This is a genomic window from Streptomyces sp. NPDC003300, assembly GCF_040610915.1.
GTDB lineage: Bacteria > Actinomycetota > Actinomycetes > Streptomycetales > Streptomycetaceae > Actinacidiphila.
Window position 1 is genome coordinate 56,541 of record NZ_JBEXNE010000001.1, and the last position, 115,343, is coordinate 171,883.

Genomic DNA, 115,343 nt, shown 5'->3' on the forward strand with positions numbered 1-115,343 from the left:
CGGGCGCGTGGTGGGGTCCTTCCAGTCGCTCAAGCACCGGCTCGCCGACCTCTGGCTCGAGGTCGTCTCGGCCCGCGCCGCCGCCCGCTCCGCCGCCGACGCCCTGGCCACCGGCGCGCCCGACACCGCCGTCGCCGTGGCCGTCGCGCAGTCGTACGTCGCCGCCACGGCCGTCCACGCCGCGGAAGAGGCCCTTCAACTGCACGGCGGCATCGGCATGACGTGGGAGCATCCGCTCCACCTCTACCTCAAGCGCGCCAAGGCGGACGAGATCGCCCTCGGCACACCGGGGTACCACCGCGCGGCGCTGGCCTCTTTGGTGGGGCTCCCGCCCCGCCCGTGAGGACGCCCGCCCGTGGGCGCGCTGGGGGTGCCCCCGGCGCGCCTGAAGACCTGGCCCCGGCCGCCGCCCCGCGCGGCTACAGCCTCGTGGCGTAGAAGGCGACGGCCGACGCGGCGGCGACGTTGAGGGAGTCGACGCCGGGGGCCATCGGGATGCTGACCCACTCGTCGGCGGCGCGCAGGGCGTCCACGGAGAGGCCGTCGCCCTCGGTGCCGAGCATGAGGGCGAGTTTGGGGTAGCGGCGGGCGGCCAGTTCGTTGATGGTGATCGACTTGTCGGCGAGGCAGAGCGCCGCGGTGACGAAGCCCTGCTGGCGGAAGCGTTCGATGTCCTTGGGCCAGGAACTCAGACGGGTCCAGGGGACTTGGAGGACGGCGCCCATGGAGACCTTGACGGCGCGCCGGTAGAGGGGGTCGGCGCAGCGCGGGGAGAGGAAGACGGCGTCCACGCCGAGGGCGGCGGCGCTGCGGAAGGCGGCGCCGAGGTTGGCGTGGTCGACGATGTCCTCGAAGATCGCGACGCGGCGTCCGGCGCCCTGGGCGGGGGCGGCGGCGAGCAGGTCCTCGGCCGTCGGCAGCGGCTTGCGCTGCATGGAGGCGAGGGCGCCCCGGTGCACGTGGTAGCCGGTGACCTGCTCCGCGAGGTCGGGGCTGACGGCGTAGACGGGAGCGGGCACCTCGTCGATGACATCGCGCATGACGTCCACCCACTTGGCGGACAGCAGCATCGAGCGCATGCGGTAACCGGCGTGCCGGGCCCGCCTGATGACCTTCTCGCCCTCGGCGATGAAGAGACCTTCGGCGGGTTCGCGACGACGCCGCAGGTCCACGTCGGTCAGCGACGTGTAGTCGTGCAGGCGCGGGTCGTCGGGGTCGTCGATCGTGATGAGCTCAGCCACAGCCTGATACTGCCCTGTCCTCCGGCACCTGCCAACGGCGCATCCACAAGCCGTTCACCGGCCGGTACGGCCCTGTGCGACGCCGCCGCCCACGGTGACCACGTCGCCGATCACGATCACGGCGGGGGGACGTACGCCTTCCGCTTCCACGACGTCCGCGACGGTCGCCAGCGTGGCGTCCACCCGGCGCTGCGCGGCCGTCGTGCCCTCCTGCACCACGGCCACGGGTGTGTCGGCGGACCGGCCGCCCGCCACCAGCGTCGCCGCGATCGGGCCGATCCGCTCGACCGCCATCAGCAGCACGAGGGTGCCGCGCAGCCGGGCCAGCGCCGTCCAGTCGACCAGCGAGCGCGCGTCGTCGGGCGCGACATGGCCGCTGACCACCGTGAACTCGTGGGCCACACCCCGGTGCGTGACCGGGATACCGGCCGCGCCCGGCACGCTGATGGAGCTGGAGATGCCGGGTACGACGGTGACCGGGACACCGGCCGCGGCCAGCGCCTCTGCCTCCTCCATACCGCGCCCGAAGACGTACGGGTCGCCGCCCTTGAGCCGGACCACGGCCTTGCCCGCCCTGGCGTGCTCGATCAGCGCGCTGTTGATGGCCTCCTGGGCCATCGCCCGGCCGTACGGGATCTTCGCCGCGTCGATCACCTCGACGTGCGGCGGCAGTTCGTCCAGCAGGTCGCGCGGGCCGAGCCGGTCGGCGATCACCACGTCCGCCTCCGCCAGGAGGCGGCGTCCGCGCACCGTGATCAGGTCCGGGTCGCCGGGGCCGCCGCCGACCAGCGCCACGCCCGCCGTCCGCGTCCGGTGGTGCGGCGCCACCAGCGTGCCGTCCCGCAGCCCCTCGACGACCGCGTCCCGTACCGCCGCCGACCGCCGGGGGTCCCTGCCGGTCAGCACCGCCACCGTCACGCCCTCCGAACGGCCCGTCGCGGGCGTCCACGCCGTGGCCGCCTCCGCGTCGTCGCTGCGCACGCACCACACCCGGCGGGCCTCCGCCTCCGCGGACGCCGCCGCGTTCGCCGCCGCGTCGGTGCTCGCCACCAGGGCGTACCAGGCGCCCTCCAGGTCCCCGTCCTCGTACGGCCGCCGCTCCCAGCGCAGCTCGCCCGCGTCGGCCATCGCCTCCACCGACGGCGTCGCCGTCGGCGACACCACCACGATGTCCGCCCCCGCCGACACCAGCGCCGGAAGCCGCCGCTGCGCCACCTGGCCACCGCCGACCACCACGACGCGCCGTCCGGCGAGGCGCAGCCCTACGGGGTACGCCGGGGCGTCCTTGCGATCCATGCGGTCCGGCTCCTTCTCAACGGTTTCCACTGCGTGCGGCGATCCTACGTTTCGGCCCCGGCACCGGTCGGCCCCACCGTGCCCGGCCGCGCGCTTCCCCCCGCCCCTCCGGGACGCGTCCTCTTCCGCAGAAGGGTGAGCCGTCCTTCTTGGGGGCGCGGGGAATCGCGCGGCCGACCACGACGCACCGCCACTGTGCACGCCACAACGGGCGGCACCCCCTCGGGGCGCGGGGAACCGCGCGCTCGGCCAGGACGCACCGCGACTGTGCACGCCACAGCAGGCGGCACCCCCTGGGGCCACGACCGCACCGCCGCGGCGCATGCCGCCGTCAGCGGCGCCCCCTCCGGGGAGGAGGAACAGGGCCCGGGGAGGGCCTGAGCTTCAAGCGGGGGCACCCCGTGCGGGGGCTACCCCTTCTCGGTGACGCCCGCCGCGTCGAAGGTGGCGACTTCGTGCATGACGCGCGCCGCGCTCTGGACGAGGGGCAGGGCGAGCAAGGCCCCGGTGCCTTCGCCGAGGCGGAGGTCGAGGTCGACGAGGGGCCGCAGCCCCAGCGTGGTGAGCGCGGCGACATGCCCGGGCTCGGCGCTGCGGTGCCCGGCGATGCAGGCGGCGAGCACCTCGGGGGCGATGGCGCGAGCGACCAGGGCGGCGGCACCGGCGCTGACGCCGTCGAGGATGACGGGGGTACGGAGGGCCGCGGCGCCGAGCAGGAGCCCGACCATGGCGGCGTGTTCGAGACCGCCGATGGCGGTGAGGACGCCGATGGGGTCGCCGGGGTCGGGCCGGTGCAGGTCGAGGGCGCGCCGGACGACCTCGACCTTGCGGGCGTGCATCTCGTCGTTGATGCCGGTGCCGCGCCCGGTGACCTCGGCGGGGTCGACGCCGGTGTAGACGGCGATGAGGGCGGCGGACGTCGTGGTGTTCGCGATGCCCATCTCGCCGGTGAGCAGCGCCTTGTTGCCCGCGGCGACGAGGTCGCGGGCGGTCTCGATGCCGACCTCGATGGCGCGCAGCGCCTCTTCGCGGGTCATCGCGGGCCCCGCGGTGAAGTCGGCGGTGCCCGCGCGGACCTTGCGCGGCAACAGCCCCGGGGTGCTGGGCAGTTCGGAGGCGACGCCGACGTCCACGACGCAGACCTCGGCGCCGACCTGGTTGGCGAAGGCGTTGCAGACGGCGCCGCCGCCGAGGAAGTTGGCCACCATCTGCGCGGTGACCTCCTGCGGCCACGCGGTGACGCCCTGGGCGTGCACCCCGTGGTCACCGGCGAAGATCGCCACGGCCGCGGGCTCGGGAATCGGCGGCGGGCACTGCCGCGAAAGCCCGCTGAGCTGCGCGGAGATGATCTCCAGCATGCCCAGCGCGCCCGCCGGTTTCGTCATCCGCTTCTGCCGCTCCCACGCCTCGCCGAGCGCCTTGGCGTCCAGCGGGCGGATGCCGCGCAGCGTCTCTTCCAGCAGGTCGTGCGGCTCCTCGCCGGGCAGCGCGCGGTTGCCGTACTCCTCGTCGTGCACGACCCACGACAGCGGGCGGCGCTGCGACCACCCGGCCTGCATCAGCTCGGGCTCGTCGGGGAATTCGTCGACGTACCCGACGCACAGGTAGGCGACGACCTCCAGGTGCTCGGGCAGGCCGAGCTCGGTGACCATCTGGCGCTCGTCGAAGAAGGAGACCCAGCCGACGCCGAGTCCTTCCGCGCGGGCGGCGAGCCACAGGTTCTCCACGGCGAGCGCGGAGGAGTACGGCGCCATCTGCGGCTGCGTGTGGCGGCCGAGGGTGTGCCGGCCGCCGCGGGTGGGGTCGGCGGTCACCACGATGTTGACCGGGGTGTCGAGGATCGCCTCGATCTTCAGCTCGCGGAACTGCCGCGCCCGGCCCTTGGGGAGCGACTTGGCGTACGCCTCCCGCTGCCGCATGGCCAGTTCGTGCATCTTCTCGCGGGTCTTCGCCGACCTGATGACGACGAAGTCCCACGGCTGCGAGTGCCCGACGCTGGGCGCGGTGTGCGCCGCCTCCAGGACGCGCAGCAGCACGTCGTGCGGGATCGGGTCGGACCGGAAGCCGTTGCGGATGTCTCGCCGTTCGCGGATCACCCGGTGCACGGCGTCCCGGACGGCGGGCTCGTACGCCTCCGCCGCGGGCCCCTGCTGCGGGACGACCGCGACCGGCAGCGGCTGGGCCTCTTCGGCCTCGGCGGCGACCGGCTCGGGGGCAACGGGCTCCGCGACGACCGGCTCCGCGACGACGGCCTCGGGGGCGGCCTCGGGTACGGCCTCCACGGGCGCGGCCTCGGCTTCGGGAGTCGCCTCGGGCGCGGTCTCGGCCGACTGCGCCGGAGCAGCGGCCTGTTCCGGTACGTCCGCCGGTTCCGGCACGGCGACCGGCTCGGCCGCGGCGGGCGCGGGCGTCCCCTCGGCGGGCGTCTGCCGGACGGCCTCCACGGGTACGGCTTCCACGGGCGCGGCCTCGGCCGGTGCCGCTTCCACCGGTACGGCCTCGGGCAGCGGCGCCGGAGCCTGTACGGCCGCCGACGGCTGCTCCTCGGGCGCGACGTGCGGCGCCTCCTGCTCGACCGGGGCCGCGGGCGCGGCCTGCTCGGGAGCGGGCGCGTACTCGGCTGCGGCGGGCTGAGCGGGCGGCACGGGCCGGACCGGCTCGACGGCCATGGGCTGCGCCACGGCCTCGGGCTGCGCCACGGCCTCAGGTTGCGCGGCGGGTTCGGGCTGCGCGGCGGGTTCGGGGACGGCCACCGGCGCCGGGGCCTGGGCCGGGACGGCGGCGACCGGGGCGGCGGCGGCCGGAGCCGCGGTCTCCTCCGGCGCGTCGTCGGGCGCGAGGAACGCGCGCAACGGGTCGGCGGGCCGCGGCGGGACGACGCTGTCGGCGTGCGGGATCAGCGACGGCTGGGAGGCGGCGGGGGCGGCGGGCCAGCCGCCGACCTGCTCGGCGCCCGCCGTGCCGGAGGCGGGAGTCCGGTCCGCGGCCTCGCCGGTCTGCTGGGCGGGGATGCCGGAGGTGTCGTCCTGCGGCACGTCGAGGTATTCGGGGCCGGAGGTCGGCGGGCCCGAGGCCCGTACCGGGGTCTGCGCCGGTGCCTGGGCGTGCGCGGGACCGCGGTCAGCCAGGGAGCGTACGGAGACGCCCGCGCCGATGCTGTCGGGCATCGGCGGGCCCATGTGCAGCGGGCGGCGCGGCGCGGCGGTCTGGGCGGTCTGGGCGCCGGCCGGCTGCGGCACACCGGCAGACGGCATCGGGACCGCGCCCGTGTCGCCGGGGCCGGCGAACTCGGCGGCCGGGGCCGCGTGCTCGGTACCGGTGTCGAAGCCGTAGCCGGGCGCCGGATTCCCCGCGGCGGGTGTCGCGGCCTCGGACACGGGCGGCACGGCCGGGGGCAGCGCCTCGCCGCCCTGCTGGGCGGCCTGCTGGACGTCCTGGGGCAGGCCCTGCGGGAGCGGCTGCGGCGCGAGCACCGCCGCGTAGTCGATGGAGCCGGAGTCCCGGCCGCCCGCCTCGTGCGCGTCGGCGTGGGCCGGTACGGGCTGCGGCGGCACCGGCTGCGGGTCGCTCCAGGACCCCTGCGGGCCCGGCATGAGCAGCACGTCGTCCTCGTCGTCGATGCCCGCGCCGGGAGCGGCGGGCTGGTCGAGGTAGGTGTACGCGGGTGCGCCCTGTTCGTCGGGAAGCGGTTCCGCGCCCCAGCCGGGGACGGACGGCTGCGGTACGGCAGTGCCGGGAAGCTCGGAGTGCGGCTGGCGAACCGCTTCCCCGACTGCGTTCTCCGGCAGCCCCTCGCCGGGGATCCGACCGGTGTCCGTCATGCGTGCCCCTCGCCCATCGGTTTCGCTCCTTCCAGCGCTGCACCGCGCGCGGCCCGACCCCCTCACGCAAGAGAACGAGCGTGCGGAGCAGCGGGCACGTGAGCGCCGGACGCCGCGGTTCTCGACGACCCGTCAACGCACGACGACGGCACAACGATCCGCCAGCCTACCCCGCTCGGCGCGGCGGCCCGTCCGGTGGTCCGCACCTCGGGACGCCCCGCGTACGATGCCCCGACACACGTCCGCGACCGGCGCAAACGCCTTCTACGCAGGCGTTTTTGATCATGCACAGATCAGCGGCGCGTGCCGCAGAGGGCAAAGGTCACCGAGCGTTCCCGCTCGGCCCACTCGGAATCCAGTTCGACGGATTGCAGGAGAGCGCGTTCCACCTCGTAACCGCCTTCCTCCAGTGCCCTGCTGACCGCTTCGGCCTCGTCGCGGGTGGTCGCGCCGGTCACGATCCGCTCCGGGCGGCGGGCCGCGCAGGCGGCGGTCACCTCGGCGTCGACGCACCCGATCCGTACCGCGTCGGGCTCCGGAAGGTCGTCCAGCACCTGGGGCGCCGGGCCGTGTACGACCTGGAGTTGGACCCCGGCCCTGCGGCCGGTGGCGGTGATCCAGTCGCACGCGTCGGCGTCCCGGTCGACGGCGATGACGGCGGCGCCGAAGCGCGCGGCCTCGACGGCGACGGCGCCGTCCGCGGAGCCGATGTCCCACACGAGGTCGCCGGTGCGCGGGCCGAGCCGGGCGAGTTGGAAGGCGCGCAAGTGCGCCGAGGTGTCGCCGCCGTAGTCGGACGAGGGCAGCGCCCAGCCGCGGACCGGGCCGGGAAATCCGGGGTCGCGCCCGGCGATCCAGCCGCCGCGCTCCGCCGACGGTACGCCGAGACCGGCCGCTCCCGAACCGGCGGAGGTGGTGCCGCCGACGACCAGGACGACGTTCGGATCGCGCCAGATGTGGTCGGCGACGTTGTCGGAGGTGAGAACTGTCACCTGCTCCTGGTCGGTGCCGAGCGCTTCGCAGATGACGAAGGTGCGGTGGACTCCGGTGAGCAGCAGGGAGAGTTCGACCGGGCCCGCGCCGGGCGCGGTGAGCACGGCGACCTTCGGGTAGGCGCGGCAGACGTTGACCGCGCGGCGCAGGGAGCGGCCGTGCGCGACCACCACGCGGGCGTCGTCCCAGGGCATTCCGGCGCGGGCGAAGGCGGTGGCGACGGCGGAGACGCCGGGGATGACCTCGATCTCCAGGCCGTGTTCCGGCGCCCGCAGCGCGCGGACGACGCCGAAGAAGCCGGGGTCGCCGTCGGCGAGTACGACGGCGCTGCCGCGGTGCTTGGCGATCCTGCGGGCGGCGATCTCGATGCTGCCCAGCACGATCCGCTCGGCGTGCTCGGGGACGTGCGACAGCGCGAGATGGTGTTTGGTGCCCGCGACCAGGGTGGCGGCGTTCAGTGCGGCGCGGGCCGCGTCGGACGGAGGTGAGCCGTCCCATCCGATCACGGTGACCCGGTCGGCCATCGTCGTCTGCCTCCATGGCTGTGCGGATCGCTGCGGACCAGGTCACGGCACGGCGGCGTGGCGCGCCCCGGTCCCGGGGGGAGAACACTATCCGGGCCCGGGTGCCCGGGGACGAGGCGAGGGGGCAGGTATCCGCCACGGCGTCCTCGGAGCCGGTGGGCGGGAGGGCTCAGCGCCAGTCGGCGTACGCGCTGAAGTCGGCGTGGGCGTCGTATCCGCCGTCGCCGGAAGCCTGGCCCGGACCGTCGTCCAGGTCCTCGGGCAGCACGCTCCACACCAGCAGGTCGGTGCGGATCTCGGCCCAGCGGCCGTCCTCGGTCTGGCTGCGGACGATGCCCGCGTTGCGCAGTACGCCCTCGCTGACGCAGCCGATCTTCTGCGCGACCTGCTGGGAGGCGGTGTTGTCGGCCGCGGTGCGCAACTCCAGCCGTTCGAAGCGCTGGTCGGTGAAGAGCCAGTGGCAGACGGCCTGCACCGATTCGCTGGCGTATCCCTCGCCGCGCGCCCAGGCTGCGGTGAGGTAGCCCACCTCGCTGCCGCGGATCCGCCAGTCGGTGTTGTGCAGGTGGACGGTGCCGACCAGCCGCTGGGTGAGGAATTCGGTGACGGCCAGGACGATGCCGCGGCCGGACTCGCGCTCGGCGGGCGCGGTCCTGGTGACGAACGCGCGGGCGTCGTCCTGCGAATACGGCTGCGGTACGCCGGTCCACGCGATGATCAGCTCGTCGTTCATCATCTCCGCCAGGGCGGGGATGTCGGCCTCCTCGTACGCGCGCAGCACCAGCCGCTCCGTACTGATGGAGATGTCCGGAAAGGTGGGCGTCATTCGCTGCTCCGTAACCAGGGCATGTGTGGATTGCACAGCATGCAGCATCCCGCACGGCATGGGCCGGGCAGGGTCGCCGGGGCGGGAATGGGGTGCGCGGCGGCGAACGCCCTTCCAGAGTAGGGCGAATGCCGGTCAGGGCGGGTATCCGTGAACGTCATCCGATCCTGCTACCGTCAGCCCGCGTGACAGTGCACCACGCAGCAGGAGTCGGCTACCAACGGGCAGCGGAGGTCTACGAGAGCTCCCGGCCCTCCTATCCGCTCGCCGCGCTCGCCGCGCTGGCGGACGCGTTGCCCCTGGAAGCGGGCCGTACCGTGGTCGATCTCGGCGCGGGCACCGGCAAGTTCACCCGTCTGCTGGCACTGACCGGGGCCGAGGTGCTCGCGGTGGAGCCGGTGAAGGAGATGCGGGAGCGGCTCGCCGAGCTGCTGCCCGCGGTCGCGGTGAACGCGGGGACGGCGGAGACGACGGGGCTGCCCGACGGCTGCGCGGACGCCGTGGTGGCGGCGCAGTCCTGGCACTGGTTCGAGGAGCCCGCCGCGCTGACCGAGGTGGAGCGGCTGCTGCGGCCGGGCGGCGCGCTGGCGCTGGTGTGGAACACCTTCGACACCTCGGAGCCGTGGATGCGCGACTTCCAGGACATCTACTTCCGGCTGGCGCCGCGCGATCTGCCCCGCCCGCCGCTGTCCTCCGGCCTCGGCGACGCGGGCTGGCGCAAGCCGTTCGAGTCGCGGCCCGGCTGGGGGGCGATCGAGGAGCGGCACTGGCCCAATCCGCACTCCACGACGGTCGCGGACATCGTCGACCGGATGATGTCGTCCAGCCATATCGCCGTCCTCGACGCGACCGCGCAGGGGCGGGTGCGCGCGGAGTTGGAGGCGGTGCTGGGGGCGCACCACGCGACGCGCAGCAGCGGCGCGATCGAGATGCCGTACGTGACGGACGTGTACTGGGTGCGGCACGGCTGAGGCCCCGCGCCCTCGGGGGGAGCGGGGCCCGTGCGCGGCGGTCAGGCCGCCGGGGCGCCGAAGGCCGGTATCACCGAGCCCTTGAAGGTCGTCTCGATGTACTGCTTCACCTCGGGCGAGTTGAGCAGTTCCGCGAGCTTCTTCACGCGCGGGTCGTTCTCGTTGCCCTTCTTGACGGCCAGGAAGTTGGCGTACGGGTTCCCGTCCGCCTTCTCCAGCACCAGCGCGTCCTTGGCCGGGCTGAGGTCGGCCTGGATCGCGTAGTTGCCGTTGATCACGCCCGCGTCCACGTCGTCCAGGGAGCGCGGGAGCTGGGCGGCCTCCAGCTCCTTGAACTTCAGGTGCTTCGGGTTGGCCGTGACATCGGCGGGGGTCGCGGTCTGGTCGGTGCCCGCCTTGAGGGTGATCAGGCCGTTGTCGGCGAGCAGCTTGAGCGCGCGTGCCTCGTTGGTCGTGTCGTTCGGTACGGCGACGCTCGCGCCGTCCTTGAGCGCGCCGATCGACGTGATCTTGTGGGAGTACAGGCCCAGCGGCTCCAGCTCGACGTTGACGACGGGCACGATGTGGGTGCCGTTCTTCTTGTTGAAGTCGTCCAGGTAGGGCTTGTGCTGGAAGAAGTTCGCGCCGACCTCGCCCTGCTCGGTGGCGGTGTTGGGCAGCACGTAGTCGGAGAACTCCTTGACCTGGAGGTCGAGTCCGGCCTTCTTCGCCAGGTGGTCCTTGACGTAGTCGAGGATCTGCGCGTGCGGGGTGGGGCTGGCCGCGACCACGAGCGGGCCGCTGGTGTCCTTGGCGCTCGCCTTGGAGTCGGAGTCGGAGCCGCAGGCGGTGAGGCCGAGCGAGAGCGCGGCGGCGGCGAGGACGGCGGCGGTGATGGTGGTGTTGTTTCGCACGAAAAGTGCCTCTTTCTGGTTTATCCGGGTCGTGCTGGGTGGTGCGGCGCCGCGACGCTGCGGTGCCAGGGGGACAGAAGCGGGTCGGGACGGGAGAGTCGGGCGGTCAGGAGGCTGTCGCCGGGCGCAGCAGGCGCAGCCGGGGGGCCGCGCCGGACCGGCCGCGGCGGGCGACGGTGCGGGCGGCGAAGTCCCCGACGAGCTGGACGAGGGTGACCACGACGACGAGCACGGCGACGATCACCCACATGAAGCCGGTCTCGAAGCGCTGGTAGCCGTAGCGCAGCGCGAGGTCGCCGAGGCCGCCGCCGCCGACCACCCCGGCCATCGCGGAGTAGCCGATCAGCGCGATGACGGTGGTGGTGGCGCTGGCGATCAGTGAGGCGAGCGACTCCGGCAGCAGCACCTTGCGGACCACCGTCCACGTACTGCCGCCCATCGCCTGGACGGCCTCCACCAGGCCGTGGTCCACCTCGCGGACCGCCGTCTCGACCAGCCGGGCGAAGAACGGGATCGCGCCGACGGCCAGCGGGACGACGGCCGCCTCCCAGCCGATGGTGGTGCCGACGATCGCCCGGGTGAAGGACATCAGGGCGATCATCAGGATCACGAACGGCAGCGACCTGCCGATGTTCACGACGACGCCGAGGACGCGGTTCACGGGAAGACAGCGCAGCAGGCCGCCCCGGTCGGTGAGGACCAGCAGGACACCGATCGGCAGCCCCGCGGCCACCGATATGACCGTGGCCCAGGCGACCATGCGCAGCGTCTCACCACCCGCCTGCGTGAGCAGCGGGTGCATCTCGGACCAGGTCACTTCGCCGTCTCCCCGACCGTGTTCCCGGCCTTCTCCCCCGCCGTGTTCCCCACCGTGTCTCCTGCCGTGTCTCCTGCCGCGACCGGCTCGGCCTTGGCGGCGACGACGGCGACGTCCAGGCCCTGCTCGCGCAGGTAGCCGATCGGCACCACGTTGTCCTCGAAGCGGCCCGGCAGCTCGATCCGCATCCGGCCGATCTGCCGTCCGTCGTAGGTCTCCATGGCCGCGCCGAGGATGGAGATGTCCACGTTGTACGTGCGGGCCAGCCGGGAGATCACCGGCCGGGTCGCGCTGTCGCCGTGGAAGGTGAGGTCGACCACCGTACGGTCGGGGCCCGACGCGTCGCCGTCCACGGGGAACAGCTCGTCGGCCAGTTCGGAACCGGGGGTGGCCAGCAGTTCGGCCACGGTGCCTGACTCCACTACGCGTCCGCCTTTCATGAGTGCCGCCGAGTCGCAGACCTGCTTGACGACGTCCATCTCGTGGGTGATCAGCAGGACGGTCAGGCCGAGCTGCCGGTTGAGGTCGCGCAGCAGCCGCAGCACGGACCGGGTGGTCTCCGGGTCGAGCGCCGAGGTGGCCTCGTCGGAGAGCAGCACCTTGGGGTCGCCCGCCAGGGCGCGGGCGATGCCGACGCGCTGCTTCTGGCCGCCGGACAGCTGCGCGGGGTAGGCGCGGGCCTTGTCGGACAGGCCGACCAGGTCGAGGAGTTCACCGGCCTTGCGGGCCCGCTGGCGGCCGGAGATCCCCAGGATCTCCAGCGGGAGTTCGACGTTGTCCTGCACGGTGCGCGAGGAGAGCAGATTGAAGTGCTGGAAGACCATGCCGATCCCGGCGCGGGCGGCGCGCAGGGCGGCGGGGGCGCGGTCGGAGCGTCCGGCCAGCGCGGTCAGGTCGCGGCCCGCCACCTCGACGGTGCCGGAGGTGGGGCGCTCCAGCAGGTTCACGCAGCGGATCAGGGTGCTCTTGCCCGCGCCGCTGCGGCCGACGACGCCGTAGACCTCGCCTTCGCGTACCCGCAGGTCCACCCCGTCCAGGGCGGTGACCTCACGGTCGCGCGAGCGGTAGACCTTTCTCAGGTCGGTGGTGGTGATCACAGGAGCGTCCATCAGGGTCGAGCGCGCGGCGGACGTACCACCGCACACGGGGGCGTTCTTCTCGGGACGCGGCACGCGGCGGCACACCGGAAAGGGCGGCGGGCCTCAAAGGATTTCGGCGGCGCTCTGGGCGCTGCGCCGGTGCGTGACGCGGGGCACTCGCTTCGGGGCGCGAGGCGTGGAGGTGGGCCCTCGGTCAGTCACACATTCGACACGCACAACGAACACCGGGCGTGATCGCCTCGGTCGCGCGGCTGCGGCTGTTCGTCGTGGTCATGCGTTCCAGTAAACCAGACGGGCGGCCGCGTTCCGAAATCCGGTCCGATTGTTCATTATGCGGACACACTCACGGGGCCGCCCCGGCGGGCGGCCGGGCGGGCGGGGACGGGAGATCCGGGCGGGCAGGGGTGGGAGATCCGGGCGTCACGCCCCGTAATAGAGTCGCCGCATGCTCGACGCGGTCCTCATCACGGTCTCGGTCACGGCGCTGCTGCTCGCGGCGTGGTGCGGTTTCGCCGCGTACCGTGACCAGCCGACCAACGACTGGCACTTCATCGCGATGGCCGTGGTCACCGCGGCCGCGCTGGTGCAGCTCGTGATCGCGATCGTGCAGCTCGCCCGCGGCGACCGGCCGCAGCACGGCATGGCGGTCTTCTTCCCGTATCTGCTGGGCGCGGCCGTGACGATCCCGGCGGCGGCCTTCATGTCCCTTGCCGAGCGGACGCGTTGGGGCTCGGCGATCGTGGCGGCCGGCGGTGTGGTGCTGGCCGTGCTCGAACTGCGGCTCAACGAGATCTGGGGAGCCGGCCATGGCTGACGGCACACGCGCGACACGCACACGGGCACGGACGAAGACGCTGACGAAGGGCACGGACGGCATGAAGGACACGGGGGACGGCACCGCGGCCGAGGCGGCCCAGGACGCGCCGGGGACGCGGATCGGCCAGGGCCCCGGCCGGCTGCTGCTCTCGCTCTACGCGGTCTTCACCGTCGCGGCGCTGTCCCGGTCGATCGTGCAGATCGCGACCAAGTACCACGAGGCACCGCTGGCGTACGTCCTGTCGGGCGTCGCGGGCGTGGTCTACGCGGTGATCACCGTCGCGCTGTGGAAGGGCGGCGAGGCGGCCCGCAAGGTGGCGCTGGTGTGCTGCTCGGCCGAGCTGGCCGGTGTGATCGCGGTGGGCACCCTGACGGTCGTGGACTCCTCGGCCTTCCCCGACGCGACCGTCTGGTCGGACTTCGGGATCGGCTACCTCTTCCTGCCGCTGGCCCTCCCCGTGGCCGGTCTGCTGTGGCTGCGCCGTGCCGCCCGCGAGGCGGGGCGGCCACAGGAACAGCAGACCGGGTCCGGGGCCTGATCCGTACGCGAGGCGCCGTGGAACGCGGCTCAGGCGGTGGCCGCGTAGCCCGCCGTAGCGGCGGCCTTCTCCATGGTCACCAGGCTCAGCCGACGGCTGACCGGCTCCGCGGCGCCCACCTGCTCGTAACCGAGCTTGCGGTACATCCGCAGATTGACCTGGCTGCGGTGGCCGGTGAAGAGCCGGTAGCGCTTGGCCTCCTCCTCGGCCGCCAGTCGCTCCTCGACGGCGTTGAGCAGCCGCCCGCCGAGGCCGTGTCGTTGAAGTCGCGGGTGGACGATCAGTTTCCCGATCCGCGCGGTGCCGTCGTCGTCGACGACTCCGCGTACCGAGCCGACGACCTCGTCGCCCAGGCGCGCCACCAGGACGCACCCCCCGGCGAGTTCGGCACGCAGCTCGTCCAGGGTCTGGGTGAGAGGTTCGATGCTGTAGTCGCCGTACAGCTCCGCCTCGCTCTGGTAGCAGAGGTACTGGAGTTTGAGGATCTTCTCGGCGTCCGAGTGCTCCGCCGTAGAGATGGTCACGCTCATGCCCATGCGCGCAGGCCTCCCCTTCGAATCCGTCCGGGCAGTTTGAGGGTGAGGTATGCGCCCGGAACGAGTGCCTGAACGGAGTTGGTGCGGATATGCGCCGCCTCCGTGGCGCCGATGATCGCACAAACCCTTCGGTGGGGTACCGCCTGCGCCCCACCCAGTTCAGTCTCGTACGGGCGCGCCAAGGGTGCCCACTGCCGCCGACTGTTTACCGTGCATTACCCCGTCTCACCGGGGATCCAACCCTCGAATTCAGGATCGTCCGAAGACAGCCGAGGCAGCGCGACCTCAGCGGTCCGATGCTGCCCTGTGAGATTCCCAACTCGCGGGAGATTTCCCGGTAAGTGGGGTCGGAACGGGACATCAGGGCCGTGACGACCTGCGGGCAGCGGCCGGGCAGCCGCCGTACCGCGGCCTGGACCGTACGGTGTTGCTCCGCCGCCAGCACCAACTCCTCGACCCCGCGCAGCTGCCCGGGCGGGCCCGCGGCGTCCGGGTCCCCGTACGGGCGTTCGCTGCGGATCCGGCGGGCGTGGGCGCGGGCCTCGGCGCGGACCGCGCGGCGCACCCAGCGGTCCGGCTCGGGCGGCGGGCCGCCCAGTTCCAGCAGCCGCAGCCAGACGGCCTGTTCGAGGTCGGCGGCCTCGACACCGCCGCCGGGCAGCGCCTCGGCCGCGGCCTCGGCGGCCAGCAGCGGCCCGAGCGGCGCGTAGGGGTCCGCGGGAGCGTCCGCGGGACGGCGGACGCGGTCGTCGGTGTGCGGGGCCGCGGACAGGTCGGGGTGGTCCATGGGGATCTGCATATCCGCTGGCACGAGACGGCCGCGCCGGACGGTTGCCCGGCGCGGCCGTTTTCACCACATGGAGTGGCGGTGGCGGTTCAGGACGTCCGGGTTCAGGACGTCCAGAAGTCCTCGCGGGCCAGTACGGCGGTGTCGGCGTTGTCGGTGAACAGGCCGTCGATGCCGGTCGCGAACCACGTCTTGAAGGCGGCCAGCGGGTCGCCGTACGCGTTGGGGTCGGTGCCGACCTGGAAGTCGGCGGGCAGGAACTGGTTCTCGTTGCGCGCGGTGAAGGGGTGCAGCACCAGACCGGCCTTGTGCGCGTCCTTGACGACGGCGGTGGGCCGGAGCAGCCTGCCCGAGGCGTCGCGCGGGATGATCACGTCGGTGGTCGGGCCGATGCCCTGGGCGAATCCGGCGATCCAGCGCAGGCCGGCCGGGGTGACGAGGTCGGCCACGGTCCGCTTGTCGCCGGAGACGACGAAGTCCCAGGGCCGCGAGGTGAGGCCGTTGAGCAGGAAGATCTTGGGCGCGGCGCCGCCGAGCGCGCCGAGCCGCTGGAGGCTCTGCGCCTCGAAGGACTGGAGGAACTGCGGGGCGTCGGCGCGGTGCCTGCCGTACTGCTTGAGCAGCTTGATCAGCCGCTCCTCCAGCGGCAGGCCGATGCCGCGGAAGTACGTGGGGTGCTTGGTCTCGGTGTGCAGCCAGACCGGCTTGCCGCGCTTGCGGCCCTCGCGGTCGGCCCAGGCCAGCACCTCCTCGAAGGTGGGGATCGCCCAGCGGCCGTTGTAGACGGTGTTGCGCTGGCGGACGGCGGGCAGCCGTTCGACGGCGCGCAGCCGCTTGAGTTCGGCGAGGGTGAAGTCCTCGGTGAACCAGCCGGTGGTGGGGGTGCCGTCGATGGTCTTGGTGGTTTTGCGGCCGGCGAACTCCGGGTGGTCGGCGACGTCGGTGGTGCCGCCGATCTCCGGTTCGTGGCGGCAGACGAGGTGGCCGTCCCTGGTGGGTACGACGTCCTGCTCGACGACGTCCGCGCCGATCTCCAGCGCGTACTCGTAGGAGCCGAAGGTGTGCTCGGGCCGGTATCCGGCGCTGCCGCGGTGCCCGACGATGGTCGGGACCGGAAGCTTGGGCGCGCCGCCGTGGCCGGGGGCGCCGTGCCGGGGCCGGGCGGTGGACTGTTCCCGGGCCTGCGCCGTACCGGCCGTGCCGAGTACCGCGCCGCCCGCGCCGAGTGCCGCCGCGGACAGGACAGCGCGCCTGCCGAGGCCGGTCTTGTGCTGGTCATCCGTCATGCGCGCATCGTGCCGTGAAAGTCTGTCGCCCCGTCGACATCAGCCGTAACACACACCTAACGCGTGTCAACACTGCGTAGCGGACGTGTGAACCCGGCGTGCGGCGGGGCCCCGCGCGGAAGTATCGTCCTTGTGTACGGTGCGGCGTCCCGCGGTCCCGCCGGTCCTGCGGTCAGGCTGCCGTCGTACCGCGACATCGCAGCACCGCCGCCGTCCGTCCCGCCCAGGCGTGTCCGAACCGGAGGATCCGTTGTCCCGCATGTCCCGCAGCTTGCTCAAGGCGATTCTCGGAGTGCTCATGCGCGTCCTGTACCGCCCCGTGGTCGAGGGCGTGGACGGCATCCCCGGTGACGGTCCGGTGATCCTGGCCGGGAATCACGTCACCTTCGTGGACTCGATGTTCCTGTCGCTGGTGGTGGACCGGCAGGTGTACTTCATCGGCAAGGACGAGTACGTGACGGGCAAGGGCGTCAAGGGCCGGCTGATGGCCTGGTTCTTCACCACCTGCGGCATGATCCCGGTGGACCGGGACGGCGGCCACGGCGGTGTCGCGGCGCTGATGACCGGCCGCCGCGTGCTGGACGAGGGCAAGATCTTCGGCATCTACCCCGAGGGCACCCGTTCCCCCGATGGCCGTCTGTACCGCGGTCGGACCGGAATCGCCCGGTTGGCCCTGATGACCGGCGCCCCGGTGGTGCCCTTCGCGATGGTCGGCACCGACAAGGTGCAGCCCGGCGGCAAGGGGATGCCCCGGATCGCCCCGGTCACCATCCGCTTCGGCTCCCCGCTGACCTTCTCCCGCTACGAGGGCATGGACCGCGACCGCTATGTGCTGCGCGCCCTGACCGACGAGGTCATGAGCGAGGTCATGCGGCTCGGCGGCCAGGAGTACGTGGACATCTACGCGACGAAGGCCAAGGCCGCCTGATACGGCGGGGGCCGCGCCCGGCGCCCGCTGTGACATGGCGGGTTCGCGGGGGCCGGTTTCGCGGCTGGCGGTGGCCGTTCGGCGGCTCGCCGCGGACGGCTGATAGCGGGCGTCGACGACTGGACGGGCTGCCTGGTGCTGATGCAGCCCGGCCAGGTCGACGCGGCCTCGACCGACGACACCATCCTGATCGGACTGGCCGCGCGGGACCCGAACACCAAACTGATCGGCCCGCGTTTCACCGAGCCGCCCAGTACCGCGATTAGACGGCGTCGCCGTCCGCCCCGTCCCAGGCGTGCGCCCAGGTGTGCTGCACCGTCAGATCCGCCTTGATCTCGGCGAGTTGTACGGCGACGGCGGAAGGCGCCGTGCCGCCGCGTCCGTTGCGGGAGGCCAACGCGCCGGGGACGTCGAGGACATGGCGTACCTCGGGCGTCAGATGCGCGGAGATCTTCGCGAACTGCTCGTCGGTGAGCTGGTCGAGTTCGATGCCCTCGGCCTCGCAGACCTTGACGCACTCCCCCGCGACCTCGTGCGCGACCCGGAAGGGCACGCCCTGCTTGACCAGCCACTCGGCGATGTCGGTGGCGAGCGAGAAACCGGCCGGTGCCAGGGTCTCCATCCGCTCCCGGTGGACGGTGAGCGTGGCCATCATGCCGGTGAACGCCGGGAGCAGCACCTCCAGTTGGTCGCAGGAGTCGAACAGCGGCTCCTTGTCCTCCTGGAGGTCGCGGTTGTACGCGAGCGGCAGCGCCTTGAGCGTGGCCATCAGTCCGGTGAGGTTGCCGATGAGCCGTCCGGACTTGCCGCGCGCCAGCTCCGCGATGTCGGGGTTCTTCTTCTGCGGCATGATCGACGAGCCGGTGGAGAAGGCGTCGTGCAGGGTCACGAAGGAGAATTCCTTCGTGTTCCACAGGATGACCTCTTCGGCGATCCGGGAGAGGTTGACACCGATCATCGCGGTGACGAAGGCGAATTCGGCGGCGAAGTCGCGGGACGCCGTGCCGTCGATGGAGTTGCCCACCGAGCCGTGCTGGAAGCCGAGTTCCTTGGCGACGGCCTCCGGGTCCAGGCCGAGCGAGGACCCGGCGAGCGCGCCGGACCCGTACGGGGAGACGGCCGTGCGGTCGTCCCACTGCCGCAGCCGCTCCGCGTCCCGTGACAGCGCCTGTACGTGGGCGAGCACGTGGTGCGCGAAGAGCACGGGCTGGGCGTGCTGGAGGTGGGTGCGGCCGGGCATCGCGGTGTCCGGGTGCGCCTCGGCGAGGCCGACCAGCGCGCTCTGGAGGTCGGCGATGAGCCCGCCGATGGTCCGCGCGTGGTCGCGCAGGTACATCCGGAAGAGCGTGGCGACCTGGTCGTTGCGCGAGCGTCCGGCCCGCAGCTTGCCGCCGAGGTCGGCGCCGACCCGCTCCAGCAGGCCGCGTTCCAGCGCGGTGTGCACGTCCTCGTCGGCGATGGTGCCGGCGAAGTCGCCGGAGGCCACGTCCGCTTCGAGCGCGTCGAGTCCGGCGATCATCCGGTCCAGCTCGTCGGCGGTCAGCAGCCCCGCCTTGTGCAGCACCCGGGCGTGCGCGCGGGAGCCCGCGATGTCGTACGGCGCGAGCCGGAAGTCGAAGTGCACGGAGGCGGAGAGCTTGGCCAGCGCCTCGGCGGGGCCGTCGGCGAACCGGCCGCCCCACAGCCGCAGGTTGTCGTCGCCGCCGCCGGGGCCGCCGGTGTTCGTGTCCGTCACTTCGTCAGGTCCCGCTTCGCGGCGATCTTGCTGGACATGCCGAAGATCTCGATGAAGCCCTTGGACAGCGACTGGTCGAAGGTGTCGCCGGTGTCGTACGTCGCCAGGTTGAAGTCGTACAGCGACTCGCCGGACTTCCGGCCGGTGACGACGGCCCGGCCGCCGTGCATGGTCATCCGGATGTCGCCGGAGACGTGCTCGTTGGCCTCGGCGATGAAGCCGTCGAGCGCCCGCTTGAGCGGGGAGAACCACAGGCCGTCGTAGACCAGTTCGCCCCAGCGCTGCTCGACCTGCCGCTTGTACCGGGCCAGTTCGCGCTCGACGGTGACGTTCTCCAGCTCCTGGTGGGCGGTGATCAGCGCGATGGCGCCCGGCGCCTCGTAGATCTCACGGGACTTGATGCCGACCAGCCGGTCCTCGACGATGTCGATCCGGCCGATGCCCTGGGCCCCGGCCCGCACATTGAGCTGCTGGATGGCTTCGAGCACGCTGACCGGCTTGCCGTCGATGGCCACCGGGACGCCCTGCTTGAAGGTGATGACCACCTCGTCGGCCTCGCGCGGCTCGGCCGGATTCTGCGTGTACTCGTACACGTCCTCGATCGGCGCGTTCCAGATGTCCTCCAGGAAGCCGGTCTCGACGGCCCGCCCGAAGACGTTCTGGTCGATGGAGTACGGCGACTTCTTGGTGGTCGCGATCGGGAGGTTCTTCTCCTCGCAGAAGGCGATGGCCTTGTCGCGGGTCATCGCGTAGTCGCGGACCGGCGCGATGCACCTCAGGTCGGGCGCCAGCGAGGAGATGCCCGCCTCGAACCGCACCTGGTCGTTGCCCTTGCCGGTGCAGCCGTGCGCGACGGTGGTGGCGCCGTGCTTGTTGGCTGCGGCCACCAGGTGCTTCACGATGGCCGGCCGCGACAGCGCGGACACCAGCGGATACCGGTCCATGTAGAGGGCGTTGGCCTTGATCGCCGGGAGGCAGTACTCGTCGGCGAATTCGTCCTTGGCGTCCGCGACCTCGGCCTCGACCGCCCCGCAGGCGAGCGCCCGCTTGCGGATGACGTCCAGGTCCTCGCCGCCCTGGCCGACGTCCACCGCGACCGCGATGACTTCGGCGCCGGTCTCCTCGGCGATCCAGCCGATGGCGACGGACGTGTCCAGACCGCCGGAGTAGGCGAGTACGACGCGCTCGGTCACGGGGCTCTCCTTACGATGCATACGCTGACTGGTATAAGTATGCACTCGACCGTATGCTTCGTCAACGCGGCAGGTCAGAGGGGGTGTGAGACCGTATAACCGGCCGGACCGGAGCTATGCCTCGCCCTGGGCGAGGCGGAGCAGGTGGTCGGCGAGTTTCTGGCCGCCGGCCGGGTCGCGGCTGATCAGGACGACGGTGTCGTCGCCCGCGATGGTGCCGAGGATGTCGTAGACCTCGGCCTGGTCCATGGCGGAGGCGAGGAACTGGGCGGCGCCGGGCGGGGTGCGGACGACGACGAGGTTGGCGGACGCCTCGGCGGAGATGAGGAGTTCGGCGGCCAGGCGCCGCATGCGCTCTTCCTTGACGGACTCGCCGAGCGGGGCCTGCGGGGTGCGGAAGCCGCCCTCGGAGGGGACGGCGTAGATGAGTTCGCCGTCATTGGTGCGGATCTTGACCGCGCCGAGTTCGTCGAGGTCGCGGCTGAGCGTCGCCTGGGTGACGCTCAGCCCGTCGTCGGCGAGCAGCTTGGCGAGCTGGCTCTGCGACCTGACCGGCTGGCGGCCGAGGATGTCCACGATCCTGCGGTGCCGCGCGGTACGGGTCTGCGGTACGGCCTGGCTGCCGTTGTGCTGCTGCGCCTCGGTCATCGTCGTGTCAACTCCGTCATTCTCCGGCTCCGCTCGCCCCGGAGGCCCGGTGCACCTGGTCGAGGACGCCGGGCAGCGCCTGGAGGAACGCGTCCGTGTCGTCGTCGCCGACGATCAGCGGGGGCGCGAGCCGTACCGTGTCGGGCACGGCGGCGTTGACCAGGAACCCGGCATCCTGAGCCGCCTTCTGGATCTGCGCTGAGAGCGGCTCGGTGAGCACGATACCCAGCAGCAGGCCCGAACCGCGCACATGATCGACCAACGGGTGTCGCAGCGCCTCGACGCCCTGCCGCAGCTTCTCGCCCTGCCGCTTGACGTGGTCGAGCAGGCCGTCGGCCGCGATCGTGTCGAGGACGGCGAGCGCGGCGGCGCAGGCGACCGGATTGCCGCCGAAGGTGGTGCCGTGGGCGCCGGGCGTCATCAGCTCCGCGGCCGGGCCGAAGGCGAGGGCGGCGCCGATCGGCAGGCCCGCGCCGAGCCCCTTGGCCAGGGTCACCACGTCCGGCTCGACACCCTGTGCCTGGCACTCGAACCAGTGGCCGGTCCTGCCGATGCCGGTCTGCACCTCGTCGAGCACCAGCAGCGTGCCGGTGGCCGCGGTGATCTCGCGGGCGGCGGCGAGGTAGCCGGGCGGCGGCACGACCACACCGTTCTCGCCCTGGATCGGCTCGATGATCACCAGCGCGGTGTCGGTGGTGACGGCCGCCCGCAGCGCGTCCGCGTCGCCGTACGGCACGTGCGTGACGTCGCCGGGCAGCGGCTCGAACGCCTCGCGCTTCTTGGGCTGGCCGGTCAGCGCGAGCGAGCCCATCGTGCGGCCGTGGAAGGCGCCGTTCGTGGCGACCATGTGCCGACGCCCCGTCAACCGGCCGATCTTGAAGGCCGCTTCGTTGGCCTCGGCGCCGGAGTTGGCGAAGAAGACCCGGCCGGGGCGGCCGGAGAGCTGGAGCAGCCGCTCGGCGAGCGCGACGGGCGGTTCGGCGACGAAGAGGTTGGACACATGGCCGAGCGAGGAGATCTGCCGGGTCACCGCCTCGACGACCGCGGGGTGCGCGGTGCCGAGGGAGTTGACCGCGATGCCGCCGAGGAAGTCGACGTACTCCTTGCCGTCGGCGTCCCAGAATCTGGCGCCCGCGCCGCGGACCAGCGGGATGCGCGGGGTGCCGTAGTTGTCCATGAGCGAGCCCTGCCAGCGCTGGGTCAGTCCCTCGTTGCCGCTCACCGCGCTTCTCCTTCTCCCTGGTCGGATACGGTGCCCGCGGCCGGTGCGCCGGCCGCGTCGGTGACGTCGTCCGGCACGACCATCGTGCCGATGCCCTCGTCGGTGAAGATCTCCAGCAGGATCGAGTGCTGGACCCGGCCGTCGATGACGCGGGCGGTGTTCACGCCGTTGCGCACGGCGAACAGGCAGCCCCGCATCTTGGGGACCATGCCGCTGGACAGGTCGGGCAGCAGCTTCTCCAGCTCCGTCGCGGTCAGGCGGCTGATGACGTCGTCGCTGTTCGGCCAGTCCTCGTACAGGCCCTCGACGTCGGTGAGGACCATCAGCGTCTCGGCGCCCAGCGCGGCGGCCAGGGCGGCGGCGGCCGTGTCGGCGTTGACGTTGTAGACGTGGTGGTCGTCGGCGGAGCGCGCGACGGAGGAGACGACCGGGATACGGCCGTCAGCCAGCAGCGCCTCGATCGCGCCGGTGTCGATGGCGGTGATCTCGCCGACCCGGCCGATGTCGACCAACTCGCCGTCGATACGCGGGCGGTGGCGGGTGGCGGTGATGGTGTGGGCGTCCTCGCCGGTCATGCCGACGGCCAACGGGCCGTGCTGGTTGAGCAGTCCGACCAGCTCGCGCTGGACCTGGCCCGCCAGCACCATCCGGACCACGTCCATCGCCTCGGGCGTGGTCACCCGCAGCCCGGCCTTGAACTCGCTGACCAGGCCGTGCCGGTCGAGCTGCGCGTTGATCTGCGGGCCGCCGCCGTGCACGACGACCGGCTTGAGGCCCGCCTGCCGCAGAAAGACCACGTCCTGCGCGAAGGCGGCCTTCAACTCCTCGTCCACCATGGCGTTTCCGCCGAATTTGATGACGACGACCCTGCCGTTGTGGCGGGTCAGCCACGGCAGCGCCTCGATGAGGATCTGGGCCTTGGGCAGCGCCGTGTGCTTGCGCGCGGTGGGCCGGCCCTCCGGCTTCGCGGCTCCGGGGTTCCCATCGTCGGTCATGAGCTGTACGCGCTGTTCTCGTGGACGTAGTCGGCGGTGAGGTCGTTCGCCCAGATCACCGCGGACTCCGTACCGGCCGCGAGGTCCGCCGTGACGACCACCTCGCGGAACCGCATGTCGACCAGGTCGCGGTCCTCGCCGACCGAGCCGTTCCTGCACACCCACACGCCGTTGATGGCGACATTGAGCCGGTCGGGCTCGAAGGCGGCCGAGGTCGTGCCGATCGCGGACAGCACACGGCCCCAGTTGGGGTCCTCGCCGTGGATCGCGCACTTGAGGAGGTTGTTACGGGCGATGGAGCGGCCCACCTCGACGGCGTCGTCCTCGGAGGCCGCGTTGACGACCTCGATCCTGATGTCCTTCGAGGCGCCCTCGGCGTCGCCGATGAGCTGGCGGGCGAGGTCGCCGCAGACCGCGCGGACCGCCTCGGCGAACTCCTCGTGCTCCGGGGCGATTCCGGACGCCCCCGAGGCCAGCAGCAGCACGGTGTCGTTGGTCGACATGCAGCCGTCGGAGTCGATCCGGTCGAAGGTCAGCCGGGTGGCGGCGCGCAGCGCCGTGTCCAGGGCGGGGGCTTCCACGTCGGCGTCCGTGGTGAGGACGACCAGCATGGTGGCCAGGCCCGGCGCGAGCATGCCCGCGCCCTTGGCCATGCCGCCGACGGTCCAGCCCGCGCCGCCCGCGACGGCCGTCTTGTGCACGGTGTCGGTGGTCTTGATGGCGATGGCGGCCTTCTCGCCGCCGTACTCGGACAGTTCGGCCGCGGCCTTCTCGACTCCCGGCAGCAGCTTGTCCATCGGGAGCGGCAGACCGATCAGGCCGGTCGAGGCGACCGCGATCTCGCCCGCGCCGTGGTCCTCGGCGCCGAGGACCTCGGCGACCTTCTCCGCGGTCGCGTGCGTGTCCTGGAAGCCCTGCGGGCCCGTACAGGCGTTGGCGCCACCGGAGTTGAGGACCACGGCGGCGACCGCGCCGCCCTTGACGACCTGCTCCGACCAGAGCACCGGCGCGGCCTTCACGCGGTTGGAGGTGAAGACGCCCGCGGCGGCGCGGCGCGGTCCGGTGTTGACCACGAGGGCCAGGTCCGGGTTGCCGTTCTCCTTGATCCCGGCGGCGATCCCCGCCGCCGTGAATCCCTTGGCTGCCGTGACACTCACTGCTTCTCCTCGTTCCCTTCTCCGCCCGCTCGGCACGAACCCGCGCCGATCGTCGTTGCCTGCCGCCCGGCGGCCTCGCGTGCGTCGGTCACCGGTTCTCCTCGTTCCCTTCTCCGCCCGCCCGGCACAGAGCCGCGCCGATCGTCGCCGTCCACCACTCCGCGGCCCAGTGCGTCACGGTGCGACTCCGATGGTGGAGAGTCCTGTCGCCTCGGGGAGTCCCAGGGCGATGTTCATGCTCTGCACCGCGCCGCCCGCGGTGCCCTTGGTCAGGTTGTCGATGGCGCTGATCGCGATCAGGCGGTGGGTGCTCTCGTCGTACGCGATCTGGATCTGGACGGCGTTCGAGCCGTAGACGGCGGCGGTCGCGGGCCACTGCCCCTCGGGGAGCAGGTGCACGAACGGCTCGTCGGCGAGGGCCTTCTCGTACGCCGCCCGCAGGTCGTGGCCGGTGACGCCGGGGCGGGCCTTGGCGCTGCACGTGGCGAGGATGCCGCGCGGCATGGGGGCGAGGGTGGGCGTGAAGGACACACTGACCCGCTCGCCGGCCGCCGCGCTGAGGTTCTGGATCATCTCCGGCGTGTGCCGGTGGCCGCCGCCGACTCCGTACGGGCTCATCGAGCCCATCACCTCGGAGCCGAGCAGATGCGGCTTGGCCGCCTTGCCCGCGCCCGAGGTGCCGGAGGCCGCGGTGATGACGGCCTCCGGCTCGACCAGCGCGGCGGCGTAGGCGGGGAACAGCGCGAGCGAGACCGCCGTCGGGTAGCAGCCGGGCACCGCGACGCGCTTGGACCCCTCCAACGCGGCGCGGGCGCCCGGCAGTTCAGGCAGCCCGTACGGCCAGGTCCCGGCGTGCGGGCTGCCGTAGAACCTCTCCCAGTCGGCGGCGTCGGTCAGCCGGAAGTCGGCGCCCATGTCGACGATCAGCACCTCGTCGCCGAGCTGCGCCGCGACCGCGGCGGACTGGCCGTGCGGCAGCGCGAGGAAGACCACGTCGTGTCCCGCCAGCACCTCCGCCGTGGTCGGCTCCAGCACCCGTCCGGCCAGCGGCAGCAGGTGCGGCTGAAGCGCGCCGAGCCGCTGCCCGGCGTTGGAGTTCCCGGTCACCGCCCCGATCTCGACCTCGGGGTGCCCCGCGAGCAGGCGCAGCACCTCCCCGCCCGCGTACCCGCTGCCCCCGGCCACCGCTGCCCGCACCACCATCGAACCCTCCTCGTCGATGGCATGACTATACGTTTCAACGCAGTATTATGCAAAGATCCCGTCGCCCCGCCTACCGGCACTTCCCCCGTTGCTAGGCTGCGCGCATGCCGAACCTGGGGCCCGTCGTCTGGCCGCCCGAGCCGATCAGGACCGCGAGGCTCGTACTGCGCGGGTCCGAGGCGCGTGACCGGGCGGCGTTCATCGAGTTGCTGGCGTCGCCGGAGGTGCATACCTACCTCGGCGGCCCCCGGCGGCGTGCCGAGCTGGAGCGCGAGCTGCCCGAGGTGCCCGAGCAGTGGCCGGGAAGCTTCGTCGTGGAGCTGGACGGCGCGATGATCGGCCAGCTCCTGCTCAGGCGAGCGGCGGAGAGCCACCGCCCGGCCGCCCGGGGGAAGGCCGATCTCGGCTATCTGTTCCTGCCGCGGGCGTGGGGCCTCGGGTACGCCGCCGAGGCGTGCGCGGCGGCGCTCGACTGGTTCGACGGCGTCCTGCCCGGCGAGCCGGTGATCCTGGCCACCCAGAGCGCCAACCTCGCCTCGGTGCGCCTCGCGGCCAAGCTCGGGTTCACCGAGGTGGAGCGGTTCCACGCCTGGGACGCCGAGCAGTGGCTGGGCCTGCGCCCGCCGCTCCCGGCATCCGCGTAGGACCGAGGGCCCCGGTCGCAGCGGCCGAGCCGTACGTCGGCGCGGCCCTCGGCGGAGTCAGAGGGCGCGCAGGGCGGGCAGGAGCGTCTTCTGCGACCAGTCGAGGAAGGGCTCCTGGTGGTCGCCGCCGATCTGGATCAGGGCGATCTCGGTGAAGCCCGCCTCAATGTAGGACGCGACCGCTTCGGCGAACACGTCGGGGTCGCTGCCGCAGGGAATGGCCTCGGCGATGTCCTCGGGGCGCACGTGCCCGTTGGCTCCGGCGAAGGCCGTCGGATTCGGCAGTTCCGCATTCACCGGCCAGGGCCCCACGGACCAGCGGAACTGCTCGTGGGCCCGGGCGACGGCGGCGTCGGTGTCCGGGTCGTAGCAGACCGGGAGCTGGCCGACCCTCGGCTTTCCCGTACCGCCGTGCGCGTCGAAGGCGTCGAGCAGTTCGCTCTTCGGCTCCGTGGCGATTACCAGATCGGCCAGCCGGCCCGCGAGCGAGCAGGAGCGCTCGCCCGAGACCGCGATGCCGAGGGGCGGCGGGGTGTCCGGGAGGTCCCACAGCTTGGCGTTGTCCACCTCGAAGTGGGCGCCCCGGTGGTTCACGACATCGCCCGCGAGCAGGGCGCGGATGATCCCGACCGCCTCTTCCAGCATCTCGACCCTGGTCCGCGCGGAGGGCCACCCACCGCCGACCACGTGCTCGTTGAGCTGCTCACCCGAGCCCAGCCCGAGCCGGAAGCGCCCCTCGGACAGCAACTGCATCGTCGCGGCCTTCTGCGCGATCACCGCCGGGTGGTACCGCTTGGTCGGGCAGGTCACGTAGGTCATGAGCGGGATGCGGTACGTAGCCTGGGCCGCGGCTCCCAGCACGCTCCAGGCGTACGGGGAGTGCCCCTGGGAATCGAGCCAGGGGAAGTAGTGGTCCGAGGTCACGGAGAAGTCGAATCCGGCCCGCTCGGCGCCGACCACATGGTCCACGAGCGCGCGAGGGCCCGCCTGCTCCGTCATCATCGTGTATCCGAATTGCACCATGCGAGGCGTTTAGCCGATCTTCGCGGCCGGGAAACCTCCCGCTCGGCTGAGGGGGCGGTGCGGGGGTAGGCGTAACGGACGGGCAGGAGGGGGACCGGTCCCCCGGTCAGGACACGTCGCGATCACACACGGGCAGGTGGCTTCAGGATGACAAGCGGGACCGGCGGCAGTGCCGCACCCGGCAGGGACGAGACACCGGAGCAGCGCGCCGACCGGCAGTGGGGCGAGCTGCTCCAGGAACTGCGGGTCGTCCAGACCGGTGTGCAGATCCTCTTCGGCTTCCTGCTGACGGTCCCGTTCCAGCAGCGCTTTGCGCATCTGTCCGACGGCGAGCGCACGCTGTACATCGTGACCGTGATGCTGGGCGCGGCGACGACGGGCGCCCTGGTGGGGCCCGTCTCGCTGCACCGGATGCTGACGGGACAGCGGTTGAAGCCCGAGACGGTCGCGTGGGCGTCGCGTCTGACCGTGGTGGGTCTCGTCCTGCTCGTGTGCACGATGGCCACGGCCCTGCTCCTCGTCCTGCGTGTCGCCGGTGGCGCGACGGTCGCGATCCCGATAGTGGCGGGAATGGTCGTATGGTTCGGCCTCGCCTGGCTCGTCCTCCCCGCGGTGGCGCGACACCGCGCCCTGTCGGCGGACGGGTCCGACTGACCTCGACGTTCCCGCAAAGGGAGCAGGACACGGAAAGAAGCGAGACATGACAGAGTCAGAGCCCACCGGCAGTGAGACGGGGCGCGCCGACGGAGCGGTGCTGTTCGACGTCGACGGCACCCTGATGGACACCGTCTATCTGCACACCGTCGCCTGGTGGGAGGCCCTGAGCCAGCACGGCCACCGGGTCGGCACGGCCCGTATCCACCGGCTGATCGGGATGGGCAGTGACCATCTGCTGGACGCGCTGCTCGGCGAGGACCGCGACCACGGCGAGGACGACACGATCAGCGCCGCTCACGACACCCTCTACGCCCAGTACTGGTCCCGGCTGGTGCCGCTGCCCGGGGCTTCCGACCTGCTCAGGGCCTGCGCGGCGCGCGGCTGGCAGGTCGTGCTCGCCTCGTCCGCGAAGGGCGAGGAGGCCGACGTGATGCTCCGCGCCCTCGACGCCGATGAGGCGATCACCGCCGTGACCACCTCCGACGATGTGTCCTCCAGCAAACCCGCCCCCGACCTCGTACGGCAGGCGCTGGAGAAGGCGGGGGTCCCGGCCGGGCGCGCGGTTTTCGTCGGCGACGCCGCCTGGGACGCGCAGGCGGCCTCCAAGGCGGGCGTGCGCTGCCTCGGCGTGCTCACCGGCGGCTGGACGCGCCAGGAGTTGAGCGAAGCGGGAGCCGAAACCGTCTACGAATCCGTCGCGGACCTGCTCACCCACCTGGACGACAGCGTCCTCGCCACGCCACCCCGATGACCGGCCGCCGGGCCGGCGTACGCGTGGCGTCACGACGCCGTCGCGGAAAGTTTCCCGCTCTCGGGCCCCCGTCACACGTGTCAATCATGTGACGCGGGTACGCGGACAGTAGGGAATTGTCACTTCTATGGGTGATTGTTCCGTTTCGACCGCTCCCGAAAGGAACGACGACATGAAAGCGCTGGTCTACAACGGCCCTTACGACGTCTCCGTCGAGGATGCGCCGGACGCGCGGATCGAGCAGCCCAACGACGCGCTGGTCCGGATCACCACCACCAACATCTGCGGCTCCGACCTGCACATGTACGAGGGCCGCACGACCGTCGAGCGGGGCAAGATCCTCGGCCACGAGAACATGGGCATCGTCGAGGACACCGGGCCCGCGGTGACCCGGATCAAGCCCGGCGACCGGGTGTCGGTGCCGTTCAACATCGCCTGCGGAAGCTGTCGCAACTGCGTGAACGGCTGGACCGCCTTCTGTCAGCGCGTCAACCCCACCGAGGGCATGGACGGCGCCGCGTACGGCTACGCCAACATGGGCCCGTACGACGGCGGCCAGGCCGAACTGCTCCGCGTGCCGTACGCCGACTTCAACCTGCTCGAACTGCCCGCGGGTGACGAGCACGAGGCCAAGTTCACGATGCTCTCCGACATCTTCCCCACCGGCTGGCACGGCACCGAACTCGCCGGCCAGCGCGCCGGGGACAGCGTCGCCGTCTTCGGCGCGGGACCCGTCGGACTGCTCGCCGCGCACAGCGCCCTGATCCGCGGCGCGTCCCAGGTCTTCGTCGTCGACCGGCAGGCCGACCGCCTCGCCCTGGCCGAGTCCATCGGCGCCACCCCCGTCGACTTCTCCGAGGCCGACCCCGTGGAGCAGATCCTGGACGCCACCGACGGGCGCGGCACGGACTGCGGCGTCGAAGCCGTCGGCTACCAGGCGCACGACCCGTCCGGCCAGGAGCACCCGGAACTCGTCCTGGACAACCTGGTCAAGGCCGTCCGTACCACCGGCGGCATCGGTGTGGTCGGCGTCTACATGCCCGAGGACCCGGAAGCCGCCGAGGAGGGCGCCAAGCACGGCCGGATCGCCTTCGACTACGGCACCTTCTTCACCAAGGGTCAGCACATGGGCACCGGCCAGTGCCCCGTCCTGCGCTACAACCGCGCCCTGCGCGATCTGATCGTCACCGGCCGGGCCGACCCGTCCTTCCTGGTCTCCCACGAACTCCCGCTGGACGAAGCCCCCGACGCCTACCGGCACTTCGACAAGCGCGACGACGGCTGGACGAAGGTCCTGCTCCACCCCTGACGCAAGGCGGCGAAGGCGGCCCGACGCGACCATGGGCCGGGGATGACCGGAGCTTGACCCGGCGGGCAGCATGGAGGGATCGGGGCGGGCAAGGAGCCCGACGTGATGAGAACCGGTGCGGTGGCCCTGACCCTGCTCGTGGCCGTCGCGGCGGCGGTCGCCGCCGTGGCGGTCGGCCCCTGGTGGTGGACGGCTGCCGCCGTCCTGGCCCTGCTGGGGCTGCTCGGCCTGTACGACCTGACGCAGCGCCGCCACTCGGTGCTGCGCAACTACCCGGTGATCGGCCATGCCCGCTACCTGCTGGAGAAGATCCGCCCGGAGCTCCAGCAGTACTTCGTCGAGCGGAATTTCGACGGCCGCCCGTTCGACCGCGACACCCGCAGCATCGTCTACGAACGCGCCAAGGGCACCGCGGCCGAGGAGCCGTACGGCACCGAACTCGACGTCTACCGCTCGGGCCACGAGTTCCTGGTGCCGTCGATGGCGCCGCGGCCCGTGCCGGACGATCCGCCGCGGGTGCGGATCGGCGGTCCCGACTGCGCCAAGCCGTACGACATGGCGCTGCTGAACGTGTCGGCGATGAGTTTCGGCTCGCTGTCGGCCCAGGCGGTCCTGGCGCTCAACAAGGGCGCGGCGGACGGTGGTTTCGCGCACGACACCGGTGAAGGGGGCCTGTCGGAGTACCACCTGCGGCACGGCGGCGACCTGGTCTGGGAGATCGGCACCGGCTACTTCGGCTGCCGCACCGACGACGGCGACTTCGACGCCGGGGAGTTCGCCGACAAGGCCGCCCACGACAGCGTCAAGTGCGTGTCGCTGAAGCTGTCCCAGGGCGCCAAGCCCGGTATCGGCGGCGTCCTGCCGGGGGCCAAGGTCAACGCCGAGATCGCCCGGGTGCGGGACGTCCCGCAGGGCGAGACCGTCGTGTCCCCGCCGTACCACCGGGTCTTCGGCACGCCCCGTGAGCTGATCCGGTTCATCGCCCGGATGCGGGAGCTGTCGGGGGGCAAGCCCGCGGGCTTCAAGCTGTGCGTCGGTTCGCGCCGCCAGTTCCTGGCCGTCTGCAAGGCGATGGTCGAGGAGGGCACCGCGCCGGACTTCATCATCGTGGACGGCGCCGAGGGCGGTACCGGCGCGGCGCCGCTGGAATTCGCCGACCACGTCGGCACCCCGCTCACCGAGGGCCTGACCACCGTGCACAACGCGCTGGTCGGCGCCGGTCTGCGGGACCGGGTCAGGATCGGCGCGAGCGGCAAGATCGCCACCGGCAGCGACCTCGTCAAGCGCATGGTCCAGGGCGCGGACTACGGCAACGCCGCCCGCGCCATGATGTTCGCCGTCGGGTGCATCCAGGCGCAGCGCTGCCACACCAACACCTGCCCCGTCGGCGTCACGACCCAGGACCCGCGGCGGGCCCGCGCCCTGGACGTCGGCGACAAGTCCGTCCGGGTGCGCAGGCTCCAGGAGTCCACCGTCGCCAGCGCTCTTCAGATCATGGCGTCGATGGGCGTCACCGATCCGGCGCAGCTGCGCCCGCACATGCTGCGCCAGCGTGTCGACCCCTACACCGTCCGCTCCTATGACGAACTGTACGAGTGGCTGGCTCCCGGTCAGCTGCTCGCCGAACCGCCCGCCTCGTGGGCCGCCGACTGGGCCGCCGCCGACCCCGACCGCTTCACCGTCTGAGCCGTACCGCTGTGCGCACCGGCTGCCCCGCGCACCGCGCCGCACCCCCGAAGCGCGCACCGCCACACCGCCCCACCGCCACACCGCCCCACCGCCTGAGCTGGAGGAATCATGGCCCGTACCGTTGCCCGCGTCATCGTGGACGCCCTGGCCGAACTGAACGTACGCCAGGTCTTCGGCGTCGTCGGCGACGCCCTCAACCCCCTGACCGACGCGATCCGCACCACCGAGGGCGTGGAGTGGGTGGGCTGTCGGCACGAGGAGGCGGCGGCCTTCGCCGCGAGCGCGCAGTCCCAGCTCACCGGCGGCCTCGGCGTCTGCATGGGCACGGTCGGCCCCGGCTCGGTGCACCTGCTCAACGGCCTGTACGACGCGGCCAAGAGCCACACCCCGGTGCTGGCCATCGCCGGTCAAGTGCCGCTGTCCGAGCTGGGCAGCGACTACTTCCAGGAAGTCGACAACGACGCGCTCTTCAGCGATGTGGCGGTCTTCCGGGCCACCGTCACCTCGCCGGAGCAGATGCCGCTGCTGCTGGAGACCGCGGTCCGCACCGCCCTGGGACGCAAGGGCGTCGCCGTGCTGTCGGTCCCCGGCGACATCGGGGAGAAGGAACTGTCCACGGACCGGCCGGCCCGTTTCTCGCTCACCACGCCGAGCACCCGGCCGGACGAGGACGCCGTCCGCGCCGCCGCCGATCTGCTGGACCGGGCCGAGCGCGTCACCCTGCTGGTCGGCCGCGGCGCCCGGGGCGCCCGCGACCAGGTCATGGCCCTCGCCGACCGGCTGGCGGCGCCGATGGTGCTCACGTTGAAGGCCAAGGAGGGCTTCGAGGGCGACAACCCGTTCCAGGTCGGACAGACCGGTCTGATCGGCAACCCCGCGGCGGCCTCCGCACTCCAGGACGCCGACACCCTCCTGCTGCTGGGCACCGACTTCCCTTACCGCGACTGGTATCCCGAGGGCCGCACCGTGGTCCAGGTCGACACCGAGCCCACCCACATCGGCCGCCGCGTCCCGGTCGAGATCGGCCTCGTCGGCGAGGTCGGCGCGACCGTACGGGACCTGCTAGTCCAGTTGGACGCCGCACCGTCCGCGTCGGCGAAGGCCCGTGACCGCAAGCACCTGGACCAGGCCGTGGAGCGCTTCGCGTCCTGGCGGGAGGGGCAGGCCCGGCTGGCGGCCCCCGACCACGACAAGGGACTGATCGGCCGCGTCCGCTCCGCCCTGGACAACCGCGAGCACGGCATCCGTCCCGAGGCGCTCGCGGCGGCGGTCGACCGCCACGCCGCCGACGACGCGGTGTTCACCTCCGATACGGGCATGGCCACCGTGTGGCTGTCGCGTTTCGTGGAGATGCGCGGCGACCGCCGCCTCCTGGGCTCGTACAACCTCGGCTCGATGGCCAACGCCATGCCGCACGCGCTGGGCGCGCAGATGCTGGACCGGGGCAGGCAGGTCGTGGCGTTCTGCGGCGACGGCGGACTGAGCATGCTGCTCGGCGACCTCATGACGCTCAAGACGTACGACCTGCCGGTCACCCTCGTCGTCTTCGACAACCGCCGGCTGGGCATGGTCAAACTGGAGCAGGAGCAGTCGGGGCTGCCGGAGTTCGGCACCGTCCTGGACAACCCCGACTTCGCGGCGGTCGCGACCGCCTTGGGCCTGACGGGTATCCGGGTCACCGACCCCGACGAGTTGGACGACGCCGTCCGCACCGCGCTGGCCGCGCCGGGCCCGGTGCTCCTGGACGTCCTCACCAACCCGGACGAGATCGCCGTTCCCGCCAAGCCCACCGTCGAGCAGGGCTGGGGCTTCGCCGTCGCCAAGATGAAGGAGATCGTCCGGAGCTCCGGCGACAACTCGCACTGAGGGCACCGGCGTTGCGCGGTCGGGGGCATCGGGGCATCGGGGCATCGGGGCATCGAGCCGTCAGACCGTCGAACCGTGTGCCGTAAGCGCCGTCGTGCCGTCGAGCCGTCGAGCCGTCGTCCCAAGTAGCCTCCCGCGTGAGATCTTTGAGGTGTCGCCCGGCCGACTCCGGCCCGGCCGACGTGGAGATGGGGGAACATGATCGCTCTGGTACTGATCGGCGTGCTGGTGGTCGTCGTCGGCGGGTGCGCGTGCGTGGTGTGGGCGAGTCGCGGCGGGCCCCGCTGGGTGCGCGCGGTGGCGTCGGTGACCCTCGCCGCCGGTGAACTGCTGCGCGGCTCCGAGCGCAACCGGCGACAGCGGGAGCGCCGACGCCTGAACCGGTCCGGCAGCGGCAGCGACTGACGGCGGTCGCCGCTGGGTTGGCGGCGTCACCTCACCGCCGCACCGGCCTTGGAGCAGCGCATGTCGTCGTTGGACGAGCTTGAAGCTGTTCTGAGCGCGGCGCGGTCAGGACTTGGTGGCGCGGAGGATCACGAATTTGGGGTCGGAGGCGACGATGTCGCAGGTGCCGAAGAGGCGGCGCAGGCGGAGGTGGTAGCCGAGGTGGCGGTTGCCGATCACCCAGAGTTCGCCGCCGGGGCGCAGGACGGTACGGGCGGCGGTGAACATCCGGCGGGCCGTGATGTCGGTGGTGGCCTGGTGGGAGTGGAAGGGCGGGTTGAGGAGGACGAGGTCGGCGCTCTCGGCCGGGACCCCGGTCAGGCCGTCGGCGACCAGGAACTCCGCCTTGGTCGCGGGGTCGGCGTTGGCGCGGAAGGTGGCCTCGGCCGAGGCGACCGCCTGGTGCGACTCGTCGGCGAACAGCACGGCGGACTCGGGGTTGGCGAGCGCGGCGGCCGTCCCGACGACGCCGTTGCCGCAGCCGAGGTCGACCACGCGGTCCGGGCCGTGCCGGACGGGGAGGTGCTGGAGCAGGAAGCGGGTGCCGATGTCGAGCCGTTCCGCGCAGAAGATGCCCGCGTGGTTGGTCACCGTACGGCCGGAGACCGCGCCGATGCCGTCCGGCAGCGCGTAGGTGATCGGCCAGGGGCTGGCGGTACGGGTCCGGCCCGCGGCCGGGGCGCAGAAGATCAGCCGCGCCTTCTTCTCGGCCAGTGACGTACGCGTCGGTCCGAGGATCCGCTCGAAGAGGTTGAGCGTCGAGGTGTGGATCTCGGTGGTCATGCCGGTGCCGACCACGACGGTGCCCTCGTGCACGGCGGGCGCGAGGCGGTGGAGCTGGTCCTCCAGCAGCGCGAGGCTCTTGGGGACCCTGATCAGCAGGACGTCCACGCGGTCCGGCGGGGTGTCGCGGGTGGACAGCAGCCGGACGCCGTCGGCCTCCTCCGGCGCGTTGCGCAGCAGATTCGCGCGGGTCGCCTCCTGGGCCAGGAAGGAGTCCGAGATCTGGGTGGGGCGGTGCGCGGCCAGCGCGGTGGTCAGCGCGCCCCAGCGGTCACCGACCACGACGACGGTCCCCGACAGGTCCACGGACCCGGCCGCCGTACGCCCGCCGGCCGCGCCGTCCGCCTGCGCGGCGGGACGGGAACCGGCGCGGGCGTCGCCCGGCGGATCGGCCCGCTGACCGGTGCGGGTGTCGCCTCGCGCGTCGGCCCGCGGGTCCGCCCGAGCGTCGGCTCTCGTGTCGGCTCGGGTGTCCGCGAGATGCCGGAGCGCGTACGCGTCGGCGGCGTCCCAGGCCCGCAGTTGGTCGCGCGGGTCCTGCGGGAAGCGAGTGAGGTCGAGGTCACCCCAGGGCGTCGTGAATCGGATCATGGTGCTCACAGGCTAACCGCTACGCCACCACTGAGCGGTCGGCCGGTGGCCGTGAGGCGTCGGACGGGGGTCGGGCCACCCCCCTCGGGGCCCCCTTCAGCCCCCCTCGGGACCCCCTTCAGGCCCCCCTCGGAGCCGCTTACGCGGGGGTTTCACCGAGCTGGCGGGGCACGGCTCCTTCACCGCCGCGGGCCGGGCGCTGGGCTCCACGCGGGCAAGGAGCGGGACCCGGAGGCATGTCCAGCCCCCGGGCCCCTCGAAGTGCCGCCCCGTGCACACACCGGCGCACTTGAGGCCGCGGGTCAATCTGATGTCGACTCGTTCTACCGTTGAACTACCGGCCCGTGAAAGAGGACCAGACAGGATTCGAACCTGCACCTGACGACCTTGCCCGCGGCCGATCGATCCGGTGATCGGCGGCGACTGCTGAGTCTGGAGCGAGAGTCTGAGATTGATCGCGGTCTGCCTCTGCCATTTGGGCTACCCCCGCGAGTGGTGCGGGGCGAGGGACTCGAACCCCCACTGGAACCGCGTCGTTCACGACAAACTTCAGCTTCAGCTTTGCGCTCCTGGCGCACCCTCCGCGCTCCGGCGGAGGGGATCTAGGGGGGTCACTGCGCGAACAGGAACCCGAACACGGCCTCGCCGACGCGCCGGTCGGTGACCTCCGTGCCGTTGGCCTCCTCGCGGGCGAACTTCACCGCCTGCTGCAACTTCTCGACCCGGTCCAGCAGTTCGTTCACCCGGCGGGCGGGGAGCGCGCCGGAGAACTTCACCGTGGTCCAGTAACCGACCGCCACGTCCTCGTAGTACACCTCGACCTGGGCCGGGTGCTTCTCGGTGGCCTCGGCCTTCACGTGGTTGCGCGGGACCTTCTTGGTGCGGATCGTCCGTACCGGCTCGGTCTTCCAGGCGTCCGTGGAGGCGTCCAGATTCCAGCCCTCGGCCGCGTCCAGCACCGGCAGCTTGCGCACGAAGGTGTTGAGGTCGGTGAGCTGCTTCTCCAGGAAGAGCAGATACGACACGGGCACGTCGCTGACGACGGTGCGGCCGTCGACCGTGACATCGGCGCGCGCCTCGCAGTTGGCCCAGTCCTTGGTGGCGGTCACGTCGAAGAGCCGGGTGAGCGCCGCGGCGGTGTCCCGCAGCACATTCTCGGCCTTGACCTGCACCCGGGTGGACTCGGGCGGCAATTGCTCGCCCTCCTCGTCCTTCGGCTGATAGCTCCGCGAGATCCCGGAAAGCAACGCGGGCTTCTGCAAGTCGTGATGAGCGGTCGTCAGTTCCTGCTGCGCCTTGGACTTGACGCCCTTCTCGACCGCGATGATCTGATTGAGTTTCGCCACACACAGACCGTAACAGCGCGCCGACCACGCGTTCGACCGGTTTTCGCGGCGCCGGGCTTCGAATGTCCCGCCCGGCCGCCGACTCCGGAACCCCACGCCTCACTTCCGCCGCGACCCGACGCCGACTCCCCCGCAGGTAACCGCACATTATGGACGAAGTCCCGTTGAGAGCTTGGTCGTTACCGGCGCGCACGCCTCGGGCGTCTGGTACTGTCACGACCGCCAGTCAGCCATAGGTCGGTCTTCAACGACGGATCTGACTGATGACACGGGGTAGGAATCAGAGCTCGGCGCAGTGCTTCCCGGGGATCCACGGGCCGAGCGATGTGAATTCGCAATAGATTTTTGAGTGTCGTTGCCGCGATCGACCGCGCCCGAATACGGGGGTGCGCCGTCCGATCGCGACAACGTCTATTGGTCGCTGCCGGCTGGAGGTTCAGCCGTGGGCGAGATTGAGATCGGGGGCGATCTTGCGAAGGCCGAATCATTTCACCGAGCTTGTGCTGCGTCATGCCGCTGAACTGCCGGACAAGGACGCGTACTTCTTCCTGCCCGGCAGCGCGCCGGGCGCCGAGGCACAGCGGCTGACCTACGCGGCGCTGGACGCCGAGGCCAAGCGGATCGCCTCCTGGTTACAGGAACACGGCGCCGTCGCAGGACAGGTGCTCCTGCTCTACCCCTCGGGCCTGGACTTCGTCGCGGCCTTCGTCGGCTGCCTCTACGCGGGTTCGGTCGCGGTGCCGGCGCCGCTTCCCGGGGACCAGGGCAACCAGGCCGCCCGGCTCACCGGCATCGTGCGCGACGCCGAGGTCCGCGCGGTGCTCACCGACTCCGCCAACGAAGCCGCCGTCAGCGCCTGGCTGCGCGAGTCGGGCGTGACCGACGTCGCCGTCCTGGCCAGTGACGACCCCGCCCAGGGCGACGCGCGGGCGTGGACCAGTCCTCAACTCACCGCCGATTCGCTGGCGTTCCTCCAGTACACCTCCGGCTCCACCAGCGAGCCCAAGGGTGTGATGGTCTCCCACGGGAACCTGATGGCCAATCAACTCGCCATCCGGCACGTCCTCGGCACCCACCAGGACAGCCGCATGGGGTGCTGGCTGCCCGCGTACCACGACATGGGCCTGATCGGGCACATACTCCACTCGCTGTACGTCGGCGGCTCGACCGCGCTGATGTCCCCGGTCTCCTTCCTCATGCGGCCGGTGCGCTGGTTGCAGATGATCAGCGAGTACGGCGTCGCCGTGAGCGGCAGCCCCAACTTCGGCTACGACCTGTGCCTGCGCCGGGTCACCGACGAGCAGTTGGCCACCTTGGACCTGAGCAAGTGGCAGCACGCCTCCAACGGGGCCGAGCCGATCAGGGCGGAGACGGTGCGCGCGTTCACCGAGCGCTTCGCGCCCGCGGGCTTCCGGCCCGAGTCCGTCAGCCCCTGCTACGGCATGGCCGAGACCACACTGCTGATCTCCGGCGTGCGGGCGGACCAGAACCCCGTCTTCCGTACCGTGGACGCGGCGGCCCTGGAGCAGGGGCGGCTGCGCGACGCACCGCGGGGCGGCGGCACCCGCGACCTGGTCGGCAGCGGCGTGGTCGACCCGGCCGACTTCAGTGTGAAGATCGTCGATCCGGACGAGCGCTGCGAGCAGCCCGAGGGCGGCGTCGGCGAGATCTGGGTCAAGGGCGCCAGCGTGTCCTCCGGGTACTGGAAGCGTCCCGACACCAACGCCGAGATCTTCGACGCCGCGATCGTGTCGGCGGCGGGCTCGGACCCGGGCTGGCTGCGCACCGGCGACCTCGGCGTCCTGGACGCGGGGCAGCTCTACGTGACCGGCCGCCTGAAGGAAATGATCCTGATCAACGGGCGGAACATCTACCCGCACGACGTCGAGCGCGAGGTGCAGTCCCTGCACCCGGCCTTCCGCGGCGGCGCCGGAGCGGCGTTCTCGGTGGACGACGGCGAGGAACACCTCGTGCTGGTGCAGGAGTTCCGCCGCGGCGCCGCGCAGGACCCGGCGGAGCTGTGCGCCGAGGTACGCGCCCACGTCCGCCGTGAATTCCAGGCCAGTTGCAGTGTGCTGCTGGTCCGCCCGGCCACGGTGCGCAAGACCACCAGCGGCAAGATCCAGCGCACTTTGATGCGGTCGCTGCTGCTGGAGGACCGGCTGGGCGCGGTCCACCAGGATCTCGACAAACAGGTGGCCAACCTCGTGGCCGGGCCACTGGTCACCTCGGCGGGCTGAGCCGTGGACCACACACCTCACCGCCTCGCCGAGCGGCTGGAATGGGATCTCGGCGATCCGAGGGAGCCGGGCACGCTCTTCAGCCATGCCCGCAGTCTGGAGCTGGACGAGCGCGAGGAGTTCCCCGCCGCGCTCTGCGACCTGCTGGACGAACTCGGCCTGCACGAGTTCTACGTCCCCGCCGCCTACGGCGGCCGCCTGACGGACTACGAGCAGCTGGTGCAGCTCATGCGCACGGTGGCGCGCCGCGACCTGACGGTGGCGATCGCGCACGGCAAGACGTATCTGGGCGCGGTGTGCGTCTGGGTGAACGGCTCGGCGGAGCAGTCCCGTCGGCTCGGTGCGGCCATCGCCTCCCGGCTGCCGGTCGCTCTCGCGCTGACCGAGCGCGCCCACGGCAGTGACCTGCTGGCGGGCGAGGTCGTCGCGGAGCCGTCCACCGGGACGTCGGCCGCCGGTACCGCATCCACCGGGACACCGGCCGCCGGTACCGCGCCCACCGGTTCGCCCACCGGGGCGCCTGCCGCGGACTATCTGCTCAGCGGCGAGAAGTGGCTGATCAACAACGCCACGCGCGGCGCCCTGCTGTCCGTGCTCTGCCGTACCGATCCGGCGGGCGGCCCCCGTGGCTACTCCGTCCTGCTGGTGGACAAGCGCGACATGCCCGCCGACGCCTACCGGCACCTGGACAAGGTGCGTACGCACGGCATCCGCGGCGCGGACATCTCCGGGATCGCCTTCGACCGGGCCCGGGTCCCCGCCGACGCCGTGGTCGGCGAGGTCGGGGGCGGCCTGGAGACGGTGCTCAAGGCGCTTCAGTTGACGCGCACCATGTGCGCGGCGCTCTCCCTGGGCGCCGCCGACCACGCGCTCGCGCTCGGTCTCGACTTCGCCGCCGAACGCGGCCTGTACGGCCGGGCGTTGATCGAACTGCCGCAGGCGCGCAGGACCCTGGCGGAGAGCGCCGCCGACGTGCTGGCCGACGAGGCGCTGACGCTGGTCGTGGCCCGCGCGGTGCAGACCCTCCCGGCGGAGCTCTCGGTCGTCTCGGCGGTCACCAAGTACCTGGTGCCGACCCGTACCGAGGCGGTCGTCACCGCGCTGACCCGACTGCTCGGCGCCCGCGCCTTCCTCAAGGATGTCTACGCGGGCGGCCGGTTCCAGAAGGTGGACAGGGACCACCGGATCGTCGGCCTCTTCGACGGCAACACCCTGGTCAACCTCAACTCGCTGATCAGCCAGTTCCGTTTGCTGGTGCGGGCCCACGAGCGCGGTACCGGGGACGCGCCGGGAGCGGTCAGCGCCTTCCGCCTGTCCGCGCCGCTGCCCGCCGTCGCCGTCGACCGGCTCTCGCTGATCGCCCGCCACGGCAGCGGTGTCCTGGCCGCGCTGCCCGACTGCGTCGAGGAGTTGCGCGGCCTCGCCGCGCGCGATCGCGCGGTCGAGCCCGCCCTGCGCGCCGCGCGGCGGCTGCTGACCGTCGTGGACGAGGTGCACGCGGAGATGGCCGGGTTCCAGGACGCGCAGACCGAGACGCCGCCGGCGGCCTTCGAGGCCGCCCGGCGCTTCGCGCTGTGCTTCGCCGCGGCGGCCTGCGTCGGCCTGTGGACGCACAGCCACATCGAGGCGGAGACGGGCGCGACGGCGCCCCTGTGGCGGGACGCCCTGTGGCTGCGGGCCGCCCTCGCCCGGCTGCTCACCGCGCTCGGCGTGCCCGACGCGGCGGACCCCGAGGCGCTGGACGACGTGCTCGACGCGGCGGGCGCCCTGCACGCGCAGGGACGGCTGGTCTCGCTGCTGCCGTTGTCGCTGCGCCCGGACGGCCCCGCGCGGGAGGCCGACCGGACCGCCGCGACCGGCCACGCGCCGACACCGGCACCCCCTTCGGCGGCGGCAGTGGGGAGCGCGACATGACGGACGGTCAGGAAGCGCGCGTGGCGGCCCGGGTCGCCGAACTCAACGCCGCCTTCGGCGATCCCGCCGACCCGGCAAACCCGGTCGGCAACGCAAGGCTGTTGGAGGCCGACGAGGCCGGTGAGCTGTCCGCGGACGGCGAGAAGCTGCTGGACGCGTTCGGCCTCAACGCCGAGTTCGTGCCCACGGCGCTCGGCGGCCGGCTGGAGCGGATCGACTCGCTGGCACGCGTCCTGCGCGAGGTGTTCCGGCGGGACGTGGCACTCGGACTCGGCTACGGCGTCACGTCGTTCATGGCCGCGGTCAACGTGTGGACCGAGGGCGACGCACGGCAGCGGGCCCGGCTGGCGGAGATCCTGCTGGGCGGCGGCCGGGTCTCCGTGGCGTACCACGAACTCGCGCACGGCAACGACTTCCTGCGCAACGAGTTCGAGGCGCGGGTGCGGCCCGACGGCTCGTTCGTCCTGCACGGCGCCAAGCAGGTCATCAACAACGCCGAACGGGCCCAGGCATGGCTGCTGTTCAGCCGCACCGACCCGGCGCCGGGGCCGCGCAGCCACTCGGTGCTGATGGTCGAGCGCGCCGAGGTGGCGCCCGAGCGGCTGACCGTACTGCCCCGCTACGGCACCGTCGGCGTACGCGGCTGCCTGCTGTCCGGCCTGGACTTCGACCGGGCACCGGTCCCGGAACACGCGCTCGTCGGGCAGTTGGGGCACGGCGCCGACGTGGCCCTGCGCTCTTTCCAGCTCACCCGCGGCGCGCTGCCGGGAATGGCGCTGGGCGCGGCGGACACGGCGCTGCGCACGGTGGTGTCCTTCGCGCGGGGACGGCACCTCTACAAGCGGACGGTGGCCGAGATACCGCAGGCGCGGGCCACGCTCGGCGGCGCGTTCCTGGACCTGCTCATCAGCGACTGCCTCTGCCTGGTCGGGACCCGCGCCGTGCACCTCCTGCCGGACGAGGCGAGCGTCTACGCCTCGGCGGTGAAGTATCTGGTGCCGACACTGCTGGGCGAGGCCGTCCACGGTCTCTCGGTCGTGCTGGGCGCCCGGTTCTACCTGCGCGACGGGGAGTTCGGCGTCTTCCAGAAGCACCTGAGGGACCTGCCGGTGCTCAGCCTGGGCCACGCGGGCGCGGCGGCGTGCCAGGCGACGATCATCCCGCAGTTGCCGCGCCTGGCCCGGCGTTCCTGGTTCAGGACGGAACCTGCCCCCGACGCCCTGTTCGACCCGCGCGCCGATCTGCCGGGGATTCCGTTCGACCGGCTCGCCCTGACCGGCGACCGGGACGGCCTGAGCGCGTCGCTGGTCGCGGCCGCGGACACGGCGCCGGACGGCACCCCGCACGAGGCGGCCGTGCGCGCGCTGGCGCTGCACCTCACCGACGAACTGCGCCTGATCCAGGCGGAGAGCCTCGCGCTCGCGCCGCTGGACCGTACGGCGCTGGCCTCGCCCGCGAGTTTCGCGCTGTCGGACCGCTACGCGGTGGTGCTGGCGGGTGCCGCGGTGCTCGGCGTGTGGCACGGGGCACGGGCGCGGGGCGGGGATTCCTTCCTCGCCGACCCGGCGTGGGCCGCCGCGGCCCTGGACCGCCTCGTCCGGCGACTGGGCCGCCGTCCCGCCGAGCCGCCGCCCGACTGCGCCGGGCGGGTGTGGGAGGAGTTGCTGCGCCGCCACACCGAGCGCCGCGGTTTCGATCTCTACGACACCGCCCTGGCCGGTTGACGGCGCCCGCCGCCCCGTACCAAGAACCCCTACTCGGATCTGGAGGAACCCGTGACCGACACGACTACCGGCAGTTCGGCGCCCCGCCCCGACAGCACACCGCGGCCGCACACGGCCGAGTCGCTGGCCGGGTGGCTGGTCGGCCACGTCGCCGCCTACACCCGGCTGTCCGCCGACGAGATCGATCCGACGGCGCCGCTGACCGACTACGGCCTCGACTCCGTGGCGGCGCTCAGCCTCTGCGGTGACATCGAGGACGAGTTCGACCTGGTCGTCGAGCCCACGGTGGCGTGGGACCACAGGACCGTGGACGCGCTCGTGGCGTACCTGCTCGACGCACTCGGGCCGCGGTCGGAACCGGCCTGACGGAACGCACCGGCCGCCGCCCACGCGAACCCGGCGGTCGACCTTCCGCCCGGCCCCGGCGGCCGTCCGCCCGCACCAGCCGTCGTCCGCCCGCACACCAGCCGTCATCCGCTCGAACCCCCGCCTTCCGACCGCCGGACGCTCCGGCCCGGAGGGTCCCCCCTCCCCCGCAGATGCCGACCGAACCAAAGGAAAAACGAGAATGCACCTCAGCCCCAGCCCGTCGTGGCCGCAGATCGTGCTCGCGGTACTGCTGGCCTCCGATGTCCTGATGTCGCTGCGCCCGCCGAAGTTCATCCAGGTCTGCCTCGACGGAGTCAACCTGCCGCGGGACTGGTGGTGGGTGCTGATCGTCGTCAAGACCCTCGCCATCGTGGGCCTGTTGGTGGGTATCAAGCACGACGGCATCGGCTTCGCCGCGAACGTCGGCGTGATCGTCTACTTCCTGTGCGCGTCCTTCGCGCACATCCGGGCGCGCTTCCTGAAGCAGGAGTTCTGGGTCAACTGCCTCGGGTTCCTGGCCATCGCCGTCGCCGCCTTCATCGTCTCGTTCGCGGTCTGAGGAGGCGTCGGATGAAGAAGCCGCCGAAGAACCTGGGGCTGCTGTTCGACTGGCACGTCGAGCAGTCCCGCACCACCGAGCTGATCCTGGACCGGCCGTTCGACATCGCCCCCGACGGCGGCGCGGACTACGACGCCGCCGCGCTGGCCGAACTGGTGCGGGAGGCGTCGGCGTGGCTGTACGAGGCCGGCGCGCGCAAGGGCGACCGGATCGCCGTCGTCAAGCGCAATCACTTCGACATGATCCTGCTGGCCGCCGCGGCCGCGCGGATCGGCGCCACCGCGGCGACGATCTCGGGGGCCAACTACCCCGAGCACCTGGCGGTGATGCTCAAGCGGCTCGACCCCTCGGTCACCGTGATCTCCTCGTACGTACTGGAGGCGGCCGACCGCGTCGGGGTGGACCTGCGGTCGTTCGGCACCACCGTCCTGATCGACGGAGCCGACGCGGGAGCCGGTCTGCTCACGATCGACGGGCTGCGGGGCAGCGCCGTCCCGGCCCTCGATCTACGGGCCGACAGCGAGCCGATGATGATCACGCACACCTCGGGCACCACGAACACGCCGAAGCTCGTCGCGCACACCGCGGACTCCTGCCGGGCCGGCACCCGTCTGGAGCTGCTGCCGATGCCGCTCGCCGTCAACGGCCAGAAGGACATCGCGCTCAGCTCCATATCGTTCGCGCACTCGCGGGCCTACGCCTGGGCCATGGCGCAGCTCCGGTGGGCGCCGAAGGCGCTGGTCATCGCCAGCAGCCACGAGGCCGACGACGTCGAGCGGGTGCTCGACCGGGCCCGGCCGACGACGATCGAGGCCACCCCGAACGTCTTCCAGCGCTGGGTGCCGCTGGTACGGCGCAGGCAGGAGCTGTTCGCGCGGGTCCGCTACTACATGAACACCTTCGACCTGATGCACCCCTCCATCGCCCGGCCGTTCGTGAACGCCTCCGAGCGCCGGTTCGTGCTGTGGGGGCACAGTTGGGGCCAGAGCGAGGTCGGCCCGATGGCCGGCTTCGGCTACACCCGCGGTCAGATCAACCGCCGTGCGGCCTCCGGCGGGAACATGAACATGATGGGCAACCCCTGGCCGGGGCTGGTGAGCGTCAAGGCCGCGGACCCCGAGACCGGCGAGCCGGTCAAGCGCGGCGAGGTCGGCGTGCTGTTCGCGAAGGCCAAGTCGATCTGCGTCGACTACGTCGGCGAGTCCGACCGTTACGCGGAGAAGTGGAAGGGCGCCTGGTGGAACACCGGTGACGTCGGCCACCGGGACGCCCTCGGCCGGATCCACTTCGTGGACCGCGCGGTGGACGCCATTCCGGGCGGGAGCGCCACGGAGCTGGAGAGCGAGCTGCTGGACCGGATCGACAACGCCGTCGAGGTGATCGTCCTGACCCGCGGCGACCAGAGTCCCGTCCCCGTCGTCAGCCTCGACGGACCGGACCTCACCGCCGAGGAGTGGGCCGAGGTGACGCGCGGTCTGGCACCGCTCGCGGCCCCGGTGTTCATCCCCTGGGACCGCCTTCCGCGGACGTCCACGTGGAAGGTGCGCCGTAAGGAACTGCGCTCGATGGTGTTCGAGGAAAGCGCCGACGACACCGTATTGGAGGAGCGATTCACGTGACAGCGACGCGCGATCCGTACGGCACCGCCCTGGAGTCGGTGCTGCGGACCGTCCCGTACAACAGCGGGACGGAATACCTGCACTGGTACCACAAGAGCGCGCCCGATCCGCGGCACGGGCTGGCGTGCATCTACCAGACGCTCTACGTGGCGGAGCGCGCGACGGCGCTCGGCGCGCCCGAGGCGAAGATCCTCCAGGATCTCCGGCACATAGCGGCGGTCTTCGAGACCGGCGGCGACGTCGTGGTGCTCGACCCGTACCTCCTGCACCTGACGCCGATCCGGTTCCCCGCGCGGGAGGTCGCGGCCGGGCACTCGTCGGTCGAGGTCGACGCCGCGCCGGTCAGGCTGGACGCCCGGGGCGGGCGGCACCCCGGCCGGCTCGCGGCGGTGTACCGGTCCTCCGACCACGGCTACCGGATCCGGCTGAGCTACTCCAAGTACAGCGTGGAGAAGGACACGTACATCCTGAGCAGGCACTTCACGCTGCGCTCGGAGAACGAGTTCGTGTACGCCGACTTCTCGTCCGACATGCTGGGGCTGCTCACCCACCCCGAGCAGAACAGCGTGTCGATCCGGGCGCTGGTGGCCGGGGCGGAGGTGACCGCCGAGGCGATCATCCCGCTCAAGGGCTTCGCCGACCGCGAGTTCTCGGCCGCCGACATCTGGCTGCGGTCCGGCCAGGGCGTGGCGTCCCGCAACGGCGACGGCGCGCACGCCTCGGCGGTCTGGGCGGACCTGGAGCGCAGTACGGGCCTGGGGCGCGCGGACATCGAGGAGCATCTGGTGTCGGCCGCGCAGGTGTATCAGAAGATCGCCGATCACCGGACGGACCTGCCGGGCTACTCCTTGCAGGACGCATGACGAATCGGGAGCGCATGGAGCTTCGGCGCGTTTTCATCGCCGGCACGATCCAGGGGGCCAACGCCGATCTGCGGATCGACGACCAGGGCTATCGCGAGCAGATCGCGGCTCTGGTGCGGGCGCGTTTCCCCGAGGCGGAGTGCTTCGACCCGAGCACCGGGGTCACCCGTCAGCTCGCCGACCCGACGACGATGTCGGTGATCGGCAAGCTGATCGGCGACGTTCCCCCGGTGCTCGACCTCGGGTCGCTGCCCGCGGAACTGGCCGCGCTGCGGGCCACGTTCAACGAGATGACCCGGGAGGCGGCCGACTGCGACCTGTGCATCGCCTTCCTGCCGGGCCGCACGCTCAGCATGGGCACCGCCATGGAGATGCAGGCCGCGTTCTCGGCCGGTGTGCCGGTCGTGGCGGTGACCTCGCTGGTCGACAACCTCGCGGTGATGTCGGTGTCGTCGTGGGTCGCGCGTGACCTGGACGCGCTCGCGGGACTCCTGGACGGACTGCGGGAGATGAGCGTGCCGCTACCGGAGCGGGGTCACGGTGCGGACCGCGCCCTCGCCGGGGACACCGCTCGCTGAGACACGCGGTGCGCTCCCGCACGCGGGACGCGGCTCACGCCCGGCGCGCCACGCGGTAGCGCAGGTAGAGCACGCTGGAGCTGAACGCGCGGGTCTCGACGAGGTCGAGGTCCACCCGGTGCTCGTCCCGGGGGAAGAACGGGACGCCGCCGCCGACGAGTACCGGGTAGACGCGTGCCCGGTACTCGTCGATCAGGCCCGCGGCGGCGGCCTGGGCGGCGAGCGTCGCGCCGCCGATCGCGATGTCGCCGTCCCCCGGCTCGGCCCGCAGCCGCTCGATCTCCCCCGCCAGGTCGCCGGAGGCCAGCCGGGCGTGACCCTCCACCTCCGACAGCGTGGTGGAGAACACCACCTTGGGCAGCGGCTTCCAGAGCGCGGCCCATTCGAGTTGGGCGGCGTCCATCGGCGGATCGTGGTCGGCGGTCTCCCAGTACAGCATCGTCTCGTACAACCGCCGCCCCAGCAGATGGACGTCGATCTGCCGGATCTCGTCGATCCAGGAGCGAAAGACGTCGGGGTCCGGCTCCGTCCAGTTGAAGTCGCCGTCCGGCCCGACGATGTAACCGTCGAGTGAGACGTTCATCGAATAGGTCACCTTGCGCATGAGAAGTCCTCCTCCGTGACGAATGCGAAAGTCACGACCCGATATTTCGACATACCCCACGCAATTGCCGAAGAATCTCGCATCGTTGATCGGCTCGTATCCAGGCTGGTATACCTACACGCATGTCACGCACAGCGCATTCCATGACGCCGCGCGCGCTTTTCCTCGCGCTGGTCAGCTTAGCGTCGACCCTGGCCCTCTCCGCCCCCGCGGCGGTCGCGGACGACGTGAAGGCACCGCCCGGATTCGTCGCCCTCGGTTCGGTCGACCGCTCGATCATCCAGGAAATGCGTTACGCCACTGCGCACGACTTCGTCGGAGGGCCGGTGGACGGTTACGTCCAGCCGATGTGCGTCCTCACCCGCCCGGCGGCACTGGCACTCCACAAGGTGCAGCGCGCACTGCTGAAGACCGGGTATTCGCTGAAGGTCTACGACTGCTACCGCCCCCAGCGCGCCGTCGACCACTTCGTCCGCTGGGCGGAGGATCTGAACGACCAGAAGATGAAAGGCGAGTTCTACCCGGACGAGAACAAGGCCGATCTGTTCACCGACGGCTACATCGCGGCGAAGTCCGGCCACAGCCGGGGCAGCACGATGGACCTCACCATCGTCAGACTTCCGGCCGCCAAGACCCGCGCCTACGTCCCCGGCGAGCCGCTGACCCCGTGCTACGGCGCCCGCGCCGACCGCTTCCCCGACAACTCGATCGACATGGGGACCGGCTTCGACTGCTTCGACACCCTCGCGAACACGCTGGACCTGCGGATCACCGGCGTCCAACTGGCCAACCGGCTGACCCTCAAGAACGCGATGGACGCCGCCGGTTTCACCAACCTGCCGGTCGAGTGGTGGCACTACACCCTCGACCACGAGCCCTACCCGGACACCTACTTCGACTTCCCCGTCGCGCGGTCGTCGCTGAACTGACCCCGGAGCCGGGGCCCGGCCGCCGCCCCTTGAGGGCTCGGCGGCGGGCCGTTCCGGCGGGCGACGGACGTCGGGCGTCAGGCGTCAGGCGTCAGGCGTCAGGCGTCAGGCGAGGGAGCCGGAGGCGCGGCCGGGCGGCGGGCCGCCCGGGTCTCCGCCCTCGGAGGCGGCGGACGCCGCCGTGTCGTCGCTGTCCTGCGGCAGGGCGGCGCGCTTGGGCAGGAACACCAGGGCCAGGACGGCCGCGACGACGACGATGACGCCGCAGGCCAGCAGCACGGTGTGCATCGCGACGACGAACGCGTCGCGGACGGCGTCGAGAACGGCCTGGCTCTTGAGCTTGGCCGCCACGGCGACGCCCGCCGCGGGGCTGCGACCGGCGGCGTCCTGGATCTGCTGGGGCGACTTCCCGAGGTCCAGGTGGCCGCGGTACGTGGAGTTGGCCGCGGAGCCGAGCACGGCCACGCCGATCGCACCGCCGACCTGCCGTACCGCCTGGGTGAACGCCGACCCGACGCCGCTGCGTTCCTTGGACAGCGAGTTGAGGGCCGCCGCCATCGTCCGGGTCAGGGACATGCCGAGTCCGGCGCCGATGATCGTGAGCCAGATGGCGATGAACCCGTAGCCCGAGGTGGTCGAGGTGGCCATGCCGATGAACAGGCCGACGCCCATCAGCACGAACCCGAGCGCCGGTACGGCGCGCGGACCGAGCTGCGCGGGGAGCTTGTTGACGACGCTGGCGCCGACCAGCAGGCCGCCGATCAGCGGCAGCAGCCGCAGGCCGGTGCCGAGCGCGTCGGTCCCGAGCACCGCCTGGTAGTACTGCGGGAGGGCGAAGATCAGGCCGAACATCGCGAAGCTGACGACGGTGGCGAGGACCGAGCCCCACACGAAGCCGCGGCTGCGGAACAGTTCGAGGTCCACCAGCGGGCTGCCGCCCGCGGCGGTGACCCGGCGCTCCCAGAAGGTGAACAGCACCAGGGCCAGCGCGCCGCCGACGATCGCCAGCACCACCACGGTGTCGCCCCAGCCGCGTACACCGGCCTCGATCGTGCCGTACGTGATGGCGGTCAGGCCGAGGCTGGAGATGAGGACGCCGACGTAGTCGATGCCGATGCCCGCGCTGCCGCGGGACTCGGGGACCAGCTTCGCGACCGCGAAGCTGCCGAGCGCCACGAGCGGCACGTTGACCAGGAAGACCGAGCCCCACCAGAAGTGGTTGAGCAGCGCGCCGCCGACGATCGGGCCGAGCGGCAGGCCGAGCATGGTGGAGATCGCCACGACCGTGATGGCCTTGGTGCGCTCCTCCTCGCTCTCGAAGATGTTGAGCAGCACCGATGTGCTCAGCGGCACTAGGAAGGCGCCCGCCAGGCCCAACAGCGCGCGGGAGGCGATCAGTTCGGTCGCCGTGTTGGAGTAGGCGCAGGCGAGCGAGGCCACGCCGAACAGGATCAGCGAGGCGAGCAGGAATTTCTTGCGGCCGTATTTGTCGCCCATCAGGCCCGCGGGCAGCAGGACCGCGGCCAGGACCAGCGTGAAACTGTCGACGATCCACTGGAGTTGGCTGGTCGAGGCGCCGAGGTCACTGCTGATCGTGGGGACGGCGACGTTGAGGATGGTCGAGTCGACGCCGACGGCCAGCAGGCTTAACCCGATCGCCCCGAGTGCCCACCATTTCCTGGTCTCCGTGCTGCTCATTCCGCCGCTCCTAGGTCTCGGGGAGATCGGCCGGGCCGTCGGTGTTCACCGCGTCCCAGCGCTTCCACATGGGGTCGGCCTCGGAGTCGAGCCAGGCGAACAGCCGGTGGGCCGCCCGCACGCGCCCGGCCCGTTCCGAGTCCTCCGGGAACAGCGCCAGCCCCTCGCCGGTGATGTCCACGAAGGACGTCAGACTCTCCAGCCGTCGTTTGAGCACGCCCGACCACGCGTCCTCGGTGATCTGGTAGTAGGTCGAGCGCTGACCTGCCCGGGTGACGGCCTGCACCATCCGCGCCTCGGTCAGCAGTTTCAGCGTGGTGGTCAGGGACGCCCGGCTGGCCTGGACCGCCTGCGCGATCTGCGCGGGGGTCTGGGCCGGCGGCTCGCTGACCATGAGCCAGGCCACCGTCCGCCCCATGATCGGCGGCCACCCGGCCTGGCTCATGAACCAGGACGTGACGCGCTCCATCCACGCCTCGACGTCCGGGCCCGGCCTCGACTCCCCGCCCTGGCCGAGGGGTTGGGGTGTGGGGTCAGGACCCGGACCGGTCATGTCTGCCATCGTACGGAACCTTCTCGTTGTTGCTGTACCCGCTACTCGTTTCAGTCATCAATGTAACGTCAAGATACGGCTTCCGCACGGTCGTCGGCGGTCACGGCGCGCCACTCGGCGGCGGTCAGGGTGGGTTCCGCGGGCGCGACCGTGCCGACGACGGCGGCGAGCGCGGCCTGGACGTCCGGTGCGCCGAGCGCGTCGGCCTCGCCCGACAGCGTGTTGACCAGCAGCGCGGCGGAGCAGACGACGGGGTCGAGCAGCGCCGCCTCGCCGATCGTGTCGGCCTGGCGGCGGCGTTCGGCGGCGTAGCGGGTCAGCCGCGGGTCCTCGGACCTGGTCTGCACGTCGGGGTAGCAGACGTCCTGCGACGTGGCGAGGATCCAGGGCGTGTCGACGACCGCGCCGACCGCGCGCTGCACGGCCTGCGCCGCGCCGGGGACCAGGCCGCCGCACTCGGACAGCGTCCGGTCGAGGGCGGCGGCGGCCAGCGCGGCGCTGCTCATGCCGTGTCCGTAGACCGGGTTGAAGGCGGCGACGGCGTCTCCGACGACCGCGAGCCCGTCGGGCCAGCGCACCAGGCGCTCGTAGAAGAGCCGGCGGTTGGCCGTCGAGCGGGATGCCTGCACGGGGGTCAACGGCTCGGCGTGGCGCAGCAGTTGCGAGATCAGCGGGTGGCGCAGGGAGTCCAGGTAGTCGCGGAACCCGTCCTCGTCGCCGGGGGGTTCTGCGCCGCGGGTCCCGGAGAGGGTGACCATCCAGCGTCCCCGCTCGATCGGCAGCAGGATGCCGTTGCGGCCCGGCACCCCGGCGCGGTGGTCGGCGTAGACGCTGACGAGCGGGAAAGGACCGCGGGCGCCCTCGGGTGCGGCGAAGATCCGGGTGGCGTAGGCCATGCCCGAGTCGATGACGTCCTCCTGGACGGGCGGCAGGCCCAGCACGCCGAGCCAGCGCTTCATCGGGGAGCCGCGGCCGGTGGCGTCCACGACGATGTCCGCCTCGACGACCGACATCCCGCCGCCCGTACGCGGCTTGTAGGTGACGCCGGTGATCCGGTCGGCGTCGCCGCGCAGGCCGATGATGTCGGTGTCGGCGAGCACGGTGATCCGCTTGTCGCGCAGCGCCTGGTCCCGCACGGTCCAGTCGAGCAGCGGCCGGCTGGCCGCGATCATGAACTGCGTCTCGGGCATGCGCTGTTGCCAGCCGTAGGCGGTGAGCGAGACCAGATCCTCGGGCAGCCGGATCCGGTGGGCGCCGTCGGCGAGCAGCCGGTCGACGGTGCCGGGCAGCAGCGATTCCATGAGCCGCGCGCCGCCGGACCACAGGACGTGCGTGTGCTTGGCCTGCGGGACTCCGCGGCGCGGGTCGGGCCCCTCGGGCAGCCGGTCCCGGTCAAGGACCGTGACGGTGTCGACGTGGCGCAGCAGCGCGACGGCCGCCAGCATTCCGGCCATGCCCGCGCCGAGCACGACGGCGCGGCCTCCGGCGACGGGTCCGGTGGGTCCCGTGGGCCCCGTGGATGTTCCGACCATGGTGTCCTCTCACGTTCCTTTCCTGATGGATGCCCTGGGGTGCGCCCCGGGGCGGGGGCCTCGGCCGGGACTCATGCCGGGGCTTCGGCCTCGGCCGGTCGTCGCGCGTACGGGCGGCGACCGGGGTCCGTAACCGGGCCCGGCGGCGGGTCCTGGGCGGCCCGGCGTCTCCCGGCAGACGGCCGGCTCATGACGCGGGGACCCGGCCGAGGCAGGCGGCGACGGCCGTGGCCACGGCGGGCCACTGCTCGGCCAGGTAGAAGTGGCCGCCGGGGAAGCGCCGGAAGGACGTCCCGCCCGTGGTCTCCCGGCGCCACCCCTCGGCGTCCGCACCGCGCGCCCAGGGGTCGTCCTCGCCGAGGAACACGCTGATCGGGCAGCGCAGCGGCACGCCGGGACGGTAGGCGAAGGCGTCCAGCGCGCGGTAGTCACCGCGCAGCACCGGCAGGACCATGGCGAGGATGCCCGGGTCCGCGAGCAGCGCGCCCGCGGTGCCGCTCAACGCGGTGAGGTCGGCGACGAGTTCGGCGTCGCTGCGGCGGCCCAGGTGTGCGTTGCGGTGCACGGCGGGCGCTCCCCGCCCGGAGGCGATCAGCGCCACGGGGCGGGTCCTGCCGCCCGCCTCCAGGCGGCGGGCCACCTCCCAGCCGACCAGGGCGCCCATGCTGTGTCCGAAGAGCGCCAGCGGAGCGGTGTCGGGCAGGTGCCCGAGCGCGTCGGCGACGGCGTCGGCGAGGCGTCCGATGTCCTCGGTGCAGGGCTCGTTGCGCCGCTCCTGCCGACCGGGGTACTGGGCGGCCAGCACCTCCACGCCGGGCGGCATGTGCGCGCTCAGCGGCTTGAAGAAGGTCGCCGATCCCCCGGCGTGCGGCAGGCAGACGAGCTGCACCGCGCCGGGACCGGGCGCCGCGGGCGTGTAACGGGTGATCCACGGACCGGTCTTCAGGTCCCAGGCGGTCATGGTTTCCTCCTCAGCGCCGCCGGGCCGGTTCGGCGACGACGGATGGAGCGGTGGGCGTACGGGGGTGGATGCCGGTGGCGGCCAGGTCTCCTGTGGCGCCCGCGCGGGGCGGCCACGGGATGCCGGGGCTGCCGTCGCGCCCGCGCGGGGCCGCCGCGCCGGATCGGGGTCCGGGCGCGGCGTCGGCCGGAGGTCCTTCCGGCCGGCGCCGCGGGCGCGTCAGTCGGGGTCGAGGGCGGACAGCCAGCCGTCCACGGCCGCCGCGGTGGCCGCGGCGTGCTCGGCCTCGATCATCGAGAAGTGGTCGCCCGGCACGTCGACGGTGTCGTGCGGCAGCGCCCAGTCGACCCGCCAGCCCTCGGCCGCACCGCCCTGGTGGCCGCCGATCGGTTCGCTCGCCCGTACCAGCAGCGTGGGCGCGGTGAGGGCGTCGAGGCCGTAGTCGAACCCGGCGTAGCGGGCGCGGGCGGTGAGCCATGCCTCGCCCGCGTCGTCGGCGGAGGTCTCCACGACCTCCCGGCGCTCGCGCAGCGAATTCTGCAGGGTGTCCGTCCAGTCGGCGCCGAGCCCGTGCCCGCCGCCCCAGGTCGGCGTGTCGATGAGTACGAGTCCGGCCGGGGCGTGTCCGTCCGCCGCCAGTCGGGCCGCGGTGACGGCGGCGATGTTGCCGCCGCCCGAGTAGCCGAGGACCGCGAACCGCCGTCCCCCGGCGGCCTGTTGGGCCGCCTGTGCCAGCGCCCCGGTCAACGAGTCGACGGAGCAGGGCAGTTCCTCGCCGGACACGAAGCCGGGCAGGCCCACGACGGTGGTGGCGCGCCGTCCGCCGAGGCCGGCGGCGAACCGCGCGTACTGGTGGAAGTTCTGCCGCCAGATGAAGGTCGGGAAGCAGATCAGCAGCGGCTCGTCCGGGCCGTCGGCGAGTTTCACCGTCCGCAGGGGGCGGGTCAGTTCGGCGGTGGTGGTGAACTGGGCCCGGTAGTCGGCGAACCGGGCGAGCAGGTCGTGCGCCTCCTCGCCCCGGCCGAGTTCCACGGCGCGTTCGAACAGGCCGCTCAGGCCCTCGGCCGAGCGCACGGCGGGTGCCGCCGGGGCGGCGGATCCCGCGGCGGTGTCGCCGAGTTCGCGGTCGAGGTGGGCGGCGAGCGCGTCGACGCTGGCGTGGTCGAAGACCAGGGTGCTGGGCAGCGCGATGCCGGTGACGGCGCTGAGCGTGGTGGACAGTTCGACGGCGGACAGCGAGTCGAAGCCGAGGGTGGACAGTTCGCGGTCCGGGTCGACGTGCTCGCCCGACGGGTGACCGAGCACCCGGGCGACCTGGAGGCGTACCACGCCCAGCAGTTCGGCCGGCCGCTCGTCGGGGCCGAGCCCGGCGAGCCGTTCCCGGAAGGTGCCGGACTCCTGCGGCGCCGCCGGTTCCGCAGCGGGCGCGGGGCTGACGGAAGGGGCCGGGAAGGTGGCGGTCCGGCGCGTAGCGCCCGTAGCGCCCGTAGCGCCGAGCCAGTAACCGGCGCCTTGGAACGCGTAGGTGGGCAGGTCGACGACGCGGGCGCCGGTGCCCGCGAACACCGCCTCCCAGTCGGGCCGGACGCCGCGGGTCTGCACCGCGGCGACCGCGGCGAGCAGCGTGCGGGCCTCCGGCCGGTCGCGGCGCAGCGCCGGGACGACGACGGCGCCCGCGGCGGCCTCCCCCAGGCTGTCGCGCGCCATGGAGCTGAGCGCGGAGTCGGGGCCCAGCTCGACGTAGGTGGTCACACCCGCGGCGGCCATCGTCCGCATGCCGTCGAGGAACCGGACCGCCGAACGGATGTGGCGGGCCCAGTAGTCCGGTGAGGTCAGCTCGCCGGGCCCGGCGATCGTGCCGGTGACGTTGGAGAGCACCGGGATTTCCGGTTCGGCGAAGGTCATCGTCGCGGCCAGGTCCCTGAAGGCGTCCAGGATCGGGTCCATCCGCGTGGAGTGGGAGGCGATGCTGATCGCCAGCCGCCGGGTCTTGCGGCCCCGCTCGGCCCAGTGCGCGACGAGTTCGTCCACCGCGGCCTCGTCCCCGGAGACGACCACGGCCCGGGGGCCGTTGACCGCGCCGAGCGACACCTCGTGGTCGCGTCCGGCGAGCATCGGCGCCAGTTCGGCCTCGGACGCCTGGATCGCGGCCATCGCGCCGCCGGGCGGCAGGTCGCCCATCAACCGCCCGCGCGCGGCGACCAGTTCGGCCGCCTCGGGCAGCGACAGCACCCCGGCCAGGTGCGCGGCGGACAGCTCGCCGACCGAGTGGCCGATGAGGTGGCCGGGCCGCACGCCCCACGATTCCAGCAGCCGGTACAGCGCGACCTGGACGGCGAAGGTCACCGGCTGGGTGTACCGGGTCTCGTCCAGCAGGGCCGCGTCCGTCGATCCGGGCGCCGCGAACGCCAGCTCGCGCAAGGGGCGTTCGAGGTGCGGGTCCAGCGCCGCGCAGGCGGCGTCGAAGGCCGCCGCGTACGCCGGGAAGGTGGCGTACAGCTCCTGTCCCGCGCCCGCGCGCTGTGCGCCCTGGCCGGTGAAGAGGAAGGCCGGGCGACCGCTCGCGGACGGCGGCCCGACGGCCGCGTCCGGGTCGGGCACGCCGTCGGCGAGCGCCCGCAGTCCGCGCAGCGCCTCCTCGCGGTCGGCGGCCAGGACCGTGCCGCGGGCGGTGAGTTCCGCGCGGGTGGTGGCGAGGGAGTAGCCGACGTCGGCCACCGCGAGCTCGGGCCGGTCGGCGAGGTGGTCCGCGAGCCGGGCGGCCTGGGCGCGCAGCGCGCGGCTGCCGTCGCCCGAGACGGGCAGCAGGACGGGCACGGCGGGGGCGGCTACGGCGTCGGCATCGGCGGCCCCTGCTCCGACGGTCCTTTCACCGGCCGCCGCAGGAGCGCGTACGCCGGTCGGCGGGGCCGGATGCGCGAGTTCCGCGGGGGCCTGTTCGAAGATCGCGTGCACATTGGTGCCGCTGATGCCGAAGCCGGACACGGCGCCGCGGCGCGGTCGCGGCTGGTGCCCCGACTCGTCGGCGGGCTTGGCCTCGGGCCACGCGATGGTCTCGGTGAGCAGCCGCACCGCACCGGAGTCCCAGTCGACGGCGGGCGTCGGGGCGTCGATGTGCAGGGACTTCGGCATCGCGCCGTTGCTGATCGCCAGCACCATCTTGAGCACCCCGGCGATGCCCGCGGCGGCCCCGGTGTGCCCGAAGTTGGACTTGATGGAACCGAGCCGCAGCGGCTGGTCGGCGGGCCGCTCCTGACCGTACGTGGCCAGCAGCGCGCTGGCCTCGATGGGGTCGCCGAGCGTCGTGCCGGAGCCGTGCGCCTCCACGATGTCGACCTCGTGCGCGGACAGCCCGGCGTTGCGCAGCGCGGCGCGGATCACCTTGGCCTGCGCGCGGCTACTGGGCGCGGCCAGGCCGTTGCTGGCACCGTCCTGGTTGATCGCGGAGCCGCGGATCACCGCGTGCACCCGGTGGCCGTTGCGGCGCGCGTCCGACAGGCGTTCCACGACGATCGCGCCGGCGCCCTCGGCCCAGGCGAATCCGTCGGCGGCGGCGGCGAACGCCTTGATGCGGCCGTCGGCGGCGAGTCCGCGCTGGTGGGTGAACTCGATGAAGAGGGTGGGGGTGGGCATCACGCTCGCGCCGCCGACCAGGGCCATGGCGCAGTCGCCCGAGCGCAGCGCCTGCGACGCCTGGTGCAGCGCGACCAGCGACGAGGAGCAGGCGGTGTCGATGGAGACCGCGGGCCCCTCCAGGCCCATGACGTACGCGATCCGGCCGGACGCCACGCTGCTGGCGTTACCGGTGAGCTGGTAGCCCATGATCTGCGGCGGCAGCTCCTCGGCGTCGGTGCCGTAGCCCGCGTAGGAGACGCCGAGGAAGACGCCGGTCGCACTGCCCTTCAGGGAGTGCGGGTCGATCCTGGCGTTCTCGACCGCCGCCCAGGACACCTCCAGGGCGAGCCGCTGCTGCGGGTCCATGGCCAGCGCCTCGCGCGGCGAGATGCCGAAGAACTCGGCGTCGAAGCGCGGCAGGTCGGTGAGGAAGCCGCCCTGGCGGGCGATCGAGGCGCCGGGGGTGTCGCCGTCGCCGAGCAGCATGCCCAGGTCCCACCCGCGGTCGTCCGGGATGTCGGTCATCATGTCCCGGCCGGACTCCAGCGCCTCCCACAGCTTCTCCGGGGTGTCCGCGCCGCCGGGGAAGCGACAGGCCATCCCGACGACGGCCAGGGGCTCGGTGGCCGCCGACAGCAGCCGCTGGTTCTCCTCGCGCAGCCGTTCCGTCTCGGTGAGGGCCGCGCGCAGCGCCTCGACGATGCGTCCGGTCTCCATGGCCATCAGTGACTCCGTTTCTGCTGGGACTTCCGTGGGGCCCGGCGCCGCTCGCGCCGCGTGTCGTGATCTCCGGTGGGCCGGGGCCCCGGGCTCGGCTCTCGCGTCGGCCGGCTCCGGGCGGCTGCTCGGGCGTTCAGAACCGGTACCGCTCCTGCCACAGCCCCCGGTGGCTCGCGGTCCGGCTCCGTACCGCGGGTCGAGGGGCGAGCCCGGTCCGTACGGTCCGGTGCCGTACCGACCGCTGCTGTACGAACCGCTGCCGTACGTACCGGGCGCACGCCGTCACCGCTCGCCCAGCGCGGCGCGCACCAGGTCGTCGACGTCCATGTCGGCGATGGCCTCGCGCCGCTCCTCCCGCGCCTCGGGTTTCTCGGGCGCGTCGGGTGTGTCGGCCAGCCGCAGCAGCGTGTCCAGGACGCCGGCGGCGCGGAGCCGGGCGAACGGGACGGTGGCCAGCAGTCCGCGGATCCTGGCCTCCTCGGAGTCGGCCGAAGGGGGTCCCGCGACATCGGCGGAGCCCTCCACCAGCTCTTCGTGGAGCCGGGCGGCGAGCGCGGACGGGGACGGGCAGTCGAAGACCAGGGTGCTGGGGAGTGTCAGGCCGGTCGCGGCGTTGAGCCGGTTGCGCAGCTCCACCGCGGTGAGCGAGTCGACGCCCAGGTCCTTGAAGGCCCGCGACGGCCCGACCGGGTCGGTGCCGCTGAGCCCGAGCACCGCGGAGGCGTGCGAGCGGACCAGATCGAGCAGGTGCTCGCGCTGCTCGGCCGCGGGCCGTCCGGCCAGTTTCGCGGCGAGCGAGCGCGCCTCCACCGGGGCGGTGGAGCGGGCGGCGGCCCGGCGTACCGCGGGCCTGCCGCCCGCGACCAGTGCGCGCAGCATGCCGGGCACCGGCGCCTGCCCGGCCTGGTCGCGCAGCGTCGGCAGGTGCAGCCGGGTCGGGACGGCCAGGGCCGTGCCCGTACCGCGCGCCGCGTCGAGCAGGGCCATGCCGCGCCGGGCGTCGATCGGCAGCACACCGGAGCCGGTCATCCGGGCGACCTGCTGCTCGTCCAGCCGTCCGGTCAGCTCGCTGACCTCCGACCAGTAACCCCAGGCCAGGGAGAGCGCGGGCTGCCCGTGGGCGCGGCGATGGTGCGCGTACGCGTCCAGGAACGCGTTCGCGGCGGCGTAGTTGGCCTGTCCGGGGTTGCCGAGCACACCGGCGCCCGCCGAGTACAGGACGACCTCGGCCAGGTCCGACTCCCTCGTCAGGTCGGCGAGGTTGACCACCGCGTCCACCTTGGGCCGCAGCACCCGGTCGACCTGTTCGGAGGTGAGCGAGCCGACCATCCCGTCGTCCAGGACACCGGCGGTGTGCACGACGGCGGTCAGCGGGCGGTCGGCCGGGACGGCGTTCAGTACGGCGGCGAGCGCGTCGCGGTCCGCCGCGTCGCACGCGGTGACGGTGACGCTCTCGGCGCCCGACTCCAGGAGTTCCGCGCGCAGTTGTACGGCGCCGGGGGCGTCGGGACCGCGTCGGCTGGTCAGCAGCAGGTGCCGTACGCCCCATGCGGTGACCAGGTGCCGGGCGGCGATCGAGCCGAGGGTGCCGGTGCCTCCGGTGACCAGCACCGTGCCGTCCGGGTCGAGCGGCTTGGGCACGGTCAGCACCAGCTTGCCGGTGTGCTTGGCCTGGCTCATCAGCCGGAACGCCTCGGGCGCGCGGCGCACGTCCCAGGTGCGGACGGGCAGCGGGCGCAGGATACGGCGTTCGAAGAGCGCGACGAGCTTGCCGAGGATCTCCGCGATCCGGTCGGCGCCCGCGTCGATCAGGTCGTAGCGGCGGTACGCCACCCCGGGGTGGTCGGCGGCGACCGTGTCCGCGTCGCGCGGATCGGTCTTGCCCAGTTCCAGGAATGTGCCGCCCTCGGGCAGCAGCCGCAGTGAGGCGTCGATGAACTCCTGCGCCAGCGAGTTGAGTACGACGTCCATGCCGTGCCCGTGGGTGGCCGCGAGGAACTTCTCCTCGAACTCCAGGGTGCGGCTGGAGGCGATCCGGGACTCCTCGAAGCCCATCCGGTGGAGCGTGTCCCACTTGCCCTCGCTGGCCGTGGCGAAGACCTCCGCGCCCCAGTAGCGGGCGAGTTGGGCCGCGGCCATGCCGACGCCGCCGGTCGCGGCGTGCACCAGCAGCCGCTGTCCCTCGGCGAGGCCCGCGAGGTCCGCGAGCCCGAACCAGGCGGTCAGGAACACCGCGGGCACGCCCGCCGCCTGCTCGAAGGACAGGCCGCGCGGTATCCGCACCACCAGCCGCTGGTCGGTGACCGAGTACGGTCCGAACGGGTCGTGCAGCAGGCCCATCACCCGGTCTCCGACGGCCAGCTCGGTGACGCCGGGCCCGACCTCGGTGATCAGGCCCGCGCCCTCGCTGCCGAGCCGGGCCTGGCCCGGCACCATGCCGAGGCTCACCAGCACGTCACGGAAGTTCACACCGGCCGCGCGGACCGATACGCGTACCTGCCCCTCCTCCAGCGGCGCCAGCGCCTCGGGGTGCGGAATCAGCGCGAGTGCGTCCAGGGTGCCGGGCGCGGTGGTGTCGAGCCGCCAGGCCGCGGCGCCGGCCGGCGGGCGCAGCAGGCGGGTGGTGTCGGTCGGGGCGAGGCGCGGCACGGTGGCCACCCCGACGCGCAGCGCGATCTGCTGCTCGTCGGCGGCGATCGCGCTGTTGAGGGCGGCGCCGACGCGCAGCCGGGACTCGTCGCGGCCGTCGAGGTCGAGCAGCAGGAACCGGCCCGGGTTCTCGGCCTGCGCCGACCGCAGCAGCCCCCAGAGCGCGGCGTGCGCCAGGTCCTCGACGTCCTCGTCCTCGGCCGCGGCGACCGCCCGCCGGGTCACCAGCGCCAGGCGGGTGCCCCGCAGCCGGTCGTCGGCCAGCCATTCCTGGAGCAGGGCGAGCGCGTCGGTGACGACGTCACGGGTGGTGGCCGCGAGGTCGCCGCCGGGCTTCGGCGTACCGAACGACAGCAGGGCCAGGCCCGGCGCGGGCGCGCCCTCGGCGATCGCGGCGGCCAATTCGACTGGACCGGTGCGGACTTCGGCCACGGCGTCCACCGCGCGCAGCGCGGGCAGCAGACCGTGGACGTCGTCGCCGAGTACGGCCCAGCCCGCGCCGGTCGGCGCGCCCGCGTCCAACGGGAGCCGCTGCCAGTCGAGTTGGAACAGCGCGTCCTTGATGTCCGCGTCGGCGTCCGGACCCGCCGCGTCCAACTGAGCCGCGCTGACCGGCCGCATCACCAGCGAGCCGACGGACAGCACCGGGGCGCCGTCCGCGTCGGCGAGCGTCAGCCGCAGGCTGTCCTGCCCCTCGGCCGCCGTGACCCGCACCCGCACGGCCCCGGCACCGACCGCGTGCAGCGTCACGTCACGCCAGGCGAACGGCAGATAGGTGGCCGAGGAATCGAGGAAGTCGCCGAAGCCGGTGGCGTGCAGCGCCGCGTCCAACAGCGCCGGGTGGACGCCGAACCTGCCCGCGTCCTGGTGGAGTTCGACCGGCAGCGCGGCCTCGGCGTAGACGGCGTCGCCGAGCCGCCAAGCGGACCGCAGCCCCTGGAAGGCCGGGCCGAAGGCGTAGACGGTCTCCTGCGCCCGCTCGTACATCCCCTCGGTGTCGGCGGCCACGGCGCCCGGCGGCGGCCACGCGGTCCCGCCCAGCGCGGCGTCGGCACCGCCGTCCGCCGCGTCGGCGGCGGGCGCGAGCGTGGCGGTGGCGTGCCGCGTCCACTCCGCGGGGGTCTCACCGCCCTCGGGCCGGGCGTGCACCTCCAGTTCGCGGCGGCCCCGCGCGTCGGGCGCGGCGACGGACAACTGCACCTGGACGTTGCCCCGTTCGGGCAGCACCAGCGGGCTGCCGAGGGTCAGCTCCGCCACCGTGCCGCAGCCCGCGAAGTCGGCGGCGTGCAGCGCCAGCTCCACGAAAGCGGTACCGGGCAGCAGCAGCCGGCCGCCCACCCGGTGGTCGGCCAGCCAGGGGTGGGTGGCGGTCGACAGCCGCCCGGTCAGCAGCAGCCGGTCCGCGCCCGCGACCGGCAACGCGGCGCCCAGCAAGGGGTGTCCGGCGGCTTCGAGCCCGAGGTCGGAGGCGTCGCCGGAGTTCTTGTAGCCCTCGGCGAGCCAGTAGTGCTGGTGCTGGAAGGCGTAGGTGGGCAGGTCCACCCGCTGGGCGGTGGTTGCGGCGAAGACGGACCGCCAGTCGACGGGGAGACCCCGTACCCAGCCTTCGGCGAGCGAGGTCAGGAAGCGCTCCTGGCCGCCCTCTTCGCGGCGGAGGGTGCCCAGGGCGACGGCGTCCGATGCCGCGTCCTCGAAGGTCTCGGCGAGACCGACTGCGAGAACCGGGTGCGGGCTGGACTCGACGAAGTAGCCGAAGCCGTCGGAGAGCAGGGCCCGGACGGTCTCGTCGAAACGGACCTCTTGGCGGAGGTTGGTCACCCAGTAGTCGGCGTCCAGCGCGGTGGTGTCGAGCTTGCCGCCGGTGACCGTGGAGTAGAACGGGATCTGCGACGACCGGGGCTCGATGCCGGACAGGGCCTCAACTACCTCGTTGCGTATGGCATCGACCTGTGCCGAGTGCGAGGCGTAGTCGACATCGATACGACGCGCCCGTACGCCCTCGGCCTCGCATCCGGCGAGGAGGTCGTCCAACGCCTCCGGCTCACCGGAGACGACCGTGGACGACGGGCCGTTCACTGAGGCGACGGATATCCGCCCCTCGAAGCGCGCGATCTGCTCCCGCACCGCCTCCGCCGGGAGGGCGACGGAGACCATTCCGCCGTTGCCGGACAAGGTCCCGCGAATGGCCTTCGCCCGCAACGCCACCACCCGCGCCGCGTCCTCCACCGACAACGCGCCCGCGACGCACGCGGCAGCGATCTCGCCCTGGCTGTGACCGATGACCGCACCCGGCTCGACACCGGCAGCACGCCACACCTCGGCCAGCGACACCATCACCGCCCACAACGCCCCCTGAACAACCACCACATCGTCCAGAGCCCCGCTACGGATCGCCTCCACCACCGACGACCCGACATACGGACGCAGCGCCGCGTCACACTCCGCCAACCGCGCCCCGAACACCGGAGACGAGGCAAGCAACTCCGTAGCCATCCCCGCCCACTGCGACCCCTGACCAGGAAAGACGAACGCCACCCGACCCGCGCCCGGACGCACCACACCGGACACCACGCCCGAGGCCGCGACACCCTCCGCGACAGACCCCAGCAGGCCCCGCGCCTGGTGCGCCTCCGTGGCGAGCGCCACGCCGCGGTGTTCCAGGGCGGCCCGTGACGTGGCGAGCGACAGCCCGACGTCGGCCGGGCGGGAGCTGTCGCCGACGTGGTGCGCGAGCCGTTCGGCCTGGTCGCGCAGCGCGTCCGCCGACCGCCCGGACACGAGCCACGGGACGACCGTCAGCGGCCCCAACGGGCTCCTGTCCGGGCCGACTTCGGGTTCCGAGAGGGCCTGCGCACCGTCGTGCTCCGGCTCCTCCAGGATCACGTGCGCGTTCGTCCCGCTGATCCCGAAGGAGGACACGGCGGCCCGGCGCGGCCGGTCGGCGCGCTTCCATTCGAGCGGCTCGGTGAGAAGTTCGACTCCGCCGCCGGACCAGTCGATGAAGGGGGACGGCTCGTCGACGTGGAGGGTGCGCGGCAGCAGTCCATTGCGCATCGCCTGAACCATCTTGATGACGCCCGCCACGCCTGCCGCGTGGGCGGTGTGGCCGATGTTGGACTTGATGGAGCCGAGCTTGAGGGCGTCGCTGTCGGCGCGGTTCCGCCCGTAGGTCGCGAGCAGGGCCTGGGCCTCGATGGGGTCGCCGAGCCGGGTGCCCGTGCCGTGGGCCTCGACCGCGTCCACCTGGTCGGCGGACAGGCGTGCGTCGGCGAGGGCGTCGCGGATGACGCGCTCCTGGGACGGGCCGTTGGGGGCGGTGAGCCCGTTGCTGGCGCCGTCCTGGTTGAGGGCGGAGCCGCGGAGCACGGCGAGCACGTGGTGGCCCTGGCGCCGCGCGTCCGACAGCCGCTCCAGCAGCAGCACCCCCGCGCCCTCGGACGGGCCGAAGCCGTCGGCCGCCCCGGCGAAGGACTTGCAGCGGCCGTCGGGCGCGAGGGCGCGCTGCCTGCTGAACGCGATGAAGCCCTGCGGTGTCGGCATCACCGCGACACCGCCGGCGAGGGCGAAGGAGCACTCTCCCGACCGCAGCGCCTGCACCGCCAGGTGCATCGCGACCAGCGACGACGAGCACGCGGTGTCGACGGTGAGCGCGGGGCCCTCCAGGCCGAGGCTGTAGGAGACGCGGCCGGAGACGACGCTGGCGAAGGAGCCGACCCCGATGTAGCCCTCGAGGCCCTCGGGCACCTTGTGGTTGCCGGTGACGTAGTCCACGGTGGCGGCGCCGACGAACACCCCGCCGCGGCTGCCCTTGACGGACAGCGGGTCGATGCCCGCGCGCTCCAGCACCTCCCAGGAGATCTCCAGCATGAGCCGCTGCTGCGGGTCCATGATCAGGGCCTCGCGGGCGTTGACGCTGAAGAAGTCGGCGTCGAACTGGTCCGCGTCGTGCAGGAATCCGCCCTCGCGCACGTAGTTCTTGCCCTCGGCGTCGGGGTCGGCGTCGTAGAGGCTGTCCAGGTCCCAGCCGCGGTTGACGGGGAACGGGGTGATGGCGTCGCCGTCCTCGGCGACCAACTGCCACAGGTCGTCGGGGGTTTCGACGCCGCCCGGGTAGCGGCAGGCCATCGCCACGATCGCGATGGGCTGCGGGTCCTCCAGCTCGCGGACCCGGCGCCGCGCCTTGCGCAGGTCGGCGGTGGCGCGCTTGAGGTACTCGCGGAGCTTGTCCTCGCCGACCTGGCCGGCGCCGGCGCTGCTGACCGTGGTGTCCATCAGGAGTCACACCTATTCGTGTTCGGGTTCGGTGAGGTCACAGCCGTACGGTGGGCGCCGTCACGGGGTGTCGAGTTCGTCGTCGAGCATGGCGAGCAGCTCGGAATCGGTGGCCGCTTCGAGATCGAGGTCGTCGGCGGCCTTGCCGGCGGACCGGGCGGCGCCCGGGTCCTGCGCGTCCTGCAATTTGGAGACCAGGGCGTGCAGCCGCGCGGTGACCTTCCGCCGCAGCTCGTCGTCGGCGGCCGGCAGGTCCAGCAGCACCGATTCCAGGCGGTCCAGTTCGGCAAGGGCCGGGACGGTCTCGGCGGCTTCGCCCGGGGCGAGTTGGCCGCGGATGAAGCGGGCCGCGGCGGTCATGGTCGGGTGGTCGAAGGCGATGCTGGCGGGCAACTGGACACCGATGGACGCCTGGAGACGGTTGCGCAGCTCCAGCGCGGTCAGGGAGTCGAAGCCCAGCTCCTTGAAGGCCCGGTCGGTCTCGATGGCCTCGGGCGAGCCGTGGCCGAGCACCGAGGCGACGTGGCCGCGGATCAACTCCTCCAGCCTGTGCAGTTGTTCGGCCTGCGACAGCCCGGCGAGCCGGGCCGACCAGTCGGCCGCCGCGGTCTCCGCGCGCGGTGCCTCCACCTTGCGCCTGGCCGGTGCGGCGGCCTGGACGAGGCCGCGCAGGAGGTCGGGGAGCGTGCCGGACGCGGCCCGTACGCGCAGCGCGTCGGTGTCGAGCCGGATGGGGACGAGCAGGCTCTCGCCATCGGTGACGGCCGCGTCGAACAGGTCGGTGCCCTGGCGCGCGGACAGCGGCAGGACCCCGGCCCGCGCGACCTTGGCCGCGTCGGCGTCGGCGCCCATCGCGCTGCTCTGCGCCCACAGGCCCCAGGCGAGTGACTGACCCGGCAGCCCGAGGTCGCGGCGCTGCCGGGCGAGGGCGTCGACGAAGGCGTTCGCGGCGGCGTAGTTGGCCTGGGCGATGCTGCCGAGGACGCCGGAGGCGGAGGAGAACAGCACGAACGCGGACAGGTCGGCGTCGCGCGTCAGATCGTGCAGATGGAGGGCGGCGGCGGCCTTGGGCGCGAAGACCCGGTCGATGTCCTGCGCGGTGAGCCGTTCCAGCGAGGCGTCGGACAGTACGCCCGCGCAGTGCAGGACGGCGGTCAGCGGGTGTTCCTCGGGGACGGTCGCGAGAAGGGCGGCGAGCGCGTCGCGGTCCGCGGCGTCGCACGCGGCGACGGTGACGGTCGCTGCACCCGACCCGGTCAACTCATCCCGCAACTCGGCCGCGCCGGGGGCCTCTTCGCCGCGGCGGCCGACCAGCAGCAGGTGACGTACGCCGTGCCGCTGGACCAGGTGACGGGCGATCAGGCTGCCGAGGGCGCCGGTGCCGCCGGTGATCAGGACGGTGCCGTCGGGCCGCCACGGGGTGCCGCCTGCCGCCGACGACGTGGCACGGGCGAGCCGGGGCACCATGACCGTGCCCGCGCGCAGAGCGAGTTGGGGTTCACCGGAGCCGACAGCGGCGGGTACGGAGGTGGGGAAGAGCGCCAGCGAGCCCGGGTCGTCGTCCACGTCGACCAGGACGAACCGGCCGGGGTGGGCGGCCTGCGCCGAACGGATCAGACCCCACAGCGCGGCGCCGACGAGGTCGTCGATCCGGTCCTCGGCGCGGGCGGCGACCGCGTGCCGGGTGAAGACGACCAGCCGGGACGGTGCCAGCCGGTCCTCGGCGAGCCAGCTCTGGACCGTGGCGAGGAGGTCGACGGTGGCGGCACGGGCGGCCGAGGCGTCGTCCCGCCCTCGGGGACCGAACCCGTGGCTGACGGCGACGAGTTCGGGCGCGGGAAGCCCCGCGTCGAGAGCTTCGGTGAGCGCGCCGAGATCGTCGTACGCCTGCGGGTACGCCCCGGATTCCTCCAGGGCTTCGGTGAGCCGGTCGTCGACCGGGCCGAGCAGCAGCCAGTCGGCGCTCTGGCCGGAGACGGGAACCGGCGCCCACTCCACGCGGTGGAGGCTGTCCGGCCGGCCGGCGGCCGAGTGGTTCACCTCGTCGGCGGTCACCGGCTGCGGCAGCCCGGCGTCCAGGACGGCGACCGGGCCGCCGTCGGGATCGGTGAACGTCGCGGTGAACTCGTCGGGCTGGCCGGTCGGACGCAGGTGGGCGCGGAGCGCGGTCGCCCCGGCGGCGCGCAGCGAGAAGCCGGACCACCGCGTCCACTGGGCGTTCTGGTTCCGGTTGACCAGGGCGGGTTGCAGTGCCGCGTCCAGCAGAGCCGGGTGAAGGCAGAACCGCGCCGCGTCGCGGGCGTGTTCCTCGGGCAGCCGGATCTCGGCGTAGTACTCGCGGCCGACCCGCCACAGCTTGCGCAGGCCCTCGAACGCCGGACCGTACACCTGGCCCAGGTCGGCCATCCGGCGGTGGAAATAGGCGAGGCTGACGGGCTGCGCGCCGCTGGGCGGCCAGACGGAGCCTTCCAGTTCGTCGGCCGGGCCGGACGCGTCCGGTTCCTCGGGTACGAGGACGCCGGTGGCGTGCCTGACCCATGGCGCGTCCGGCTCGGCGTCCTCGGCGCGGGCGTGCACGGCCAGCGGGCGGCCACCGTCCTCGTCGGGCGCGCCGACGGACACCTGGACGTGCACCGCGGCCTTTCCCCGCAGCGCGAGCGGCACGGCCAGCTCCAGCGTCTCGATCCGGCCGCAGCCCGCCATCTCGCCCGCGTAGAGGGCGAGTTCGGCGAAGGCGGTGCCGGGCAGCACGGGACGGTCGTGCAGACTGTGGTCGGCCAGCCACGGGTGGGTGCGCAGCGAGAGGCGGCCCGTCAGCACGATCCGGTCCTCGTCGGCGACGCGGACCGCGGCCGACAGCAGCGGGTGATCGACGGACTCCTGCCCGAGCCCGCTCGGGTCCCCGGCGCGCGCGGCGTCACCCTCCAGCCAGTAGCGCTGGTGCTGGAAGGCGTAGGTCGGCAGGTCCACGGGGTGGGCCGGGGTTCCGGCGAAGACGGACCGCCAGTCGACGGGCAGGCCGCGTACCCAGCCCTCCGCGAGAGACGTCAGGAAGCGTTCCTGGCCGCCCTCTTCGCGGCGGAGGGTGCCCAGTGCAACGGCGTCGGAGCCCGCGTCCTCGAAGGTCTCGGCGAGACCGACTGCGAGAACCGGGTGGGGGCTGGACTCGATGAAGTACCCGAAGCCGTCGGAGAGCAGAGCCCGGACGGTCTCGTCGAAACGGACCTCCTGACGGAGGTTGGTCACCCAATACGCCGCATCGAGCGCGGTGGTGTCGAGCTTGCCGCCGGTGACCGGGGAGTAGAACGGCACCTGCGACGACCGGGGCTCGATGCCTGACAGGGCCTGGACGACCTCGTCACGTATGGCGTCGACCTGTGCCGAGTGCGAGGCGTAGTCGACATCGATACGACGCGCCCGTACGCCCCCGGCCTCACATGCGGCGAGAACGTCGTCCAGCGTCTCCGGCTCGCCCGAAACCACCGTGGACGAAGGTCCGTTGACCGAAGCGACACCGATCCGGCCGTCCCAGCGCGCGATCAGCTCCCGTACGTCCTGCGCGGGCAACGCGACCGACACCATCCCACCGTTGCCCGACAAGGTCCCGCGAATGGCCTTCGCCCGCAGCGCCACGACCTTCGCCGCGTCCTCCACCGACAACGCGCCCGCGACGCACGCGGCGGCAATCTCCCCCTGGCTGTGACCGATCACCGCACCCGGCTCGACACCGGCGGCACGCCACACCGCAGCCAGCGACACCATCACCGCCCACAACGCCCCCTGAACAACCACCACGTCATCCAGGACGCCCTCGCGGATCGCCTCCACCACCGACGACCCCACGTAAGGACGCAGCGCCGCGTCACACTCCGCCAACCGCGCCGCGAACACCGGAGACGAGGCAAGCAACTCCATCGCCATCCCTGCCCACTGCGACCCCTGACCAGGAAAGACGAAAACCACCCGGCCGGAGCCCGGACGCACCACACCGGACACCAGACCCGGCGCCGGGACGCCCTCCGACAGCGAACCGAGCGCGCCGAGCGCCGACTTGGTGTCGGTGGCGACGGTGACGGCGCGGTGCTCGTGCTCGGCGCGGGTGAGGGCGAGCGCCCGGCCGATGGAGGCGAAGTCCGGGGCGTCGGAGTCGCCCGCGTATCCGCTCAGTCGGCGGGCCTGTGCGCGCAGGGCGGCGGCGGACCGGCCCGACACGGGCCACGGGACGGCGTTCAGCGGGCCCAACGGGCCTTCGTCCAGCGCGGATTCCGCCTCGTCCGGCTCGGCGAAGTCGGTGGCGGCTTCCAGGACGACATGCGCGTTGGTGCCGCTGATGCCGAAGGCGGAGACGCCCGCGCGGCGCGGCCGGTCATCGGCGGTCGGCCACTGCCTGGCCTCGGTCAGCAGCTCGACGGTACCGCTGGACCAGTCGACCTGGGGGGTCGGCGCGTCCACGTGCAGGGTGCGCGGCAGCAGTCCGTACCGCATGGCCTGCACCATCTTGATCACGCCCGCGACGCCCGCGGCGGCCTGCGCGTGCCCGATGTTCGACTTGACCGAACCGAGCCACAGCGGCCGGTCGGCGGGGCGGTCCTTGCCGTAGGTGGCGAGCAGTGCCTGCGCCTCGATCGGGTCGCCGAGCGTCGTACCGGTGCCGTGCGCCTCGACCGCGTCCACCTCGTCGCCGGTCAGCCGGGCGTCGGCGAGCGCGGCCTCGATCACCCGGCGCTGCGAGGGGCCGTTGGGGGCGGTCAGGCCGTTGCTCGCGCCGTCCTGGTTGACCGCGGTGCCGCGGACCACGGCCAGCACGCGGTGGCCGTTGCGCCGGGCGTCCGACAGCCGCTCCAGCAGCACCAGGCCCGCGCCCTCGGAGAAGCTGGTGCCGTCCGCGGCGGCGGCGAACGCCTTGCACCGGGCGTTGGGCGCGAGCATCTGCTGGCGGCTGAACTCGATGAACTCCATCGGGCTCGGCATCACCATCGCGCCCCCGGCCAGGGCGAGTTCGGACTCGCCGTCGCGCAGCGACCGCACGGCCAGGTGCAGGGCGACCAGCGACGACGAGCACGCGGTGTCCACCGTCAGCGCCGGGCCCTCCAGGCCGAAGGCGTAGGACACACGGCCGGAGACCACGCTGTTGGCCGACCCGGTCATCGTGTAGCCCTCAAGGCCCTCGGGTATCCGCGCGACATCGGCGCCGTACCCGGTGTAGGACGCGCCGACGAACACGCCGGTACGGCTGCCGCGCAGGTCGGCGGGCGCGATACCGGCCCGCTCGAACGCCTCGTACGCGGACTCCAGGACCAGCCGCTGCTGCGGGTCCATGGCCAGCGCCTCGCGCGGCGAGATGCCGAACAGCTCGGCGTCGAAGTCGGCCGCGCCGTCCACGAAGCCGCCCTCGCAGGCGAGTTCGACGCCCTCGGGGTCGAACAGCCTCAGGTCGTCGGTCTCCCAGCCGCGGTCACCGGGGAAGCCGGTCATCGCGTCCCCCTCCCCCGCGACGAGGTCCCACAGGTCCTCGGGGGAGGTGACACCGCCGGGATAGCGGCAGGCCATCCCGATGACCGCGACGGGTTCGTGGCTCTGCGCCTCGACCGTCCGGAGCCGCCGCTGCGTGCGCCTCAGGTCGGTCATGACCTTGTTGAGGTAGTCGCGGAGCTTCTTCTCGTCGGTGGACGGGGCCTGGTTCGTCATCGCGTGCACTCCGGGGATCGTGGGGACCTGCGGGCGGGGTTTCCAGAGAACGAGCGGGTCATCACGTGCCCAGCTCACGGTCGATCAGGGCGAAGATCTCCTCGTTGCTCGCGGCGCCCAGCGCGTCCTCGTCCGTCGCGCTCCCGCCGGGGCCTTCGGGTGCCTCGTCGTCCGCGGCCTCGTCGTCGCCGACCTTCCACAGCAGGCGCTCGAGGCGCTTGACGAATTTCGCGCGGGCCGGTCCCTCGGGCAGTCCGGCCGCCAACGCGCTTTCCAGTCGGTTGAGTTCGGCCAGGCCCGGAGTCCCGGCGGTGTCTTCGCCGCCGAGGCCCAGTTCCTCGCGCAGGTGGCGGGCGAGGACCGCGACCGTCGGATAGTCGAAGACGAGCGTCGACGGCAGGGCCAGGCCGGTCGCCGTACCGATCCGGTTGCGCAGTTCGACCGCCATGAGGGAGTCGAAGCCCAGCTCGCGGAACGGCCGGTCCTGGTCGACGGATTCCCCCGTGGCGCCGTCGAGGGTCACGTGGCTGGTGACCGCGGCGGCGTGCCCGCGCACCAACTCGACCAGCTCGCGCTCCTGTTCCGCCGCCGGGCGGCCCGCCAGCCGGGACCGCAGTTCCCCCGCCGTGGCCGCACCGGTCCCCGCGGCTTCCGTGTCGCCCGCGGCACCGGACCGCAGTGCGGCGACCGCCTCGGGGATCTCCGCGAACAGCGCGGTCGGGCGCTTGGCGTGGAAGACGGGCGCGAACCGCTCCCAGCGCAGGTCGATGACCACCGGGGCGGTCTCGTCGCGGTCGAGCGCCTGTTGGAGGGCGGTCACGGCCAGCGCGGGCGCCATCTCGTGGATGCCCTCCAGGCGGCCCCGGGCACCGACGTCCCCCGCGGCCATACCGGTACCGGCCCACGTACCCCATGCCACGGAGGTGGCGGGAAGTCCCTCGGCGCGGCGGCGCTCGGCCAGCGCGTCCAGGAACGCGTTGCCTGGCGCGTAGTTGCCGAGTCCCGGCATGCCGAAGGTCGCTCCGAACGACGAACAGAGCACGAATGCCGACACGTTCATGTCCCGCGTCAGCTCGTGCAGATGCACCGCCGCACCGGCCTTGACGCGCAGCACCCGTTCCATCTGATCACGGGTCAGATGTGCCACCACGCTGTCGTCCAGAACGGCCGCGGCGTGGAACACGGCCGACAGCGGTTCCTCCGCCGGGATCGCGGCGAGTACGGCGGCGAGCGCGTCGCGGTCCGCGACATCGCAGGCGGCGAAGGTGACCCGTGCGCCGGCCTGCACCAGCTCCTTCTCCAGGGCGGCGGCGCCCGGCGCGTCCGCCCCGCGACGGCTGACCAGCACCAGGTGCGGCGCCCCCCCGGCGGCCAGCCAGCGGGCGATGTGCGCGCCGATCCCGCCGGTACCGCCCGTGACCAGCACTGTGCCCTCGGGCAGCCATGTGCGGACGGCGGCCGAGTCGGCGGCCGGGGCCCGCAGCAGGCGACGGCCCAGCAGCCCGCCGAGGTCCGGGCGCAGCGCCACATGGTCCTCGTCGGCGATCCCGGCGAGGGCGGCGGCGAGGGCACGGCCGACCCGGACCGTCGCCTCATCGGACAGCTCCGCGAGCGGCGTGGCCGGAAGATCCAGCAGCCCGCCCCACAGCAAGGGGTGCTCCAGCGCCACCACCCGGCCGAGGCCCCAGATCTGCGCCTGCGCCGCCGAGACCGTCCTGTCCCCCGCCGCCACCGACACCGCCCCACGGGTGGCGCACCACAGCGTCGGCTGCGTCCCGGACTCCTCGGCCACCGCCACCAGGGCCTGGACCAGGGAAACGGTGGCGGCCAGGCCCTCCGTGACCGCTGGCCGCTCGGGATCGGGCGTCTCGTCCAGCGCGAGCAGGGACAGGACGCCGGTGAGGGGGGTGGTCCGCCCGGTCGTGTCGCCGTCGGTGCGGGACCGCAGCTCTGCGGCGAGGGCGTCGGCGCTTCCCGCTGTAGCGGTCGCGTCGAGGTGCAGCCGTTCGACCTGGGCGCCGTGGCCGGTCAGGGCCGCGTCCGCGAGGTCGGCCCATTCGGCGGGACACCGGTCGGCCGGGGGCAGCACCAGCAGCCAGCGGCCGGTGAGCCGTACCTGCGCCGGGGACACGACCGGCCGCCAGCCGATCCGGTACCGCCAGCCGTCGACCGCCGACGCCTCACGACGGCGCCTGCGCCACGTGGACAGCGCGGGCAGCGCCTCGCGCAGCGGCAGATCGGTGACGACGCCCAGCTCACCGGCCACCGTATCGGCGTCTCCGCCGTCCACGGCCGCCCAGAACGCCTCTTCCACGGCATCGGGCACCCCGGCGTTCGCCGCGCCGCCCGCCGCTGCCCGCTCAGGATCGTCGTCCTCCAGCCAGTAGCGCTGCCGCTGGAAGGCGTAGGTGGGCAGGTCGACGTGGTGGGCGGGGGTTCCGGCGAAGACGGACCGCCAGTCGACGGGGAGACCGCGTACCCAACCCTCCGCCAGCGAGGCCAGGAAGCGCTCCTGACCGCCCTCGTCACGGCGGAGGGTACCCAGGGCCACGGCGTCGGAGCCTGCGTCCTCGAACGTCTCCGCCAAGCCGACAGCCAGGACCGGGTGCGGGCTGGCCTCGATGAAGTAGCCGAACCCGTCCGCCAGTAGGGCCCGGACCGTCTCGTCGAAACGGACTTCCTGACGGAGGTTGGTCACCCAATACGCCGCATCCAGCGCGGTGGTGTCGAGCTTGCCGCCGGTCACCGTGGAGTAGAACGGCACCTGCGACGATCGCGGCTCGATACCCGACAGGGCCTCAATGACCTTGTCGCGTATGGCGTCCACCTGTGCCGAGTGCGAGGCGTAGTCCACATCGATACGACGGGCCCGTACGCCCCCGGCCTCACATGCGGCGAGAAGGTCGTCCAACGCCTGCGGCTCGCCCGAAACGACCGTGGACGAGGGCCCGTTCACCGACGCGACGGAAATACGACCGTCCCAGCGCGCGATCCGCTCACGTACGTCCTGCGCGGGCAGCGCGACCGACACCATCCCACCGTTGCCCGACAAGGTCCCCCGAATGGCCTTCGCCCGCAACGCCACGACCTTCGCCGCGTCCTCCACGGAAAGCGCGCCCGCCACGCACGCGGCGGCAATCTCACCCTGACTGTGACCGATCACCGCACCCGGCTCGACACCCACCGACCGCCACACCGCCGCCAGCGACACCATCACCGCCCACAACGCCCCCTGAACAACGACCACATCGTCCAGAGCCCCGCTACGAATCGCCTCCACCACCGACGACCCCACGTAAGGCATCAGGGCAGCATCACACTCCGCCAACCGCGCCCCGAACACCGGAGACGACCCCAGAAGCTCAGTCGCCATCCCTGCCCACTGCGACCCCTGACCAGGGAACACGAACACCACCCGACCCGCGTCGGAGCGAACCGCTCCGCTCACCAGGCCGGGGGCGGGCGTGTCCGCCGCGAGCGCGCCGAGTACGTCCAGGGCCTGTGTGCTGTTCGCGGCCAGGACCACCGCGCGGTGCTCCATCGCGGAGCGGGTGGTGGCCAGCGAGAGGCCGATGTCCGCGGCTGCGGCGGTAGCGGCCAGGTCGGCGGCCAACCGGTCCGCCTGCCCGCGCAGCCCTGCGGCCGACCGTGCGGACACCGGCCACGGAACGACGTTGAGCGATCCCAACGGGCCCTCGGCGGGGCCGGATTCGGCGATGTCCTCGCTTGCGGCCTGCGGCTCCTCCAGGATCACGTGCGCGTTCGTCCCGCTGATCCCGAAGGCCGACACGCCCGCCCGCCGCGTACGCCCCTCGCCCCGGACCCACTCGCGCGCCTCCGCCAGCAGCTCCACCCCGCCGCCGGACCACTCCACATGCGGCGTCGGCTCATCGACATGCAGGGTCCTCGGCAGGACTCCGTGCCGCATGGCCTGCACCATCTTGATCACACCCGCCACGCCCGCCGCGGGTCCTGAGTGCCCGATGTTGGACTTCACCGAGCCCAGCCACAAAGGCCGTTCGCCGGTCCGCTCCCGCCCGTACGTCGCGAGCAGCGCCTGCGCCTCGATGGGGTCGCCGAGCGTCGTGCCGGTGCCGTGCGCCTCGACCACGTCCACGTCCGCGGCGCTGAGGCGGGCGTCGGCGAGCGCGTCGCGTATCACCCGTTCCTGAGCGAGGTTGTTGGGGGCGGACAGTCCGTTGCTGGCGCCGTCCTGGTTGAGCGCGGTGCCACGGACGACGGCCAGTACACGGTGGCCTTTGCGGCGCGCGTCCGACAGCCGCTCGACGAGCAACGCGCCCGCGCCTTCGGCCCAGTTGGTGCCGTCAGCGGCGGCGGCGAACGCCTTGATCCGGCCGTCGGGCGCCAGGCCGCGCTGGCGGCTGAACTCCACGAAGGCGTCCGGAGTCGGCATGACCGCGATGCCGCCCGCGAGCGCCATCGTGCAGTCGCCGGAACGCAGCGCCTGCACGGCCAGGTGCAGGGCCACCAGCGACGACGAGCACGCCGTCTCGACGCTGAGCGCGGGCCCTTGGAGACCGAACGTGTACGCGATCCGCCCGGCGGCGACGCTCGACATGGTGCCGGTGATGACGTAGCCCTCGACCGGCTCGGGCGTGCGCCGCAGCCGCGACACGTATCCGTTGGCGACGATTCCGGTGTAGACGCCGACCCGTTCCTCGCGCACGGCGCGCGGGTCGATGCCCGCACGCTCGAACGCCTCCCAGGAGATCTCCAGCATGAGCCGCTGCTGCGGGTCCATGCCGAGCGCCTCGCGCGGGGTAATGCCGAAGAACGCGGGGTCGAAGTCGGCCGCTCCGTCGAGGAATCCGCCCTCGGTGACGTAACTGGTGCCACGGCTCTCCGGGTCGGGGTCGAAGAGTCCGGCCAGGTCCCAGCCGCGGTCGTCGGGGAACGGGCCGATGGCGTCACGCTCGCCATCCACCAACCGCCACAGATCCTCGGGCGATCGCACACCGCCCGGGTAGCGGCAGGCCATGCCGACGATCGCGACCGGCTCCTGGGCGGCGGCCTCGGCCTCCCGCAGCCGCTGCTTCGTGACGCCCAAGTCGGCCATCACCCGCTTCAGGTACTCCCGAAGCCTCTCCTCCGTGTTACCGGTGGCCATTCCCCTCGCTCCTTCGACGATCTGCGACGTTTGTCCGACAGCGGTGACCGGAGCGGCTCAGCCTGTGCCCAACTGTTTGTCGATCAGCGCGAACATCTCGTCGTCCGACGCGGTGTCCAGCGCGATTGCGCCGGTGTCGGCGCCCGCCTCCGCACCGGTCGCCGCGTCTCCGCGCCACGCCCAGAGCAGCGACTCCAGACGCCGGGTGATCCGCTCACGCGTCTCGCCGTCCGGCGATATACCGCCGAGCCGCGTGGCGATCCCGTCCAACTCGTTCAAGACCTCGGCGTGTTCACCGTCGACCGGCGCGCTTTCCATCTCCTCCAGCAGGAAGCGGACCAGGCTGATCGGCGTCGGGTAGGAGAAGACGACAGTCGCCGGGAGCTTCAATCCGGTCGCCGCGCTCAGCCGCTTGCGTAGTTCGACGGCGGTCAGCGAGTCGAAGCCCAGTTCCTTGAAGGCCCGTTCGGCCGCGACGTCGTCCGGAGTGGCGTGCCGCAGCACCGTCGCCACCTCCACGCGCAGCAGGTCGAGCAGTACGCGCTCCCGCTTCTCGCGGTCGAGTCCCGCCAGCCGCACGGTCAGCGCGTCAGGGTCGACGTCGGGACCGTCGTCCAGCACCTCGGTCCGCGCCGTCGTGCGGACGGCGGGGCCGGAGCGGTCGATGTCCAGCCAGTAGCGGCGCGGTTGGAAGGCGTACGTGGGCAGGTCGACGTGGTGGGCGGGGGTTCCGGCGAAGACGGACCGCCAGTCGACGGGCAGGCCGCGTACCCAGCCTTCGGCGAGGGAGGTGAGGAAGCGTTCCTGGCCGCCCTCTTCGCGGCGGAGGGTGCCCAGGGCTACGGCGTCGGAGCCCGCGTCCTCGAAGGTCTCGGCGAGACCGACTGCGAGAACGGGGTGCGGGCTGGACTCCACGAAGTACGTGAAGTCGTCGGCGAGGAGGGCCCGGACGGTCTCGTCGAAGCGGACTTCCTGGCGGAGGTTGGTCACCCAGTAGTCGGCGTCCAGCGTGCTTGTGTCGATACGGCCGCCGGTCACCGTCGAGTAGAACGGGACATCGGAGGTTGCCGGTTCGATGCCGGACAGGGCCTGGACGACCTCATCACGTATGGCGTCCACCTGTGCCGAGTGCGAGGCGTAGTCCACATCGATACGGCGCGCCCGCACACCCTCGTCCTCACACACCGTCAGCAGCTCAGCGAGCGCTTGAGGTTCACCCGAAACGACGGTGGACGAGGGCCCGTTCACCGAAGCGACGGAGATACGACCGTCCCAGCGCGCGATCCGCTCCCGTACCGCATCCGCCGGGAGCGCGACCGACACCATCCCGCCCCGGCCCGACAACGACCCGCGAATCGCCTTCGCCCGCAACGCCACGACCTTCGCCGCGTCCTCCACGGAAAGCGCGCCCGTCACGCACGCGGCGGCAATCTCACCCTGACTGTGACCGATCACCGCACCCGGCTCAACGCCCACCGACCGCCACACCTCGGCCAGGGACACCATCACCGCCCACAATGCGCCCTGAACGACCACCACGTCATCCAGAGCGCCGTCGCGGATCGCCTCCACCACCGACGAGCCGACGTAAGGCAACAGGGCCGCGTCACACTCCGCCAACCGCGCCCCGAACACCGGAGACGAAGCAAGCAACTCCAACGCCATCCCCGCCCACTGCGACCCCTGACCAGGAAACACGAAGACCACGTGGTCGGCCGGTCGGCCGTCGGTGTCGTCCACCGTGGCCAGGCCCGTGACGGTGGAACCTGTGGGGGTGCCTGAGGCGAGGGCGCCGAGGGCCGAGGGGTGGTCCGGGTCCAGCACGACCGCGCGGTGCTCCCACGCGGCCCGGGTCGTCGCCAAGGCGAGGCCGATTTCCGGCGCGGCCGGGCCGTGGCCGGCCAACGTGTACTCCAGCAGCCGCTCGGCCTGGTCGCGCAGTGCGGCGGCGGACCGCGCGGACACCGGCCACGGAACAGTGGACCCCAGCGGCCCGAGCGGCCCGTTCGCGGGTTCCGACCGGGCTTCCGGCGTACCGGCCCGGTCGCCCGAGTCTCGCGGATCGCGCGCGTCCGCCGAGCCGGCCGCACCGCCGACGCCGCCCTCGTCGTCCGTAGGCTCACCGGCCTCCTCCAGGATCAGGTGCGCGTTCGTCCCGCTGATGCCGAAGGCCGACACGCCCGCCCGCCGCGCACGTCCGTCACTCCTGACCCACTCCCGCTCCTCGGTCAGCAGTTGCACCCCGCCGCCGGACCAGTCCACATGCGGTGTCGGCTCGTCGACATGCAGGGTCCTCGGCAGGACTCCGTGCCGCATGGCCTGCACCATCTTGATCACGCCCGCCACGCCCGCCGCGGCCGAGGTGTGGCCGATGTTGGACTTCACCGAGCCGAGCCACAGCGGCCGTTGGCCGTCGCGTCCCGCGCCGTAGGTGTTGAGCAGGGCGGTCGCCTCGATCGGGTCGCCCAGGGAGGTGCCGGTGCCGTGCGCCTCGACCACGTCCACGTCGGCGGCGGCGATCCTGGCGCTGCGCAGCGCGGCGCGGATGACGCGTTCCTGGGAGGGGCCGTTGGGGGCGGTGAGGCCGTTGCTCGCACCGTCCTGGTTGACCGCGGAGCCGCGGATCAGGGCCAGGACGCGGTGGCCGTTGCGCCGGGCGTCCGACAGCCGTTCCAGCAGGAGCAGGCCCAGGCCCTCGGCGGGGCCGAAGCCGTCGGCGGAGGCCGCGAAGGCGCGGCAGCGGCCGTCAGGGGACAGGGCGCGCTGGCGGCTGAACTCGGGGTAGCCGATGGCGGTGGACATGACGGTCACTCCGCCGGCGACGGCCAGGGAGCATTCGCGGCTGCGCAGTGCCCCGGCGGCCAGGTGCATGGCGACCAGCGACGACGAGCAGGCCGTGTCGACGCTGATCGCCGGGCCTTCGAGCCCAAAGGTGTAGGCGACGCGGCCGGACATCACGCTGGCGAAGTTGCCCGTCGCGTAGTAGCCCTCGACCTCCTCGGGGATGGCGGGGAGTTCCCAGCCGTAGTCGGCGGAGCTGAAGCCGATGAACGTGCCGGTGGGGCTGCCCTTGACGGACAGCGGGTCGATTCCGGCCCGTTCGAAGAGTTCCCATGTGCAGGGCAGGAGGAGCCGTTGCTGCGGGTCCATGCCGAGGGCTTCGCGGGGGGAGATGCCGAAGAACGACGCGTCGAACTCGGTTGCTCCGGTGAGGAATCCGCCGCCCCGCACGTAGTTGCTGCCGGGCCGCGCGGCGTCCTCGTCGTAGCGGTCGTCGATGTCCCAGCCCCGGTCCTTGGGGAACGGGGTGATGGCGTCGCCGCCCTCGACGACCAACTGCCAGAGGTCGTCGGGGGTTTCGACGCCGCCGGGGTAGCGGCAGGCCATGCCGACGACCGCGATCGGCTCGTTCCTGGCGGCGGTGGCGTCGCGGAGCCGCTGCTGGGTCTCGCGCAGGTCGCCGGTCACCCGCTTCAGGTACGCGAGCAGTTTCGCCTCGTTCTCCGCCATTGCCATCCTTTTCGACTCCAGGCTCTCCGGTTCAGGAATGTCCCGTCCGCGTGCGGCGGATCAGGGGTTGCCGAGTTCGCGGTCCAGCAGGTCGAACATCTCCTCCGCGGTGGCCGACTCGATCTCGCCCCGGCCGTCGCGTCGTTGCCGTACCTGCCACAGCAGTTCCTCCAGGCGGCCGACGACTTCGGCGGTCTCCTCACCGTCCGCGGGCAGGGCGGCGACCGCGCCCGCGAGGGCGTCCAGCTCGTCCAGGACGGATCCGGTGCCGGTCCCGCCGGTGCTCACGGGACCGGTCGCCGCGGACGCGGCGCCGGTGGTGAAGCGGGTCCGCAGGTGCTGGGCGAGCGCGGTGGGCGTGGGGTGGTCGAACACCAGGCTCGCGGGCAGCTTGAGGCCGGTCGCGGTGGACAGGCGGTTGCGCAGTTCGACGGCGGTCAGCGAGTCGAAGCCGAGATCCTTGAACGTGCGGCCCGCCCGTACCGAGGAGTTGTCGGCGTGCTGAAGGACGCTGGCTGCTTGGTCACGTACCAGGTCGAGGACGTTCTTGAGCTGGTCGGGCTCGGAGAGCGTCGCCAACCGGGCGGCGAATTCGGCGCCCGCGGTGGTCGGGGCGGCGGAGTCGGCCTGATCGGCCTCGGTGCGCAACGCCGCTTGTACCTCGGGGAGTTCGGCGAGCAGCGGGCTGGGGCGCAGCGCGGTGAAGCCGAGGACGAACCTCTCCCAGTCGACATCGGCGACGGCCACGAACGTCTCGTCGTGCGCGACGGCCTGGAGCAGTGCGGTGGCGGCTCGTTCGGGATCCATGGCCAGTACGCCGCGGCTCTCCATGTAGGCGGCGGCGCCCTCGGCCTCCATCATGCCGCCGCCGTCCCAGGCGCCCCAGGCCAGTGAGGTCGCGGTACGGCCGAGCGCGCGGCGCCGCTCGGCGAGCGCGTCGAGGTGGGCGTTGGCGGCGGCGTAGACGGCCTGCCCTCCGCTGCCCCAGACCCCGGCGTTGGAGGAGAAGAGCACGAAGGCGTCGAGCGGTGTGCCGCCGAGGAGGTCGTCCAGGTGGCGGGCTCCGGCGATCTTGGCCGAGGCGATGCGGGTGATGTCCTCGTCGGTGGTGTCGGTGGCGGCCAGGTAGGTCTGCGGGGCGCCGGCCGCGTGGAAGACCGCGCTCAGCGGCCGGTCGGCGGGGACGCCCGCGAGGAGCGCGGCCACCTCGGACCGGTCGGCGACGTCGCACGCGGCGAACGTGACGCCGGCGCCCGCCGCCTCCAACTCCGCGCGCAGTTCGGCCGCGCCGGGCGCGTCGGGGCCGCGGCGGCCCGCGAGCAGCAGGTGCGGGGCGCCTTCGGCGGCGAGTCTGCGGGCGACGCGCGCGCCGATCCCGCCCGTTCCCCCGGTGATCAGAACGGTGCCGTCGGGCCGCCACGCGGCGGCTCGTGCGGAGTGCGCGGCCCCGAGAGGCGTACGGATGAGCCGCCGCCCGTGGATTCCGGAGGCCCGTACGGCGACCTGGTCCTCGACGGCGGACGCGGAGCCGCCGGACGCGGGGTCCACGGACAGGGCGTCGGCGGCTGCCGGGTCGGCGGTCCCGTCAGGGCCGGGCAGTCCGCCGAGGACGGCGGCGAGCCGGACGGCGGCGGACGCGTCGGGCACGGGCGGCAGGTCGACCAGGCCGCCCCACTGGCGGGGCTGCTCCAGCGCGATGGCCCGGCCCAGGCCCCAGACCTCGGCCTGGCCGGAGCGGGGCCCCGCGTCGCCCGGTGCCGTCCTGACGCCCTCCGCGGTGGCCGCCCACAGCCGCCCGGTCAGTTCGGCGTCGGCGGCGGCCTGGGCAAGGGCGAGGGTGACGCGGGCGGCCGGGGAGAGACCGGCGGCAGCCGGTGCCGGGGCGTGGCCCCGGAGCGCGGTGGAGCTGACGGGGGCATGACTGGGCGTCCCGGAGCCGACGGGGGCGTGGCCGGGCGCGCTGGCGTCGGAGACCGCAAGGCCGGTGCCGTCGACGGCGGACGCTCCGGGCACCTCGTGCGCGGCAGCCTCCTCGGCACCGCCATTGGTGGCGCCAACCGACTCGGAACCGCCCGCCTTCGGCACACCCGTCTCGGACCCGTCCGCCCCCTGACCGCCGGTCTCGGAGTCCCCGAGGGCGAGCAGGGACAGCACGCCGTCGGCCTCGACCGTCCGGAGGAGTTCGGCGAGGGCCGCCCGGTCGGTCCGGTCGGCGGGGATCTCGATGTGGGTGACCGTGGTGCCCGCGGCGGCGAGCGCGTCGCCCGCCGCGGCGGCCCACGGCTCGTCCGGGAAGCTGAGGATCGTCCACCGCCCACGCGGCGCACGGGCGTTCGCGGTGTCCAGGGCGCGCCAGGCGATGCCGTAACGCCAGCGGTCCAGGGCCGTACGGTCCAGGCTGCGGCGGCGCCAGGACGACAGCGCGGGCAGGACCGTCGCCAACTCGTCCTCTCCGGAGTCGAGTTCGAGTTCCCCGGCCAGGTGCTCCAGGTCGCCGCGTTCGACGGCGGCCCAGAATCCGGCGTCGGCGAGGTCGCCGGTGCCGCTGGTGGTGGGCGCGGTTCGGTCCCGCAGGTCGTCCAGCCAGAAGCGGCGGCGCTGGAAGGCGTACGTCGGCAGGGCCAGCGGCGTACCGCCCGAACCGGGGGCCAGGGGCCGCCAGTCGACGCCGGGCAGGCCGCGGACGAAGCCCTCGGCCACGGAGGTGGTGAAGCGCGCCATGCCGCCTTCGTCACGGCGCAGCGTGCCGACCGCGACGCCGTCGCGTTCGGCGTCCTCGAAGGTCGCGGCCATGGCGGTGGTGAGCACCGGGTGCGCGCTGGCCTCGACGAAGAACCGGAAGCCGTCGCTCTCCATGGCCAGCACCGCGGCCTGGAAGTCCACCGGGCGGCGGGCGTTGAGGTACCAGTACGCGTTGTCTAGGGTCGTCGTGTCGACGAGGCCGCCGGTGACGGTCGAGTAGAACGGGACGGTGGCGCGGCGCGGTGTGATGTGCGCGAACAGTTCCATGATCCGCTCGCGCAGCGGCTCGACCTGGGCGCAGTGGGAGGCCACGGTCGACCCGACGACGCGGGCTCGGACGCCGTCGGCCTCGCAGGCCGCGACGAATTCCGTCAGCGCCTCGGTGTCACCAGCCACGGTGACGGCGGTCGGGCCGTTGCGTCCGGCGATGTCAAGTCGTCCGCCCCACGCGGCTGTTCGCGCCTCGACCTCGGCGACGGGCAGCGCCACCGACGCGACCGCGCCGTTGCCGACGAGTTCGGCGGCGAACAGGGCGCTGCGCAGCGCGATGATCTCGGCGGCGTCCTCCATCGTGAGCGCGCCCGCCACCAGCGCGGCGGCTATCTCGCCTTGGCTGCTGCCGACGACGGCGGCGGGTTCGACACCGACCGACCGCCACAGTTCGACCAGGGAGACGTTGACGGCGAACAGCACGGGTTGCAGAACCTCGATCAGGTCCGGCGAGGGCGCGCCGTCCACCCCGCGCACGACATCGGTGACCGACCAGTCCAGGTGGACGCGGAGCGCCGCGTCGCACTGGGCGAACCGCTCGGCGAACACCGCTGAGGTGTCGAGGAGTTCGGCCCCCATGCCCTTCCACTGCGAGCCCTGTCCGGGGAAGACGAAGGCCACCCTGCCGCGTACGTCGGCGGCGCCGGTGACCGCCCCTGCGGTCGGCGTACCGTCGGCGAGCCCGCCGAGCGCGGCGGCGGCCTGCGCGCGGTCACCCGCCAGGACGACGGCCCGCTGTTCCAGGACGGTCCTGGTGGTCGCCAGCGCGTGTCCGATCTCGGCGTCCGTGGTGTCGGGCCGGTCGGCCACGAAGGCCGCGAGGCGTCCGGCCTGCGCGCGCAGCGCCGCCGCGGACTTGGCGGAGAGCACCCAGGGGACGACGGTGCCGGGCGGGTCGCCCACGACGGCGGCCGGGGCCGGGGCGGCGGGTACGGCGGGCGCGTCGGACGTACCGGGTTCGGCCCTCTCGCCGAACTCGGAGCCAGGATGGGCCAGTTCGACCGCCTCGACCGGCGCCGCGGGCGGCTCTTCCAGGATCACGTGCGCGTTCGTTCCGCTGATGCCGAACGAGGAGACCGCGGCGCGGCGCGGGCGGCCCCGGTCGGGCCACGGCGTCGCCGCGTTGAGCAGCCGGAGCCGGCCGGAGGACCAGTCCACCTCGGGCGAGGGCTCCTCGGCGTGCAGAGTGCTGGGCAGCGTGCCGTGGCCCATCGCCATGACCATCTTGATCAGGCCCGCGACACCGGCCGCGGCCTGCGTGTGGCCGATGTTGGACTTGATGGAGCCCAGCCACAGCGGCTGGTCCCGCGCGTGGTCCCTGCCGTAGGTGGCGAGCAGCGCCTGCGCCTCGATCGGGTCCCCGAGGTTGGTGCCGGTGCCGTGCGCCTCGACCGCGTCGACCTCGTCGCCGGTCAGACCGGCATTGGCGAGAGCAGCGCGGATGACGCGCTGCTGGGAGGGGCCGTTCGGCGCGGTGAGGCCGTTGCTCGCGCCGTCCTGGTTGACGGCGGAGCCGCGCATGACGGCGAGGACGCGGTGGCCGTTGCGGCGGGCCTCCGACAGCCGCTCGACCACCAGCATGCCGACGCCCTCCGAGAAGCCGGTGCCGTCGGCGTCCGCGGCGAACGCCCTGCACCGGCCATCGGGCGACAGCACGCGCTGGCGGCTGAACTCCACGAAGCCGAACGGGCTCGGCATCACCGTCACCCCGCCGACCAGGGCCAGCGAGCACTCCCCCGCCCGCAGCGCCTGAGCCGCCAGGTGCAGGGCGACCAGCGACGACGAACAGGCCGTGTCCACCGTCATCGCCGGTCCTTCGAGGCCGAGGACGTACGAGACGCGGCCGGAGATGACGCTCAGCACGTTCCCGGTGACCGAGTACCCCTCGACGCGCTGCTGAAGGTCGGGGTCCTGGCCGTAGCCGGTGCCGACCGCGCCGATGAACACACCGGTACGGCTGCCGCGCAGCGTGGCCACGTCGATCCCGGCGCGTTCCACGGCCTCCCAGGCCGCCTCGAGTACGAGCCGCTGCTGCGGGTCCATGGCCAGCGCCTCGCGCGGCGAGATGCCGAACAGCTCGGCGTCGAAGTCCGTCGCACCTCGCACGAAACCGCCCTGCTGGGCGTAGCTCTTGCCCGACCTGGCCGGATCCGGGTCGTACAGGTCCGCGAGGTCCCAACCCCGGTCGGTGGGGAACCCGGAGATCGCGTCGGTGCCCGACGCCACCAGGTCCCACAACTGCTCGGGCGAATCGGCACCGCCCGGGAAGCGGCAGGTCATGGCGACGACGGCGACGGGATCGTCGTCGAGCCCGGCCGCCGCCGGAAGGGCTCCGGCCGGGGCACGGTCGTCGGCGGTCGCGGCGCCGAGGCCCAGTTCGTCCGCCAGATGCGCGGCGAGGGCGTCGGGGGTCGGGTGGTCGAAGACCACCGTGGCCGCGAGCCGCTGCCCGATCGCGGCACCGAGGCGGTTGCGCAGCTCGACACCGGTCAGCGAGTCGAAGCCCAGCTCCTTGAACGCCCGCTCGGGGTCGACGGCGGCCGGCGACCCGTGGCCGAGCACCGCCGCGACGTGCGTGCGTACGACGTCGCGCAGGGCCTCGGTCCGTTCGGCGGCCGACAGCGCGGAGAGCCGCCGGACCAGGGCCGAGGAGTCGGCACGGGCCGAACTGGTCGCCACGGCACGGGACTTGCGGACGGACGCGGTGGTAAGTTCACGGGTGAGGGCGTGGAAGGCTTCCCCGGTGCTCTGGGCGTCGCCGGGCGTCAGACGCGCGGTGACGGCGAGCGGTACGTCCCAGCCGACGGCCACGTCGAACAGCCCGATCCCCTGCTCGACGCTCATCGGCACCACGCCGCTACGGGCCAGGCGCGCCCGGTCCACTTCGCCGAGGGAGCCCGTCAGCTCGGAGTCGGTGGCCCAGTGTCCCCATGCCATCGACACACCCGCCGCACCACTCGTACGGCGCACACCCGCCAGAGCGTCCAGGAACGTGTTCGCCGCCGCGTAATTGCCCTGCCCCGCCGTGCCCACCACGCCCGCGAGCGACGAGAACAGCACGAACAACGACAGGTCCAGGTCCCGGGTCAGCTCATGCAGATGCCACGCGGCATCCACCTTCGCGCCCAGCACACTCCGGATACGTTCCGCGTCCAGGTCCGGCACCAGACCGTCGTCCAGCGCGCCCGCGCAGTGCACCACACCGCCCAACGGCCGGTCCCCGCCGAAGCGCGCGAGCAGCCCGGCCACCTCGTCCCGGACCGCGACATCACACGCCACGACCTCGACCCGCGCACCGGCCGCCTCCAACTCCGCCACCAGCGCTTCCGCACCAGGCGCGTTCGCACCACGCCGACCCGCCAGTACGACATCGCGCACCCCGTACGAGGCCACCAGATGCCGGGCCACCAGCCCGCCCAGCAGACCCGTACCACCCGTGATCACCACCGCACTCGCGGCATCCACCCGGCGGGGAAGGCTCAGCACGACCTTGCCGACATGCCGCGCCTGCGACATGAACCGCAACGCCTCGCCGGCGCGACGCACATCCCACACCCGCACCGGCAACGGCTCCAGCACACCCTCCGCGAACAACCCCGCCAACTCCCGGAGGATTTCGCCGAGTCGGTCCGGAGAGATGTCGGTGAGGGCGTACGGGTGGTACGTGACGCCGGGGTGCTCGGCGACGACGGCCTCCGGGTCGCGGATGTCGGTCTTGCCCATCTCCAGGAACCGGCCACCACGCGGCAGCAACCGCAACGACGCGTCCACGAACTCCCGCGCCAACGAGTTGAGAACGACGTCCATGCCGTGGCCATCGGTGGCCTGCCGGAACGCGTCCTCGAAGTCGAGGGTGCGGGACGAGGCGATGTGGTCCTCGGCGAGACCCGCCAGCCGGAGCGTGTCCCATTTGCCCTCGCTGGCCGTCCCGAAGACCTCGGCACCCCAGTGCCGGGCCAACTGCGTGGCCGCCATCCCCACACCACCGGCAGCGGCGTGAATCAACACCCTGTGTCCGGACTGGAGTTCGCCGAGATCGGCCAGGCCGAACCAGGCGGTCATGAAGACGACGGGGACGGCGGCGGCCTGCTCGAAGCTCCAGCCCTCCGGCACCCGCACGACCAAGCGCTCGTCCACCACCGCCAACGGCCCGAACGACTCCGGCAGCAGACCCATCACCCGGTCACCCACCACAACACCCGCGACACCGGGCCCGACCTCGACCACGACACCCGCACCCTCGGTTCCGAGGTACGCGTCCGGGTCGGGGTACATCCCCAGATTGATCAGCACATCGCGGAAGTTGACTCCCGCGGCACGGACGTCGACCCTCACCTGACCGGCGACGAGCGGCGCCTCGGCGGCCGGGTCCGGCTCGACGGACAGTCCGTCGAGCGTGCCGTCGCCGGAGGCGACCAGCCGCCACGCGCCCTCGGCGGGCGGCACCAACCCCCCGCCACCGGCAGGCGCCCGCACCAGCCTCGGCACCAGGACCTCACCACCGCGCACCGCCACCTGCGGCTCACCCGCCGCCACCGCGACACCGACCGCGTAGGCGAGCGTGTCTCGCACCGCCGTCTGTCCCGACGCGAGGTGGACGTCGACATCGACGTCGGCGTCTGAGTCGATCAGCAGGAAACGTCCGGGATTCTCGGCGAGCGCGCTGCGCACCAGGCCCCACACCGGGGCGTGGACCAGATCGGCGACAGGCTCACCGCTGTGAGTGGACACCGCACCACGGGTGACGAGAACCAACCGCGAATCAGCGAACCGCTCCTCTACCAGCCACTCCTGGACCAGACCCAGCACGCCGGTCACCGCCTCCGCCACCGCACCCGGCACATCGCCGGAGACTGACGCCGGGGGCAGCACCAGGCCGACCAGCGGCGGAACCGGGTGCGCCGCGTCGATGTCGGAAAGCCGTTCCAGGAACACGCATCCGTCGGGCGCGCCGCTGTCGGCGGACAGCGCGGCCGGAACCCAGTCCACGCGGTACAGGCCGTCGGCCGTGCCTGCCGCACTCGCGGCGGCGACGCGGATCTGGTCGGCGGTCGCCGTGCGCAGCGCGAGCGATGCCACCGATACGACGGGAGCCCCCTCGGCATCGGCCAGGAGCACCGAGGCGGCGTCCTCGCCCGCAGGCCGCAGCCGTACGCGTACGGAGGTCGCGCCGACCGCGCCGAGCGCCACGTCGGTCCAGGCGAACGGCAGCCGCAGGGAGGTGAGTTCGGCGGGCGAGCCGCCGCGCAACAGGACGATCCCGTGCAGGGCCGCGTCGAGCAGGGCCGGGTGGATGCCGAACTTGGCCGCGTCCTGGTGGAGTTCGTCCGGCAGCGCGGCCTCGGCGTAGACGTCGTCGCCGTGCCGCCACGCGGCGCGCAGCCCCTGGAACGCCGGACCGTAGCCGTAACCGGACTCGCCCACCTCGGCGTAGAAGTCCTCGACCGGTACCGGCACGGCGCCGGGCGGCGGCCACGCGGTCAAGTCCTCGGTCGCCTCTGCGGTGTCGGACGCGACCGCGAGGGTGCCGACCGCGTGCAGTGCCCAGGGCGCCGACTCCCCCGTCCCTTCGGGCCGTGAGTGGATGCCGAGTTCGCGCCGTCCGTCCGCGTCGGGCGCGCCGACGGAGACCTGTACCTGCACGCCGCCGCTCTCCGGAACGACGAGCGGTGCCTGAAGCGTCAGCTCCTCTACGCACCCGGCCCCGACCTCGTCAGCGGCCCGCAGCGCCCACTCCGCCAGCGCGGCACCGGGGACCAGGACGGTCCCCTCCACCCGGTGATCGCCCAGCCACGCGTGCGACGCCAGCGACAACCGGCCCGTGAGCACCACCTGATCCGAACCGGCCAGCCTCACCACCGCGCCGAGCAGGGGGTGGTCCGCAGCGGCCTGCCCGAGCCCGCTCGGGTCCCCGGCGCGCGCGGCGTCGGCAGTCAGCCAGTAGTGCTCGTGCTGGAAGGCGTACGTCGGCAGGGCGAGTTGCCCAGCACCCGTCGAATCCGGCGTACCGGCGAAGACGGACCGCCAGTCGACGGGCAGGCCGCGTACCCAGCCTTCGGCGAGGGAGGTCAGGAAGCGTTCCTGGCCGCCTTCGTCACGGCGGAGGGTGCCGAGCGCGACGGCGTCGGACCCGGCGTCCTCGAAGGTCTCCGCGAGACCGACTGCGAGAACCGGGTGCGGGCTGGACTCCACGAAGTAGCCGAAGCCGTCGGAGAGCAGAGCCCGGACGGTCTCGTCGAAACGGACTTCCTGGCGGAGGTTGGTCACCCAGTAGTCGGCGTCCAGCGTGCTCGTGTCGATACGGGCGCCGGTCACCGTCGAGTAGAACGGCACCTCGGACGAGGTCGGTGTGATCCCGGACAGGGCCTGGACGACCTCGTCCCGGATCGCGTCCACCTGTGCCGAGTGCGAGGCGTAGTCCACATCGATACGGCGCGCCCGTACGCCCTCGGCCTCACACGCCATCAGCAGCTCAGCGAGCGCTTGAGGTTCACCCGAAACGACCGTGGACGAAGGCCCGTTCACGGACGCGACGGAGATACGGCCGTCCCAGCGCGCGATCCGCTCCCGTACGTCCTGCGCGGGCAGCGCGACGGAGACCATTCCGCCGTTGCCGGACAAGGTCCCGCGAATGGCCTTCGCCCGCAACGCCACGACCCGCGCCGCATCCTCCACCGACAACGCACCCGCCACGCACGCCGCCGCGATCTCACCCTGGCTGTGACCGATCACCGCACCCGGCTCAACGCCCACCGACCGCCACACCGCCGCCAGCGACACCATCACCGCCCACAACGCACCCTGAACCACCACCACGTCATCCAGAGCGCCCTCGCGGATCGCCTCCACCACCGACGACCCGACGTAAGGCAACAGGGCCGCGTCACACTCCGCCAACCGCTCCGCGAACACCGGAGACGAAGCAAGCAACTCCATCGCCATCCCCGCCCACTGCGACCCCTGACCAGGGAAGACAAACGCCACCCGGCCGTCGCCCGATCGCGTTGCGCCGCTGACGAGTCGGGCGGCCGGGGCTCCTTCGGCGAGCGCGCCGAGGACGTCCTGGGCGTGTTCGGCGTCGGCGGCCAGGACCACGCTCCGGTGGGGCAACGCCGCTCGGGAGAGGGCCAGTTCGCGGCCGACCGAGGTGAGGGCAGGTGCGTCGTCCGTCCCTGCGAAGGACGCCAGGCGTCCGGCCTGGCCGCGCAGCGCGTCCGCCGACCGCGCGGACACCACCCACGGCACCACCGTCAGCGACCCCAACGGGCATGCGTCCGGGCCGACTTCGGGCTCGCGCTCCGGCTCCGCGGAGGTGTCGGCCGCAGCGTGGCCCCCCGGCTCCTCCAGGATCACGTGCGCGTTCGTCCCGCTCGCCCCGAAGGCCGAGATCCCCGCGCGGCGCGGGTGGGTGTCGGCGGTCCACGGCATCGCCTCGGCGAGCAATTCGACCGCGCCGCTCGTCCAGTCGACGTGCGGCGTCGGCTCGTCCGCGTAAAGGCTCTTGGGCAGCACCTCGTGGCGCATCGCCTCGACCATCTTGATGACGCCCGCGACCCCGGCCGCGGCCTGCGTGTGGCCGATGTTCGACTTCACCGAGCCCAGCCACAACGGGTCCTCGCCGCCACGCTCTTGGCCATAGGTGGCCAGCAGCGCCTGCGCCTCGATCGGGTCCCCGAGCGTGGTCCCCGTACCGTGCGCCTCGACCACATCGACATCTGCGGCCGTCAGCCCCCCGCTCTCCAACGCAGCCCGGATGACCCGCTCCTGGGAGGGCCCGTTCGGCGCGGTCAGCCCGTTCGACGCACCGTCCTGGTTCACCGCGGAGCCCCGCATCACCGCCAGCACCCGGTGACCGTTGCGCCGCGCGTCCGACAGCCGCTCCAGCAGCAGGACGCCGACGCCCTCGCCCCACCCGGCGCCGTCCGCCGCCGCCGAGAACGCCTTGCTCCGGCCGTCGGGCGCCATGCCCCGCTGACGGCTGAACTCCACAAAAAGGGTGGGCGTGGACATCACCGTGACGCCGCCGGCCAGGGCGAGGGAGCACTCCCCCGACCGCAGGGCCTGCGCCGCCAGATGCATCGCGACCAGCGACGACGAGCACGCCGTGTCCACCGTCATCGCCGGACCCTCGAACCCGAAGGTGTACGACACGCGGCCGGACACGGCGGCCGGGGACGAGCCCATCAGGGCGTAGCCCTCGGTGTCGTTGGCCGTGGCATCGGCGCCCACGGCGTAGTCGTGGTGCATGACTCCGGTGAAGACACCCGTCGAACTGCCCTTCAGCGAACCGGGATCAATACCCGCCCGCTCCAGCACCTCCCACGACGCCTCCAGCAGCAACCGCTGCTGCGGATCCATCGACAACGCCTCACGCGGAGACACCCCGAAGAACCCCGCATCAAACTCCCCCGCCCCATAGAGGAACCCGCCCTCACGCGCATAACTCCGCCCCGCCACACCAGGATTCGGATCAAACAGCCCCTCAACATCCCACCCCCGGTCCGCCGGGAACCCCGACACCGCATCCCCACCCGAAGCAACCAGCGACCACAACTCCTCAGGCGAACCCACCCCACCCGGATACCGACACGCCATCCCCACAATCACCACCGGATCGGCCGTCTCACGCGCCGACAGGGGACCCGCCATACCCCTACGGGCGGCGACCTGACCGGTGCGCTCGTCACCGAGCACCAGCGTGCGGAGGAAACCGGCCAGCGCCCGTGGCGTCGGATAGTCGAAGACAAGCGTCGCCGGAAGCCGCAGGCCCGTCGCTGCCGCGAGCGCGTTGCGCAGTTGCAGGCCGGTCAGCGAGTCGAAGCCGAACTCCTTGAAACTGCGGGCGGGTTCGACGGCGGACGGGTCGGCGTATCCGAGGACTGTCGCGGCGCGGCCTCGGACCAGGTCGAGCAGATAGCGGAGTTGGTCCTCCTCGGTCAGGCCGGTGAGGGCGCGCAGGAGGCTGCCGGAGTCGCCGCCGACGTCGGTGGCGCGGCGCGGTCGGCCGCGGACCAGACCCCGGTAGAGCGGGAGGACGGGTTCGCCCGCGCGGGCCGCGCTGCGCAGGGCGCGCAGGTCGAGGCGGCTGACGACGTGGACCCCGGAGCCGCCGTCGGCGGACGCGGCGGCGTCGAAGAGCGCCAGGCCCTGCTCGGGCGACATCCGCGTGACGCCCATTCGCAGGTAGCGGGCCACGTCGGCGTCGCCGAGGCGGGCCGTCAGCTCGCTGGCCTCTGACCAGTAGCCCCAGATCAGGTCGGTGACCGGCAGTCCCTCGGCGCGGCGGCGCGTGGCGAGGGCGTCCAGGAAGACGTTGGCCGCCGCGTAACCGGCCTGGCCCGGGTTGCCGAGCACACCGGCGATCGAGGAGAACAGCACGAACAGCGACAGGTCCAAGTGCCGCGTCAGCTCGTGCAGATGCACCGCCGCGTCCACCTTCGGCGCGAGGACTCGGGCCACCTGATCGGGCGTCAGTGCCGATACCACTCCGTCGTCGAGCACACCGGCCGCGTGCACCGCACCCGTCAGCGGCCGGTCGGAGGGAATCGCCTCCAACAGCGCGGCCAACGACGCCCGGTCGGCCACGTCACACGCCGCGATCTCGACGCTCGACGCGCCCGCGTCCAGCAAGCGCCGCTCCAACTCCGGTGCGCCCGTGGCCGCCCGGCCCTGGCGGCCGACCAGCAGCAGATGCCGCACCCCGTGCGCCGAGACCAGATGCTCGGCGAGCAACCGTCCGAGGGTGCCGGTTCCGCCGGTGATAAGCACGGTCCCGTCGTCGCGCAGCGGCACCGGCGCGGGCCCGGCCGGGGCGACGCGGGCGAAACGGGGCGCGAGGAGCACGCCGTCGCGTATCGCGATCTGCGGTTCGCCGAGGTCGACGGCGGAGGCGACAGCGGCGGCCAGGGTGCCGGAGGCGGCATTGGTGCCACGGGTGCCGTCAGTGCCAGCGGTGTCGTCAGTGCCAGCGGTGCCGTCAGTGTCGACCAGGAGGAAGCGGTCCGGCGCCTCGGACTGGGCGGTCCGCAGCAGCCCCCACACGGGTGCGTGCACGAGGTCCGCCACCTCGTCGTCCGGCCCGGTGGAGACCGCCCGGGTGGTGACGACGACCAGCCGCGAGGCGTTCAGCCGCTCGTCGGCGAGCCATGCCTGGACGAGGGCGAGCGCGTCGGTGACGGCGGTGCGCACCCGCGACGGCAGCTCGCTGTCGACCTCCGACCGGGTGTCCCCGGGACCCAGCCGGGTGATCACATGGGCGGGGGGTTCCAGGGTGCCCGCGTCCAGGCCCGCCAGCAGCGCGGCGACATCCGTGACGTCCTGGGCGCCGCCCAGGGTGAGGACCGGTCCCGGCGCGGGGACGGCGGCACCGGCGGAAACGGGCAGCGGTGTCCAGTCCAGGGCGAAGAGGCCGTCCCGGCCGGCGGTGCCGTCGGCCTGCCGGAGCTGCTCGGGGGTGGTCTCACGCAGGACGACGGACTGCACCTCCCCGACCGGGGCCCCTGCCGCGTCGGCGAGCGTCAGCGCGACGGCACCGCCGTCCAGCGGGCGGACCCGCAGCCGCAGCCGACTCGCGCCGACGGCGGACAGCGCCACGCCTTCCCACGCGTAGGGCAGCCGCAGCGGCGCCGACTCCGGCGTACCGCCGTCGAGCAGGGACACGGCGTGCAGGACCGCGTCGAGCAGGGCGGGGTGGAGGGCGAAGCGTTCGGCGTCCTTGGCCGCCGCGTCGGGCAGCGTGACCTCGGCGTACACGTCGTCGCCCCGCCGCCACGCGGCGCGCAGACCCCGGAACGCCGGACCGTAGCCGTAACCCGCCGCCGCCACCCGGGCGTAGAAGTCCTCGACCGGGACCGGCCGGGAACCGGCGGGCGGCCAGTCGGTCAACCCGACGCTTTCAGCGGACCGTTCCGTACTGAGGACGCCGACGGCGTGCCGTGTCCACGGTTCGTCGTCCGCGATGCCGTCCTCGCCGCGCGAGTGAATCGTGATCTCGCGGCGTCCGTCGGCGTCCGGGCCGCCCACCGCCACCTGGAGCTGGACGGCACCGCCCTCGGGGATCACCAGCGGCGCCTCAAGGATCAGCTCGTCGATCTGCTCGGCGCGGATCTCCTCACCGGCACGCAAGGCGAGTTCCACGAAGGCCGCGCCGGGCAGCAGTACGGTGTCGTTCACGGCGTGGTCGGCCAGCCACGCGTGCGTACGCAGGGAGATCCGGCCGGTCAGCAACAGGGCGTTCTCGTCGGCGAGTTGTACGGCCGCGCCCAGCAGCGGATGGTCGGCCGCCCCGAGTCCCAGCGACGAGGCGTCCGCGCTGGCGAGCGAGCCGGACTCCAGCCAGTAACGCTGGTGCTGGAAGGCGTACGTGGGCAGGTCCACGCGGCGGGCGGGGGTTCCGGCGAAGACGGATCGCCAGTCGACGGGCAGACCGCGTACCCAACCCTCCGCCAGCGAGGTCAGGAAGCGCCTTTGGCCGCCCTCTTCGCGGCGGAGGGTGCCCAGGGCTACGGCGTCCGACCCCGCGTCCTCGAACGTCTCCGCCAAGCCGACGGCCAGGACCGGGTGCGGGCTGGACTCGATGAAGTAGCCGAAGCCGTCGGCGAGGAGGGCCCGGACGGTCTCGTCGAAGCGGACTTCCTGGCGGAGGTTGGTCACCCAGTAGTCGGCGTCCAGCGTGCTCGTGTCGATACGGGCGCCGGTCACCGTCGAGTAGAACGGAACCTGCGAGGACTGCGGCTCGATGCCGGACAGGGCCTCAACGACCTCGTCGCGTATGGCGTCCACCTGTGCCGAGTGCGAGGCGTAGTCCACATCGATACGGCGCGCCCGCACACCCTCGGCCTTACACACCGTCAGCAGTTCAACCAAGGCTTGAGGTTCACCCGAAACGACGGTGGACGAGGGCCCGTTCACCGAAGCGACGGAAATACGGCCGTCCCACCGCGCGATCCGCTCCCGTACCGCATCCGCCGGGAGCGCGACCGAGACCATCCCACCGTTGCCGGACAAGGTCCCGCGAATGGCCTTCGCCCGCAGAGCCACGACCCGCGCCGCATCCTCAACGGAGAGAGCACCCGCCACGCACGCCGCCGCGATCTCACCCTGGCTGTGACCGATCACCGCACCCGGCTCAACGCCCACCGACCGCCACACCTCGGCGAGCGACACCATCACCGCCCACAACGCCCCCTGAACGACCACCACGTCATCCAGAGCGCCCTCGCGGATCGCCTCCACCACCGACGACCCCACATAAGGCAGCAGCGCCGCATCACACTCCGCCAACCGCGCCCCGAAAACCGGCGAGGAGTCCAACAACCCCAACGCCATCCCCGCCCACTGCGACCCCTGACCCGGGAACACGAACGCCACCCGACCCGCGCCCGGACGCACCACACCGGACACCACACCCGAGGCCGCAACGCCCTCCGACAGGGCCGCCAGCCCCGGCACCATTGCCTTGACGTCGTCGGCGAGGGTCACCGCGCGGTGCTCAAGTGCCGCGCGGGAGACGGCAAGTGCGCGCCCGATGTGCGCCGGGGCGGCCAGCTCGTGCGAGTCGGCCGCAAAGGCGGCGAGCCTCGCGGCCTGGCCGCGCAGCGCGGCGGCGGACCGCCCGGACACCACCCACGGCACCGCTGCCAGCTCGCCCAACGGGCCCTGAGCCGAGGGTGTTTCGTCCACGGACACGGGTTCGTCGGCCTGGGGTGCGTCTTCCAGGATCACGTGGGCGTTCGTCCCGCTGATGCCGAACGAGGACACGGCGGCCCGGCGCGGGCGGTCCCCGCGCTTCCAGTCGACCGGCTGTTCCAGCAGACGGACCGCGCCCGCGGACCAGTCGACGTTCGAGGTGGGCGCGTCGATGTGCAGGGTGCGCGGCAGCTTCTCCTCCTGGAGGGCCAGCACCATCTTGATGACACCCGCCATGCCTGCGGTGTGCGCGGTGTGGCCCAGGTTCGACTTGACCGACCCGAGCCACAGCGGGCGGCCTCCCGTGCGGCCCTTGCCGTAGGTGGCGAGCAGTGCCTGCGCCTCGATCGGGTCGCCGAGCGTCGTACCCGTACCGTGCGCCTCGACCGCGTCCACCTCGTCGCCGGTCAGACCGGCGTTGGCGAGGGCCGCGCGGATGACACGCTGCTGGGAGGGGCCGTTCGGCGCGGTGAGGCCGTTGCTCGCGCCGTCCTGGTTGAGGGCTGAACCGCGCACCACCGCAAGGACGTTGTGGCCGTTGCGGCGTGCGTCGGAGAGCCGTTCGACAAGGAGCATGCCGACGCCCTCGGACCAGGCGGTGCCGTCGGCCCCGGCGGCGAACGCCTTGCAGCGGCCGTCGGGCGCGAGGCCGCGCTGTCGGCTGAAGTCGACGAAGACCCACGGTGTCGGCATCACGGCCACACCGCCGACCAGCGCGAGCGTGGACTCGCCGTTGCGCAGGGACTGCACGGCCAGGTGCAGGGCGACGAGCGACGACGAGCACGCGGTGTCGACGGTCAGTGCGGGGCCTTCGAGGCCCAGGGAGTACGAGACGCGGCCGGAGATGACGCTGATGAAGGAGCCGGTGCCGGTGTAGCCCTCGACGCCTTCGGGCACCTGCTGCATGTTGGTGAGGTAGCCGGTCCCCGCGGCGCCGACGAACACGCCGGTCTTGGTGCCCTTGAGCGAGCTGGGGTCGATACCGGCGCGCTCCAGCACCTCCCACGACGACTCCAGGACGAGCCGCTGCTGCGGGTCCATGCCCAGGGCCTCACGCGGCGAGACGCCGAACAGCTCGGCGTCGAAGTCCCCTGCCCCGTCGAGGAATCCGCCCTTGAGGAGGTACGTCTTGCCGGGCGCGTCGGGGTCCGCGTCGTAAAGGGCCTCGGTGTCCCAGCCTCGGTCGGACGGGAAGTCGGCGATGGCGTCGCCGCCGGTGTCGAGCAGCCGCCAGAAGTCCTCGGGTGTGCCGACGTGACCGGGGAACCGGCAGGCCATGCCGACGATCGCGATCGGCTCGCTCTCCCGGTCCTTGACCTCCTGCAACTCCTGCCGGGTCTGGTGCAGGTCGGCCGCGACGCGCTTCAGGTAGTCGACCAGCTTGTCGTCGTTCGTCATCCGAGGCGTTCCTCCTCCGAGCGGTTACGGGATGTCCTGCGTCGTGTGGCCCGCCCGGCGCTCGTGCCGCCGCGCCGGGCGAGGCCGCTCAGGAGATCCCGAGCTCGTTGTTGATGAAATCCAGCACCTCGTCGGCGGATGCCGACTTCAGCCGGTCGGCGGCACCGGTCTCGCGTGTGCCTGAGCCGGTCTCGGTGCCGGAGTCGCGCCAGAAAGCGAGCAGTGTCTCCAGTCGGCGGCCGACCGCGGCGCGCTGGTCAGCGTCCACCTCCTCGGCCGCGACGGTGGCGAGCTGGGTCTCCAACGCTGCCAGTTCGGCCAGGAGTTCATCGGCACCTGGCGGTTGTTCGTCGGGCAGCAGCGTGCCGAGCAGGTGCGCGGCGAGCGCGTCGGGGGTGGGGTGGTCGAAGACCACGGTGGCCGCGAGCCGCTGTCCCGTGGCGGTGCCGAGGCGGTTGCGCAGTTCGACTCCGGTGAGCGAGTCGAAGCCCAGCTCCTTGAACGCGCGCGCCGGATCGACGGCGGCCGGCGATCCGTGGCCGAGCACCGCCGCGACGTTGGTGCGCACCATGTCGACGAGTACGGCGCTGCGCTCGGCGGCTCCGAGCGCGGCGAGGCGCGCGGCCAGGTCCGCGCCGCCCGAACGCTCCGCAGGGACAGCGGCTTTGGCGGTACGGCGCTGCGGGGTACGGCTCGTCAGGCCGCGCGCGAGCGCGCGGAAGGCTTCTCCCGCGGTCTGCTCCGCCGCCGCCTCGGGCGCGAGGCGGGCCGTGACGGCGAGCGGCGTGTCCCAGTTCACGGCCGCGTCGAACAGGCCAATTCCCTGCTCGACGCTCATCGGCACCACACCAGAACGGGCCAGACGTGCCCGGTCGACCTCATCGAGCGAACCGGTCAACTCCGAGTCGGTGGCCCAGTGTCCCCATGCCATCGACACAGCCGCAGCGCCACTCGTACGGCGCACACCGGCCAGAGCGTCCAGGAACGTGTTCGCCGCCGCGTAATTGCCCTGCCCCGCCGTGCCCACCACGCCCGCGAGCGACGAGAACAGCACGAACAACGACAGGTCCAGGTCCCGGGTCAGCTCATGCAGATGCCACGCCGCATCCACCTTCGCACCCAGCACCGCGCGCACCCGGCCTTCGTCCAGACCACCGATCAGCGCGTCGTCCAGCGCGCCCGCGCAGTGCACCACACCACCCAACGGCCGGTCCCCGCCGAAGCGCGCGAGCAGCCCGGCCACCTCGTCCCGGACCGCGGCATCACACGCCACGACCTCGACCCGCGCACCGGCCGCCTCCAACTCCGCCACCAACTCGGCCGCTCCGGGAGCGTCCTCGCCCCGTCGGCTGGCCAGCACCAGATCCCGGACCCCGTACGAGGCCACCAGATGCCGGGCCACCAGCCCGCCCAGCAGACCCGTACCACCCGTGATCACCACCGCACTCGCGGCATCCACCGCACGCGGAAGACGCAGCACGACCTTGCCGACATGCCGCGCCTGCGACATGAACCGCAACGCCTCACCCGCCCGCCGTACGTCCCACACCCGCACCGGCAACGGCTCCAGCACACCCTCCGCGAACAACCCCGCCAACTCCCGCAGGATCTCGCCGACTCGCTGCGGGTCCGCCTTCGCCAGGTCGTAGGCCCGGTAGGTCACACCGGGGTGCTCGGCGGCGACGGCCTCCGGGTCGCGGATGTCGGTCTTGCCCATCTCCAGGAACCGGCCACCACGCGGCAGCAACCGCAACGACGCGTCCACGAACTCCCGCGCCAGGCAGTCCAGTACGACGTCGACTCCGTCGCCCCCGGTGGCGGTCATGAAGGCGTCCTCGAAGGCCAGAGTCCGGGAGGACGCGATGTGCTCCGCGTCAAAGCCCATGTCCCGGAGGGTGTCCCACTTGCCCTCACTGGCGGTCCCGAAGACCTCGGCACCCCAGTGCCGGGCCAACTGCGTGGCCGCCATCCCCACACCACCGGTCGCCGCGTGAATCAACACCCGTTGCCCGGACCGCAGTTCGCCGAGGTCGGCGAGACCGATCCACGCCGTGAGGAACACTGCGGGGACGGCGGCGGCCTGCTCGAAGCTCCAGCCCTCCGGCACCCGCACGACCAAGCGCTCGTCCACCACCGCCAACGGCCCGAACGACTCCGGCAGCAGACCCATCACCCGGTCACCCACCACGACACCCGCGACACCGGGCCCGACCTCGACCACGACACCCGCACCCTCGCAGCCGAGCGACTCCTCAGTGCCGACCATGCCCAGACTGACCACGACGTCACGGAAGTTGACACCGGCCGCGCGGATACCGACCCGGATCTGGCCGGGGGCGAGCGGCGCGTCGGCAGCGGGGTGGGGGGCCAGGACGAGCCCGTCGAGCGTCCCTTCGGAGGCGACCAGTCGCCACGCGCCCTCGGCGGGCGGCACCAAACCCCCGCCACCGGCAGGCGCCCGCACCAGCCTCGGCACCAGCACCTCACCACCACGCACCGCCACCTGCGGCTCACCCGCCGCCGACGCGACACCGAGCACCGCACCGAGATCCGCGGCCGTCTCCACGTCGTGGTCGGTGTCGACCAGCAGCAGGCGCCCGGGGTTCTCGGCGAGCGCGCTGCGCACCAGGCCCCACACCGGAGCGTGGACCAGATCGGCGACAGGCTCACCGCTGTGAGTGGACACCGCGCCACGGGTGACGAGAACCAACCGCGAACCAGCGAACCGCTCCTCGGCCAGCCACTCCTGGACCAGACCCAGCACGCCGGTTACTGCGTCCGCCACCGCACCCGGCACGCCATCGGAGACTGAGACCGGGGGCAGGACCACGCCGACCAGCGGCGGAACCGGCTCTGAGGCGGCGGCCAGGGCCGCGAGGCCCGCTGCCCCCGGCACGAGGAAGCAGTCGGCCGTCGCCGCGTCGGCCTCCGTAGGCGTCGCGCGGACCCAGTCCACCCGGAACAGGCCGTCGACCGGGTCCGCGCCGGTACCTCGGAGCTGGTCGCCCGACACCGCGCGCAGCACGAGGGACGTCACCGAAAGGACCAGGGCGCCTGCGGTGTCGGTCACCGTCACTGACACCGTGTCAGGTCCCGAGGCCCGCAGCCGTACGCGTACGGAGGTCGCGCCGACCGCGCCCAGCACGACATCGGACCAGACGAACGGCAGCCGGACCGGCGAGCCGTGAGGGTGCTCCAGCAGTACGGCCTGGATTGCGGCGTCGAGCAGGGCGGGATGGATGCCGAACCGGGCCGCGTCCTTGGTTGCGGCCTCCGGCAACGCCACTTCCGCGTACAGCTCGTCGCCGTCGCGCCATGCGGCCCGCAGGCCCTGGAAGGCAGGGCCGTAGCCGTAACCGGCCGCCGCAGCCCGCTCGTAGAAGCCGTCGACCGGCACCGGCTCGGCGCCCGGCGGCGGCCACGCCGTGAGCGTGTCCGGGGTGTCAGGGCTGCCGTCGAGCAGCGTGCCGGCGGCGTTGCGCGTCCAGGGCCGGTCGCCCGGCGCGGCGCTCTCCGTGCGGGAGTGGATGCCGAGTTCGCGCCGCCCGTCCGCGTCGGGCGCGCCGACGGAGACCTGCACCTGTACGCCGCCGCCCTCCGGCACCACCAACGGCACCTGGAGCGTCAGCTCCTCGACCCGCCCGGCCCCGACCTCGTCCGCCGCGCGCAACGCCCATTCGGCCAGGGCCGCGCCCGGCACCAGCACGGTCCCCTCCACCCGGTGATCGCCCAGCCACGCGTGCGACGCCAGCGACAACCGGCCCGTGAACACGACCTGATCCGAATCCGCCAGGCGCACCACCGCACCCAACAGCGGGTGATCGACGGCCTCCTGCCCGAGCCCGCTGGGATCGCCACTGCGGCCGCCCTCACCGGTCAGCCAGTAGCGCTCGTGCTGGAAGGCGTACGTGGGCAGGTCGACGTGGTGGGCGGGGGTTCCGGCGAAGACGGACCGCCAGTCGACGGGCAGGCCGCGTACCCAACCCTCCGCGAGGGAGGTCAGGAAGCGTTCCTGGCCGCCCTCGTCACGGCGGAGGGTGCCCAGGGCGACGGCGTCGGAGCCCGCGTCCTCGAACGTCTCGGCCAGACCGACAGCCAGGACCGGGTGCGGGCTGGACTCCACGAAGTACGTGAAACCGTCCGCCAGTAGGGCCCGGACGGTCTCGTCGAAGCGGACTTCCTGGCGGAGGTTGGTCACCCAGTAATCGGCGTCCAGCGTGCTCGTATCGATACGGCCGCCGGTCACCGTCGAGTAGAACGGCACCTGCGACGACTGCGGCTCGATGCCGGACAGGGCCTGGACGACCTCGTCCCGGATCGCGTCCACCTGCACCGAGTGCGACGCGTAGTCCACATCGATACGACGGGCCCGTACGCCCTCGGCCTCACACGCCGTCAGCAGCTCAGCGAGCGCTTGAGGTTCACCCGAAACCACGGTGGACGAAGGCCCGTTCACCGAGGCAACGGAAATACGGCCGTCCCAGCGCGCGATCCGCTCCCGTACGTCCTGCGCGGGCAGCGCGACCGACACCATCCCGCCTCGGCCCGACAAGGTCCCGCGAATCGCCTTCGCCCGCAGAGCCACTACGCGCGCCGCATCCTCCACCGACAACGCACCCGCCACACACGCCGCCGCGATCTCACCCTGACTGTGACCGATCACCGCACCCGGCTCAACGCCCACCGACCGCCACACCGCAGCCAGCGACACCATCACCGCCCACAACGCCCCCTGAACCACCACCACGTCATTTAGGACGCCCTCGCGAATCGCCTCCACCACCGACAACCCCACATAAGGACGCAGCGCCGCGTCGCACTCCGCCAACCGCGCCCCGAATACCGGCGAGGAGTCCAACAACCCCAACGCCATGCCCGCCCACTGCGACCCCTGTCCCGGGAACACGAACGCCACCCGGCCGGGGTCCCGCACCGTCGCGCCTGACACCACGCGGGCGGCCGGGGTGTCGTCGGCCAGGGCGCCGAGCCCCGAGACGGCCTCGGCGATGTCGGGGGCCAGCACCACGCTCCGTTGCTCCAGGGCGGTGCGGGACGTCGCGAGGGAGAGGCCGACGTCCGCCGGGGAGTTCTCCGCGCCGCCCGCCTCGACGAAGGACGCCAGGCGTCCGGCCTGGCCGCGCAGCGCGTCCGCCGACCGCGCGGACACCACCCACGGCACCACCGTCAGCGACCCCAACGGGCCTGCCTCCGGCGCGACGTCGGGCTCGGAGGTCCGCGACGGCTCGGCCTCTTCCAGGATCACGTGCGCGTTCGTCCCGCTGATGCCGAACGACGAGACGGCGGCCCGGCGCGGGCGGTCGCCCCGGGACCAGTCCTGGGAGTCGGTCAGCAACTCGACGGCGCCGCTCGTCCAGTCGACGTGCGGCGTCGGCTCATCCACGTGGAGCGTGCGCGGCAGCACACCGTGGCGCATCGCCTCGACCATCTTGATGACGCCCGCGACCCCGGCGGCGGCCTGCGTGTGGCCGATGTTCGACTTCACCGAGCCTAGCCACAGGGGCACTTCACCGGCCCGCTCCTGCCCGTACGTCGCGAGCAGCGCCTGCGCCTCGATCGGGTCGCCCAGTGCCGTGCCGGTCCCGTGCGCCTCGACGGCGTCGATATCGGCGGCCGTCAGACCGGCACTGTCCAACGCGGCCCGGATCACCCGCTCCTGCGACGGACCGTTGGGCGCGGTCAGCCCGTTCGACGCGCCGTCCTGGTTCACCGCGGAGCCCCGCATCACCGCCAGCACCCGGTGGCCGTTGCGCCGCGCGTCCGACAGCCGCTCCAGCAGCAGGACACCGACACCTTCGCCCCACCCGGCGCCGTCCGCCGCCGCCGAGAACGCCTTGCTGCGGCCGTCGGGCGCCATGCCCCGCTGGCGGCTGAACTCCACGAAGACCCACGGGGTCGCCATGACCGTGACGCCTCCGGCCAGGGCGAGCGAGCACTCCCCCGACCGCAGGGCCTGCGCCGCCAGGTGCATCGCGACCAGCGACGACGAGCACGCCGTGTCCACCGTCATCGCCGGACCCTCGAACCCGAAGGTGTACGAGACCCGGCCGGAGGCGACGCTGCCCTGCGTGCTGGTGACGGCGTAGCCCTCCAGTTCTTCGGGGCGGTCGCCGGTGGAGCCGTAGTCGTGGTGCATGACTCCGGTGAAGACGCCCGTCGAACTGCCCTTCAGCGAACCGGGATCAATACCCGCCCGCTCCAGCACCTCCCACGACGCCTCCAGCAGCAACCGCTGCTGCGGATCCATCGACAACGCCTCACGCGGAGACACCCCGAAGAACCCCGCATCAAACTCCCCCGCCCCATAGAGGAACCCGCCCTCACGCGCATAACTCCGCCCCGCCACACCAGGATTCGGATCAAACAACCCCTCAACATCCCACCCCCGGTCCACCGGGAACCCCGACACCGCATCCCCACCCGAAGCAACCAGCGACCACAACTCCTCAGGCGAACCCACCCCACCCGGATACCGACACGCCATCCCCACAATCACCACCGGATCGGTGTCACTGTCCGGAGCGGACGCCCGGACTGCCGCGTCGGCCGGGGCCGTTGCCGCCGGCTGGCCCGGCCGGTCGGCGCCCAGCACGAGGGTGCGGAGGAAGCCGGTGAGTGCCTGGGGCGTCGGGTAGTCGAAGACGAGGGTGGCGGGGAGCCGGAGGCCGGTGGACGTGGCGAGGGCGTTGCGGAGTTGCAGGGCGGTCAGCGAGTCGAAGCCGAACTCCTTGAAACTGCGGCGCGCGGAAATCGTGTCCGGTGTCGGCAACGCGAGGACGGCTGCGGCCTGTTCACGGATCAGATCGAGCAGGAGCCGGTCCTGTTCCTGCGGGTCGAGGCCGGTGAGGCGCTGCCGCAGGTCGCTGGCGCTGTCGGCCGGTGCGGAAGCGGCGGCGGTGCGCCGTGCGCGGACCAGGCTGCGGAAGGCGGGCCGCAGGGAGCCGCGGGCGGCCTCGGTGCGCAGGGCGGACAGGTCGAGCGAGACGGGGACGAGGCAGGACGTGTCGGTGGCCGTGGCCGCGTCGAACAGGGCCAGGCCGAGGTCGGCGGCCAGCGGCCGGACGCCGGAGGCGCGCAGCCAGGCGAGGTCGCCGTCGTCCAAGTGGGCGCGCATGCTGCCGACTTCTTCCCACAGGCCCCAGGCGAGGGAGTGCGCGGGCAGGCCCTCGGCGCGGCGGCGCGCGGCGAGGGCGTCGAGGAAGGCGTTGGCGGCGGCGTAGTCGGCCTGGCCGGGGTTGCCGAAGGTCGCGGCGATGGAGGAGAACAGCACGAACAGCGACAGGTCCAAGTGCCGGGTCAGCTCGTGCAGATGGACCGCCGCGTCCACCTTCGGCGTGAGCACGCGGGACAGTTGGTCGTCGGTGAGGGACAGCACGAGTCCGTCGTCGAGCACACCGGCCGCGTGCACCAAGCCGGTCAGCGGCCGGTCGGAGGGAACGGAGTCCAGCAGGGCGGCCAGCGCCGTTCGGTCGGCCGCGTCGCAGGCGACGATGTCGACGGTCTCCGCGCCGTCGGCGCGGAGCCGGGCCCTGAGGTCGGCGGCGCCGTCCGTGTCGGGTCCGCGGCGGCTGGTCAGGACGAGGTGCCGGACGCCGTGTTCGGTGACCAGGTGACCGGCCAGCAGCGAGCCGAGGGCGCCGGTCCCGCCGGTGATCAGGACCGTGCCGTGCGGGTCGGCCTCGGCGGGGTGTGGGTCGCTCTGGGTGCCGGGCGTCTCGGACGCGGCGCCGGGGGTGGCGCGGACCAGCCGGGGCAGCCGTGTCTCGCCCGCGCGCAAGGCGATCTGCGCCTCGTCCCGCGCGACGGCGGTGGCGACGGCCGTGGCCAGTGCGTCCCGGGACGCCGGTGTGTCGTCCGTGTCGACCAGGACGAGGCGGCCGGGGTGCTCGGACTGGGCGCTGCGGATCAGGCCCCAGACGGGTGCCGTCGCCAGATCGGCGACGGCCTCGTCGGGTCCCGCCGCCACCGCCCCGCGCGTCAGCACGACCAGGCGCGACGTGCTCAGCCGCTCGTCGCCGAGCCAGGTCTTGAGCAGGGCCAGCGCCTCGGCGGTCGCTGCGTGGGCGCGGGCGGGCAGTGCCGCGTCGACCGGCGTACGGCCCGGCGTCCCGCCCTCGTGGGCCGCCGTCCCACTCCCGTCGCCGAGGACACCGTTCGCGCCGACAGGCTGGCCGCCGTCGTAACCCGAAGCCCCGCTCCCGTAACCGTCGCCGTCGCCCGGCGCACCCTTCGCGCCGCCCGGCTCCTCGTGCCCCCACCCGCCGAGCCGTACCAGTGCCGTCGGCGGCGCCTCGATGGCGCCCGCGTCGATGCGGGCGAGCAGCTCCGCGATGTCGGGCACGCCGTCGTCGCCCGTGCCGGGACCGACGGCCAGCCATTCGGCGGCGCGCTCCGCGGTCGCGGCGGGCTGCCAGTCGAGCCGGAAGAGCGCCTGGTCCGCGGGGGTGTTCGCGGGGCGCCCAGCGGGGCTCAGCTGCGCCTCGCCGACGGGCAGCAGGGTGAGCGCCTCGATGGACGCGACGGGCGCGCCGGTGGCGTCCGCGAGGGTCAGGGCGACGGTGTCCGGGCCGTCGGGAGTGACGCGGACGCGGACCGCCGAGGCGTGGACGGCGTGCAGGGCGAGCCCGCGCCAGGCGAACGGCAGCCGCAGGCCGTCCACATGGGCCAGGGAAATGTGCAACGCGGCGTCCAGCAGGGCGGGATGGACGCCGTACGATCCGGCGTCGGTGGCCTGCTCGTCGGCGAGGGTGACGTCGGCGTAGAGGTGCTGGCCCGACCGCCAGGCGGCGCGGACGCGGCGGAAGGCCGGACCGTAGCCGTAACCGGTCGCGTCCAGGTCCGCGTAGAACTCCTCGACGGGCACCGGCCGGGCGTCGGCCGGGGGCCAGGCGGTCAGGGGTTCGGGAGCGGCGGGCGCCTCGGAGGCGAGGACGCCCGCGGCGTGCCGGACCCAGGGGCCGGTGTCGACGCTTCCGGAGTCGTCGTGCGCGTCGGCGCGGTCGGGTCGTGAGTGGATTCGCAGTTCGCGGCGGCCGGTCGTGTCCGGTGCGCCGACGGTGAGCTGGAGGTGCACGCCGTCCTGGCCCGTGAGGACCAGCGGTGCTTCCAGGATGAGTTCCTCGACCTGGGCACATCCGGTCAATTCAGCGGCGTGCAGGGCCAGTTCGGCGAAGGCCGCGCCGGGCAGCAGCACCGTGTCGAGAGCGGCGTGGTCCGCCAGCCACGGATGGGTGCGCAGCGAGATCCGGCCCGTGAGCAACAGGGCGTCGGTGTCGGCGAGTTGTACGGCCGCGCCCAGCATCGGGTGCCCGGTGGCGGACAGGCCGAGGCCGTCCGTTCCCGCGCCCGCGCCCGCCGCCGACTCCAGCCAGTACCGCGCCCGTTGGAAGGCGTAGGTGGGCAGGTGGACGCGGCGCCCGTCGGTCGCGGGCAGCAGGCGGGTCCAGTCGACGCCGGGCAGGCCGCGGACCCAGCCTTCGGCGACGGAGGTGAGGAAGCGGTCGGCGCCGCCTTCGTCGCGGCGGAGCGTGCCGAGGGCGAGGGCGTCGGTCCCGGCGTACTCGAACGTCTCCTGCATGGCGGGGGTGAGTACGGGGTGGGCGCTGATCTCGACGAAGAACCGGAAGCCCTCGTCGAGGAGTGTGTGGACGGCGGTCTCGAAGTCGACCGGCCTGCGGGCGTTCTCGAACCAGTAGTCGGCGTCGAGCCCGTCTCCGTCGAGCGCGCCGCCGGTGACGGTCGAGTAGAACGGGACGTCGCCCGCGGCGGGCGTGACGTCGGCGAACATCTGCGTGATGCGGTCGCGCAGCGGGTCGACCTGGGCGCAGTGCGAGGCGACGGTGGAGCCGATGACGCGGGCCCTGATCCCCTCGTCCTTGCAGGCGGCGACGAATTCGGCGAGCGAGGTCTCGTCCCCGGCGACGGTCTGCGCGGTGGGTCCGTTGCGTCCGGCCGCGGTGAGGCGGCCGTCCCACGCGGCCAGCCGCTCTTCCAGCGCCCGCGCGCTCAGGGCGACCGAGGCGACGGCGCCGTTGCCGACGAGTTCCTCGCCGAAGAGCGCGCTGCGCAGGACGACGATGCGGACGGCGTCGGCGAGGGTGAGGGCGCCCGCGACGCAGGCCGCGGCGATCTCGCCCTGGCTGCTGCCGACGACGGCGGCCGGCTCGACGCCCGCGGCGCGCCACATCGCGGCCAGGGACACGTTGACGGCGAACAGCACCGGTTGGAGTACGTCGATCCGGTCGAGCGGCGGCGCGTCCGGGGCGGCGCGCAGCACAGCGGTGGCGGACCAGTCGACGTAGGCGGCCGCCTCCCGCTCGCACTCGGCGAAGCGGCGGGCGAACACCGGTGAGGTGTCGAGGAGTTCGGCGGCCATGCCGCGCCACTGGGAGCCCTGGCCGGGGAAGACGAACACGGTCCGGCCGCGCAGGTCGGCCGCGCCGACGACGGCGTGGGGGGTGGGCGCGCCGACGGCGACGGCGGTCAGCGCGTCACGGGTCCCGTCGGGGTCGGCGGCGAGCACGACGGACCGGTGTTCGAGTACGGCGCGGGCGGTGGCCAGGGCATGGCCGGTGGCGGCCCGGCCGTCACCCGTGCTCGCGGGGCCGTCTCCCCCGGCCTCGCCCGCCCAGTCGCGGATTCGGGCGGCCTGGGCGCGCAGCGCGGCTGCCGACTGTCCTGACACCGGCCACGGTGCGGGGGCGCCGGTGAGGATCGGGAGCACCCGCGGGTCCCCGGCCCCGCCCTCGGAAGCGGAAGCGGATACGGATGCCGAAGCGGATACGGACTCGGCCTCGACCTCGGCCTCGGACGCGCCGGGCGCGGCCGGAGCGCTTACGGGAGCCTCCGCCTCCTCCAGGATCAGGTGCGCGTTCGTGCCGCTGATGCCGAACGACGAGACGCCCGCGCGCCGCGGCCGGTCCCCGCGCTTCCACGCCACCGGTTCGGTGAGGAGCGTGACGGCGCCGGACCAGTCGACGTGCGGCGAGGGAACGTCCGCGTGCAGAGTGCGGGGCAGCTCCTCGTGGTGCAGGGCCTGCACGATCTTGATCACGCCCGCGATGCCCGCCGCGGCCTGGGTGTGCCCGATGTTGGACTTCACCGAGCCGAGCCGGAGCGGCCGGTCCTCGGGGCGGCTCCGCCCGTAGGTGGCCAGCAGCGCCTGCGCCTCGATCGGGTCGCCGAGCGTCGTGCCGGTGCCGTGCGCCTCGACCACGTCCACGTCGGCGGCGGCGACCCGCGCGTCGGCGAGCGCGTCACGGATCACCCGCTCCTGCGAGGGGCCGTGCGGCGCAGTCAGGCCGTTGCTCGCGCCGTCCTGGTTGGTGGCGGAGCCGCGGATCAGGGCCAGCACCTGGTGGCCGTTGCGGCGCGCGTCGGAGAGCCGCTCGACCACGAGGACGCCGACGCCCTCGGACCAGCCGGTGCCGTCCGCGGCGGCGGAGAACGCCTTGCAGCGGCCGTCGGGGGACAGCGCCCCCTGTCGGCTCAGCTCCACGAACATGCCGGGCGTGGACATGATCGTGACGCCGCCCGCGATCGCCATCGTGCACTCGCCCGACCGCAGCGACCGTACCGCCCAGTGCAGTGCGACCAGGGACGACGAGCAGGCCGTGTCCAGGGTGACGGCCGGGCCCTCGAGGCCCAGCGTGTAGGCCAGCCGTCCCGAGGCGACGCTGGTGAGGGTGCCGGTGAGCCGGTGGCCCTCGACGCCGTCCGCGCCGTACTGGAGCTGCGGCCCGTACTCCTGGAACATCGCGCCGAAGAAGACGCCGGTGCGGGTGCCGCGCAAGGACAGCGGGTCCATCCCGGCGCGCTCGACCGCCTCCCACGAGGTCTCCAGCAGCAGCCGCTGCTGCGGGTCCATGGCCAGGGCCTCGCGCGGTGAGATCCCGAACAGCCCGGCGTCGAAGTCCGGTGCGCCGTCGAGGAATCCGCCGTGCCGGACGTAGCTGGTGGCCGCGCGCCGCGCCTGCGGGTCGTAGAGGCGCTCGATGTCCCAGCCGCGGTTGTCGGGGAAGTCGCCGATGACGTCCCGGCCGTCCGCGACGACGTCCCACAGCGCCTCGGGCGAGTCGACGCCGCCGGGCAGTCGGCAGGCCATGGCGACGATGGCGATCGGGGAGTCGTCGGCGTCCGGGTGGTCAGCGGGGGGCGCCGCGGTGTCGTTCGCCGCGGGTCCCGCGTCGAGCAGGGCGGCGCGCAGGTGGCGGGCGAGCGCGGACGGCGTGGGCTGGTCGAAGAGAACGGTGGCGGGCATCGCCACCTCGGCCTGCTCGGCGATGCGGTTGCGGAGCTGGACCGACAGGTGCGAGTCGAACCCGAGGTTCTTGAAGGTCTGTTCGGGGTCGAGCGCGTCCGGCGACGGCTGTCCCGCGACCGCCGCCGCGTGCGCCAGAACGAAGCGCAGCAGCGTCGAATCCCGCTCGGCCGGGCGCAGCGCGGCCAGTCGGGCGGCGAACGACGAGGCGGCGGCGGCCGGTTCGGCGCCGGAGTCCCGGTCCCCGTCGTGCTCGGCGTCCCGGACGGTGCGCCGGGCCGGTACGGCGGCGGTTCCCGCGCGTCGGCGACGGCGGCCGGTCGCGGTGTCCAGCCAGTGGCGGCGGCGCTGGAACGCGTAGGTGGGAAGGGCCACTTGGGCCGGGGGCGTGTCGGCGAACACGGCCTGCCAGTCGACCGGCAGGCCGCGTACCCAGCCCTCGGCCAGCGAGGTCAGGAAGCGTTCCTGGCCGCCCTGGTTCCTGCGCAGCGTGCCGAGCGCCACCGCGTCGAACCCGGCGTCCTCGAACGTCTCGGCCAGGCCCACCGCCAGCACGGGGTGCGCGCTGGCCTCCACGAAGTAGCCGAACCCGTCCGCCAGCAGCGCGCGTACGGTCTCGTCGAACCGCACCTGCCCGCGGAGGTTGGCGAGCCAGTACGCGGCGTCCAGCTCCCGGGTGTCGAGCCGGCCGCCGGTGACCGTGGAGTAGAAGAGCACGTCGGACGCCACCGGGGTGATGCCGGCCAGGGCGTCCAGCACCTCCTCCCGGATCGCGTCGACCTGGACCGAGTGCGACGCGTAGTCGATGTCGACGCGCCGGGCGCGGATGCCCTCGGCGTCGCAGACGGCGCGCAGTTCGGCGAGCGCGTCCAGCTCGCCCGACACCACGGTGGAAGAAGGCCCGTTGACCGATCCGACGCACAGCCGGTCGCCCCAGCGGGTGAGGCGTTCGAGGACGGAACCGACGGGCAGCCCGACCGAGAGCATCCCTCCGCGGCCCGACAGCGACGCGCCGATCACCTTCGCCCGCAGCGCGACCGTCTTCGCCCCGTCCTCGACGGACAGCGCGCCCGCGACGCAGGCGGCGGCGATCTCGCCCTGGCTGTGCCCGATGACGGCGCCGGGCTCGACACCGGCGGCGCGCCACACCTCGGCCAGCGACACCATCACCGCCCACAGCGCCGACTGGACGACGACCACGTCGTCCAGGGCGCCCTCCCGGATCGCCTCGACCACCGAGCTGCTGAGATACGGGGCCAGCGCCGTGTCGCACTCCCCCATCCGGGACGCGAACACCGGTGAGGTGGCGAGCAGTTCCATCGCCATGCCCGCCCACTGCGAGCCCTGGCCCGGGAACACCAGGGCCACCCGGCTGCCTCCGGCGCGCACCGCGCCGCTCACGAGACCGGCCGCGGGCATGCCGGTGGCGAGCATGTCGACGGCGCTACGGGCGTCCGCGGGTCCGGCCGCGAGGACGACAGCGCGGTGCTCGAACGCCGCCCGGGAGAGGGCGAGGGCCCGGCCTACCGGGCGCAGGCTCGACGGGCCGCCGCCGTCGGCGGAGTCGGAGCCGGAGTCGGAGCCGGCATGAGCATCGGCATCGACATCGGCATCGGCGGATTCGGCGACGGCCAGCAGGCGTTCGGCCTGGCCTCGCAGCGCGGCGGCGGACCGCGCGGACACCGGCCAGGGCACGAGGTCGAGTTCACCGAGCGGTGACCGGGGCGCGGGGGCGGCGCCCGGGAGCGCCGCGTCGGGGACGACGGAGGCCGAGGCCGCGGCCCATTCGCCCACCACCACATGGCAGTTGGTGCCTCCCATACCGAAGGAGGAGACACCGCCCAGCAGCGGCCGGTCGGCGTCGGGCCAGGCGGTCGCCCCGTCCCCGGTCTGCACCCGCAGGCGGAGGTCCGCCAGCGCGATCTCCGGGTTCGGGCGGCGGTAGTTGAGGCTCGGCGGGAGTGCCCGGTGCTGGACGCTGAGGATCAGCTTGAGCAGGCCGGTCACGCCCGCCGCGCCTTCCAGGTGGCCGACGTTGGTCTTGACCGAGCCGACGGCCAGCGGCGCTCGCGGGTCGCGGCCAGCGCCGAGCACCGTACCGAGCGCGCGGGCCTCGACCGGGTCGCCGACGCGGGTGCCGGTGCCGTGCAGTTCGACGTACTGCACCTCGTCCGGCGCGACCCCGGCCTGCCGGTAGGCGCTGCGCAGCAGGTCTTCCTGCGCCGCCTGGTGCGGGCTGGTGAGGCCGGGGCCGCCGCCGTCGTTGTTGACGGCGCTGCCGAGCAGCACGCAGCGGATCGGGTCGCCGTCGGCGACGGCGTCGCTCAGCCGCTTGAGGACCAGGACCGCGCCGCCCTCGCCGCGGACGTAGCCGTTGGCGCGCTCGTCGAAGGTGTAGCAGCGGCCGTCGGGAGAGAGCGCGCCGAAGGCGGTGATCCGCTCGGTGGTCTCCGGGACGAGGTTGAGGTTCACGCCACCGGCCAGGGCGACCGCCGACTCGCCGGAGCGCAGGCTCTCGCAGGCGAGGTGGACCGAGACCAGCGAGGAGGACTGCCCGGCGTCGACGGTCAGGCTCGGGCCGTTGAGGCCCAGCGCGTAGGAGATGCGGTTGGCGACGAGGCTGCGGTGCAGGCCGGTGAGGGTGTGGGCGGTGGCCGGTCCTGACCGGGCGCTGAGGGTCGCGTAGTCGTCGGCGATGACGCCGAGGAACACCCCGTAGGCGACGGGCTGTCGAGCCGTCTTCCCCGGGTGCTCCGCCGAGGCGGCCTCGGGGGTCCCGGTCCTGGAGGCGGGGTGCAGGGCGGCGAGGCCCGCGTCCTCCAGTGCCTCCCAGCCCAGTTCGAGCGCGAGTCGCTGCTGGGGGTCCATCTGGGCGGCCTCGCGGGGCGTGACGCCGAAGAACTCCGCGTCGAAGCCCTCGATCCGCTCGGCGTCCAGGAAGCCGCCGCGCTGCGGACCGGCCGCGCCCGGACCGCCCGGATCTCCCGGACCGCCCGGCCCGCCCGGACCGCCCTTCCCGATGTCCGAATCGATGTCCGAATCGACGTCCGGCTCGGCGTCCGCGTCGCCCTCCACGGGCCAACGAGGGGCGGCGAGTTCGGTCACGGCGTCCGCGCCGCCGCGCAGCAGGTCCCAGAACGCCGTCGGGTCGTCCGCTCCCGGCAGTCGGCAGGAGACCCCGATGACGGCGATGGGTTCGCCCGGCCCGGCGGGGTCGCCGCTGTGTCCGTTCAGCGAATTCCGGTCGGCATTTGTGTCCGCCACCAGTACGTCAGAGCTCCTTCGGAATCCCACGACCCGGGGGGTGATACAGGTCGCACGAAAACGCCAGACTTTCCACCGCCTCGGTGGAATGCGGAGTGCGCGTCCCGATCGCCTCGGAATTGTCGCCCTCCGCGCCGTCATCCGTGGTTGCGGACAGGACGGACGTGGACCGGTAATCGATCCCATCAGCGTTCAACTGGCCAGTCAACCGGGGTCATTGACCGCACGACCCCTGCCCCCGCGGGGGTACCCCCTAAAACACGGCCCCCACCCCCTATACCTATTCCGGGGTTTGAGCCACTGCCGCACGCTGTTACCGTCCACGGGCGATGAAATTCGGAATAATTCCTCATTCGCGGCGTGAAACAAGTGTCCGGCCACGGCCGCATCCGCACGCCGCGCGTCATACGCTGGGAGTCTCGCGTGACCGATTCCGCTGTGTCGCTGAGCCCGCCGTCGGCCGCCGACGGCGGCGCTGAACTGTTCGCGTGGCTGCGCCGCATGCGCGACGACCATCCGGTGTTCCGCGACGAGAACGGCAGTTGGCACGTCCTGCGGTACGCGGACGTGCAGCGGGTGCTGTCGGACCAGAAGGACTTCTCCTCCGACCCGACCCCGGTGTCACCGAAAGCGGCGGAGATCGCCCGCGGTGACCTGGCCCAGATCGACCCGCCCGAGCACCACCATCTGCGGCGCGGGATCAGCCGGGTGTTCACGCCCCGCACCGTGGCCGAACTGGAGCCGCGGATCGCCGAGATCGGCCGGGAACTGCTCGGCGCCACCGACGGCATGGACCGTTTCGACCTGGTGCGGCATCTGACCCATCCGCTGCCGGTGATCGTGATCGCCGAGCTGCTGGGCGTACCGGCCGAGGACCGGCCGATCTTCCGGCACTGGGCGGACCGCATCATCGCCGCCAAGATCGTCGGCATCGACCTGCCGGAGAACTACGAGCGCCTGCGGACCGCGATCGAGGAGATGGACTACTACCTCGACGGCATGCTGGAGGAGCGGCGGTCCCGTCCCGGTGACGACCTGCTCAGCAAGATGGCCACCAGCGAGGTGGACGGCGAGCCGCTGTCGTCGGAGGAGGCCGTCAACTTCGCCCGGCTGCTGCTGATCGCCGGGCACATCACCACGACGATGATGCTGAGCAGCGCGATCCTGTGCTTCGAGGAGCACCCGGAGGCAGCCGCCGCGCTGCGCGCCGACCGCTCGCTGATCCCGGCCGCGCTGGAGGAAGTGATGCGCTACCGGCCGCCGTTCACCATCACCGGCCGGTACACCACCCGGGACGTGCCGATCGGCGGTGTGGTCATCCCCGAGCGGTCGATCGTCATCCCGTGGCTGGCGTCGGCCAACCGCGACGAGCGGCAGTTCGAGGACCCGGACCGGTTCGACATCACCCGTACGCCCAACGCGCACGTCGCGTTCGGCAAGGGCATCCACTTCTGCATCGGTGCGCCGCTGGCCCGGCTGGAGGGGCGCGTGGCCCTCAATCTCCTCCTCGACCACTACCAGGACGTGCGGCTCGACCGCAGCGAGCCGCTGGAGTTCTACGACCGGAACTTCTTCGGTGTGAAGTCGCTGCCGGTGTCGGTCGTCCACACGTGACCGCCGTGGCCTCCCCTTCAGGTCCCGACGGCCCTCGCCCTGCGCCCGGCCGTCCGAACGCCTTCCCGACCGCTCTCCCGACCGCCCGTCCCACGCCTCTCCCGACTTCTCGTCCCGCCCCGTCCCCGACCGCCCGTCCCACCGCCCTCCCGACCATCGGAGCAGCCACGATGACCGACGAGAAACGGGCCAAGTGGCTCATTCTCGAACACTGTCGGATGATCAACGACGGCAATGTGGAGGGCCTGCTCCAGCTCTACGCCGAGGACTGCACCTTCGAGGACCCGGTGGGCAACGGCGAGCAGCACGGCCTGCACGCGCTCAGCCAGCGCGCCGCCGCCGCCGTCTTCTCCGGCGCTTTCGAGGACGCGGCCATGCCGGTGGCGTCCAAGGACGGCCAGTGGGCGTCGGTGCCGATGGTCTCGACCTTCAACTACCTGCCGCTGGCGGGTCCCGCGATGACCGAGTCGGGCCTGCTGCCGCCGATCCCGCCCAAGGACGCGGAGGAGAAGATGATCCGGGTGAACATCGTGATGACGATCCACGTCAACGAAGTCGGCCTGGTCGACCGGATGATGGCGCTGTACGGCAGCTCCGACGTCACCCTCATCGACCGGAAGTGACGGACCGCTGACCGCCCCCGGCCGGGCGGAGCGACACGGCGGCGCGCACCCACATGGGGTGCGCGCCGCCGCCGTTGTCAGCCCACCGGGGTACGGAACCGGTTGATCTCCGGCAGGTGCCGTTCACGTGTCTCGGGGTCGGTCACGCCGAGCCCCTCCTGGGGCGCCAGGCACAGCACGCCCACCTTCCCGCTGTGCTCGTTGCGGTGGACGGCGCGGGTCGCCTCCCCGGTGGCCTCCAGCGGGTAGACCGTGGACAGCGTCGGGTGCACCATCGCCTTGGTGATGAGGCGGTTGGCCTCCCACGCCTCGCGGTAGTTGGCGAAGTGCGAGCCGACGATCCGCTTCAGCGACATCCACAGGTACCGGTTGTCGTACTCGTGCCGGAATCCGGAGGTGGACGCGCACGTGACGACGGTGCCGCCGCGGCGGGTGACGAAGACACTGGCGCCGAAGGTCTCCCGGCCGGGGTGCTCCAGCACGATGTCCGGGTCCTCGCCGCCGGTCAACTCCCGTATCCGGCCGCCGAACCGCTTCCACTCGCGCGGGTCGGGCGTCTGCGGGTCCTTCCAGAACCGGTAGCCCTCCGCGGCCCGGTCGATGACCAGCTCCGCGCCCATGGCCCGCACCAGCTCGGCCTTGCGCGGGTCGGAGACCACGCACACCGGCACCGCCCCGCCGTTCAGGGCCAGTTGGGTGGCGTACGAGCCGAGGCCGCCGCCCGCGCCCCAGATCAGGACCACGTCGCCCTGCTTGAGCGAGGCGCCGTTGCGCGAGACGAGCTGGCGGTAGGCCGTGGAGTTGACCAGCCCGGACGACGCGGCCTCCTCCCACGTCAGGTGCGCGGGTTTGGGCATCAACTGGTTGGACTTGACGAGCGTCAGCTCCGCGAGGCCGCCGAAGTTCGTCTCGAAACCCCAGATCCGCTGCTCGGGGTCGAGCATCGTGTCGTCGTGCCCGTCGGCGGACTCCAGCTCCACGCTCAGGCAGTGCGCGACCACCCGGTCACCCGGCTTCCAGTTGCGCACGCCGGGCCCCGTGCGCAGGACCACCCCGGCGACGTCGGAGCCGAGGACGTGGTACGGCTGCGCGTGGCGCGCCGCCTCGGGGCTGCTGCGCGCGTACCGGTCGAGGAAGGTGAACGTGGGCAGCGGTTCGAAGATCGCGCTCCAGACCGTGTTGTAGTTGATCGCGCTGGCCATCACGGCGATCAGCACCTCACCGGGGCCGGGTTCCGGGGTGGCGACGTCGATGGTGTGCAGGGACTTGGCGGGGTCCTTCTCGCGGGTCTCCAGCCCCTCGAACATGTCGGTCTCCTCGCGGAGCACGGCCGCGCCGCGGTAGCTCTCCGGCACCGGGAGCGCGAGGAAGTCCTCGGCTCCGGCACCCGCGCGCACGGCGTCGATGATCTGCTGCATGAGCGGTCCTCCCGTTGTGACCCGGCGGTCAGGCGATCTCGTTGGTCGGCATGTGCACTTCCAGCGGGAGTTGGTGCCGCCTGGTGATGTTGAGCTTGCGGTAGACCCGGGTCAGGTGCTGCTCGACGGTGCTGATCGTCACGAACAGCTTCGCCGAGATCTCCCGGTTGGTGTATCCGCAGGCCGCCAGGGCCGCGACCCGCTTCTCGGAATCGCTGAGCTTCGCCTCGGCCTCCGCGCCCAGCGCGTCGGCGGCGACCGGTTCGGCGAGCGCGGCGGCGGCCGGGGCGAGGTCCTGGGCCCGCTCCCGCTCGCCCTCCCGCAGCCGCTGCCCGGACTCCGCGCACAGCGGTTCCGCGCCGCACTCGCGGGCCAGGTGCAGGGCCCGGCGGGTGACGGCGATCGACCGTGTGGTCTCTCCCAGTTCGCGGTACGTCTCGCCCAGCACGCCCACGGTGCGGGCCAGTTCGAGCCGGTCGCCCGACCGGTGCAGGTCCTCGACCGCCCGGGCCAGCAGCGACGGCCGGAGCTTGAGGTCGACGCTCTGCGCGCGCAGCCGCAGCGTGACGCCGCGCACCCGCGGGTGCACCGCGTCCGGCATCCGCAGCTGGTCCACGATCAACCGCTCGGCGCGGTCGGGCTGTTCGAGACGGCACAGCGCCTGCGCGGCGTCGGTGCGCCAGGGCAGCAGCACC

58 protein-coding genes (2 of these 58 cut by a window edge) are annotated in these 115,343 nt (G+C 72.9%); 23 read left to right on the forward strand and 35 right to left on the reverse strand.

All coding sequences use genetic code 11. The annotated features are described in order from the left end of the window. Window positions 1-343, forward strand: the 3' end of a protein-coding gene (locus ABZX65_RS00290) for an acyl-CoA dehydrogenase family protein (RefSeq protein ID WP_355332603.1). The gene continues 803 nt to the left of window position 1, outside the view; 343 of the gene's 1,146 nt are visible here — the last part of the coding sequence; its start codon lies beyond the left edge, outside the window; it ends in the stop codon at window positions 341-343. A 76-nt stretch (window positions 344-419) separates the two neighbouring features. On the opposite strand, the gene ABZX65_RS00295 is transcribed toward ABZX65_RS00290, so the two are convergent. The 5 genes from ABZX65_RS00295 to ABZX65_RS00315 form a co-directional block, all read right to left on the reverse strand. After that, window positions 420-1,241, reverse strand: a complete 822-nt coding sequence (locus ABZX65_RS00295; RefSeq protein WP_355332605.1) for an RNA methyltransferase — start codon at window positions 1,239-1,241, stop codon at window positions 420-422. Between the two features lie 54 nt (window positions 1,242-1,295). Beyond that, window positions 1,296-2,537 carry a uroporphyrinogen-III C-methyltransferase gene (cobA, locus tag ABZX65_RS00300; protein ID WP_355332608.1) on the reverse strand — a complete coding sequence of 414 codons (1,242 nt, stop codon included), beginning with the start codon at window positions 2,535-2,537 and terminating at the stop codon, window positions 1,296-1,298. A 410-nt stretch (window positions 2,538-2,947) separates the two neighbouring features. Continuing rightward, entirely contained in the window at window positions 2,948-6,358 is a 3,411-nt protein-coding gene (gene cobT / locus ABZX65_RS00305) for a nicotinate-nucleotide--dimethylbenzimidazole phosphoribosyltransferase (protein WP_355332611.1), read from the reverse strand. Between the two features lie 293 nt (window positions 6,359-6,651). Then, a complete protein-coding gene (gene cbiE / locus ABZX65_RS00310; protein ID WP_355332614.1) occupies window positions 6,652-7,875 on the reverse strand; it encodes a precorrin-6y C5,15-methyltransferase (decarboxylating) subunit CbiE in 1,224 nt (407 codons plus the stop codon). 169 nt (window positions 7,876-8,044) lie between these two features. Continuing rightward, entirely contained in the window at window positions 8,045-8,701 is a 657-nt protein-coding gene (locus tag ABZX65_RS00315; protein ID WP_355332616.1) for a GNAT family N-acetyltransferase, read from the reverse strand. 185 nt (window positions 8,702-8,886) lie between these two features. Here ABZX65_RS00315 and ABZX65_RS00320 point away from each other — a divergent pair, with 185 nt between their 5' ends. After that, window positions 8,887-9,672: a class I SAM-dependent methyltransferase gene (locus tag ABZX65_RS00320; protein ID WP_355332619.1), complete on the forward strand. Its 786-nt coding sequence runs from the start codon at window positions 8,887-8,889 to the stop codon at window positions 9,670-9,672. Window positions 9,673-9,713: 41 nt separating this feature from the next. On the opposite strand, the gene ABZX65_RS00325 is transcribed toward ABZX65_RS00320, so the two are convergent. The 3 genes from ABZX65_RS00325 to ABZX65_RS00335 all read right to left on the reverse strand — a co-directional run bounded on the left by ABZX65_RS00325 (window position 9,714) and on the right by ABZX65_RS00335 (window position 12,479). Further along, on the reverse strand, window positions 9,714-10,565 hold the full coding sequence (locus ABZX65_RS00325; RefSeq protein ID WP_355332621.1) for a MetQ/NlpA family ABC transporter substrate-binding protein: 852 nt from the start codon (window positions 10,563-10,565) through the stop codon (window positions 9,714-9,716). A 106-nt stretch (window positions 10,566-10,671) separates the two neighbouring features. Then, window positions 10,672-11,382, reverse strand: a complete 711-nt coding sequence (locus ABZX65_RS00330) for a methionine ABC transporter permease (RefSeq protein WP_355332624.1) — start codon at window positions 11,380-11,382, stop codon at window positions 10,672-10,674. Next, window positions 11,379-12,479, reverse strand: coding sequence for an ATP-binding cassette domain-containing protein (locus tag ABZX65_RS00335; protein ID WP_355332626.1), 1,101 nt, complete (start codon window positions 12,477-12,479; stop codon window positions 11,379-11,381). Before ABZX65_RS00335 ends, ABZX65_RS00330 begins: the two co-directional genes overlap by 4 nt. A gap of 448 nt (window positions 12,480-12,927) precedes the next feature. On the opposite strand from ABZX65_RS00335, the gene ABZX65_RS00340 reads away from it, so the two are divergent. Together ABZX65_RS00340 and ABZX65_RS00345 are read left to right on the forward strand one after the other, a co-directional pair. Further along, the gene (locus ABZX65_RS00340) at window positions 12,928-13,296 is read left to right on the forward strand and encodes a hypothetical protein (RefSeq protein WP_355332629.1); all 369 of its coding nucleotides are present in this window, start codon (window positions 12,928-12,930) and stop codon (window positions 13,294-13,296) included. Window positions 13,297-13,357: 61 nt separating this feature from the next. Then, window positions 13,358-13,837: a hypothetical protein gene (locus ABZX65_RS00345; protein ID WP_355333557.1), complete on the forward strand. Its 480-nt coding sequence runs from the start codon at window positions 13,358-13,360 to the stop codon at window positions 13,835-13,837. A 29-nt stretch (window positions 13,838-13,866) separates the two neighbouring features. Here ABZX65_RS00345 and ABZX65_RS00350 read toward each other — a convergent pair whose 3' ends face one another. From ABZX65_RS00350 to ABZX65_RS00360, 3 genes are all read right to left on the reverse strand, one after another. Then, window positions 13,867-14,373 (reverse strand): GNAT family N-acetyltransferase, encoded by a 507-nt coding sequence (locus ABZX65_RS00350; RefSeq protein WP_355332631.1) that lies wholly within the window; start codon window positions 14,371-14,373, stop codon window positions 13,867-13,869. A 205-nt stretch (window positions 14,374-14,578) separates the two neighbouring features. Further along, a complete protein-coding gene (locus tag ABZX65_RS00355) occupies window positions 14,579-15,160 on the reverse strand; it encodes a sigma-70 family RNA polymerase sigma factor (RefSeq protein ID WP_355332634.1) in 582 nt (193 codons plus the stop codon). 104 nt (window positions 15,161-15,264) lie between these two features. Then, window positions 15,265-16,446 carry a glycerophosphodiester phosphodiesterase gene (locus ABZX65_RS00360; protein ID WP_355332636.1) on the reverse strand — a complete coding sequence of 394 codons (1,182 nt, stop codon included), beginning with the start codon at window positions 16,444-16,446 and terminating at the stop codon, window positions 15,265-15,267. A 259-nt stretch (window positions 16,447-16,705) separates the two neighbouring features. On the opposite strand from ABZX65_RS00360, the gene ABZX65_RS00365 reads away from it, so the two are divergent. Beyond that, entirely contained in the window at window positions 16,706-17,374 is a 669-nt protein-coding gene (locus tag ABZX65_RS00365; RefSeq protein WP_355332639.1) for a lysophospholipid acyltransferase family protein, read from the forward strand. Between the two features lie 262 nt (window positions 17,375-17,636). Here ABZX65_RS00365 and argH read toward each other — a convergent pair whose 3' ends face one another. The 7 genes from argH to argC all read right to left on the reverse strand — a co-directional run bounded on the left by argH (window position 17,637) and on the right by argC (window position 25,527). Further along, window positions 17,637-19,109, reverse strand: coding sequence for an argininosuccinate lyase (gene argH, locus ABZX65_RS00370; RefSeq protein ID WP_355332641.1), 1,473 nt, complete (start codon window positions 19,107-19,109; stop codon window positions 17,637-17,639). After that, on the reverse strand, window positions 19,106-20,302 hold the full coding sequence (locus ABZX65_RS00375) for an argininosuccinate synthase (protein WP_355332643.1): 1,197 nt from the start codon (window positions 20,300-20,302) through the stop codon (window positions 19,106-19,108). Before ABZX65_RS00375 ends, argH begins: the two co-directional genes overlap by 4 nt. Before the next feature lie 114 nt (window positions 20,303-20,416). Further along, window positions 20,417-20,950 carry an arginine repressor gene (locus tag ABZX65_RS00380; RefSeq protein ID WP_188280110.1) on the reverse strand — a complete coding sequence of 178 codons (534 nt, stop codon included), beginning with the start codon at window positions 20,948-20,950 and terminating at the stop codon, window positions 20,417-20,419. A gap of 16 nt (window positions 20,951-20,966) precedes the next feature. Further along, a complete protein-coding gene (locus ABZX65_RS00385; protein ID WP_355332646.1) occupies window positions 20,967-22,172 on the reverse strand; it encodes an acetylornithine transaminase in 1,206 nt (401 codons plus the stop codon). Beyond that, window positions 22,169-23,167: an acetylglutamate kinase gene (argB, locus tag ABZX65_RS00390; RefSeq protein WP_355332649.1), complete on the reverse strand. Its 999-nt coding sequence runs from the start codon at window positions 23,165-23,167 to the stop codon at window positions 22,169-22,171. The genes ABZX65_RS00385 and argB overlap by 4 nt, the downstream gene beginning before the upstream one ends. Further along, window positions 23,164-24,324, reverse strand: coding sequence for a bifunctional glutamate N-acetyltransferase/amino-acid acetyltransferase ArgJ (gene argJ / locus ABZX65_RS00395; protein ID WP_355332652.1), 1,161 nt, complete (start codon window positions 24,322-24,324; stop codon window positions 23,164-23,166). The genes argB and argJ overlap by 4 nt, the downstream gene beginning before the upstream one ends. A gap of 174 nt (window positions 24,325-24,498) precedes the next feature. Beyond that, window positions 24,499-25,527, reverse strand: coding sequence for an N-acetyl-gamma-glutamyl-phosphate reductase (argC, locus tag ABZX65_RS00400; RefSeq protein WP_355332655.1), 1,029 nt, complete (start codon window positions 25,525-25,527; stop codon window positions 24,499-24,501). A gap of 104 nt (window positions 25,528-25,631) precedes the next feature. Here argC and ABZX65_RS00405 point away from each other — a divergent pair, with 104 nt between their 5' ends. Beyond that, entirely contained in the window at window positions 25,632-26,171 is a 540-nt protein-coding gene (locus tag ABZX65_RS00405) for a GNAT family N-acetyltransferase (RefSeq protein WP_355332658.1), read from the forward strand. A gap of 57 nt (window positions 26,172-26,228) precedes the next feature. On the opposite strand, the gene ABZX65_RS00410 is transcribed toward ABZX65_RS00405, so the two are convergent. Beyond that, complete coding sequence (locus ABZX65_RS00410; protein WP_355332661.1) at window positions 26,229-27,194, reverse strand: LLM class F420-dependent oxidoreductase; 966 nt, start codon at window positions 27,192-27,194, stop codon at window positions 26,229-26,231. Window positions 27,195-27,341: 147 nt separating this feature from the next. Here ABZX65_RS00410 and ABZX65_RS00415 point away from each other — a divergent pair, with 147 nt between their 5' ends. From ABZX65_RS00415 to ABZX65_RS00440, 6 genes are all read left to right on the forward strand, one after another. After that, window positions 27,342-27,848: a DUF6328 family protein gene (locus ABZX65_RS00415; RefSeq protein WP_355332664.1), complete on the forward strand. Its 507-nt coding sequence runs from the start codon at window positions 27,342-27,344 to the stop codon at window positions 27,846-27,848. Window positions 27,849-27,894: 46 nt separating this feature from the next. Then, window positions 27,895-28,602, forward strand: a complete 708-nt coding sequence (locus tag ABZX65_RS00420; RefSeq protein ID WP_355332667.1) for an HAD family hydrolase — start codon at window positions 27,895-27,897, stop codon at window positions 28,600-28,602. 172 nt (window positions 28,603-28,774) lie between these two features. After that, window positions 28,775-29,911, forward strand: coding sequence for a glutathione-independent formaldehyde dehydrogenase (locus ABZX65_RS00425; protein ID WP_355332670.1), 1,137 nt, complete (start codon window positions 28,775-28,777; stop codon window positions 29,909-29,911). Window positions 29,912-30,016: 105 nt separating this feature from the next. Next, entirely contained in the window at window positions 30,017-31,597 is a 1,581-nt protein-coding gene (locus tag ABZX65_RS00430; protein ID WP_355333559.1) for an FMN-binding glutamate synthase family protein, read from the forward strand. A gap of 111 nt (window positions 31,598-31,708) precedes the next feature. Further along, window positions 31,709-33,466 (forward strand): thiamine pyrophosphate-dependent enzyme, encoded by a 1,758-nt coding sequence (locus ABZX65_RS00435; RefSeq protein WP_355332673.1) that lies wholly within the window; start codon window positions 31,709-31,711, stop codon window positions 33,464-33,466. Between the two features lie 198 nt (window positions 33,467-33,664). Beyond that, window positions 33,665-33,871 carry a hypothetical protein gene (locus ABZX65_RS00440; RefSeq protein WP_355332676.1) on the forward strand — a complete coding sequence of 69 codons (207 nt, stop codon included), beginning with the start codon at window positions 33,665-33,667 and terminating at the stop codon, window positions 33,869-33,871. 105 nt (window positions 33,872-33,976) lie between these two features. On the opposite strand, the gene ABZX65_RS00445 is transcribed toward ABZX65_RS00440, so the two are convergent. After that, on the reverse strand, window positions 33,977-35,284 hold the full coding sequence (locus ABZX65_RS00445) for a methyltransferase (protein WP_355332678.1): 1,308 nt from the start codon (window positions 35,282-35,284) through the stop codon (window positions 33,977-33,979). Between the two features lie 611 nt (window positions 35,285-35,895). After that, window positions 35,896-36,630: a hypothetical protein gene (locus ABZX65_RS00450; protein ID WP_355332681.1), complete on the reverse strand. Its 735-nt coding sequence runs from the start codon at window positions 36,628-36,630 to the stop codon at window positions 35,896-35,898. A 500-nt stretch (window positions 36,631-37,130) separates the two neighbouring features. On the opposite strand from ABZX65_RS00450, the gene ABZX65_RS00455 reads away from it, so the two are divergent. From ABZX65_RS00455 to ABZX65_RS00490, 8 genes are all read left to right on the forward strand, one after another. Continuing rightward, window positions 37,131-38,870 (forward strand): fatty acyl-AMP ligase, encoded by a 1,740-nt coding sequence (locus ABZX65_RS00455; protein WP_355332683.1) that lies wholly within the window; start codon window positions 37,131-37,133, stop codon window positions 38,868-38,870. 3 nt (window positions 38,871-38,873) lie between these two features. Further along, window positions 38,874-40,784, forward strand: a complete 1,911-nt coding sequence (locus ABZX65_RS00460; protein ID WP_355332686.1) for an acyl-CoA dehydrogenase family protein — start codon at window positions 38,874-38,876, stop codon at window positions 40,782-40,784. Continuing rightward, the gene (locus ABZX65_RS00465; protein WP_355332688.1) at window positions 40,781-42,508 is read left to right on the forward strand and encodes an acyl-CoA dehydrogenase; all 1,728 of its coding nucleotides are present in this window, start codon (window positions 40,781-40,783) and stop codon (window positions 42,506-42,508) included. Before ABZX65_RS00460 ends, ABZX65_RS00465 begins: the two co-directional genes overlap by 4 nt. Window positions 42,509-42,559: 51 nt before the next feature. Then, window positions 42,560-42,874 carry an acyl carrier protein gene (locus tag ABZX65_RS00470; protein ID WP_188280097.1) on the forward strand — a complete coding sequence of 105 codons (315 nt, stop codon included), beginning with the start codon at window positions 42,560-42,562 and terminating at the stop codon, window positions 42,872-42,874. Between the two features lie 202 nt (window positions 42,875-43,076). After that, entirely contained in the window at window positions 43,077-43,436 is a 360-nt protein-coding gene (locus tag ABZX65_RS00475) for a DoxX family protein (protein ID WP_188280096.1), read from the forward strand. A gap of 11 nt (window positions 43,437-43,447) precedes the next feature. Next, a complete protein-coding gene (locus ABZX65_RS00480) occupies window positions 43,448-45,055 on the forward strand; it encodes a class I adenylate-forming enzyme family protein (RefSeq protein ID WP_355332690.1) in 1,608 nt (535 codons plus the stop codon). Beyond that, window positions 45,052-45,918 (forward strand): hypothetical protein, encoded by an 867-nt coding sequence (locus ABZX65_RS00485; protein WP_355332693.1) that lies wholly within the window; start codon window positions 45,052-45,054, stop codon window positions 45,916-45,918. The genes ABZX65_RS00480 and ABZX65_RS00485 overlap by 4 nt, the downstream gene beginning before the upstream one ends. Next, entirely contained in the window at window positions 45,915-46,496 is a 582-nt protein-coding gene (locus ABZX65_RS00490) for a hypothetical protein (protein ID WP_355332696.1), read from the forward strand. The genes ABZX65_RS00485 and ABZX65_RS00490 overlap by 4 nt, the downstream gene beginning before the upstream one ends. 34 nt (window positions 46,497-46,530) lie before the next feature. Here the strand turns inward: ABZX65_RS00490 and ABZX65_RS00495 are convergent, their stop codons facing one another. Then, complete coding sequence (locus ABZX65_RS00495; protein ID WP_355332699.1) at window positions 46,531-47,100, reverse strand: dihydrofolate reductase family protein; 570 nt, start codon at window positions 47,098-47,100, stop codon at window positions 46,531-46,533. A gap of 122 nt (window positions 47,101-47,222) precedes the next feature. On the opposite strand from ABZX65_RS00495, the gene ABZX65_RS00500 reads away from it, so the two are divergent. Continuing rightward, window positions 47,223-48,029, forward strand: a complete 807-nt coding sequence (locus ABZX65_RS00500; protein WP_355332702.1) for a M15 family metallopeptidase — start codon at window positions 47,223-47,225, stop codon at window positions 48,027-48,029. Between the two features lie 105 nt (window positions 48,030-48,134). Here the strand turns inward: ABZX65_RS00500 and ABZX65_RS00505 are convergent, their stop codons facing one another. From ABZX65_RS00505 to ABZX65_RS00555, 11 genes are all read right to left on the reverse strand, one after another. After that, entirely contained in the window at window positions 48,135-49,727 is a 1,593-nt protein-coding gene (locus tag ABZX65_RS00505) for a DHA2 family efflux MFS transporter permease subunit (protein ID WP_355332705.1), read from the reverse strand. 10 nt (window positions 49,728-49,737) lie between these two features. Next, window positions 49,738-50,289 (reverse strand): transcriptional regulator, encoded by a 552-nt coding sequence (locus ABZX65_RS00510; RefSeq protein ID WP_355332707.1) that lies wholly within the window; start codon window positions 50,287-50,289, stop codon window positions 49,738-49,740. 59 nt (window positions 50,290-50,348) lie between these two features. Then, window positions 50,349-51,812, reverse strand: coding sequence for an FAD-dependent oxidoreductase (locus ABZX65_RS00515; RefSeq protein ID WP_355332709.1), 1,464 nt, complete (start codon window positions 51,810-51,812; stop codon window positions 50,349-50,351). A 187-nt stretch (window positions 51,813-51,999) separates the two neighbouring features. Next, on the reverse strand, window positions 52,000-52,773 hold the full coding sequence (locus tag ABZX65_RS00520; protein WP_355332712.1) for an alpha/beta fold hydrolase: 774 nt from the start codon (window positions 52,771-52,773) through the stop codon (window positions 52,000-52,002). 219 nt (window positions 52,774-52,992) lie between these two features. Beyond that, complete coding sequence (locus ABZX65_RS00525; protein WP_355332715.1) at window positions 52,993-57,111, reverse strand: beta-ketoacyl synthase N-terminal-like domain-containing protein; 4,119 nt, start codon at window positions 57,109-57,111, stop codon at window positions 52,993-52,995. A 279-nt stretch (window positions 57,112-57,390) separates the two neighbouring features. Then, complete coding sequence (locus ABZX65_RS00530; protein ID WP_355332718.1) at window positions 57,391-64,029, reverse strand: type I polyketide synthase; 6,639 nt, start codon at window positions 64,027-64,029, stop codon at window positions 57,391-57,393. A gap of 60 nt (window positions 64,030-64,089) precedes the next feature. Beyond that, window positions 64,090-69,717 carry a type I polyketide synthase gene (locus ABZX65_RS00535; RefSeq protein WP_355332721.1) on the reverse strand — a complete coding sequence of 1,876 codons (5,628 nt, stop codon included), beginning with the start codon at window positions 69,715-69,717 and terminating at the stop codon, window positions 64,090-64,092. 61 nt (window positions 69,718-69,778) lie between these two features. Continuing rightward, entirely contained in the window at window positions 69,779-74,845 is a 5,067-nt protein-coding gene (locus tag ABZX65_RS00540; RefSeq protein WP_355332723.1) for a type I polyketide synthase, read from the reverse strand. Between the two features lie 57 nt (window positions 74,846-74,902). After that, complete coding sequence (locus ABZX65_RS00545; RefSeq protein WP_355332726.1) at window positions 74,903-78,355, reverse strand: acyltransferase domain-containing protein; 3,453 nt, start codon at window positions 78,353-78,355, stop codon at window positions 74,903-74,905. Between the two features lie 60 nt (window positions 78,356-78,415). Continuing rightward, window positions 78,416-95,452, reverse strand: a complete 17,037-nt coding sequence (locus ABZX65_RS00550) for an SDR family NAD(P)-dependent oxidoreductase (RefSeq protein WP_355332728.1) — start codon at window positions 95,450-95,452, stop codon at window positions 78,416-78,418. 88 nt (window positions 95,453-95,540) lie between these two features. Then, window positions 95,541-110,993 (reverse strand): SDR family NAD(P)-dependent oxidoreductase, encoded by a 15,453-nt coding sequence (locus ABZX65_RS00555; RefSeq protein ID WP_355332731.1) that lies wholly within the window; start codon window positions 110,991-110,993, stop codon window positions 95,541-95,543. A gap of 423 nt (window positions 110,994-111,416) precedes the next feature. Between ABZX65_RS00555 and ABZX65_RS00560 the strand changes: the two genes are divergently transcribed. Continuing rightward, on the forward strand, window positions 111,417-112,607 hold the full coding sequence (locus ABZX65_RS00560; RefSeq protein WP_355332734.1) for a cytochrome P450: 1,191 nt from the start codon (window positions 111,417-111,419) through the stop codon (window positions 112,605-112,607). Window positions 112,608-112,777: 170 nt separating this feature from the next. Beyond that, window positions 112,778-113,230 carry a nuclear transport factor 2 family protein gene (locus tag ABZX65_RS00565; protein WP_355332737.1) on the forward strand — a complete coding sequence of 151 codons (453 nt, stop codon included), beginning with the start codon at window positions 112,778-112,780 and terminating at the stop codon, window positions 113,228-113,230. A gap of 77 nt (window positions 113,231-113,307) precedes the next feature. Here ABZX65_RS00565 and ccrA read toward each other — a convergent pair whose 3' ends face one another. Beyond that, the gene (gene ccrA, locus ABZX65_RS00570; protein WP_355332739.1) at window positions 113,308-114,648 is read right to left on the reverse strand and encodes a crotonyl-CoA carboxylase/reductase; all 1,341 of its coding nucleotides are present in this window, start codon (window positions 114,646-114,648) and stop codon (window positions 113,308-113,310) included. A gap of 28 nt (window positions 114,649-114,676) precedes the next feature. Then, window positions 114,677-115,343, reverse strand: the end of a protein-coding gene (locus ABZX65_RS00575; protein WP_355332741.1) for an AAA family ATPase. It continues 2,147 nt past the right edge of the window; only the last 667 of its 2,814 coding nucleotides appear in the window; its start codon lies beyond the right edge, outside the window — the gene reads right to left on this strand; the stop codon is at window positions 114,677-114,679.

Coding starts and splice junctions, on each gene's coding strand:
- ABZX65_RS00435 (WP_355332673.1), top strand. CDS start 31,709: ATGGCCCGTACCGTTGCCCGCGTCATCGTGGACGCCCTGGCCGAACTG.
- ABZX65_RS00540 (WP_355332723.1), bottom strand. CDS start 74,845: ATGGCCACCGGTAACACGGAGGAGAGGCTTCGGGAGTACCTGAAGCGG.
- ABZX65_RS00520 (WP_355332712.1), bottom strand. CDS start 52,773: ATGACCGCCTGGGACCTGAAGACCGGTCCGTGGATCACCCGTTACACG.
- ABZX65_RS00510 (WP_355332707.1), bottom strand. CDS start 50,289: ATGGCAGACATGACCGGTCCGGGTCCTGACCCCACACCCCAACCCCTC.
- cobT (WP_355332611.1), bottom strand. CDS start 6,358: ATGACGGACACCGGTCGGATCCCCGGCGAGGGGCTGCCGGAGAACGCA.
- ccrA (WP_355332739.1), bottom strand. CDS start 114,648: ATGCAGCAGATCATCGACGCCGTGCGCGCGGGTGCCGGAGCCGAGGAC.
- ABZX65_RS00350 (WP_355332631.1), bottom strand. CDS start 14,373: ATGGGCATGAGCGTGACCATCTCTACGGCGGAGCACTCGGACGCCGAG.
- ABZX65_RS00465 (WP_355332688.1), top strand. CDS start 40,781: ATGACGGACGGTCAGGAAGCGCGCGTGGCGGCCCGGGTCGCCGAACTC.
- ABZX65_RS00480 (WP_355332690.1), top strand. CDS start 43,448: ATGAAGAAGCCGCCGAAGAACCTGGGGCTGCTGTTCGACTGGCACGTC.
- ABZX65_RS00405 (WP_355332658.1), top strand. CDS start 25,632: ATGCCGAACCTGGGGCCCGTCGTCTGGCCGCCCGAGCCGATCAGGACC.
- ABZX65_RS00430 (WP_355333559.1), top strand. CDS start 30,017: ATGAGAACCGGTGCGGTGGCCCTGACCCTGCTCGTGGCCGTCGCGGCG.
- ABZX65_RS00420 (WP_355332667.1), top strand. CDS start 27,895: ATGACAGAGTCAGAGCCCACCGGCAGTGAGACGGGGCGCGCCGACGGA.
- ABZX65_RS00365 (WP_355332639.1), top strand. CDS start 16,706: ATGTCCCGCAGCTTGCTCAAGGCGATTCTCGGAGTGCTCATGCGCGTC.
- ABZX65_RS00440 (WP_355332676.1), top strand. CDS start 33,665: ATGATCGCTCTGGTACTGATCGGCGTGCTGGTGGTCGTCGTCGGCGGG.
- cobA (WP_355332608.1), bottom strand. CDS start 2,537: ATGGATCGCAAGGACGCCCCGGCGTACCCCGTAGGGCTGCGCCTCGCC.
- ABZX65_RS00315 (WP_355332616.1), bottom strand. CDS start 8,701: ATGACGCCCACCTTTCCGGACATCTCCATCAGTACGGAGCGGCTGGTG.
- ABZX65_RS00565 (WP_355332737.1), top strand. CDS start 112,778: ATGACCGACGAGAAACGGGCCAAGTGGCTCATTCTCGAACACTGTCGG.
- ABZX65_RS00475 (WP_188280096.1), top strand. CDS start 43,077: ATGCACCTCAGCCCCAGCCCGTCGTGGCCGCAGATCGTGCTCGCGGTA.
- ABZX65_RS00490 (WP_355332696.1), top strand. CDS start 45,915: ATGACGAATCGGGAGCGCATGGAGCTTCGGCGCGTTTTCATCGCCGGC.
- ABZX65_RS00415 (WP_355332664.1), top strand. CDS start 27,342: ATGACAAGCGGGACCGGCGGCAGTGCCGCACCCGGCAGGGACGAGACA.
- ABZX65_RS00340 (WP_355332629.1), top strand. CDS start 12,928: ATGCTCGACGCGGTCCTCATCACGGTCTCGGTCACGGCGCTGCTGCTC.
- cbiE (WP_355332614.1), bottom strand. CDS start 7,875: ATGGCCGACCGGGTCACCGTGATCGGATGGGACGGCTCACCTCCGTCC.
- argC (WP_355332655.1), bottom strand. CDS start 25,527: ATGGTGGTGCGGGCAGCGGTGGCCGGGGGCAGCGGGTACGCGGGCGGG.
- ABZX65_RS00515 (WP_355332709.1), bottom strand. CDS start 51,812: ATGGTCGGAACATCCACGGGGCCCACGGGACCCACCGGACCCGTCGCC.
- ABZX65_RS00525 (WP_355332715.1), bottom strand. CDS start 57,111: ATGGCCATGGAGACCGGACGCATCGTCGAGGCGCTGCGCGCGGCCCTC.
- ABZX65_RS00445 (WP_355332678.1), bottom strand. CDS start 35,284: ATGATCCGATTCACGACGCCCTGGGGTGACCTCGACCTCACTCGCTTC.
- argB (WP_355332649.1), bottom strand. CDS start 23,167: ATGACCGACGATGGGAACCCCGGAGCCGCGAAGCCGGAGGGCCGGCCC.
- ABZX65_RS00500 (WP_355332702.1), top strand. CDS start 47,223: ATGTCACGCACAGCGCATTCCATGACGCCGCGCGCGCTTTTCCTCGCG.
- ABZX65_RS00425 (WP_355332670.1), top strand. CDS start 28,775: ATGAAAGCGCTGGTCTACAACGGCCCTTACGACGTCTCCGTCGAGGAT.
- ABZX65_RS00550 (WP_355332728.1), bottom strand. CDS start 95,452: ATGACGAACGACGACAAGCTGGTCGACTACCTGAAGCGCGTCGCGGCC.
- ABZX65_RS00530 (WP_355332718.1), bottom strand. CDS start 64,029: ATGGACACCACGGTCAGCAGCGCCGGCGCCGGCCAGGTCGGCGAGGAC.
- ABZX65_RS00355 (WP_355332634.1), bottom strand. CDS start 15,160: ATGGACCACCCCGACCTGTCCGCGGCCCCGCACACCGACGACCGCGTC.
- ABZX65_RS00545 (WP_355332726.1), bottom strand. CDS start 78,355: ATGGCGGAGAACGAGGCGAAACTGCTCGCGTACCTGAAGCGGGTGACC.
- ABZX65_RS00535 (WP_355332721.1), bottom strand. CDS start 69,717: ATGACGAACCAGGCCCCGTCCACCGACGAGAAGAAGCTCCGCGACTAC.
- ABZX65_RS00505 (WP_355332705.1), bottom strand. CDS start 49,727: ATGAGCAGCACGGAGACCAGGAAATGGTGGGCACTCGGGGCGATCGGG.
- ABZX65_RS00345 (WP_355333557.1), top strand. CDS start 13,358: ATGAAGGACACGGGGGACGGCACCGCGGCCGAGGCGGCCCAGGACGCG.
- ABZX65_RS00495 (WP_355332699.1), bottom strand. CDS start 47,100: ATGCGCAAGGTGACCTATTCGATGAACGTCTCACTCGACGGTTACATC.
- ABZX65_RS00410 (WP_355332661.1), bottom strand. CDS start 27,194: ATGGTGCAATTCGGATACACGATGATGACGGAGCAGGCGGGCCCTCGC.
- ABZX65_RS00360 (WP_355332636.1), bottom strand. CDS start 16,446: ATGACGGATGACCAGCACAAGACCGGCCTCGGCAGGCGCGCTGTCCTG.
- ABZX65_RS00380 (WP_188280110.1), bottom strand. CDS start 20,950: ATGACCGAGGCGCAGCAGCACAACGGCAGCCAGGCCGTACCGCAGACC.